115 protein-coding genes and 9 tRNA genes (2 of these 124 running past the window's edge) are annotated in these 115,343 nt (G+C 26.9%); 71 read left to right on the top strand and 53 right to left on the bottom strand.

Annotated elements, in window-relative coordinates:
* The 4 genes in view from thrS to JRV97_RS09495 are tightly spaced (at most 60 nt apart) and all read right to left on the bottom strand, a layout consistent with a single transcriptional unit that may run on beyond the window.
* A protein-coding gene (thrS, locus tag JRV97_RS09480) for a threonine--tRNA ligase (RefSeq protein WP_407081588.1) crosses the window boundary here: on the bottom strand, positions 1-1,838 show its 5' portion. Its footprint begins 79 nt before the window's first position; only the first 1,838 of its 1,917 coding nucleotides appear in the window; it begins with the start codon at positions 1,836-1,838; its stop codon lies beyond the left edge, outside the window.
* Positions 1,839-1,865: 27 nt separating this feature from the next.
* Positions 1,866-2,663 carry a RidA family protein gene (locus JRV97_RS09485; RefSeq protein ID WP_280998352.1) on the bottom strand — a complete coding sequence of 266 codons (798 nt, stop codon included), beginning with the start codon at positions 2,661-2,663 and terminating at the stop codon, positions 1,866-1,868.
* Positions 2,664-2,680: 17 nt separating this feature from the next.
* Positions 2,681-3,751 carry a peptide chain release factor 1 gene (gene prfA / locus JRV97_RS09490; RefSeq protein ID WP_280998354.1) on the bottom strand — a complete coding sequence of 357 codons (1,071 nt, stop codon included), beginning with the start codon at positions 3,749-3,751 and terminating at the stop codon, positions 2,681-2,683.
* Between the two features lie 60 nt (positions 3,752-3,811).
* Positions 3,812-5,353, bottom strand: a complete 1,542-nt coding sequence (locus tag JRV97_RS09495) for an ABC transporter permease (RefSeq protein ID WP_280998356.1) — start codon at positions 5,351-5,353, stop codon at positions 3,812-3,814.
* Positions 5,354-5,379: 26 nt separating this feature from the next.
* Between JRV97_RS09495 and JRV97_RS09500 the strand changes: the two genes are divergently transcribed.
* The 11 genes from JRV97_RS09500 to JRV97_RS09550 all read left to right on the top strand — a co-directional run bounded on the left by JRV97_RS09500 (position 5,380) and on the right by JRV97_RS09550 (position 15,053).
* Entirely contained in the window at positions 5,380-6,495 is a 1,116-nt protein-coding gene (locus tag JRV97_RS09500; protein ID WP_280998357.1) for a metallophosphoesterase family protein, read from the top strand.
* Between the two features lie 102 nt (positions 6,496-6,597).
* A tRNA-Ala gene (locus tag JRV97_RS09505) sits at positions 6,598-6,673 on the top strand.
* Positions 6,674-6,845: 172 nt separating this feature from the next.
* Positions 6,846-7,670, top strand: coding sequence for an HAD family hydrolase (locus tag JRV97_RS09510; RefSeq protein ID WP_280998359.1), 825 nt, complete (start codon positions 6,846-6,848; stop codon positions 7,668-7,670).
* Positions 7,630-8,448 carry a hypothetical protein gene (locus tag JRV97_RS09515; protein ID WP_280998361.1) on the top strand — a complete coding sequence of 273 codons (819 nt, stop codon included), beginning with the start codon at positions 7,630-7,632 and terminating at the stop codon, positions 8,446-8,448. Before JRV97_RS09510 ends, JRV97_RS09515 begins: the two co-directional genes overlap by 41 nt.
* Before the next feature lie 15 nt (positions 8,449-8,463).
* Entirely contained in the window at positions 8,464-9,084 is a 621-nt protein-coding gene (locus tag JRV97_RS09520; protein ID WP_280998363.1) for a diguanylate cyclase domain-containing protein, read from the top strand.
* Between the two features lie 48 nt (positions 9,085-9,132).
* Positions 9,133-10,395 carry a UDP-N-acetylglucosamine 1-carboxyvinyltransferase gene (gene murA / locus JRV97_RS09525; protein WP_407081589.1) on the top strand — a complete coding sequence of 421 codons (1,263 nt, stop codon included), beginning with the start codon at positions 9,133-9,135 and terminating at the stop codon, positions 10,393-10,395.
* A 154-nt stretch (positions 10,396-10,549) separates the two neighbouring features.
* The gene (aspC, locus tag JRV97_RS09530; protein ID WP_280998367.1) at positions 10,550-11,695 is read left to right on the top strand and encodes an aspartate aminotransferase; all 1,146 of its coding nucleotides are present in this window, start codon (positions 10,550-10,552) and stop codon (positions 11,693-11,695) included.
* An 85-nt stretch (positions 11,696-11,780) separates the two neighbouring features.
* Positions 11,781-12,353, top strand: a complete 573-nt coding sequence (locus tag JRV97_RS09535; RefSeq protein ID WP_280998369.1) for a TetR/AcrR family transcriptional regulator — start codon at positions 11,781-11,783, stop codon at positions 12,351-12,353.
* On the top strand, positions 12,353-12,802 hold the full coding sequence (locus JRV97_RS09540; RefSeq protein ID WP_280998371.1) for a pyridoxamine 5'-phosphate oxidase family protein: 450 nt from the start codon (positions 12,353-12,355) through the stop codon (positions 12,800-12,802). Before JRV97_RS09535 ends, JRV97_RS09540 begins: the two co-directional genes overlap by 1 nt.
* 105 nt (positions 12,803-12,907) lie before the next feature.
* Entirely contained in the window at positions 12,908-14,266 is a 1,359-nt protein-coding gene (locus JRV97_RS09545; protein WP_280998373.1) for a GlmL-related ornithine degradation protein, read from the top strand.
* A 37-nt stretch (positions 14,267-14,303) separates the two neighbouring features.
* The gene (locus tag JRV97_RS09550; protein WP_280998375.1) at positions 14,304-15,053 is read left to right on the top strand and encodes a hypothetical protein; all 750 of its coding nucleotides are present in this window, start codon (positions 14,304-14,306) and stop codon (positions 15,051-15,053) included.
* Between the two features lie 14 nt (positions 15,054-15,067).
* Here JRV97_RS09550 and JRV97_RS09555 read toward each other — a convergent pair whose 3' ends face one another.
* A complete protein-coding gene (locus JRV97_RS09555; RefSeq protein ID WP_280998377.1) occupies positions 15,068-15,784 on the bottom strand; it encodes a glycerophosphodiester phosphodiesterase family protein in 717 nt (238 codons plus the stop codon).
* A 156-nt stretch (positions 15,785-15,940) separates the two neighbouring features.
* On the opposite strand from JRV97_RS09555, the gene dnaN reads away from it, so the two are divergent.
* From dnaN to JRV97_RS09580, 5 genes are read left to right on the top strand one after another with little or no spacing between them, the layout of a single operon-like run.
* On the top strand, positions 15,941-17,194 hold the full coding sequence (dnaN, locus tag JRV97_RS09560; RefSeq protein WP_280998379.1) for a DNA polymerase III subunit beta: 1,254 nt from the start codon (positions 15,941-15,943) through the stop codon (positions 17,192-17,194).
* Positions 17,191-17,664 carry a 2-C-methyl-D-erythritol 2,4-cyclodiphosphate synthase gene (ispF, locus tag JRV97_RS09565; RefSeq protein ID WP_407081590.1) on the top strand — a complete coding sequence of 158 codons (474 nt, stop codon included), beginning with the start codon at positions 17,191-17,193 and terminating at the stop codon, positions 17,662-17,664. Before dnaN ends, ispF begins: the two co-directional genes overlap by 4 nt.
* Entirely contained in the window at positions 17,651-18,328 is a 678-nt protein-coding gene (gene nfi, locus JRV97_RS09570) for an endonuclease V (RefSeq protein ID WP_280998385.1), read from the top strand. The genes ispF and nfi overlap by 14 nt, the downstream gene beginning before the upstream one ends.
* 4 nt (positions 18,329-18,332) lie before the next feature.
* Complete coding sequence (locus tag JRV97_RS09575) at positions 18,333-19,112, top strand: inositol monophosphatase family protein (RefSeq protein ID WP_280998387.1); 780 nt, start codon at positions 18,333-18,335, stop codon at positions 19,110-19,112.
* 4 nt (positions 19,113-19,116) lie between these two features.
* A complete protein-coding gene (locus JRV97_RS09580) occupies positions 19,117-19,374 on the top strand; it encodes a hypothetical protein (RefSeq protein ID WP_280998389.1) in 258 nt (85 codons plus the stop codon).
* 34 nt (positions 19,375-19,408) lie between these two features.
* Here the strand turns inward: JRV97_RS09580 and JRV97_RS09585 are convergent, their stop codons facing one another.
* The 3 genes from JRV97_RS09585 to JRV97_RS09595 form a co-directional block, all read right to left on the bottom strand.
* Complete coding sequence (locus JRV97_RS09585; RefSeq protein WP_280998391.1) at positions 19,409-20,146, bottom strand: SagB/ThcOx family dehydrogenase; 738 nt, start codon at positions 20,144-20,146, stop codon at positions 19,409-19,411.
* 40 nt (positions 20,147-20,186) lie between these two features.
* Positions 20,187-20,966, bottom strand: coding sequence for an EFR1 family ferrodoxin (locus tag JRV97_RS09590; RefSeq protein WP_280998393.1), 780 nt, complete (start codon positions 20,964-20,966; stop codon positions 20,187-20,189).
* 127 nt (positions 20,967-21,093) lie between these two features.
* Positions 21,094-22,029 carry a hypothetical protein gene (locus JRV97_RS09595; RefSeq protein WP_280998395.1) on the bottom strand — a complete coding sequence of 312 codons (936 nt, stop codon included), beginning with the start codon at positions 22,027-22,029 and terminating at the stop codon, positions 21,094-21,096.
* Between the two features lie 111 nt (positions 22,030-22,140).
* Between JRV97_RS09595 and msrA the strand changes: the two genes are divergently transcribed.
* The gene (gene msrA / locus JRV97_RS09600; protein WP_280998397.1) at positions 22,141-22,638 is read left to right on the top strand and encodes a peptide-methionine (S)-S-oxide reductase MsrA; all 498 of its coding nucleotides are present in this window, start codon (positions 22,141-22,143) and stop codon (positions 22,636-22,638) included.
* Positions 22,639-22,655: 17 nt separating this feature from the next.
* On the opposite strand, the gene bglX is transcribed toward msrA, so the two are convergent.
* Positions 22,656-24,707, bottom strand: coding sequence for a beta-glucosidase BglX (gene bglX / locus JRV97_RS09605; RefSeq protein WP_280998399.1), 2,052 nt, complete (start codon positions 24,705-24,707; stop codon positions 22,656-22,658).
* Entirely contained in the window at positions 24,704-25,711 is a 1,008-nt protein-coding gene (locus tag JRV97_RS09610) for a LacI family DNA-binding transcriptional regulator (protein WP_280998401.1), read from the bottom strand. Before JRV97_RS09610 ends, bglX begins: the two co-directional genes overlap by 4 nt.
* Before the next feature lie 196 nt (positions 25,712-25,907).
* Here JRV97_RS09610 and JRV97_RS09615 point away from each other — a divergent pair, with 196 nt between their 5' ends.
* From JRV97_RS09615 to JRV97_RS09670, 12 genes are read left to right on the top strand one after another with little or no spacing between them, the layout of a single operon-like run.
* Positions 25,908-28,127 carry a beta-galactosidase gene (locus JRV97_RS09615; protein ID WP_280998403.1) on the top strand — a complete coding sequence of 740 codons (2,220 nt, stop codon included), beginning with the start codon at positions 25,908-25,910 and terminating at the stop codon, positions 28,125-28,127.
* Between the two features lie 9 nt (positions 28,128-28,136).
* Entirely contained in the window at positions 28,137-30,497 is a 2,361-nt protein-coding gene (locus JRV97_RS09620) for a GH36-type glycosyl hydrolase domain-containing protein (protein WP_280998405.1), read from the top strand.
* A gap of 12 nt (positions 30,498-30,509) precedes the next feature.
* Positions 30,510-31,826, top strand: coding sequence for an ABC transporter substrate-binding protein (locus tag JRV97_RS09625; RefSeq protein WP_280998407.1), 1,317 nt, complete (start codon positions 30,510-30,512; stop codon positions 31,824-31,826).
* 10 nt (positions 31,827-31,836) lie between these two features.
* Complete coding sequence (locus JRV97_RS09630; RefSeq protein ID WP_280998409.1) at positions 31,837-34,632, top strand: extracellular solute-binding protein; 2,796 nt, start codon at positions 31,837-31,839, stop codon at positions 34,630-34,632.
* Entirely contained in the window at positions 34,625-35,509 is an 885-nt protein-coding gene (locus tag JRV97_RS09635) for a carbohydrate ABC transporter permease (protein WP_280998411.1), read from the top strand. Before JRV97_RS09630 ends, JRV97_RS09635 begins: the two co-directional genes overlap by 8 nt.
* 8 nt (positions 35,510-35,517) lie before the next feature.
* Entirely contained in the window at positions 35,518-36,390 is an 873-nt protein-coding gene (locus JRV97_RS09640; protein WP_280998413.1) for a carbohydrate ABC transporter permease, read from the top strand.
* 10 nt (positions 36,391-36,400) lie between these two features.
* Positions 36,401-38,383 carry a YIP1 family protein gene (locus JRV97_RS09645; protein WP_280998415.1) on the top strand — a complete coding sequence of 661 codons (1,983 nt, stop codon included), beginning with the start codon at positions 36,401-36,403 and terminating at the stop codon, positions 38,381-38,383.
* Entirely contained in the window at positions 38,376-40,406 is a 2,031-nt protein-coding gene (locus tag JRV97_RS09650) for a DUF5696 domain-containing protein (protein WP_280998417.1), read from the top strand. Before JRV97_RS09645 ends, JRV97_RS09650 begins: the two co-directional genes overlap by 8 nt.
* A gap of 1 nt (position 40,407) precedes the next feature.
* Positions 40,408-41,268, top strand: coding sequence for a carbohydrate ABC transporter permease (locus JRV97_RS09655; protein ID WP_280998419.1), 861 nt, complete (start codon positions 40,408-40,410; stop codon positions 41,266-41,268).
* Positions 41,255-42,139: a carbohydrate ABC transporter permease gene (locus JRV97_RS09660; protein WP_280998421.1), complete on the top strand. Its 885-nt coding sequence runs from the start codon at positions 41,255-41,257 to the stop codon at positions 42,137-42,139. The genes JRV97_RS09655 and JRV97_RS09660 overlap by 14 nt, the downstream gene beginning before the upstream one ends.
* Before the next feature lie 9 nt (positions 42,140-42,148).
* The gene (locus tag JRV97_RS09665) at positions 42,149-43,390 is read left to right on the top strand and encodes a glucoamylase family protein (protein ID WP_280998423.1); all 1,242 of its coding nucleotides are present in this window, start codon (positions 42,149-42,151) and stop codon (positions 43,388-43,390) included.
* An 8-nt stretch (positions 43,391-43,398) separates the two neighbouring features.
* The gene (locus JRV97_RS09670; RefSeq protein WP_280998425.1) at positions 43,399-44,571 is read left to right on the top strand and encodes a glucoamylase family protein; all 1,173 of its coding nucleotides are present in this window, start codon (positions 43,399-43,401) and stop codon (positions 44,569-44,571) included.
* A gap of 24 nt (positions 44,572-44,595) precedes the next feature.
* Here JRV97_RS09670 and JRV97_RS09675 read toward each other — a convergent pair whose 3' ends face one another.
* Together JRV97_RS09675 and JRV97_RS09680 are read right to left on the bottom strand one after the other, a co-directional pair.
* The gene (locus tag JRV97_RS09675; RefSeq protein ID WP_280998427.1) at positions 44,596-45,222 is read right to left on the bottom strand and encodes a deoxynucleoside kinase; all 627 of its coding nucleotides are present in this window, start codon (positions 45,220-45,222) and stop codon (positions 44,596-44,598) included.
* On the bottom strand, positions 45,210-45,842 hold the full coding sequence (locus JRV97_RS09680) for a deoxynucleoside kinase (RefSeq protein WP_280998429.1): 633 nt from the start codon (positions 45,840-45,842) through the stop codon (positions 45,210-45,212). Before JRV97_RS09680 ends, JRV97_RS09675 begins: the two co-directional genes overlap by 13 nt.
* A 129-nt stretch (positions 45,843-45,971) precedes the next feature.
* Here JRV97_RS09680 and JRV97_RS09685 point away from each other — a divergent pair, with 129 nt between their 5' ends.
* Together JRV97_RS09685 and JRV97_RS09690 are read left to right on the top strand one after the other, a co-directional pair.
* Complete coding sequence (locus JRV97_RS09685) at positions 45,972-46,880, top strand: alpha/beta hydrolase (protein WP_280998430.1); 909 nt, start codon at positions 45,972-45,974, stop codon at positions 46,878-46,880.
* Entirely contained in the window at positions 46,877-47,917 is a 1,041-nt protein-coding gene (locus tag JRV97_RS09690) for a DUF362 domain-containing protein (RefSeq protein WP_280998431.1), read from the top strand. Before JRV97_RS09685 ends, JRV97_RS09690 begins: the two co-directional genes overlap by 4 nt.
* Positions 47,918-47,926: 9 nt before the next feature.
* On the opposite strand, the gene JRV97_RS09695 is transcribed toward JRV97_RS09690, so the two are convergent.
* The 7 genes from JRV97_RS09695 to JRV97_RS09725 form a co-directional block, all read right to left on the bottom strand.
* Positions 47,927-48,262: a hypothetical protein gene (locus JRV97_RS09695; protein WP_280998432.1), complete on the bottom strand. Its 336-nt coding sequence runs from the start codon at positions 48,260-48,262 to the stop codon at positions 47,927-47,929.
* Positions 48,263-48,335: 73 nt separating this feature from the next.
* Positions 48,336-49,445 carry an MFS transporter gene (locus tag JRV97_RS09700; protein ID WP_280998433.1) on the bottom strand — a complete coding sequence of 370 codons (1,110 nt, stop codon included), beginning with the start codon at positions 49,443-49,445 and terminating at the stop codon, positions 48,336-48,338.
* A 117-nt stretch (positions 49,446-49,562) separates the two neighbouring features.
* Positions 49,563-50,513, bottom strand: a complete 951-nt coding sequence (locus JRV97_RS09705; protein ID WP_280998434.1) for an ABC transporter permease — start codon at positions 50,511-50,513, stop codon at positions 49,563-49,565.
* Entirely contained in the window at positions 50,510-51,544 is a 1,035-nt protein-coding gene (locus tag JRV97_RS09710; protein ID WP_407081591.1) for an ABC transporter permease, read from the bottom strand. Before JRV97_RS09710 ends, JRV97_RS09705 begins: the two co-directional genes overlap by 4 nt.
* Before the next feature lie 16 nt (positions 51,545-51,560).
* Positions 51,561-53,105, bottom strand: coding sequence for an ABC transporter ATP-binding protein (locus JRV97_RS09715; RefSeq protein WP_407081592.1), 1,545 nt, complete (start codon positions 53,103-53,105; stop codon positions 51,561-51,563).
* Positions 53,106-53,273: 168 nt separating this feature from the next.
* Positions 53,274-54,365 carry a BMP family lipoprotein gene (locus tag JRV97_RS09720; RefSeq protein WP_280998437.1) on the bottom strand — a complete coding sequence of 364 codons (1,092 nt, stop codon included), beginning with the start codon at positions 54,363-54,365 and terminating at the stop codon, positions 53,274-53,276.
* 4 nt (positions 54,366-54,369) lie between these two features.
* Positions 54,370-56,307: a hypothetical protein gene (locus tag JRV97_RS09725; RefSeq protein WP_280998438.1), complete on the bottom strand. Its 1,938-nt coding sequence runs from the start codon at positions 56,305-56,307 to the stop codon at positions 54,370-54,372.
* Positions 56,308-56,574: 267 nt separating this feature from the next.
* Between JRV97_RS09725 and surE the strand changes: the two genes are divergently transcribed.
* The 5 genes from surE to JRV97_RS09750 are packed head-to-tail and all read left to right on the top strand — an operon-like array spanning position 56,575 to position 60,008.
* Entirely contained in the window at positions 56,575-57,351 is a 777-nt protein-coding gene (gene surE / locus JRV97_RS09730; RefSeq protein ID WP_280998439.1) for a 5'/3'-nucleotidase SurE, read from the top strand.
* Positions 57,335-57,865, top strand: coding sequence for a peptide deformylase (gene def, locus JRV97_RS09735; RefSeq protein WP_280998440.1), 531 nt, complete (start codon positions 57,335-57,337; stop codon positions 57,863-57,865). Before surE ends, def begins: the two co-directional genes overlap by 17 nt.
* The gene (gene fmt, locus JRV97_RS09740; RefSeq protein WP_280998442.1) at positions 57,862-58,806 is read left to right on the top strand and encodes a methionyl-tRNA formyltransferase; all 945 of its coding nucleotides are present in this window, start codon (positions 57,862-57,864) and stop codon (positions 58,804-58,806) included. Before def ends, fmt begins: the two co-directional genes overlap by 4 nt.
* Position 58,807: 1 nt before the next feature.
* On the top strand, positions 58,808-59,023 hold the full coding sequence (locus JRV97_RS09745) for a hypothetical protein (RefSeq protein ID WP_280998444.1): 216 nt from the start codon (positions 58,808-58,810) through the stop codon (positions 59,021-59,023).
* Position 59,024: 1 nt separating this feature from the next.
* Complete coding sequence (locus JRV97_RS09750; protein ID WP_280998446.1) at positions 59,025-60,008, top strand: lysylphosphatidylglycerol synthase transmembrane domain-containing protein; 984 nt, start codon at positions 59,025-59,027, stop codon at positions 60,006-60,008.
* A gap of 46 nt (positions 60,009-60,054) precedes the next feature.
* On the opposite strand, the gene JRV97_RS09755 is transcribed toward JRV97_RS09750, so the two are convergent.
* Positions 60,055-60,142 (bottom strand) — tRNA-Leu (locus JRV97_RS09755).
* A gap of 306 nt (positions 60,143-60,448) precedes the next feature.
* Here JRV97_RS09755 and JRV97_RS09760 point away from each other — a divergent pair.
* The 8 genes from JRV97_RS09760 (at position 60,449) to JRV97_RS09795 (ending at position 62,206) form a co-directional block, all read left to right on the top strand.
* A complete protein-coding gene (locus JRV97_RS09760; protein ID WP_280998448.1) occupies positions 60,449-60,622 on the top strand; it encodes a hypothetical protein in 174 nt (57 codons plus the stop codon).
* 5 nt (positions 60,623-60,627) lie between these two features.
* Complete coding sequence (locus tag JRV97_RS09765; RefSeq protein ID WP_280998450.1) at positions 60,628-61,383, top strand: ATP-binding cassette domain-containing protein; 756 nt, start codon at positions 60,628-60,630, stop codon at positions 61,381-61,383.
* A gap of 69 nt (positions 61,384-61,452) precedes the next feature.
* A tRNA-Leu gene (locus JRV97_RS09770) sits at positions 61,453-61,541 on the top strand.
* Positions 61,542-61,564: 23 nt separating this feature from the next.
* A tRNA-Met gene (locus tag JRV97_RS09775) sits at positions 61,565-61,641 on the top strand.
* 10 nt (positions 61,642-61,651) lie between these two features.
* Positions 61,652-61,728: transfer RNA gene (locus JRV97_RS09780), tRNA-Met, on the top strand.
* Positions 61,729-61,930: 202 nt separating this feature from the next.
* Positions 61,931-62,019: transfer RNA gene (locus JRV97_RS09785), tRNA-Leu, on the top strand.
* 23 nt (positions 62,020-62,042) lie between these two features.
* A tRNA-Met gene (locus tag JRV97_RS09790) sits at positions 62,043-62,119 on the top strand.
* Between the two features lie 10 nt (positions 62,120-62,129).
* A tRNA-Met gene (locus JRV97_RS09795) sits at positions 62,130-62,206 on the top strand.
* Positions 62,207-62,248: 42 nt separating this feature from the next.
* Here JRV97_RS09795 and JRV97_RS09800 read toward each other — a convergent pair.
* Genes JRV97_RS09800 through argF form a run of 3 tightly spaced genes read right to left on the bottom strand, consistent with a single transcriptional unit; the run spans position 62,249 to position 64,896 of the window.
* Positions 62,249-62,956, bottom strand: coding sequence for an HAD family hydrolase (locus tag JRV97_RS09800; protein WP_320415413.1), 708 nt, complete (start codon positions 62,954-62,956; stop codon positions 62,249-62,251).
* Positions 62,953-63,894, bottom strand: coding sequence for a carbamate kinase (arcC, locus tag JRV97_RS09805; RefSeq protein ID WP_280998452.1), 942 nt, complete (start codon positions 63,892-63,894; stop codon positions 62,953-62,955). The genes JRV97_RS09800 and arcC overlap by 4 nt, the downstream gene beginning before the upstream one ends.
* Positions 63,895-63,915: 21 nt before the next feature.
* The gene (gene argF / locus JRV97_RS09810) at positions 63,916-64,896 is read right to left on the bottom strand and encodes an ornithine carbamoyltransferase (protein ID WP_280998454.1); all 981 of its coding nucleotides are present in this window, start codon (positions 64,894-64,896) and stop codon (positions 63,916-63,918) included.
* 207 nt (positions 64,897-65,103) lie between these two features.
* Between argF and JRV97_RS09815 the strand changes: the two genes are divergently transcribed.
* Together JRV97_RS09815 and rbsK are read left to right on the top strand one after the other, a co-directional pair.
* On the top strand, positions 65,104-66,204 hold the full coding sequence (locus JRV97_RS09815; RefSeq protein WP_280998455.1) for a hypothetical protein: 1,101 nt from the start codon (positions 65,104-65,106) through the stop codon (positions 66,202-66,204).
* Positions 66,205-66,219: 15 nt separating this feature from the next.
* A complete protein-coding gene (rbsK, locus tag JRV97_RS09820; RefSeq protein WP_280998457.1) occupies positions 66,220-67,137 on the top strand; it encodes a ribokinase in 918 nt (305 codons plus the stop codon).
* Positions 67,138-67,223: 86 nt separating this feature from the next.
* Here the strand turns inward: rbsK and JRV97_RS09825 are convergent, their stop codons facing one another.
* The 5 genes from JRV97_RS09825 to JRV97_RS09845 are packed head-to-tail and all read right to left on the bottom strand — an operon-like array spanning position 67,224 to position 73,452.
* Positions 67,224-67,919 carry a hypothetical protein gene (locus JRV97_RS09825; RefSeq protein ID WP_280998459.1) on the bottom strand — a complete coding sequence of 232 codons (696 nt, stop codon included), beginning with the start codon at positions 67,917-67,919 and terminating at the stop codon, positions 67,224-67,226.
* A gap of 10 nt (positions 67,920-67,929) precedes the next feature.
* Entirely contained in the window at positions 67,930-70,611 is a 2,682-nt protein-coding gene (polA, locus tag JRV97_RS09830) for a DNA polymerase I (RefSeq protein WP_280998461.1), read from the bottom strand.
* Between the two features lie 12 nt (positions 70,612-70,623).
* On the bottom strand, positions 70,624-70,821 hold the full coding sequence (locus JRV97_RS09835) for a hypothetical protein (protein ID WP_280998463.1): 198 nt from the start codon (positions 70,819-70,821) through the stop codon (positions 70,624-70,626).
* A 19-nt stretch (positions 70,822-70,840) separates the two neighbouring features.
* Positions 70,841-71,293, bottom strand: a complete 453-nt coding sequence (gene dtd / locus JRV97_RS09840; protein ID WP_280998464.1) for a D-aminoacyl-tRNA deacylase — start codon at positions 71,291-71,293, stop codon at positions 70,841-70,843.
* A gap of 2 nt (positions 71,294-71,295) precedes the next feature.
* A complete protein-coding gene (locus JRV97_RS09845) occupies positions 71,296-73,452 on the bottom strand; it encodes a RelA/SpoT family protein (RefSeq protein WP_280998466.1) in 2,157 nt (718 codons plus the stop codon).
* Positions 73,453-73,591: 139 nt separating this feature from the next.
* On the opposite strand from JRV97_RS09845, the gene fabG reads away from it, so the two are divergent.
* The 13 genes from fabG to JRV97_RS09905 all read left to right on the top strand — a co-directional run bounded on the left by fabG (position 73,592) and on the right by JRV97_RS09905 (position 82,874).
* Positions 73,592-74,341: a 3-oxoacyl-[acyl-carrier-protein] reductase gene (gene fabG / locus JRV97_RS09850; RefSeq protein WP_280998468.1), complete on the top strand. Its 750-nt coding sequence runs from the start codon at positions 73,592-73,594 to the stop codon at positions 74,339-74,341.
* On the top strand, positions 74,341-75,270 hold the full coding sequence (locus tag JRV97_RS09855) for a radical SAM protein (RefSeq protein ID WP_280998470.1): 930 nt from the start codon (positions 74,341-74,343) through the stop codon (positions 75,268-75,270). Before fabG ends, JRV97_RS09855 begins: the two co-directional genes overlap by 1 nt.
* Position 75,271: 1 nt before the next feature.
* Positions 75,272-76,924 carry a sigma 54-interacting transcriptional regulator gene (locus JRV97_RS09860; protein ID WP_280998472.1) on the top strand — a complete coding sequence of 551 codons (1,653 nt, stop codon included), beginning with the start codon at positions 75,272-75,274 and terminating at the stop codon, positions 76,922-76,924.
* A 12-nt stretch (positions 76,925-76,936) separates the two neighbouring features.
* The gene (fliJ, locus tag JRV97_RS09865; RefSeq protein ID WP_280998473.1) at positions 76,937-77,383 is read left to right on the top strand and encodes a flagellar export protein FliJ; all 447 of its coding nucleotides are present in this window, start codon (positions 76,937-76,939) and stop codon (positions 77,381-77,383) included.
* A gap of 68 nt (positions 77,384-77,451) precedes the next feature.
* A tRNA-Cys gene (locus JRV97_RS09870) sits at positions 77,452-77,528 on the top strand.
* Between the two features lie 251 nt (positions 77,529-77,779).
* A complete protein-coding gene (locus tag JRV97_RS11655; RefSeq protein WP_407081593.1) occupies positions 77,780-77,923 on the top strand; it encodes a S24 family peptidase in 144 nt (47 codons plus the stop codon).
* Positions 77,924-78,093: 170 nt separating this feature from the next.
* Positions 78,094-78,321, top strand: coding sequence for a hypothetical protein (locus JRV97_RS09875; RefSeq protein WP_280998474.1), 228 nt, complete (start codon positions 78,094-78,096; stop codon positions 78,319-78,321).
* A gap of 38 nt (positions 78,322-78,359) precedes the next feature.
* The gene (locus tag JRV97_RS09880) at positions 78,360-78,653 is read left to right on the top strand and encodes a hypothetical protein (RefSeq protein ID WP_280998475.1); all 294 of its coding nucleotides are present in this window, start codon (positions 78,360-78,362) and stop codon (positions 78,651-78,653) included.
* Positions 78,643-78,897, top strand: a complete 255-nt coding sequence (locus tag JRV97_RS09885; protein ID WP_280998476.1) for a hypothetical protein — start codon at positions 78,643-78,645, stop codon at positions 78,895-78,897. Before JRV97_RS09880 ends, JRV97_RS09885 begins: the two co-directional genes overlap by 11 nt.
* A complete protein-coding gene (locus JRV97_RS09890) occupies positions 78,897-79,310 on the top strand; it encodes a hypothetical protein (protein ID WP_280998477.1) in 414 nt (137 codons plus the stop codon). The genes JRV97_RS09885 and JRV97_RS09890 overlap by 1 nt, the downstream gene beginning before the upstream one ends.
* Positions 79,311-79,477: 167 nt before the next feature.
* Positions 79,478-80,572 (top strand): type I restriction endonuclease, encoded by a 1,095-nt coding sequence (locus tag JRV97_RS09895; RefSeq protein WP_280998478.1) that lies wholly within the window; start codon positions 79,478-79,480, stop codon positions 80,570-80,572.
* Positions 80,573-81,018: 446 nt separating this feature from the next.
* Positions 81,019-82,500 carry a ribonuclease H1 domain-containing protein gene (locus JRV97_RS09900; protein WP_280998479.1) on the top strand — a complete coding sequence of 494 codons (1,482 nt, stop codon included), beginning with the start codon at positions 81,019-81,021 and terminating at the stop codon, positions 82,498-82,500.
* An 11-nt stretch (positions 82,501-82,511) separates the two neighbouring features.
* Positions 82,512-82,874: a type II toxin-antitoxin system RnlB family antitoxin gene (locus tag JRV97_RS09905; protein WP_280998480.1), complete on the top strand. Its 363-nt coding sequence runs from the start codon at positions 82,512-82,514 to the stop codon at positions 82,872-82,874.
* Between the two features lie 48 nt (positions 82,875-82,922).
* On the opposite strand, the gene JRV97_RS09910 is transcribed toward JRV97_RS09905, so the two are convergent.
* From JRV97_RS09910 to JRV97_RS09920, 3 genes are all read right to left on the bottom strand, one after another.
* Positions 82,923-83,438: an IS3 family transposase gene (locus tag JRV97_RS09910; RefSeq protein WP_280998481.1), complete on the bottom strand. Its 516-nt coding sequence runs from the start codon at positions 83,436-83,438 to the stop codon at positions 82,923-82,925.
* 118 nt (positions 83,439-83,556) lie between these two features.
* On the bottom strand, positions 83,557-84,324 hold the full coding sequence (gene istB / locus JRV97_RS09915) for an IS21-like element helper ATPase IstB (RefSeq protein ID WP_280998482.1): 768 nt from the start codon (positions 84,322-84,324) through the stop codon (positions 83,557-83,559).
* A complete protein-coding gene (locus JRV97_RS09920; RefSeq protein WP_280998483.1) occupies positions 84,321-84,488 on the bottom strand; it encodes a hypothetical protein in 168 nt (55 codons plus the stop codon). Before JRV97_RS09920 ends, istB begins: the two co-directional genes overlap by 4 nt.
* 71 nt (positions 84,489-84,559) lie before the next feature.
* Between JRV97_RS09920 and JRV97_RS09925 the strand changes: the two genes are divergently transcribed.
* Positions 84,560-84,964 (top strand): transposase, encoded by a 405-nt coding sequence (locus tag JRV97_RS09925; RefSeq protein WP_280997950.1) that lies wholly within the window; start codon positions 84,560-84,562, stop codon positions 84,962-84,964.
* Positions 84,965-84,981: 17 nt separating this feature from the next.
* Positions 84,982-85,956 (top strand): IS3 family transposase, encoded by a 975-nt coding sequence (locus JRV97_RS09930; protein WP_280997953.1) that lies wholly within the window; start codon positions 84,982-84,984, stop codon positions 85,954-85,956.
* Here JRV97_RS09930 and istA read toward each other — a convergent pair.
* The 3 genes from istA to JRV97_RS09945 all read right to left on the bottom strand — a co-directional run bounded on the left by istA (position 85,900) and on the right by JRV97_RS09945 (position 88,541).
* Entirely contained in the window at positions 85,900-87,336 is a 1,437-nt protein-coding gene (gene istA / locus JRV97_RS09935; RefSeq protein ID WP_320415415.1) for an IS21 family transposase, read from the bottom strand. The two genes, JRV97_RS09930 and istA, sit on opposite strands and share 57 nt — an antisense overlap.
* A 114-nt stretch (positions 87,337-87,450) precedes the next feature.
* Positions 87,451-87,876, bottom strand: a complete 426-nt coding sequence (locus JRV97_RS11620) for an IS3 family transposase (RefSeq protein WP_320415416.1) — start codon at positions 87,874-87,876, stop codon at positions 87,451-87,453.
* A complete protein-coding gene (locus JRV97_RS09945) occupies positions 87,840-88,541 on the bottom strand; it encodes a transposase (protein ID WP_280998487.1) in 702 nt (233 codons plus the stop codon). Before JRV97_RS09945 ends, JRV97_RS11620 begins: the two co-directional genes overlap by 37 nt.
* Positions 88,542-88,901: 360 nt before the next feature.
* Between JRV97_RS09945 and JRV97_RS09950 the strand changes: the two genes are divergently transcribed.
* Entirely contained in the window at positions 88,902-89,498 is a 597-nt protein-coding gene (locus tag JRV97_RS09950) for a LysE family translocator (RefSeq protein WP_280998489.1), read from the top strand.
* A 38-nt stretch (positions 89,499-89,536) separates the two neighbouring features.
* Here the strand turns inward: JRV97_RS09950 and JRV97_RS09955 are convergent, their stop codons facing one another.
* From JRV97_RS09955 to JRV97_RS10000, 10 genes are all read right to left on the bottom strand, one after another.
* On the bottom strand, positions 89,537-90,463 hold the full coding sequence (locus JRV97_RS09955) for a magnesium transporter CorA family protein (protein ID WP_280998491.1): 927 nt from the start codon (positions 90,461-90,463) through the stop codon (positions 89,537-89,539).
* 147 nt (positions 90,464-90,610) lie between these two features.
* A complete protein-coding gene (locus JRV97_RS09960; RefSeq protein ID WP_280998493.1) occupies positions 90,611-91,438 on the bottom strand; it encodes a metal ABC transporter permease in 828 nt (275 codons plus the stop codon).
* Complete coding sequence (locus JRV97_RS09965) at positions 91,431-92,171, bottom strand: metal ABC transporter ATP-binding protein (protein ID WP_280998495.1); 741 nt, start codon at positions 92,169-92,171, stop codon at positions 91,431-91,433. The genes JRV97_RS09960 and JRV97_RS09965 overlap by 8 nt, the downstream gene beginning before the upstream one ends.
* On the bottom strand, positions 92,164-92,550 hold the full coding sequence (locus JRV97_RS09970) for a Fur family transcriptional regulator (RefSeq protein ID WP_280998497.1): 387 nt from the start codon (positions 92,548-92,550) through the stop codon (positions 92,164-92,166). The genes JRV97_RS09965 and JRV97_RS09970 overlap by 8 nt, the downstream gene beginning before the upstream one ends.
* 4 nt (positions 92,551-92,554) lie before the next feature.
* A complete protein-coding gene (locus JRV97_RS09975; RefSeq protein ID WP_280998499.1) occupies positions 92,555-93,409 on the bottom strand; it encodes a metal ABC transporter substrate-binding protein in 855 nt (284 codons plus the stop codon).
* Between the two features lie 109 nt (positions 93,410-93,518).
* Positions 93,519-94,001, bottom strand: coding sequence for a 2-amino-4-hydroxy-6-hydroxymethyldihydropteridine diphosphokinase (gene folK / locus JRV97_RS09980; RefSeq protein ID WP_320415417.1), 483 nt, complete (start codon positions 93,999-94,001; stop codon positions 93,519-93,521).
* Positions 93,995-95,191, bottom strand: coding sequence for a dihydropteroate synthase (gene folP, locus JRV97_RS09985; protein WP_280998501.1), 1,197 nt, complete (start codon positions 95,189-95,191; stop codon positions 93,995-93,997). The genes folK and folP overlap by 7 nt, the downstream gene beginning before the upstream one ends.
* Positions 95,185-95,931 (bottom strand): GTP cyclohydrolase FolE2, encoded by a 747-nt coding sequence (gene folE2 / locus JRV97_RS09990; RefSeq protein WP_280998503.1) that lies wholly within the window; start codon positions 95,929-95,931, stop codon positions 95,185-95,187. The genes folP and folE2 overlap by 7 nt, the downstream gene beginning before the upstream one ends.
* A gap of 1 nt (position 95,932) precedes the next feature.
* Positions 95,933-96,289 carry a 6-carboxytetrahydropterin synthase QueD gene (gene queD / locus JRV97_RS09995; protein WP_280998505.1) on the bottom strand — a complete coding sequence of 119 codons (357 nt, stop codon included), beginning with the start codon at positions 96,287-96,289 and terminating at the stop codon, positions 95,933-95,935.
* A gap of 87 nt (positions 96,290-96,376) precedes the next feature.
* The gene (locus JRV97_RS10000) at positions 96,377-98,353 is read right to left on the bottom strand and encodes an IGHMBP2 family helicase (protein ID WP_280998507.1); all 1,977 of its coding nucleotides are present in this window, start codon (positions 98,351-98,353) and stop codon (positions 96,377-96,379) included.
* 84 nt (positions 98,354-98,437) lie between these two features.
* Between JRV97_RS10000 and JRV97_RS10005 the strand changes: the two genes are divergently transcribed.
* The 6 genes from JRV97_RS10005 (at position 98,438) to JRV97_RS10030 (ending at position 104,286) form a co-directional block, all read left to right on the top strand.
* Positions 98,438-99,373, top strand: a complete 936-nt coding sequence (locus JRV97_RS10005) for a PD-(D/E)XK nuclease family protein (RefSeq protein WP_280998509.1) — start codon at positions 98,438-98,440, stop codon at positions 99,371-99,373.
* A gap of 174 nt (positions 99,374-99,547) precedes the next feature.
* On the top strand, positions 99,548-99,928 hold the full coding sequence (gene rbsD / locus JRV97_RS10010; protein WP_280998511.1) for a D-ribose pyranase: 381 nt from the start codon (positions 99,548-99,550) through the stop codon (positions 99,926-99,928).
* Positions 99,928-101,406, top strand: coding sequence for a sugar ABC transporter ATP-binding protein (locus JRV97_RS10015; RefSeq protein ID WP_280998513.1), 1,479 nt, complete (start codon positions 99,928-99,930; stop codon positions 101,404-101,406). The genes rbsD and JRV97_RS10015 overlap by 1 nt, the downstream gene beginning before the upstream one ends.
* Positions 101,406-102,332, top strand: coding sequence for an ABC transporter permease (locus JRV97_RS10020; protein ID WP_280998515.1), 927 nt, complete (start codon positions 101,406-101,408; stop codon positions 102,330-102,332). The genes JRV97_RS10015 and JRV97_RS10020 overlap by 1 nt, the downstream gene beginning before the upstream one ends.
* 14 nt (positions 102,333-102,346) lie before the next feature.
* A complete protein-coding gene (locus tag JRV97_RS10025) occupies positions 102,347-103,216 on the top strand; it encodes a D-ribose ABC transporter substrate-binding protein (protein WP_280998517.1) in 870 nt (289 codons plus the stop codon).
* An 86-nt stretch (positions 103,217-103,302) separates the two neighbouring features.
* A complete protein-coding gene (locus tag JRV97_RS10030; RefSeq protein WP_280998519.1) occupies positions 103,303-104,286 on the top strand; it encodes a LacI family DNA-binding transcriptional regulator in 984 nt (327 codons plus the stop codon).
* On the opposite strand, the gene JRV97_RS10035 is transcribed toward JRV97_RS10030, so the two are convergent.
* The gene (locus JRV97_RS10035) at positions 104,275-104,616 is read right to left on the bottom strand and encodes a chorismate mutase (protein WP_280998521.1); all 342 of its coding nucleotides are present in this window, start codon (positions 104,614-104,616) and stop codon (positions 104,275-104,277) included. The two genes, JRV97_RS10030 and JRV97_RS10035, sit on opposite strands and share 12 nt — an antisense overlap.
* A 55-nt stretch (positions 104,617-104,671) precedes the next feature.
* Between JRV97_RS10035 and JRV97_RS10040 the strand changes: the two genes are divergently transcribed.
* A complete protein-coding gene (locus JRV97_RS10040) occupies positions 104,672-105,829 on the top strand; it encodes a hypothetical protein (protein ID WP_280998523.1) in 1,158 nt (385 codons plus the stop codon).
* On the opposite strand, the gene JRV97_RS10045 is transcribed toward JRV97_RS10040, so the two are convergent.
* Both JRV97_RS10045 and JRV97_RS10050 read right to left on the bottom strand, forming a co-directional pair.
* Positions 105,816-106,559: a TIGR03915 family putative DNA repair protein gene (locus tag JRV97_RS10045; protein WP_280998525.1), complete on the bottom strand. Its 744-nt coding sequence runs from the start codon at positions 106,557-106,559 to the stop codon at positions 105,816-105,818. The two genes, JRV97_RS10040 and JRV97_RS10045, sit on opposite strands and share 14 nt — an antisense overlap.
* A gap of 2 nt (positions 106,560-106,561) precedes the next feature.
* The gene (locus tag JRV97_RS10050) at positions 106,562-107,809 is read right to left on the bottom strand and encodes a putative DNA modification/repair radical SAM protein (protein ID WP_280998527.1); all 1,248 of its coding nucleotides are present in this window, start codon (positions 107,807-107,809) and stop codon (positions 106,562-106,564) included.
* Positions 107,810-107,918: 109 nt separating this feature from the next.
* Here JRV97_RS10050 and JRV97_RS10055 point away from each other — a divergent pair, with 109 nt between their 5' ends.
* On the top strand, positions 107,919-109,052 hold the full coding sequence (locus JRV97_RS10055; protein WP_280998528.1) for a phospholipase D-like domain-containing protein: 1,134 nt from the start codon (positions 107,919-107,921) through the stop codon (positions 109,050-109,052).
* A gap of 74 nt (positions 109,053-109,126) precedes the next feature.
* A complete protein-coding gene (locus JRV97_RS10060; RefSeq protein ID WP_280998529.1) occupies positions 109,127-110,674 on the top strand; it encodes an ATP-binding protein in 1,548 nt (515 codons plus the stop codon).
* A 30-nt stretch (positions 110,675-110,704) separates the two neighbouring features.
* On the opposite strand, the gene pyrE is transcribed toward JRV97_RS10060, so the two are convergent.
* The 6 genes in view from pyrE to JRV97_RS10090 are tightly spaced (at most 21 nt apart) and all read right to left on the bottom strand, a layout consistent with a single transcriptional unit that may run on beyond the window.
* On the bottom strand, positions 110,705-111,265 hold the full coding sequence (gene pyrE / locus JRV97_RS10065; protein WP_280998530.1) for an orotate phosphoribosyltransferase: 561 nt from the start codon (positions 111,263-111,265) through the stop codon (positions 110,705-110,707).
* 4 nt (positions 111,266-111,269) lie between these two features.
* On the bottom strand, positions 111,270-112,565 hold the full coding sequence (locus tag JRV97_RS10070) for a uracil-xanthine permease family protein (protein ID WP_280998531.1): 1,296 nt from the start codon (positions 112,563-112,565) through the stop codon (positions 111,270-111,272).
* A 21-nt stretch (positions 112,566-112,586) separates the two neighbouring features.
* Positions 112,587-113,345, bottom strand: a complete 759-nt coding sequence (gene pyrF, locus JRV97_RS10075; protein ID WP_280998532.1) for an orotidine-5'-phosphate decarboxylase — start codon at positions 113,343-113,345, stop codon at positions 112,587-112,589.
* Positions 113,338-114,237, bottom strand: coding sequence for a dihydroorotate dehydrogenase (locus JRV97_RS10080; RefSeq protein ID WP_280998533.1), 900 nt, complete (start codon positions 114,235-114,237; stop codon positions 113,338-113,340). The genes pyrF and JRV97_RS10080 overlap by 8 nt, the downstream gene beginning before the upstream one ends.
* Positions 114,231-114,935, bottom strand: a complete 705-nt coding sequence (locus JRV97_RS10085) for an iron-sulfur cluster-binding protein (protein ID WP_280998534.1) — start codon at positions 114,933-114,935, stop codon at positions 114,231-114,233. The genes JRV97_RS10080 and JRV97_RS10085 overlap by 7 nt, the downstream gene beginning before the upstream one ends.
* On the bottom strand, positions 114,935-115,343 hold the 3' portion of the coding sequence (locus JRV97_RS10090) for a dihydroorotase (protein WP_280998535.1). It continues 779 nt past the right edge of the window; only the last 409 of its 1,188 coding nucleotides appear in the window; the start codon falls outside the window, past its right edge — the gene reads right to left on this strand; it ends in the stop codon at positions 114,935-114,937. Before JRV97_RS10090 ends, JRV97_RS10085 begins: the two co-directional genes overlap by 1 nt.

Below are 115,343 nucleotides of genomic sequence, written 5' to 3' on the forward strand. Positions count from 1 at the left end.
ACGGTGTTTCCTTCTCTTGTTCTTACATTATATTTTTTAGTTTCAAGTTCTTTTTCACCAATAACAATCATATATGGTATTTTTAACATTTGAGCATTTCTGATTTTATAACCTACTGTAGCATTAGAAGAATCTAATTTAACTCTTAAACCTTCAGCATCTAATTTTTCATATAATTCTTTTGCTGCATCAACATATTTATCAGAAACAGGTATAACAGCTACTTGTTCTGGAGATAACCAAGTTGGGAATGCACCAGCAAAATTTTCAATTAATATACCAAAGAATCTTTCTATGGAACCATATATTGCTCTATGAATCATAACAGGTCTTTGCAATTCATTATTATTATCTACATAATGTATATCAAATCTTTCTGGCATTTGGAAATCTAATTGTATAGTGGCACATTGCCATTTCCTTCCAATAGAATCTTTTATATGGAAGTCAATCTTAGGGCCATAAAATGCTCCATCACCTTCATTTATCTTATAACTAATTCCAGATCTTTCTAAAGCTTTTCTTAAAGCTTCTGTAGCAACTTCCCAAGTTTTTTCATCACCCATATGGTCTTCAGGCATTGTACTTAAATCTGCTTCATATTCAAAACCAAATGCACTATATAATTCATTTGTAAAGTCCATAACTTTAATTATTTCATCTTCTATTTGGTCTTTTGTACAATAAATATGGGCATCATCCTGAGTGAATGATCTTACTCTAAATAACCCATGAACAACGCCACTTCTTTCATATCTATGAACTTTACCAAATTCTGATAATCTTATAGGTAAATCTCTATAACTGTAAACTTTTGATTTATAAATCAATATATGTCCTGGACAATTCATGGGTTTTACAGCATATTGTATATCATCTTTTTCTGTGAAATACATATTTTCTTTGTAGTGATCCCAATGTCCAGATTGATGCCATAATTGAATATTCATAATTAATGGTGTGATAACTTCTTCATAACCATATTTTTTATGTAATTCTCTTGAGAATTCTAATAATTCATTTATAACCTTTGCACCTCTTGGTAAGAAAAATGGCATTGCAGGTGCTAATTCGTTTTCAAACATAAATAAATCTAATTTAGGTCCTATTTTTCTATGATCTCTTTTCTTTGCTTCTTCTAACATTTTTAAATATTCGTCTAATTGATCTTTTTTAGCAAATGCTGTTCCATATATTCTTTGTAACATTTTATTTTTTTCATTACCTCTCCAGTAAGCACCAGAAACAGATAATAATTTAATGTGTTTAATTTTCCCTGTAGAAGGTAAATGAGGTCCTCTACATAAATCAAAAAATTCTCCTTGCTTATAATAGGTTACTGTATCATCTTCAATATCCTCTAAAAGTTCTAATTTATATGGTTGATCTTTAAACAATTCTTTTGCTTCTTCTTTAGAGATTACAAATCTTTCAATAGGTAAGTTTTCTTTTATTATTTTTTTCATTTCTGCTTCTATTTTAGGTAGATCGTCTTCTGATATTTTTTCTTCTAAATCAAAATCATAATAAAAACCATTTTCTATAACTGGACCAATAGCTAATTTTACGTCTTTGCCATATAATCTTACAACAGCTTGAGCCATAATATGTGCAATGGTATGTCTAAATATTACAGGTGCTTCAGGATCTTTATCAGTAATGATTTTCACTGTAGAATCCTTTTCAATTGGTCTTGTAAGATCATATAATTCTCCATTAACCAAAGCACCTAAAGCTTTTCTGTATAAACCTTCTGAAATTTCCCGTGCAATTTCTCCAGCTGAAATTCCTTTTTTATATTCCTTTTCAGAACCATCAGGAAGAATAATTTTAATCATATCCATATATATATCACCCCTTTAATATTATTTCTTTGCAATACATGCTATTTCTACGTCAACATTTTTTGGAAGTTTTGAAACTTCTACAACAAATCTTGCAGGATATGGTTTTTTAAAATATGTTTCATATATGGCGTTAAATTCACCAAATTTAGACATATCTGTTATATATACACTTACCTGTACTATATCTTTAAAGGAAAATCCAGCGGCATTTAACACATTTTTTAAATTTTCCATAGCCTGTTTTGACTGTTCAACGAATGATTCGGGAATTTCTCCAGTTTCAAAGTTTATTGGAATTTGCCCTGAAACATATAATTCATTTTCTTTTTGAAGAGCTGGTGAATAAGGTCCAACAGCTGAAACTCCTTCGGGTATTATACCTTTTTTATTATTGAATAGTTTTATATGTATTTGAGTATCAAAATAATCAAAATAATTTAAATTTAAATTTTTAATAAGTTTTGAAAGATGATTTTTATCTTCAAAATATATAAAATAATTATTTAAAACGAATGATAACATTAAATTATAAATGATGAAGTATAAAATATATGCAATGATATTCATTTTTATTAAAGAAATTGAGATTAAAAAAGCCATTGCTACAATAACAATACTAAAATAGTGTACAAAAATTTTTAATCCATCTTTTTCTTTTGAAAGCATATAGGTGCCAATTAATTGTGTTAATGTCGTTAATGTAAAGAAAAAAAGGAAAAACACATTAACTTTTTGAGTAGCTGAAACGGAAGCAAACCCTGTCATTGCCGTTAATATCCACGAAAGCTTATAAAAAATATCCAGATAAATTTTCATAAGATTTCCCCCTTTTATTAAATTTCGAGATTTTCTAACTTTTCTCCCAGATCCCATTCGATAAGTTTATCTATTATTTCATCAAGAACGCCATCTAAGATAAAATTTAACCTATAAGAAGTAAAACTTATTCTGTGATCAGTAACACGGTTTTGTGGGAAATTATATGTTCTGATTTTTTCACTTCTTTCACCGGTACCTATTTGAGATCTTCTTTTAGAAGTTAATTCTTCTTGTTGTTTTCTTAAAGCCTCTTCATATAATTTAGCCCTTAATATAGACATTGCAGCTTCTTTGTTTTGATGTTGAGATCTTTCATTTTGGCATGTTACAACTATACCACTTGGTATGTGCACAATTCTAACGGCAGACTCAGTTTTGTTAACATGCTGTCCTCCAGCTCCACCTGCTCTATATGTGTCAATTCTTAAATCTTTTGAATCAATTTTTACATCAACATCTGTAGCTTCTGGTAATACAGCGACAGTGGCAGTAGAAGTGTGTATTCTTCCTCCTGATTCTGTTACAGGTACTCTTTGTACTCTATGAACACCACTTTCATATTTTAATCTTCCAAAAACACCTTTTCCTTTTATTTTAATCACAGCATTTTTTGTTCCGCCAATTCCAGTATCACTTAATTCCATGATTTCATGTTTCCATCCGTTATTTTCCGCATATCTTAAATACATTCTCATTAAATCGGAAGCAAATAATGCAGCTTCTTCGCCACCAGTCCCTGCTCTTATTTCCATAATTATATTTCTTTCGTTGATTTCATTTCCTGGAATTAATAAACTCAATATATTTAAATTATATTTTTTAATATTTTTTTCAGCCTCTTCTAGCATAGCATTATATTCATCATCATCTATTTCATCAGCATGTTTTAATTCTTCTAATGTTTCTTTATCTTCAATAGCCTCTTCTAATTTTTCAAAAAGTTCTTTTAAAGAAGAAAGTCTATTATGTTCTTTTCCGAGATGTTGAAGTTGTTCAAGATCAGAAGTCACATTAGTGTCAGCAAGTTTTTTTTCTACATCACTTAATTTTTCGAGAACCTTATCTTTAAAAGATAATATATCCATATAAACACTCCTTATTCTTTTTTTGGTATTATATCATATTTTCATTTTTTCTTCAAAAAATTAATGTTTTTCTTTGTTTAAAAATACAGAAATATTAAAGATTATAAAAATTATAATTATGGTTATAGATGCCAGTGCTTGGCTTTCTAAATAATATCGAGCATTTGAAAGAGAATAATTTACATTTGAAATTAGTGGGAAGTAATCTATTGACTGCATTGTATATGATATTGTGAATTCACCAAAAACAACAGCGAATATTTGAAGAAAAACAGATAATAATGTGTTTTTTAATATAGGTAATTCTATAAAGAAAAACGTTTTTAATGTATTTGCACCGTCTATTTTTGATGCTTCAACTAATGAATAATCAAATGATAAAATTCTTTGTTGCATAAATGTATAAGCTAATGGAATACTAATAATTGTATATCCTATTCCTAAAAGTATTGGATAAGGAATTGAGAAATTAATATTTAAGCTTAAAAGGCTCATTGCTAAAAATGCTGATGATATTCCTAAGGATGATAATATAAAAATATTTGAAAATATCATTTGACCATGATTTTTTATATTTCTTAAAATAATATATGTAAATATTATAGATATAATGCTTACAATAAATGATATCAAAAAAGTATTATAAAATGATTTTATTACAGGATAATATAGGTTTATATTTTTTGAAAAAAGATTTATAAATCCCTTTAATGTAAATCTGACATTTATAAAATCAAAAAAACCGGCCAATGTTCCAGTTATAACAATAGAGTATTCGTATAATAAATAAAAAAAGGATAATATTACTATAAAAATATTGTTTTTGTATGTATAATTTTCTTCAATATTTAACTCATAAATTTTTGGTATTGATATGATATAATTTAATATTAATAATACAAAAAATTGGATTATTGCATATGTTAAGGCTTTTGAAAAATCCAAAGAACTTCGTAAAGTAGTAAAAATAGCTACTTCAAAAGTTGAATATTTTATTCCGCCTAAAGATAATACAATGGCAAAACTAACAAAAGAATATGTGAATACTAAAAAAGATGCTTTTAAAATAGATGGTAAAATAAGAGGGAAAGTTATATTTTTAAAGATATTCCATTTGCTTGAACCATCTATAATAGCATTTTCAATATAGTTTTTCGGAATAGCTTTTAAAGAATCTGATATATATTTTACAAATATTGGAGAGTTATAAAAAGAGTGAGCTAAAATTATAGCTATTAAGGTATATAATATATTAATGTGAAATAATTTGTTGATTATTCCATTCGAGCCATATAATAATGAAAAAGCTATAATAGTAGGAATTGGTGGGAAAAAAAACGGAATGAAAAATGAATTTTCTAACAATTTACTAAAAGGATTATTGTTATTGGAAACATAAAAAGCAGGAAAAACACCAATTAAAAAAGAAAATAAAACAGATAGAGATGATTGTAATAATGTGAATTTAAGTATTCTTATAGTTCTGATTTTTGTTAATACATTAAGAAAAGAATTAAGGTCAAAGAACTGAGATATTAAATTTCCAATAGGAAAAATCCACAAAATAAAAAAAAGAAAAATAAATACATATAATTTTTTCATAATATCCTCCTTAGGTGGTGAAATAGATGAGAAAGTTTTCTTTATTAATTTTAGGAATTATTATTTTTTCAACTTTATTATTAGCAAAATTTATCTGGCCTCCATATTTAACAAATCAAGGAGAAACATATGTCACTATTAATTTTAAAACATTAGATGAAAATATTCAAGTCAATTTATATGAAGAAAATGTTTTAATTAATGAATTCAGAAGTTTGAAAAAAGGGTTGGTTCACTTAAAGATTAAAAATTTAAAACCAAATACAAAATATAATTATGAAGTTATTACTAATGATGATTATTACAAAGGATTTTTTCATACAAAAAATAACAATACAGCTAAATTCAAAATTGTGGTATATGGTGATACAAGATATTATGACAAATTACATAGAATGATTATAGAAAAAATAATAGATGAAAATCCTGAATTTGTTTTTAATGTTGGTGACCTGGTAGAAAACGGAAATGAAATTAAATATTGGAATAATTTTTTTAACGTAATAAAAGGGTTAAACTGTTTTTATTATCCTGTTTTAGGAAATCATGAAAAAAATTCTAAAATTTATTATGAAGCTTTTGATCTACCAGAAGGTGGAGGAGATTACAATAAACAATGGTATAGTTTTTCATATGGAACTTATCATTTTATTGTTCTGGATTCAATAATTCCTTTAAATTCTAAATTATTTAATAAAGAAACTCAGTGGCTTATAGAAGATTTAAAGAGGAATAAAGAAAAATATAATATAGTTTTCTATCATTACCCCTTTTGGAACAATTCCCCATATGTCTGGCGAAAACAAAATTTTGAACTAGAGAAAAATTGGAGGCCTATTTTTGAAAAATATAATGTTAAATTAGTATTTAACGGTCATGTGCATGGATATGAGCGATTTGAAAAAAATGAAATTGTTTATATCACAACAGGTGCAGGTGGAGCTCCTTTTGACAAAGCTACAAAAAAAGCATATGTTCCTAATACTAAAAAAGTAGTTTATGGTGTTTTAGAATATGTAGTTTTGGAATTGTCAAAGGATAAAATAAAAATTATAGTAAAAGGCGTGGGTGAATCTGCAAGTTATAATATTCATAATGTTAAACCAGTAAATAAAGTAATAGATTATCTGGAAATCAAATAAATCTTTTTGGATATACTATTCAATTAATTTATTTATAAAATACTTTATTAAACAATGATATATTGACTTTTAACAAATTTTATTATATAATATTGGCGATGTGGGGTCGTGGCGCAGCTGGGAGCGCGCTACCATGGCACGGTAGAGGTCGTGGGTTCAAGTCCCATCGACTCCACCATAAAAACAGCCTTGGAACCCAAGGCTGTTTTTTATTATGCTAATCATATTTATCATCATTAAGTATGATTAGTTGTAGAAAATTAATAAAAAGATATAAAAAAGCTATATTATTCAATTTTTTTATTTTCAAATTTTTAATTTTATGTTATAATCTTTTTGGAGGGTGAAAAATGAAGAAAAATATTTTTGTTTTTGATTTAGATGGCACTTTATTAACTTCAAAAGAGGAGATATCACCAAGAACTATTAATGCTATTAAGACACTTTTTGAAAATGGTTATTTTATTATAATTGCAAGTGGTAGAATGTATAAATCAACTAAACTGGTAATCGAAAAATATTTTCCATTTTTAAAAGATATTCCTATCATTTCATATAATGGTGCCTACGTTGTTTCTCATACAGGAGATGTTGTTTTCGAATCGGATATTGAAAAAAAAGATGCAATAGAGATTATTCAAGAAGCTAAAAACGAAAACATACATGTTCAGATATATTTAAATGATGAATTAATAAGTGATAAAGATAATGCAGAAATAAAACAATATTCAAAACATTCAGGTGTAAATTATAAAATAATAAATAATTTGGATGAGTATATATTAAAAAGTAAAAATGGCCCAACAAAAGTGCTTACTATAGCAACAAAAGAAAAATTAGATGTATTTCAGGAAAAAATGATTTCTAAATATGATCATAAATTGAATATTGTGAGATCTTTTAATATATATTTAGATTTTTTAAACAAAGATACTTCAAAAGGAAATGCTTTAAAAAGAATAGCTCAATTGTATGATTTGGATTTAGAAAATGCTTATATTTTTGGAGATAGCGAGAACGATATTTCTATGTTAGTCTTATCGAAAAACTCATATGCAATGAATAATGCTTCGGAGAAAGTAAAATGTGCAGCAAAAAATATAGCTCCATCAAATGATGAAGAAGGTGTTGCTATTGTCATTGAAAAAATATTATCTGATATTTCTCATTATTAGCTTTTCAATATTGATATACTCTGAAAAGATACCGGTATTTAAAGAAGAAAATTTCATTGGATATATTAATACATCTCTAAATGATAGCCCTAATAAAGAGATATTAAATGGTTATTGGCTAAATTTGAAAGAAATAAACAAAGAACTGGATTATTTTGTTTTAGGAACGTTAAATTCATATGACTTGATTTATAAATTTAGCAAAGAATTAGGGAGTTATCTTTTAAGCAAAGGATATGATTTTATAATTTTTGGTAATTTAAAAACATTGAAAGAAGACTCTGAGAATTTTTTGGATTATATTGCGAGTTCTCCATATATTGTGTCTCAAATATTATACACTATGATTAGAGGATTTGAATCTTCGGGCATTTTTCCTATTGTGTATTTAGAAAAAGATTTTAATAAAGATATAAAAAATTCTTTAGATCAAAAAGGCGGTAAAATAAATTACCTTTCAGATTTCGATAATCAAAATTATATGTTTTATGATAAAATAAATAAAAAAATATATTTAAATAGTTCATATTTACCTAAATTGGGTTGGGAAATTCCACAGGAAGAAAATATAAAAGCAATAGTATCTCAGATATTTGAAAATTCTATTATTATTACTGGATGGATGGGAAATGACTATAAAATTTATTATAGAGAATTACCGAAAAATAGTAAAGAAAAAAGTATAATTTATTTTTCGAAAGATGTTAAAAATAAGATAGATGATTTTTTAAACAAAAAAATCACAATATATTCAGCGAAGAAAAATTGGGATTGGTAAAGGGGGATAAATATAATGAATATGGAATATGAAAATAAGGTAAATATGTTGGAAGAAGAGAATAATAAATTGAAGGAAACAATAAAAGAGCTTAAAGAAGAAATAAAAAATATGAAAGAAATTATAAATGAAACAAACAGATTAATGGATGAATATAATAACTTCACAAAGGAAGAAGTAAATGCATATAGTGATTTTGTAGAAGGATTTATTGAGAGAAAATTTATAGATCCAGCAAGTAGAGTTTACTCAAGAGAATTTTTCGATAAAGTATTCTTTTTATTACTGGAGAAAGCATTTGAAAGTGGAAATAACTATGGGTTATTAATAATAAAGATACCAGAATTAAAAGACCTTAATTACAATGGGGAATATCATAAAGGCCCAGAAATGGAAATAGGAAAAATTTTAAGGAGTAATGTAAGACTTCCATTGGACCTTGTAATGAGATACTCAAAAATTACATTTACCATTATAATCCCAGACATAGATGAAGAAGTATTATTTAAAATTTCAGATAGATTAAAATATCAATTAAAGAATTTTACCAAATCACCTGAAACATTGGAATTTTATTCTTTCTATTTACCAAAGGATTTAACATCAACGGAGGAGATATTGAAATTTTTTGATTAGATCTAGATTGGAGGATAAAAAATGGAACACAGATTGGAGATAGAGACTATGGGGAAAATTAAAGTTTTTGGACCTCAGAGGGCTAATGGCGAAATAACAATATCAGGGTCAAAGAACTCTGCTTTACCTATTTTAGCAGCTACATTATTGACGGATGAAAAAATAATACTTCATAATATACCAAATTTAGCTGATGTAAATACAATGATAGAGATTTTAGAAAATGCTGGAAAAAAAATAACCTGGGATGAATCTTCTTTAATCATTGAAAGATATTCAAATATGAATTCGGTTTTGCCATATGGTCCTGTAAGACGTATGAGGGCATCATTTAATGTTTTAGGACCATTGACAATAAGAAATGGTTATGCAAAAGTTGCATTACCGGGAGGATGCTCAATAGGAGTTAGACCTGTTAATTTTCATCTTGAAGGATTAAAAAAATTGGGTATTGAATCTCAAATAGAACATGGGTTTACACATTCGAAATTTATAGGAGCACCAGAAAAAGTGCATATTTCTTTACCTTTTCCAAGTGTTGGAGCAACTGAACATCTTATAACTACTGCAGTGTTATTAGATGGAACCGAAACAATACTGACAAATTGTGCTCAAGAACCAGAGATTGTGGATTTATGTAACTTTTTAATATCAATGGGAGCTAAAATTGAAGGACATGGAACTTCTAACATAAAAATATGTGGAGTAAAGGAATTATACGGTACTGAGTATACTATTATTCCAGATAGAATAGAAGCTGGTACCTATGCAATATTAGGAGCGATAATGGGGGAAAAAGTGACTTTAAATAATGTTATTGAAGAACATATATTCTCGTTATTGGATATATTTGAAAAAATTGGTATAAATTATACTATGAAAAATAATATTTTAACAATAGAAGGGATTTCAAAGTTAGAATTATCTCCTGTAGATATTGAAACGGCTACATTTCCAGGTTTTCCAACTGATTTACAACCCCAATTAATGGTTTTATTGAGTCTGATTCCTGGGAGATCATCAATTACAGAAAATGTTTTTAAAACTCGTTTTAATCATGTTGATGAACTCAATCGTATGGGAGCTAAAATATTTGTTGAAGGAAATACAGCTATTATTACAGGAGTTACTAAATTATCCGGTGCGCCTTTAGAAGCAACAGATTTGAGAGCATCAGCGGCATTATTAATAGCTTCTTTAATTGCAGATGGAGAAACAATAATAAATAATGTAGATCATATATTCAGAGGTTATGAAAAGTTGTTTGAAAAATTAGAAAAACTTGGATTAGAAATAGAATATTATGAATAAATGAGCAAGCAATTGCTCATTTATTTTTTTTTAATTTATAGGTATAAAATACTATATTGTTTAATTTTTAACAAAAATGAGGTAATTTCGATATTGAAAAATTTTTCATAACGGAGTAAAATAAGAATGATAAATTATAAATGGAGGGATTATTTTGATTTCTAAAATTGTAAAAAGTATTCAACCATCTATTACATTGGAACTAAATGCTAAAGCAATTGAAATGGAAAAAGCGGGGCATGATGTTGTAAAATTAACAGCTGGCGAGCCTGATTTTATTACACCAAAAGAAATTATTGAGAGTGCCTATAAAGCAATGGTTGAAGGAAAAACAAAATATACTAATTCTGCAGGTATTTTAGAATTAAGAGAAAAAATTGCTGAATTCATAAATGCTTCAAGAAACACAGATTATAATGCAGAAAATATTGTAGTTTCAAATGGTGGAAAACAGGCATTATATAATACATTATTAGCTATATTGAATCCAGGTGATGAAGTAATTGTATTAGATCCATCATGGGTAAGTTATGAAGCACAAATTAAATTGGCAAGAGGAATTCCTGTACATGTTCCATTAAAATTTAAAAATAATTTTATTCCAAAAGCTTCCGATATAGAACCATATTTAAGTGAAAAAACAAAAGCTATTATAATAAATTCTCCGAATAATCCAACAGGTGCAGTTTATCCTAAAGAAACTTTTTTAGAAATAGCTGAATTAATAAAAGATAGAAATATATATTTGATAAGCGATGAAGTTTATGAAAAACTCGTATTTGAAGGAAAATTTTTTTCTCCAGCAGAAATAGAGAGTTTAAGAGAAAAAACGATAATAATTAATGCTTTTTCAAAAACATGGTCAATGACAGGATGGAGAGTTGGTTATTCTGTTGCTCCTTTAATAATATCGAAAGAAATAAAAAAGATACAAAGCCATATATCTTCTAATATTAATACTCCCGCTCAATATGGTGCACTTGCAGCTTTTGATGTAAATATAGATTATTATATAAATAAATTTAATGAAAGAAGAAAATACGTTATTGAAAAAATGAAAGAATCTGATTTGGAATATGTATATCCATATGGTGCTTTTTATTTATTTATTAATATTTCAAAATACGATAATAATGATTTGAATTTTGCCAATCAATTATTAAAAACTAAAAAATTAGCTGTGATTCCAGGTAGTGGTTTTGGGGCAAAAGGATTTATAAGAATATCCTACGCAAATTCAATTGAAATATTAGAAAAAGGTTTAGATAGATTATTTGAATATATAAATGGAATATACTAGATTCTCCTCATTTGAGGAGGATTTTTGTTGACATATAAGTTTTATTATGATATAATAAGACGACCGGTCTATTTGGAGGGATTAAATGAATAAAAATAATAATATTTCAAGAAAAGAACTAATTATTAAAACTGCTGCAAAATTATTTCATTTAAAAGGTTATAACAATGTTGGGATACAAATGATATTAAATGAATTAAATATCCCAAAAGGTTCTTTCTATAATTATTTTTCTAGTAAAGAAGAACTTTTATTAGAAGTTATTAATCTACATTTTGAAGATTTAAAAAATATTATAAATATGTCTATTAGAAAAAGCCCAAATATAGAAGGATTAAAAGAATTATTTAATTTTTATTTTGAAAGATATAAAGAATTAAATTATTATGGTGGATGTCCTATAGGAAATTTAATTTTAGAAATATCAGATTTAAGCGAAAAAGCAAGAGAAAAGTTATTAGAATGGATAACTTATTTTGAAAATGAAATATCCATTGTATTAGATAATGAAGGATATGAAAATTCTAAATCATTAGCATCTTTTATTGTTTATTCTTTTGAAGGAGCAATACTTAGAGCTAAAGTGGAAAAGAATTCTTCAGCTTTAATTAATTTTGTAGAAAATATATTTAATTATTTAATAAAGGAGGGAAAATAATGTTAAAAGAAAAAGTGAGAAAGGTAGTAGAATCACATAATTTAATGCACATTGCAACAGTAGATTTAAATGGTTTTCCAAAAGCTAGGGGTGTTGATTATGTAATGGGAGAAAATGAAAACGAATTATATTTCATTACTCATAAAATGACAAATAAAGTAAATGAAATAAAAAACAATCCAAATGTATCAGTTGTTATAGATCATGATTGCCCATCATTTGAAGATTTATTAAAACTAGTATATATTAAAGGTACTGGGAAAGCAGAGGTAATTGAAGATCCAGAAGGAGTTATGAAAGTTTTTGGTATGATATTACAAAAATTCCCATATTTGAAAAACTTACCTGGAGAACCTACAGATTTTGTTGGAATAAAGGTAACTTTAAAAGAAGTTTATGTAACAGACAATACAGTTTCTTTTGGACATACAGAAAAAGTTGAATATTAATTCACTAAACCTTTCAGATTATTCTGAAAGGTTTTTTATTTATTATTTGTACTTCTAATTTCTTATATGATATAATAATATAAAATATAAGAAAGAGGTGAATAAATGAAAGTAGATTTATTAACAGCAGAAATTGGAAGTACTACAACTATTGTAACTGCTTTTGATAAAATAGATACCAAAAAACCTATTATTTTAGCTCAAGGAGAACATTATACAACTATAAACGAAGGAGATATTACAATTGGTATTGAAAGAGCATTAAAAGTAATTGAAAAAAAATTAGGAGAAAAAATATCATGGAATAAATTTTTAGCCACCTCTTCTGCAGCAGGTGGCTTAAAAATGACTGTTCATGGCCTTGTATACGATATGACTGTAAAAGCATCAAGAGAAGCTGCTCTAGGTGCAGGTGGAGTTATAAAATATGTTACTGCAGGAAAAATGAGAAAATCACATTTAAAAAAAATAATGGAAATACAACCTAATCTTATATTCTTAGCTGGTGGCGTGGATTATGGTGAAGAAGAAACTGTATTACATAATGCTGAACTATTAAGAGATTTACCGTTGAATAGCCCCATTGTTTATGCAGGAAATGTATCTGTTGTTGACGAAATCAAAGAAATATTATCAAATAAAAAGTTATATGTTACGGAAAATGTGTATCCTAAAGTAGATCAGTTAAATGTTGAACCTGCAAGAAAAGTAATTCAAGAAGTATTTGCAGAACATATAATTCATGCACCAGGTATGGAAAAAATAGAAGAATATGTTGACGAAAATATTATTCCTACTCCAGCAGCAGTAATGAGAACAACGCAATTATTAAGTGAGTTATATGAACATGTATTAACTGTAGATATTGGCGGAGCAACAACAGATGTTGATTCTGTTACCGAAGGTGATCCTGAAATACAGAGTATAATGACTTCCCCTGAACCGGTATCCAAAAGAACTGTTGAAGGTGATATGGGAGTATTTGTAAATGCTCATACCGTAATAGATTTAATTGGTGAAAATAATTTAAGAGAAAAGTTTGAAAATTATGATGAACTGGTAAAAGAAATATCTCCATATCCGAAAAGCGAAAAAAATGAAAGATTTATGGCAACATTAGCTGAATATTGTTTTGTTGAAGGAATTAGAAGGCATGCTGGAAAGAAAAAACATATATATACTCCGCTCGGTAGAAAGACAATAGCACAGGGAAAAGATTTAACAGCAATAAAATATATTTTTGGAACTGGTGGTGTATTAACAAGATCCAGATTTAATAAAGATATAATGAGTTCTATAATATGGCAACATAAAAAATACCCTTATGAATTATTACCAAAAGATATAAAAAAGATTGGATATGATAGAAATTATATTTTTGCTCCAATTGGAGTGATTTCAACAATTGATAGAGATATAGCAATGAATATTCTCAAAGAAGATTTGGAATTTTTTGATATATGATATAATTAATTATATCAATAAAAAAGGGGGAGAGGAAATGAAACGCATATTAATATTATTAATTCTTATTACGAGTTTGTTTGCTTTTGGTGAAAAATTTTATTTGAAAGATGGAAAAATTATTTCTGGAAATTTGATTCAATATCAAAAGGGTATTTTTACTGTTCAGCAAGAAAGCAATTTAATCAAAATTCCAAAAAGTAGTCTTGTAAAAGTAGAGATTATAAAAGAAAAGTTTAATTATGAATATGAAATGTCAAAAAATTATAAAGATTGGAAAATTGGTGGAAGAAGAAAAGAAGGAAGTTTGATATATCTTGATAAAGTAGATGACCAAAAATGGTTGAGAATACATAAAGACGGGTATACAGAAAATAATTTATATAAAGATTTTAAATTACCTTATTCTAATAATACAAATATTTTCTTTTCTTCTGATATAATGGGATTTACAACAAAATCTTTGAAGTTATCAAAAGAGAAGTATGCTATTGCAGGAATTATTTTTGTTGTGCTTGATGAAAATAAAAAAGAAATTAATAGAATTGCATATGCTTGGGGAACAGATGCGTACCCATTTGAAAAACATAAATGGATAAATAGATTATATGCTTCTGTATATAAACCATTTGAAATCTCTTTTGATATTAAAGACCTTGCCCAAAACAAAAAAGCAGAATATTTGAGGATTATTTTTTGGACTTTTTGTAGTAGTGATGATAAAGAATTGTCAGCGGATTTATGGGTTAAAAATGTAAAAATTTCTTTGATGTATAATACAAAGTAGCTGGAAAAATCCAGCTACTTTTTTTCATAATAATTAACAATTAATTCGACATTATCAGTTATTATAGCATCAAAATATCCTTTTAATTTTTCTAATGTTTCAATGTCATTTAATGTCCAGAATACTATGTGAAGTCCTAATTCCATAAATTGAGAAATAAGATTTTTATAATTATCCAAGCCAAGCATTTCTATTCCTTCAACAGGTAAATTAATGGAATAAAATCCATATTCTTTATGTAAAGGAATAATTTGTTCGACCATTTCTTTATCTTCAATTAAAAGTCCTAAATCCACGTTTTTATCTAACTTTCTTAATATTTTTAATGCTTCCGGTTTAAAAGAAGAAAACAAAACTCTTTCTAAAGCATTAAAACTTTTTACCGTATTATATGCCATCTCTGTTGCTTTTACATCTTTTATTTCAACATTGATATATGCATAATCTGGAAGCTTTATAAATACCTCTTCTAATGTTGGAACAGATTCTCCTTCAATTTTTATCTTTTTTATTTCTTTAGAGGTTAATTCATTAATCTTTGTTTTATCTCCGGTAATTTTTTCAAAATTGTCATCGTGATGAATAATTAAAGCGCCATCTTTTGATAATTGAACATCTAATTCTACACCATCTGCACCACATTCCAAAGCTTTCTTATAAGCTAAAATAGTATTTTCAGGATATTTTGCTCTATATCCCCTATGCCCTAGAATTACTGGACGATTAGTCATTTATATACCTCCCTTTTATTTGTGTATTAGATTCAATAAAATTATTCTATTAGCTTTAAATATATTATACCTTAATTTTGTTAAAAGCTTGATTTTTATGCCCTTTTTATTGTAAAATAGATTATAAGAAAAAAATATAATAGAGGAGGTTGAAAAATGATATATAAATTACAGGTAGAAAGAAATAAATTAAATTCTCTGATGGATATGGCATCTAAAGCGGTAGCGAAAAAAACTACTAACCCAGTACTTTCTGGCTTTAAGTTTTCTGTTAAAGAAAATGATTTGCATTTATATGCAACGGATTTACAAACAGCATTTCATGGTGTTATTAAAAATATAATCTTTGAAAAAGTTGAAAAAGTTACTAATGATTTATTTGAATCTGAAACAGAAACAAAAGAAAATGAAGCTATAGATGAAAATGAAGATATTGTGGAAGAAAACAATGAAGTGTTATTTGAAGATATAGTAAAAAAAGAAATAAAACCAGAATTTGTTATAGATGCAACAAACTTTATGGATATAATTAAAAATTTGAGTTTTGAAAGTATTGACATATATTTAGAAGATAAAAATATAAAGGTAATAGCAGGAAAATCAGAGTTTTTATTACCAACAATGGATCCAGATGAATTTCCGGAAATAGTTCCCAATAAAGTTGAAGAGGGAATAATTACTTTTGAAAGACAAAAGTTATTATCAATGATAGAAAGAGTAATATTTTGTGCATTAAGAGATTCAGAAAATGTGTCAAGGAATTTAAATGGAATATATTGGGATTTCAGGGAAGGTGGATATCTAACATTAGTAGCTGCAGATGGATATAGATTAGCTTTATCTGAATTATCCATGGACATAGTTAACACACCACCATCATTTTTATTATCTTTAAAGAGTATGGAAGAGCTACTGAATGTGTTAAGAAGCTCTAAAACGGAAAATGTTGAATTATTTTTCGATGGTGCAAGAGTATTGTTCTTCCTTGATGATGATAATATAGAAATTATCTTGAATGTTGTAGATGCAACATTTCCTGATTATGTAAGAATAATACCTCAGGCATTTAAAACAAAGGTTATTACTTCAACAGATTTATTTTTAAAAGTATTAAAAAGGGTTTCAATTGCTGCAAAAAATGATCAGGTAAAAATGGAAATAAAAGATAGTATTATGGAATTAACCGCAAAATCTCCAGAAGTAGGGTTAGCTGTTGAAGAATTAGAAATCGAAAAAGAAGGTGAAGATATAATTATTGCTTATTCACCAAAATATTTAAGAGAAGCCATAGATCATATTGGTACATCTGAAGTGGAATTTAATATTACAAGCGAAAGCTCTCAAACAATGATAAAACCTGTTGGCGATGATTCATATATGTATATTGTAATGCCTGTGAGGTTAAAATAGTGAGAGTAGGGTTTGGTTATGATGTTCACCCATTTGAAAATAATAAAAAATTATATATAGGTGGAGTTGAAATACCTTCTAATAAAGGTTTAAAAGGACATTCTGATGGGGATGTCCTTATTCATTCTATTATAGATGCACTATTAGGTGCATTAGGTATGGAAAATATTGGTGAATTATTTCCAGAAACTGAAGAGTATAAGAATATTGATAGTAAAATACTGCTAAAAAAAACAATGGAACAACTAAAAGATATTAAGATAATAAATATTGACACAACAGTAGTAACTTCATATATTAAGTTGAATCCATATAAAAATGAAATAAAAAAAACTTTAGCAAAATTAATGAATATTGATATTTCTCAAATTAATATTAAAGGTAAATCTGGTAATGGTTTAGGAATTGGCGGGAAAAATGAAGGTATTGAAGCATATGCGGTGGTTTTAATAGAAAATGGAAATAATTAATATTCATGATTTTAAAAATTTGAATCCTAAACATTGTATTGAAATACAAAAAAATTTAATAGATAAATTGGAACTAAAACCATTTAATAAATTTCCTGAAATAGTAGCAGGTGTAGACTTGTCTTTTTTAAATGATCTTGGAATTGCAATAATTGTAGTGATAGATGAAACGTTTAAATTAGTAGATTTAGTTTATCATTACCAAAAAATAGAGTTTCCATATATTCCTGGATTATTAGCTTTTAGGGAATTACCTGTGTTTTTAGAAGCATGGAAAAAATTAAAAACAAAGCCAGATTTAGTATTTTTTGATGGTCAAGGAATAGCCCATCCAAGAAAAATGGGCATTGCAACTCATGGTTCCTTTTTTATAAACCTACCTACAATTGGTATAGCTAAATCAAGATTATATGGTACATATGATGAACCTTGTATTCAAAAGGGATGTTTTTCATATTTATATGATAAAAGTAAAAATAAAATAGGAGTAGTTTTAAGAACACGGGAAAAAGTAAAACCTGTTTTTGTGTCTCCTGGGAATTACATAACGATTAATGAAGCAAAAGAAATAACATTGGAATATACATCAAAATACAAAATTCCAGAACCAACAAGATTAGCCCACATGTATTCTCAAAAAATTAAAAAGGAAATATCGGGGTGATAATATGGATATTTTGCAGATAATGATAAAAGCTGCAAAAGAAGCAGGGGATATTCTTTTAATGAAAAAGAAGAAATTAAAAAATATTCAAACAAAAAAATCATCTTCTGATTTAGTAAGTGAAGCGGATTTAGAATCCCAAAAATTAATAGTAGATATTATAATGAATGAAATGTCTGATGCGATTATTTTAGCGGAAGAAACATGGAATGGAGATAAAAGGTTATTAAAGCATGGTAAAAAAGTATTTATAATTGATCCTTTAGATGGAACATTAAACTATGTTCATGGAATGGATTTTTATTCCATATCTATTGGAATGATGGATGATGGAGCAATTAAATATGGTGTTGTATATTTACCTGAAACAAACAAATTATATTATTCAGAAAAAGGTAAAGGCTCTTATTTAAATGGAGTTAGGTTATTTAGAAATGATTATAAGAAATTAAGTGAATCAATGTTTGTAACTGGATGGCCATATGAAGAAGAGTTATTTAAAAAAGCCTATGAAACAATATCTAAAGTTCAAAAAAATATTCATGAAGTAAGAATTTTAGGTAGTGCAGCTGGAGAATTATGTATGTTAGCTGAAGGTAAAATTGATGGATATTGGGAATATGGATTAGGCCCATGGGATTTAGCTGCAGGTGTTTTAATTGCAAAAGAAGCTGGAATGGAAGTTTATAGCATATCCCAAAAAGAATTTGATATTTCAAAAGGTGAAATAATAGCAACATTTAAAGATAATATTGATAAAGTATACAATATATTAAAGGAGTGATTTTGTGGATAAATATGAGATAGAAGTTTTGGAAATAAAAGGAGAAAAAATAGAAACATGGAAATTCAAAATAAATACAGATAATAAAGATTCCGTGAAATTACTTAAAGAAATTGTTGACTATATAAATGGAACAAACTTAAAATTAGTAATAGACCCTATAGACGAAATTTTTGCTAATATATATTTATATCCTCAAGATATATTTACACCAATCGACAAAGATTTTTTTATAGAAAGGATAAACAAAATAGTGGAATAGCAAAAGCGCTATTCCACTATTTTAATATATAATATCATTTTATTTTTCCAACAGGAGCTAAATAAACAACAAATTCGTCATTTCCATCAACACCTATTAATTTATCCATTGCCTCTTGGTCATAAGCTGCAACCGCACAAGTCCCACAATTAATTGATTCGGCAGTTAAATATAAATTTTGACAAGCATGTCCAGCATCAATAGCAATAGTCTTATGCGCTTCAAATGAATACTTCCATTCGGTTCTATAAGGTATAGCAGTCCAAACAAAAACAACAGCACTTTTTCCAATAAATGTTTGACCTAAGGTTGCATCTACTATTTCTTTAGAAAAATCTCCTTTTTTTATTAATAACAGCTTATGTATTGTTGGAATATACCTATATAACCCTTTTTCTATACCTTCAACATTAAATATTAATAAATATGTTTCTAGAGGATGTGTTGCACCAGCAGAAGGGACAGTTCTAAAAGTAACTTTATTTTTTACTATACTTTTTACACCTTGAGTATAATATAATAAATAAGATAATTCTTCTAAGGTTAAAGGTTTATCTTCAAAAGTTCTTCTACTTTTTCTATTTTCTAAAACGCTTCTAATATCAATATCTCCAAGTTTAATATTTTCTGGTGGAATTAAATCTATAAATTCTCCATTTTCATCATACGGCTTAATATATGGAGGTATAGGTATCTTTTTAGCTCTATCAGGCTTTTCAACTTCTAACATTTTCCAATTTGATTTTAAAACTTCTCTTCCACATTTTTTCATTTAATCACCTCCAATTTTTATAGACCTCTCTCTATTGATATTATACCTTATCATTTATATATTTTTTCAAATTATACCCGTCTTTTAAAACCATAAATGAAAATTTTTTTTGCTCTATAGCATTTTGAGGACAATTATATATGCAATTTAGGCAAAGTGAACAATTCATTCCAAATTTGATTTTATTATCCTTTAAAAATATATTATTAGTGGGACAGTTATTTATACATAATTGACATAAATTACATTTGTCATTAACTACATAACCTTTTGCAAATATTTTTGCAAAAAAGTTTTGAAATGTAGAAACTTTAGATAACATTAAACCTTTAAAATGTACATTTGTGCTTTTTGGTACATTATTTACAATATTATTAGCAACTTCCTCAATCTTATTAGGTAATTTTTCTAAGATTTGATATATTTCTTTTTCTTCCATTGGTTTAATACAATTTAAAGGCATTTGAATATCATCTTCGTAAAAAATCTCACAATCTTTTTTATTAAAGAATTTCTTTAATTTTATTCTTGAACCACTATTTGTAGGTATATATCCACCTGCAGAAACAGATAAAATGGCAGTTTTTACACTATTAATTTTAATATTTTTAAGCCATTTATATACTGGCCAAGGAACATCAAAAGAATGAATAGGATATATCAATATAAATAATTCGCAATCATCTATAGAATAATCATAATTTTTTAAAGTAATTTTTGTTATTTCAACTTTTTTCCCCATAGAGTCTAATTTCTCTTTTAATAGCTTTGAAACATATTCAGTATTTCCTGTTCCTGAAAAATAAGCCATCTTAATCATATTATCACCTCAAATTTTATCTGCAGCAATTTTACCAGTTAATACTGCCATTGGCACGCCCGAAGGGCTATATGCCCATTTCCCAGCCTTATATACATTAGGAATTAAGGTTAAAATATATCTAAAATCATTTAAGCACCAACTTTTCTAAATTAAGTTTCCATATATATTTTGTTGGATATTTTCCTGAATGAATATATTTTAAAGCAGCTGATTCAAATAAAATATATAAAGAATTATCTATTTTTGATATACCTTCTGACATAGGTAAAATATTTATTGTTTTTACTGGATTGTCTAAAAACCAAAGAGGAATATTATTTATTTTTCCATGTGGTTTTTCATTTAAAACATTAGGATAAAATTCTAATTTTGAATCGTTTTTTCTACCATATGATCTACTTAAAACTATATAATTTTCAGTAAATTCTATATCTTGAACAATATCTGGTATTGATAATATATATTCAAGAGAAGAAATATTTTCATTTTCATCTAATAAAAAACCAGTTATCCATGCATTATATTCTGTACCTTTTCTATTAATTAACCTATGAGATGGATTTGTTAGATAATCATAAAAATGATAAAATTCTCCCACCCAAATATGATTATTATAATATTGAACAAAAGCACCTTTTACTGGAATTTTAAAACTATCTATAATAGTAATTTTATTTCCAGATTCAGTATTAATTAAATCATTTATTCTTATCTTGTATAGATGATAATCAGAAGATATCCATACATATTTTTTGCTAACAGCTATTCCGCCAGCATGACCTGTATATGGTTTCCCGTTTGAAAAGTAGATACTTAAGTATTTAATAAATTCTCCAGTGTTTTTATCTAATACAACCAAAATACTTGAATTATTCTCATTACTATAATATGAGATGATAATCCAATCATTAAAATAGCTTAAACCTTGAGGAACATAATTTTCATCTAATTTCGGTATTAAAGCGAATTTAGATGAAATATCAAAAAAATGATTGTATTCATTTTTAGGAAAATACAGTACCAAAGCTAATATAAAAGTTAATAAAAGTATTTTTTTCATTAGTCCTCCTAACTATTACCTTTACAAAGATTATAACAAATAATTAACAAAAATACAATATAATATATGTAATGAGTATAAATTTAAAATAATTAAATAAGGAGAGATGATATGAATAAAGATATAATTTATTTTGCAGCTGGGTGTTTTTGGGGTGTAGAGCATTTATTTAAAAAACTTGAAGGTGTTATTGATACAGAAGTTGGATACATGGGAGGCCATTTAGAAAATCCTACATATGAAGATGTTTGTACAGGAAGAACAGGACACGCTGAAACTGTTAAAGTTATATATGACAAAGATATAATTTCTGATGAAGAGTTGATTAAGTACTTTTTTGAAATACATGATTTTACAGAATATAATAGGCAAGGGCCCGATGTTGGAACTCAATATAGAAGTGTAATATTTTATACAAATGAAAAACAAAAAGAAACTGCAGAAAAATTAAAAAAGATTTTAGAAGAGAAATACACTGTAGAAACTTCTATTGAAAAAGCAAAAGAATTCTATCCAGCAGAAGATTATCATCAGGATTATTATGTTAGGACAGGTAAACAACCATACTGTCATTATAAAAGAAATGTTTGGATTAATTTTAAAATATAGAAGAGGAATTGCCTCTTCTATATTTCTATTGATTGCTTTAAAAGTTTTTGGCTATTAGTACCAGCAAAAAATTCTATACTTCCATTATCAATAGTTAAATTTAAATTTTCATCTAAATAATAAAGTTCTGATATATGTATTTCAAAAGATATAGTTTTAGTTTCACCAGGGTTTAAGTTAATTTTTTTGAATCTAATTAATTCTTTTACAGGTCTTGAAACTCTAGCATATACATCTCTAAAATATATCTGACAAATTTCTTCTCCTAAAACTTTTCCAGTATTAGTTATATCAACTTTCAATTTTATTATATCTTCTTGTTTTTCTACTTGGAAATTACTATATTCAAAATTTGTATAACTTAAACCATAACCAAATGGATAAAGAGGTGTATTTTTTGTATCAAGATAATTTCTCACATATGGTCTCCCAGTATTTTTATGATTATAATATATAGGGATTTGCCCAATTTTTCTTGGAAATGTCATTGTTAATTTTCCAGATGGATTATATTTTCCTGTTAATATATCAACAATAGCATTACCAGATTCATCTCCCAAATGCCATGCTTCTACAATTGCTGGAATATTTCTATCTTCCCATTCTAAAGTTAAAGGTCTTCCGTTTAATAATACCAAAACTATATTTGGATTAACTTTCTTTAGTTTTTTTAATAATCTTTTTTGTGCAACAGGTAATTCAATATTGCTTCTATTATTATTCTCACCGCTCATTTCTTTAGTTTCACCTAAAACAGCTACAACTACATCAGATTTAGAAGCTATATTTAATGCTTTATTAGCTTCTTCTTCGTTATATTTAAAAATATCACAACCTTTTTCATACATTATTTCATATTCAGTATTGTTTTGAAATGCAGATAATACAGTTACGACATTACTTTCTTCACCTTTGCATGACCAACAACCTAATGGCGAATGATTATCATTAGCTAAAGGACCAATTAAAGCTATTTTATTAATTCCTTTTAATGGAAGAATATTATTTTCGTTTTTTAATAAAACAATAGATTCTAAAGCAGCTTTTCTAGCAATATTTACATATTCTGGTTTTCTAAATTCTTTTGCATTATTTTCTGGGATGATGTGTTTTTCAAAGAGGTTTAGTTTTTCTTTTAATTTTAATATTCTTAATACTGCATCATCAATTAAATTTTCTAACTCAGGATTTTCTTTTATTATATTTTCTAAATTATTTAGATATACAGCTGAATTCATATCTATATCAACTGTTGATAATAATGCTTTTAAAGCAGCTTCTTTTTCATCCTTTGAAACACCATGTAATATAGTTTCTTTTATAGATTCCCAATCACTTACAACAACGCCATTAAAATTAAGCTCTTCTCTTAATATTTTTTTTGTTAAATATGTATTTGCTGAAGGAGGAATTCCGTTAAATTCATTAAAAGAAACCATTAATGAACCTACATTTTCTTCAATAGCTCCAATAAATGGTTTTAAATATATTTCTCTTAATTTTCTTTCTGATACATCGACAGAGTTATAATCTCTACCACCTTCTACAGCGCCATAGCCAACATAATGTTTAACACAAGCAGTAACGTGAGGTAAATCATCCCAATTATTTTTTTGTAATCCTCTTACTCGTACTTTTGTTATTTCTGTACCTAAATATGGATCTTCTCCATTTCCTTCAGCAACTCTTCCCCATCTTGGATCATATGAAATATCTACCATTGGTGCAAAAATCATGTTTATGCCATCTGCGGCGGCTTCTCTTGCAGTAATTTCACAAGTTTTTTCTATTAATTCTAAGTTCCAACTACAACTTAAAGCTAAAGGGATAGGAAAAATAGTTTTATAGCCGTGGATAACATCATCACCTATTAATAATGGTATGGGATTTTTTGAGTTCATGATATTATTTTGTAATTCATTAATCTTTTTAGGAGAATATACATTTAAAAAAGAACCTATTTCTCCATTTTTTAAAAGCTTTAATTGCTCTTCTTTTAATTTTCCAAATTGAACTAATTGTCCAATTTTTTCTTTTAAAGTCATTTTTTTAATTAGCTTTTCAATCATTTTCTATCTCCTTTGTATCTAGCGGTAGAATTTCTTATTATTAAATTGACGTCTAATAATAAATTTGTATTAGAAGATCTTCCTTGAATTAAATTGAACAAAAGATGTGCTGAATGAGAGCCAAGCTCATACATTGGTCTTTTTATAGTAGTTAATTTTGGTTCTATATAATTTAATTCTTTTATATCATCAAACCCTACTAAGGATATATCTTCTGGAACTTTTAAATTTAATTCCTCAAAAGCTTTTAAGGCTCCTATTGCCATTTCGTCATTCGAAGAAAAAAAAGCACTAGGAATTTCTTTAGTTTTATTAATAAATTTTTTTACTGATTCATAACCAGATTTTTCTGTAAAATCACCCTTTATAATTAATGAGTGATTGTATGGTATATTAAATTCTTTTAATGCTTTTTTATATCCTTTTAATCGTTGATTGTTATCAAAGGAATCTTTTGGTCCGCTTATAAATGCTATTTTTTTATGATTTAGTTCAATTAAATGTTTTGTTGCCAAATATGCACCTTTTTCATTATCTATTAAAACACTTGAAGCATTTAAGTTTTTGCATTTTCTGTCTAATAGTATTATAGGAATCTTTTCTTTTGATATTTCATCAATTTCATCATTTGTTATTGTAGAAGACATTATTATAGTTCCTTTAATTATTTTTTGTTTAAAAAAGTTGATTAAAGTTTTTTTAGTAAGGCCACTTTCTAAAAATATTATAATATCATACCCTGCTAAAGAAGCGCTATCTTGAATTCCTTTTATTAAATTATCATAAAAAGGGCCAAAAGCTTCATTCAAAACAACTGCAATAAAGTCATTTTTCACTTGTTTTAAATTCTTCGCAAATTGGTTTGGTTTATATTTTAATTTTTTAGCTGCTTCTAAAACTTTTTTCTTAGTTGCTTCACTAATTTTTTCATTTCCATTTAATGCATAAGATGCTGTCGAAATAGAAACGCCCGCTAATTTAGCAACATCCTTTATTGTAGCCATATTTTCACTCCTTTCAATTCAATTATATCATATAATGAATCGTTTCGATAAAAAGATAAATGATGAATATTTTTATATATAATATATTAAATATGATTATAAGCAAAAATCTGTTATTTGCTCCAAATACTATGTTTTGAAAAATATGTTAAATAGTATATAATTCTATCGAAACGTTTCACTGAATTTTGAAAGGGTGATTACTATTATTTCGATAAAAAACCAAAATATTTATATTGACAATTCTCCTAAAATGATTATTGGTGGTGAGTTACATTACTTCAGAGTAAAAAAAGAAGAATGGAAAGATAGAATTAAAAAGATTAAAGCTGCAGGCTTTAATCTTGTCAGTACTTATATTCCTTGGATAATACACGAAAAAACTGAAAATAACTTTGATTTTGAAGGTAATAAAAATATAAAAGAATTCTTATCTTTAATTAGAGAAGAACAATTATTTTGTTTAGTAAGGCCAGGTCCATATGTTATGTCAGAATTAAAAAATGAAGGATTACCTCATTGGATATATGAAAAATATCCTGAAGTAGTTGCAAAGGATATTGATGGGAATATCCATCCAACTAGAGTAGTTTCGTTATTGCATCCAACTTTCTTAAATTTAGTAGAAAAATGGTATTCAGTAATATTAGATGAGATAAAAGAATTTATAGAAGATGGAACAGTTATTATGTTCCAATTAGATAATGAAGTTGGAATGTTGAATTGGGTTACAAATCAACCAGACTTCAGCGAGTTTACACTAAATATGTTCAAAGAATATATAGGGGTTGACAAAGACGTTCCCATTAATTTTAAGGAAGATATGGTAATTCAAAATAAATTTATGGATTTTATGAGAATTTATTATAAAAAATATTTTGAAAAACTTATTTCTTTTACTAATAATATTAAAGTTCCTTTTGTTATAAATGTTCATGGATTTACTACACATGATTATGCAAAAAGAGGTAATGAATATCCTATAGGGTTATCTCAATTAAAAGAAGCTTTGAAAATAGAAAATGTACTTACTGCTGGTGATTACTATATTGGAAATCCAGTTCCGGAAAATTATACGGATTTAATTATATCAAATTTATTTACAGAAGTAATGCAAAATAAAGAACAACCTCTTTTTTCAGCAGAATTTCAATCCGGTTCAATCTTTAGTTATCCTAAACTTCAACCTACCAGTCATGCATTAAATACTCGAATATGCTTTAGCACGGGAATGAAATGTATTAATTATTACATGTTTGTAGGTGGAGAGCATTTTGAAGATGATATATGGATCTTTAATAAATATCATGATTGGCAAGCTCCTATAGGACCTAATGGTAAGACAAGAATTTCATATGATTATATAAAAAATACTATAAAAACCTTAAAAGCTTTAGAAAATGAGATATTAAATTCAACACAAGAATATGATGTAATTTTCGGCATTTATCCTGATTATTTCAAAACAGAATTTAATTATAACAATGAAATAGCAAATCATATTAAAAAACAAAGAAATTCGGCATTGTATTATGGTTTTTTAAGAGGAATTTTATTAAACAATTACCAAGTAAAGGGAATTAATTTATTGAATGATGAAATAGATATAGATATGAACAAATTAATTGTTTTTTCTACTAAATACATGGATAAAATGACACAATTAAAATTAGTAGAATTTTTAGAAAAAGGAGGAAATTTATTATTATACCCTGAAATTCCAGAATATGATATGTACGGAAACAAATGTAGTATTCTAAAAGATTTTTTAGAAGTTTCTATAATTAAAAAATATACATATGATTTTATAAAGGTATTAGATACAGATAGTATCGCAACTAATAATACTCAGGTTTTTGATGGAGATTTTAAAGTGCTTGGAACTTCTGGGAAAAACGAGGTTGTAGCTTTTGAAAAAAATAAAGGGAAAGGTAATGTTTTAGTTTTAGGAATTAATTTTGACATGCAATATAATCATCATATAGAACATGTAGATAAACTTTTAAAGTTTTTTGGAATAAAAAAGATAATACAAACTAAAGATGTTGATGTTAGATTAAAAAGAATAAATAATGGATATTTGATATTTTTACATAATTTAGATGATTATACTAAAGATATAGAACTTATTATAAATAATTCTAAAATATTTGATGAGAAAAAAATAAGAATAAGTGGCCGAAGTGGTTTATTGTTACCTTATAAACTACATTTAAATGATGAATTAGAATTAATATATTCAACATGTGAAATTGTAAATAAAAATCCCAATGAAATAACTTTTCTTTGTAAACAAGATGAAGAGTACATAAAGTTTAATAAAGAAATTTATTGTGAGAATAATGATATTGATTTTAAAGATGGAGTATATAAAATTTGTGGTTATAAAAATAAAGAAATTAAATTTAAATATTAGGAGGTCATTATGAAAAAATATTTTGAATCTAAATATGGATATTTCACAGATGACGAGTATGTAATTACAAATCCAAAAACACCAAAGCCATGGGTAAATGTTATAAGTAATGGAGATTACTCAATTATCGTATCTCAAAATGGAAGTGGTTATTCATGGAGAGGGAATGGTTCAGAAAATAGAATAACAAGATCTTTTCAAGATTTAATAAAAGATAATTGGGGAAAATATTTTTATTTAAGAGATTTAGAAACGAAAGAGTATTGGTCTTTAGGATTAAAACCTGTTATGCATGATTATGATTTTTATGAAGTAAAACATGGATTTGGATATTCTATAATAAAACAAGTGAAAAACAACATAGAAACAGAATTAAAATTTTTTGTATCTATAGACAATCCTGTAGAATTTATGGAGATAAAAATAACAAATAAAACTGATAAAAAGAAAAATTTTGATTTGAGTTCTTATGTTGAATGGGTGTTAGGAAATTTTCCAGATGAACATAGAGAATTTCATAAAATTTTTGTTGATTCAAAATTTGAAAATAACGCCTTGTATTACGATAAATTAATAAGCTCATTTTTAGATGAAAAAGGTAGACATAATAATAAAAGTTGGGATCAAATCGCTTTTCATGCTGTAAGCGAAAAAGTTAAATCGTATGAAGGAGATAAAGAAAACTTTATAGGCATGTACAGAACAGAAGCAAATCCAATAGCTATGGAAGAAGATGTTTTAAGTCAAAAAACAGGAAGGTATACAGATCCAATAGGTTCATTACAGGTAGAATTCGAATTAAACCCAAATGAATCGAAAACTATTGTATATATAATTGGTACTGCTTACAAAGGCAAAGAAGACCCAAAAGAGTTTGTAAAAGCTTTTGCTAATGTTGAAGCTAGTGAAAAAGAGTTTAAAAAAGTTGTTAAATTTTGGAATGAATTGTTTGATAAGGAGCATGTAGAAACACCAGATGATGCCTTTAATTTAATGACAAATAAATGGTTAAAATATCAGGCTATTTCAGGTAGAATGTGGGCTAAGTCTGGTTATTATCAAGTATCTGGTGGGTATGGGTATAGGGATCAGTTACAAGATTCTTTAATATTTTTACCTTTAGACCCATCATATACAAAGAAACAACTCTTGCTTCATGCTGAACATCAATTTAAAGAAGGAGATGTCTTACATTGGTGGTTAACTATAGGGAATTGGGGGCCACGAACTAAATGTTCGGATGATCTATTGTGGTTACCATTTATTGCAAATTATTACATAATGGAAACTGGAGATTATTCTATTTTAGATGAAGTTGTTCCTTATTATGATGGAGGAAAAGATACTTTCTATAATCACTGTAAAAAAGCTATAGAAAAAGTTTTTTCAAGATTCAGTCCAAGAGGGATTCCATTAATGGGAGATAATGACTGGAACGATGGTTTAAGTGCAGTAGGCACAGACTGGAAAGGTGAAAGTTTTTGGGTAGCTGAATTTTTATATTTCATTTTAAAAGAATTCAAAAAATTTGCAGAATATAAAAAAGATAAAAAATTTATTGAAAAAATCGATGATGTATTAGAAAATTTAAAAGAAGCATTTAATAAATATGGTTGGGATGGTGAATGGTTCTTACAAGCTACTACAGATGATTTTGAAAAAGTGGGTTCAAAAGATAATGAGGAAGGAAAGATTTATTTAAATCCACAATTATGGGCTGTTATTAGCGGAATTACTAATGAAGAGAGAATAAAAAAATCAATGTATAGCGTAACTAAATATCTTTTAAAAGATTACGGAGCATTATTATTAGCTCCCGCATATACTGAACCTAAAACAGACATAGGTTATATTACCAGATATGCACCAGGTTTAAGAGAAAATGGTGGGGTTTATACGCATGCTGCCACATGGGCTGTTTGGGCTTATGCATTATTAAAAGATAATGAAAAGGCTTATGAAGCATATAAAAAAATTTGTCCTCCAAACAGAGTTAAAGATATTGATAATTATTTAGCTGAACCATATGTTACACCAGGAAATACAGATGGACCTTTATCTCCATATTATGGAAGAGGAGGATGGACATGGTATACAGGTTCTGCGCAATGGTTGCATAGAGTTGGCACTAATTACATTTTAGGTATAAGACCTACTTTAGATGGTTTAGAAATCAATCCTTGTGTCCCAAAAGATTGGAATGGTTTTAAATATAAAAGAACATTTAGAAATTCAACATATTTAATAGAAGTAATAAATAACGGTTGTAATATTAAAGAAATTTATGTTGATGGTAAAAAAATAGATTCTAATATAATTCCTAGTTTTGAAGATAACAAAGAACATAATATAAAAGTTATTTTAAATTAAGGAGGGGAAATTATGTTAAAAAGATTATTGTTGGTTAGTTTATTAGCTTTGATAGTTGTTGTTTCTTTTGGTGAAAAAGTTGTTATTACTTATGCAAACTGGAATTTGGGGTTAGAGCTTGAACAGAAGATGGTAGATGAATTTATGAAAGCAAATCCGGATATTGTTGTAAAACCAGCAGAAAATATAGATTATGGTAAATACATCGATTCTTTAAATGCAGCTGCCGCAGCAGGAGAATTACCAGATGTTATTATGATTCCTAATATCCCTATGGCTTTAACAAACGAATGGGCTTTAAACATTAAGAAATTTGTTGATAATGATTTAGAGTGGTACAATATACCTGCTCCATTAAGAGAAGCTACAAAATATGGAAATGGTGTTTATGCTGTTCCTGCAGGTATGTATTTTATGGGATACTTTGTTAATGACGATTTATTTGAAAAATTTAATATCACAAAATTACCATTTGCTCCAGTATGGCCAAGGTTTATGGCTGCTGTAAGAGCTTTAACAAATGTACAAGAAAAGAGCTTAGGTTTATCTGAAGAAGTTCAAATTCCTGAATGGTATCCAGCTTCAATAAATAAAAACCTTGGATGGTTTACCTGGGATGGAAAAAAATATCATCTTTCAGAAAGAGAATTTATTACAGCTGTAAAAATTGCTAAGCAATTATTCCAAAACAAATATGTATTCGATAGTTTAAGTGCAGATGAAAAGAAAATGTTAAATGCTGGTTGGTATGGTGAAGCTTGGGATCAAGGAGAAATTGCTATTAGATGGTCAGGTACCTGGGATATTAACAATTTCAGAAATTTGAAATTTAAAACCAGATTTATTGGAGTTCCTGGTGAAAGAACACCTGTTGTTGGAGATTTTATGATTATTTCTTCTTCAACTAAGCATGCAGAAGCAGCATATAAATTTTTAAGGTATATTACTTTTGCTAGAGAAGGTATGTTAAAAAGATTAGAAATTGATGATAAAAATCAATGGGTATCTTTGCCATTAACAACAGAAAAAGCTATATTAGAAAGATATTTTATTCAAAAAGATGTTTACCCTGGAATTAGAGAAGCTTATGAAACTATTGATAAGGGTATAATCGAAGGTGTTAAAGTAGTTCCTGGATATGTAGAATCAAGATGGACAGCACCAACAGGAATTAAAATTGGTGATAAAGATAATGCAAATATAGGAGACGTTATCTGGAATTCTATGAGAGGAGATTTAAATATTGCCGATTATGCTGCACAATTAAATGATTTAGCAAATAAAGCTTATGAAAAGAACTATAAAGTAATTGAATCTTTAATAAAATAGGAGACAAAATATGAGAAAAATTTTCCTTGCAATCTATATAGTTTTAGCTATATTAAGCTTTTCAAAATTAACAGAATTAAGTTATTTTGAACAACTAAAAAGATGGAATGGAATAAATAAGGCAGTTGGGGTAGAAATAACCCCATCTGCTTCATATATTACTTTAAATAAACATGAATCTTTTAGTTTTTACATTGATGTTCCAAAAGAAGGTTTATATAATATTGAATTGATTTATAAAGTCTTATCTGACGATTTATTAGAAAATGAAATAGATATAAAAATAAATGATAAATATCAGTTTTTTGAATCAAGAAGAATAGTATTACCTCAATTTTGGAAATCTAAAAATGATTTTTTAATTGATCGTTATGGGAATCAAATTGTACCAGAACAATCCAAGTTAAAGAAGGAAACTATTTATTTATTAAAAGATGCTGCAAATTTAGAAGAGTATCCTTTTTTATTTTTTTTCAAAAAGGGAAAAAACAAAATCCAAATTACATTAAATTCCGGAAAGATTTTAATAAAAAAGATTAAAATTATATCTCCTACTAAAGAAATTAGTTATGAGGAATATAAATTAACTCATAATATTGAAAACAATAATGACACATTTATAATATTAGAAGCAGAAAAGCCTGATTATAAAAACGATACAGCTATCAATCCTATTTCAAGTAGAGATTTAGAGGTTAATCCTTATAGCACTAATAATCTGCTTTTAAATGTGCTTGGTGGTGACTCCTGGTCTAAGAGTGGTCAAGAAGTATTTTATAAAATTCACATTAAAAATGATGGATACTATTATATTGGATTTAAATACTTACAAAATCTAAAACCTAATTCAAATGTTTTTAGAACTATAAAAATAGATAATAAGATCTTATTTGAAGAAATGAAAAGGGTTAAGTTTCCTTTTACCACAAAATGGGAAATAATAAAGTGGAATTATCCAATATACTTAGAAAAAGGGGATCATATTCTATCTTTAGAAGCAAATGCCTATTTGTATGGTAACTTAATTAATAGTATATATTATTTAATAAATGAGATAAATAATATTGCTTTAGATTTTAAAAAGCTTACAGGGGGTAATAGTGCTAATAAAAATATTGAATGGGATGTTCTAAACTATTTCCCAGATATACAGAAAACTTTAAATAATTACAAAGATGAATTAGAAAAAATTTATGTTAAGGCTTTAAAATTAAATGATAATAGAAATAATAGTGAAGGGTTAATAGCTTTGGATGCAGCAATTAAGAATATAAAATTTTTGGCTAATAATCCAAATTTAATTCCAAAAAGATATTCATTGCTAAATGAAGGAAGCAATTCTATTGTTACTAAACTTTCTATTGCACTTACAGAGTTTCAAAGGCAACCTTTAATTTTAGATCAAATATATATTTTCAATAATGAGAAAAAATTACCACAATTAAAAATAAATCTTAGTAAAAGGTTTATAGAAGGTCTTAAAAGATTTATATATTCATTTAAAATTAAAGATAACTATTCAAACAAAGGTAAAGTACTAAAGGTGTGGGTTAATAGATCTAGAAATTATGTGAATTTAATTCAAAGTTTAGCAGATACGCAATTTACACCGAAAACAGGAATAAAAGTAGATATATCTTTAATGCCTAATGAGCAAAAGTTAATATTGTCATATGCTTCGAAAACTGCGCCAGATATTGCTTTAGGAATAAGTAACTGGTTACCTTTCGAGCTTGGGATAAGAGGGGCAGCTTTAGATTTAAGAAGATTCGATGATTTTGGAAAAGTTATTACCAGATTCTCACCTGGAGCTCTTTTGCCCTTTATTTATGAACAAAAATGTTTTGCTTTGCCTGAAACACAGGATTTTTATGTTTTATTTTACAGAAAAGATATTTTTGAGAAATTAAAATTACCTATTCCCAATACATGGGATGACGTAAAAAAAATACTTCCAGAATTACAAAGATATGGTATGAATTTTTATTTACCCATTGCTGGTGCTGGAGGATTTAAACCATTTATGACCACTGCACCATTTATTTATCAAAACGATGGAAGATTTTATTCCAATGATGGTTTTAAAACTGCTTTAAATGAACCAAATTCTTTAAAAGGCATAGAATTAATGACGAAGCTTTTTACATTATATGGTGTTCAATTACAGGTTCCTAACTTTTTTGAACATTTTAGAAGTAGTTTATCTCCTATTGGAATAAGTAATTTTACTACCTACTTACAATTAATGGTAGGAGCCCCTGAACTAAAGAATTCATGGGATATAGCTTTATCTCCAGGGGTTAAAAATGGAAATATTATAGAAAGATGGCAAACTGGATCTGCTCAATCTGCTATGGTTTTTAATACTACGAAATATCCTAATGAAGCGTGGGAATTTTTAAAATGGTGGACTTCTGAAAAAACACAAACAGATTTTGGCCAGAGAATTCAAACTTTATATGGTAAAGAATTTATGTGGAATAGCGCAAATATAAAAGCTTTTTCCAAAATACCAATACCTGATGAACATAAAAAAATTATTTTAGAACAATGGAAATGGTTAAAAGAAGTTCCTAAAACTCCAGCTGGATACATGACAGAAAGAGAGCTAAGTAACATTTGGATTAAGGTTGTTCTGCAGGGGAAAAATTTAAGAGCCAGTGTCGATGATTCTGTAAATAAAATAAATAAAGAAATACAGAGAAAATTGGAAGAATTTGGATATATTAAAAATGGGGAAAAAATAAAGAATTATTATATCCCAAAAATTGAGGATGCGCTTAAATGGAGGCTAAGCAATGAATAAAAGTAAATCTTCTATAATATTATTTTTATCTCCATATTTATTAATATTTTCTATATTCATTATATTACCAGTTATAATGGCTATATTGCTTTCTTTTACTAATTTTAATGCTATTCAATTTCCAAACTTTATAGGTTTAAAAAATTATGTTAATTTAATTACTACAGATGATGTGTTTATGCAATATGTATTACCAAATACTTTAAAATTTTCTTTAATTGTTGGGCCCTTAGGATATATTTTAGCTTTTATATTAGCCTGGATGTTAGCTCAAATTCCAGCATTACCAAGAACGATTCTCGCTTTAATTATTTATTCTCCTTCAATGACTATGGGAGTTGCTATGCAAGTTATCTGGAAATCATTATTTAGTGGCGATGTAACTGGTTATATAAATAGTTGGTTGATTAGGTTAAATCTTATTCAACAACCTATCCAATGGTTGCAATCCCCAAAATACTTAATGCCAATTATGATAATAGTAACAATTTGGAGTAGTATGGGTGTTGGGTTTTTAGCAATGCTTGCTGGTATTTTAAATATTAATCCAGAATTATATGAAGCAGGGTATATTGATGGAATTTCAAAAAAGTGGCAGGAAATTATTTATATTACAATTCCTTCCATGAAACCACAAATGTTGTTTGGTGCAGTAATGTCTGTTGTAACAACTTTTCAGGCTGGAGCAATTGGAGTTCAATTATCCGGATCAAATCCTACTCCACAATATGCTGGTCAATTAATTGTAAATCATATTGAAGACTATGGTTTTTTAAGATATGAAATGGGGTATGCTGCTGCAGTTTCGGTATTTTTATTATTTCTTATTTTAATAAGTTCTAAAGTTGCATGGTCATTATTTGGTGAAAAGGATTAGGTGAGATTATGGCAAAATTTCAAGGAACAAAAATCAATCCCAAACAATTTCATAAAAGCCAGATAAAATTTTATTTATTTTTAATACCTTTTGCAATATTTATGCTATTACCTTTAATTTTTATATTTTCTCAAGCATTTAAACCCATGAGTGAATTATTACAATTTCCCCCACAAATTTTAGTAAAAAATCCAACATTAAATAATTTTAGACAATTATTTTCTACCATTTCAACATCTGGTATTCCAGTTACCAGATATCTATTTAATAGTTTGTTGGTTACAGTAATAACCGTATTTTTAACTGTCTACATCAGCACCTCGGCTGGATATGTGTTATCTAAAAAGAATTTTAAATTTAAAAATTTTATTTTCAAAATAAATACTTATGCTCTTATGTTTGTTCCTATAGCTGTGTCAATTCCAAGATATTTAATAGTAGTAAAGTTAGGGCTTATAGATAAATTTGTAATAAACATTCTTCCTATGTTAGCTATGCCCGTAGGTTTATTTCTGGTGAAACAATTTATAGATCAAATACCTGATGAATTGATTGAAGCAGCTAAAATAGATGGTGCAAATGATTTTGTTATTTTCAGAAAAATTATTATTCCTCTGGCTAAACCAGCAGTTGCGACAATTGTTATTTTATCTTTTCAATCAGCATGGAATTATATTGAGGCTTCTTCAATATATATAAATAATGAAAGTTTAAAAACTTTTGCATATTTTATGACAACTTTGAATTTGGCAAATAACTCAGTTGCAGGTCTTGGAATGGCTGCTGCAGCTTCATTAATAATGTTTATACCAAATTTAATCATTTTTATATTTACTCAAAGCAAAGTTATGAATACTATGGCACATTCTGGAATAAAATGAGGTTGATATAATGAAAAAAATTTTATTAATAATTACTATCTTTACATTCAATTTATTGATATTTTCTAATGTTCCCTATAAGACTTATACCATGGGGCCTAATAATCGTTTAATAGAAACAAGAACGGCATTTGTACCTTCAAAAATTTTAACTCCAAATATTTTAAATGCAGAAGACTTATTTGTTGACAATAATGGGAATATTTATATTGCAGATACAGGCAATATGAGAGTATTAAAAATTAACAAAGATAACAAAGAAGAGTCTATTGGAGATTTTATGATGTTTATGCCTACGGGAGTTTATGTAAAAAATGATAAGATTTATGTTGCAGATTCAGGGAATTTTGTAGTACAAATTTATGATAAAGAAGGGCAATTATTAAAAGAAATAGATAAACCAAAAGAACCTTTGTTTGGTGTGAAAAATCTTTTTATTCCATTAAAGCTCGCTGTAGATGATAGAGGAAATATCTATGTAGTAAGTGAGGGTTCTACTAATGGATTAGTAAATTTAAATGAATATGGGCAGTTTATGAATTATTTTGGAGCTAATCAACCAAATGTTTCTTTGAAAATGATTTTACAACGTTTAATCTATACGGGGAATAATTTTTTGAAAATCAAACCTCCCTCGCCTACAAATTTATGTATAGATAAAGATGGATTGGTATATACTGTAACAGAAGGATTGAATAATAATAGTATTAAAAAATTCAATGTTGCAGGTATTAATGTATTTGAGAATAAAATATTTAGTCCGAATAAACCTGTAGACATTGATACAGATAAATATAACAATATTTATGTATTAACTGCTGAAGGAAAAATTGTTGTTTTGAGTAGCGAAGGTGATCTTTTATTTATTTTTGGAGGTAAAGAAACTATATATGAAAGAAAAGGCTTACTTAAAAGTCCTGCAGCTATTGACGTAGGCGATGATGGAAAAATCTATGTCCTTGATAAAGAAAAAAATAATATCATAGTATATGAACCCACTGAATTCGCAAAAAATGTATTTAAAGCAAATATGTTTTATGTGCAAGGTTTATATGTTGAAGGTAAAGATTTGTGGGAAAAAGTAAAAAATCTAAACAGCACATTTATGCTAGCTTATAAAGCATTAGCAAAGGCTTATTTTAAAGAAGGTAATTATAGTAAATCCTTAGAATATTTTAAATTAGCTGGTGTTAAAAATGATTATTCAGAATCTTTTTGGCAAATTAGGAATGAGTGGCTTCAAAAAAATCTTTCAAAAGTAATAGTTTTCTTTGTTTTATTATATATTTTCTTAAAAATACTATTTTATTTTGATTCAAAGAAAAATATATTATCTGGATTAAAAATTTTTATAAATTCAATAGCGAATAAAAAAATTGTTTCTGATATCTTATTTTTAAAGTATATATTAAAAAATCCATTTGATGCATTTTATGAGATTAAAAGAAAAAATAGAATTTCTATATATAGTGCTTTAATATTATATGGTTATTTATTTCTTTTGAAGATATTTGAAATATATTTCAAAGGATATATATTCAATAATGTTAATATATATCGTATAAATATATTTTCAGAATTTATTGGATTATATACACCTATTTTATTATTAATAATATCAAATTATTTAATTAGTGAAATAAATGATGGTGAAGGAAAGTTACAACATATTATTATTGGTGGTGTATATTCTCTAGCTCCATATTTGATTTTTTATCCTTTTTTAATAATTTTAAGTAATTTTATAACTTACAATGAAGCATTTTTGATTAATTTTCCTAATTTTATTATAATTTCTTGGAGTTTAATTATTTTATTTATTATGGTAAAGGAGATTCATAATTATAGCGTTTCAGAAACCGTCAAAATAATATTTTTGACTTTATTTATGGTTTTTGTAATAGTTATAATTGCTTTTATAATTTTCGTTTTATTTACTCAGGAAATAGATTTTATTAAATCCATTATAATGGAGTTGATTGTTCGTGAATAAAATTCATTTCTTATTAGTATTAATATTCGTATTAATTAATATAACAATATATTCTTCTATGATTAAAATCTTCGAAAATAATAATTTTGAGTATTATTTCGATAAAAATTCAATTTCTTTTGATATTAAAGAAAAAAATGGGAATAATATTTGGAAAACCAATTTAAGAGAAAAAGATTCATCACTTAATAATGAATGGTCAAATTTCTTTTCAAATGGTATATCAATAGATTATTATTTAAAATCAGAAAGACAATTAAAAAGAAAATCTTTTAATGTTAGTAATTCTAAAATTTCTTATAATATGGATGCAAATATATTGCATCTTGATATAGAATCTACAGAATTACATATTGAAATAAAATTAGATATAAAATTCACTTTAGATGGTTTTGATATTATTTTACGTGATAATGGAATTATTGAAAGAGATGAGAATGTATATATTCAGAGATTATACTTCTTTCCATTTTTTGATTCTGTAAAATATAGTAAAACAGGTTATATTTTTATTCCTGATGGTTCTGGCGCATTAATCAATTTAAAAAAATCAATAGCTAAATCTCCTTATATACAAAGGGTTTATGGTGATGATTATGGTATAAAAGATATAAATACTTTAAATAATCAATATATACCAAATAAAAATATTCTTATTCCAATATATGGAATGATTGTAGAAGAAAATAAAAAAGGATTCATGAATATTATTGAAGAAGGCGAAGAATACACAGATATATTAGCATATCAATCTGGTATTGTAACTCCATATTCATGGGTAACAGCAAGATATAATTTAAGAGATTTATATAAAAAGTTTATAGATAAAAAAGGAAATGCAGTATTAGTGGGTATGAATAGACCTTATAATTATAATATTATCTCAAAATATGTATTGTTAAGCGGCAATAAAGCTAATTATTCTGAAATGGCTATAATTTATAGGAAATATTTAGAAAGTAAAGGGATATTATATAAAAGGAAACTTAAATCTCATACTACTTTAAGGCTTGATTTCTTGGCTGTTGAAAGTAAGAAAAAAGCTTTAGGAAAAGAATTCATTATAATGACGAAATTAGAAGATATTTTAAAAATTAAAAATGAATTAAACAAAAAAATTGGTGAAAATCTTTTAATAAATATTTTAGGATATTCTAAAAACGGATATAGTAATTCCTCACCTTACCATCTCCCTTTAAATAATAAATTTTATAATGAAAAAATTTCTAATGATTTATATTTTTCCGTTGATTATACTTTAGGTAATCCAAAAAACAAATACGATATAGCGCAAAATATTTCCAAACAATTATTACAGATATTTAATAAATATTTAATTACTCCCAATAAATCAATTGAACTGTATCAAAAAGAAAAAAGCAAATTTAATAAACTCAACATTAAAAATTTTTCTTTTAAATCAATTGGTGAATATTTATATTCAAATTATGGTAAAGACTTTCACACAAGGGAAGAAAATATGGACTTGATTTCAAAGACGTTTTATGGAACTTTCTATAACCCAAACTTTTATTTATGGAAAAACACATATCAAATATTTGATATAGATTCAGAATCCTCTGATTTTTTAATTGAAAATAAATCTATACCATTTTTACAGATTGTATTAAAGGGATATATGGATTTTTATTCAAAACCTTTGAATTTTAGTTCTAATATTAAGGATTCTCTTTTGAAATTAATTGAATATAGTATTTATCCAACTTTTTTGATAACAAAAGAGGATTCTTTCAAATTAATTGATACCGATTCAGAATGGATATATTCTTCGCAATATAGTTCCTTAAAAGATACTATTATAAATTCCTATAATTTTGTTAAAAGCGCTCTTGATAATGTAGCTAATGCCTTTATTTTGAAACATGAATATTTAAATGAAGATGTAGTTAAAGTTTCATATTCAAATAGCATCGAAATAATAATAAACTATTCCCAAAAAATGTTTAATTATAAAGGGAAAAAGATTCTTCCTAAAAATTTTGGGATTATAAAGGGTGAATAAAATGAAATTAAAAAACAAAAATGCTTTAATGGGAATAATTTTTGTTTCTGGTTGGATTATAGGTTTTCTAGTGTTTACTTTAGTCCCGATTATCAGAACAATATGGTTTAGTTTTAATAATGTAAAATTTACTGCTAATGGTATAAAGGAAACCTATGTTGGTTTATTAAACTACAAAAATGCATTTTTATTAGATCCTGTTTTTACAGATTATATTATTGAATATATTTCTCAAATGCTCATATTTATTCCTATAATAGTAACTTTCTCTTTAATAGCTGCTATTATGTTAAATAAAAAAATAAAAGGAAAAGGTTTTTTTAGAACTATATTTTTTCTTCCAGTTATAATTACCAGTGGACCTGTAATGCAAAAATTAATAGAGCAGAATGCAACGGCATTACCAGGAGTTTATAAATATTTTTCTATGGAATATTTGGCTAAAAACTTTGGAATTTTTGGAAATTTATTTGGAATGGTATTAAACTCTTTTATAATGATTTTATGGTTCTCAGGAGTTCAAATTCTTATATTTATAGCTGGACTTCAGAAATTAGACAAAAGCGTCTATGAAGCAGCCAGTATAGATGGAGCTTCAAAATGGCAAATGTTTTGGAAATTAACTTTACCTGCATTAATGCCTGTTATTTCAATTAATGTCGTATATACTTTAGTTACTTTATCCAATTTTGCATTAAATCATATAGTTCAGAAAATTTCTAATGATATGTATGACATTACAAAAGGTATCGGTTATGCTACAGCTTTAGCAATAATATATTTTATCATTATACTAATTTTACTTTCTGTATTTCTCTTAATTACTAAAAACAAAGATGGTGAAAAATATGCGAAAAATTAAAGAATTTATTTCAAAAGCTCTATTATATTTTTTATTGATATTAATAGGTTTTGTCTTTCTATATCCTATATTTTATATGATATCTTATAGTTTTATGGATACAGAAGATTTAGTTAATCCTTTTGTGAAATGGATTCCTACGAAATTATATTTAGAAAATTATAAAAGCGCATTAAATGTTTTAAACTACAAAACATCGTTAATAAGCTCTATTTATGTAGCATTAATTCCATCTCTATTACAAATAATTTTTTGTTCTGTTACAGGATATGGATTAGCAAGATTTGATTTTAAAGGGAAAAAAATAATTTTATTTTTAATTATTGCAACCTTTATTATACCCAGTCAAGTAACAATGATTCCACAATTTTTAATGTATAAAGATTTGAATTTAATTGGAAGTTTATACTCATTTATATTACCTGCTATTTTTAGTCAGGGATTAAGAAGTTCCATCTTTATCTTGATATTTTATCAATTTTTTAAAATGTTCCCAAAATCTTTAGAAGAAGCAGCAAAAATAGATGGAGCTAATTATTTAACTATATTTTTAAGAATAGCTGTTCCAAGCGCATTACCTGCATATTTAGTATCTTTTATTTTTTCATTTGTCTGGTATTGGAACGAAAGTACTTTAAGTGCCCTATATTTTGGAAATAAAATAAAAACACTTACATTAGGATTGCAAAATTTTACTGCTACATATCAAAATATATATTCTAGTTCTATTACACAAACAGGAAAATCTATAAATGAAGCTATTAATATGGCTGGAACACTATTAACAATATTACCATTACTTATCTTTTATTTTGTTTTCCAACGATGGTTTGTTGAAAGTGTCGATAGAACTGGTATTACAGGGGAATAGGAGGGAATTATGAAAAGATTTATATTAATATTTTTAGTTTTAATATCTACATTAGTAATATTTTCTATAGATAATCAATATTTTAATGAAGAATTTAAAAGATCATTTTTCTTTTTTTGGGAACAGGCTAATATTAATGAAAAAAGTAGTGGCTATGGATTAATTAGAGATAGATATCCTGGTAATCCAAATGTTGCAAGTATAGCATCTACCGGTTATGGATTAGCTGCAATTCCAATTGGTATAGAAAAAGGGTGGATCTCATATGAAGAAGGGTATACTAGAGTAAATAAAACATTAGATACCCTATTAAATCTTAAAAACATAAGAGGTTTTTTCTATCATTTTTTAGATATAAATACAGGTAAAAGGATATGGAATAGTGAGATTTCAACTATAGATACTTCTATACTATTATGTGGTGTTTTAACAGCAGGAGAATATTTTGGGGGTGAAATAAAAGAAAAAGCTGAAAAATTATATAAAAATGTGAATTGGAAAATGTTTGTGGATAAAAGTACCAATTATTTTTATATGGCTTTTTATCCTGAAAAAGGTTTTTCGGGGAAATGGGATTTTTATGCTGAGCAATTAATGATGTATATATTAGCAGCAGGTTCTCCAACATATCCAATAAATGAAGATGTTTATTATTCTTTTAAAAGGCATGAAGGAAATTATAAAAGTAAAAAATTTATTCACTCTTGGTTTGGTTCTTTATTTACTTATCAATATTCACATGCATGGATTGATTTTAGAAATAAAAAAGATAAATTAGGAGTCGATTGGTTTGAAAATTCTGTAAATGCTTCCATAGCTAATTATAACTATTGTGTTGATTTATCTAATAAATTCAAATCTTTTTCTAAAGATCGTTGGGGGTTATCTGCTTGTGATTCTCCTAATGGCTATAATGGTTTATTTGGTGCTCCTCCATCTGGTTATAATAATAAACAACATAAAGTAGATGGAACAATAGCAACGTCAGCAGCGTTGGGATCAATAGTATTTACACCAGATTTATCTTTAAAAGCCCTAAATGCTTTTTATAAAATATCAGGTTTGGTGGGTAAATATGGTCTAAAAAATGCTTTTAATTTAGATAAAAATTGGATTGCTAATGATTATATAGGTATAGATAAAGGTATAATTTTATTAATGTTTGCTAATTATGAAAATGAGTTTGTATGGAAATTATTTAATAAAAACCAATATATTAAAAATGGTCTAAAAAGGCTAGAAATACAGTGAGGTGTATTATGAATAATATTTTGGAAATTGAAGAAAAATTGTCTTTTGATTTTTTTTGGAATGAAGTTTCTAAAACTGAAAATGGTTATGGATTAATACGCGATAATACTAAACATAATATTGCTAGTATAGCTTCTGTTGGATTTGGATTAAGTGCAATTCCTATTGGTATAGAAAGAAAATGGATTACTAAAGAAGAAGGGTATAATAGAGCTTTTAAGACATTAAATACATTTTTATATAATGTAGAACAAAAAGAAGGATTTTATTTACATTTTGTGGATATGAAAAATGGAAAAAGAGTTTGGAACAGTGAAGTATCTGTGATAGACACTTCTATATTTTTAATGGGAGCATTAACTGTAGCAGAATATTTTAAAGGTGAAATATATGAGTTGTTTGAAAAAATATATGAAAGAATTAATTGGCAATGGTATACAGACAAAAATAAAAATATGTTCTATATGGGATATTGGTATGAAAGTGGATTCCATGGATATTGGGATGGATATGCAGAGCAATTAATGATGTATATAATGGGTGCAGCATCTCCAACTTACCCCGTAGATCCTATATTATATTATTCCTTTAATAGAAACCTTGGAAGATATAAAAATTACGAGTTAATATATACATGGACAGGATCAATTTTTACTTATCAGTATTCACATGCATGGATTGATTTTAGAAATAAAAAAGATAAATTAGGGGTTGATTGGTTTAAGAATTCTATTTTAGCTACAAAAGCATCAAGACAATATTCCATAGATAACAATCATATATATAAATCATTTAGTGAGAATTCATGGGGATTAACTGCTTGCGATTCACCTAATGGTTATCGTGGAGATTTTGGAGCTCCACCTTCGGCACATAATAATACAGAAAACAAAACAGATGGAACAATTCCACCTGCGGGAACTATAGGTTCTATAGTTTTTACTCCTGATGAGGTTATAGAAGCTATGAAGTATTATGATACACTAGAGAATTTAAAATGCAAATATGGTTTTAAAGATGCATTTAATTTAGACAAAAATTGGTATTCAGATATAGTAATTGGAATAGATAAAGGGATTAGTTTATTAATGATTGAAAATTATAGAACTGGTATGATATGGGATTTAGTTATGAAAAATAAATATATAAAAAGAGGATTAGCATTATTAGAGATAAAATAAATAGCCGCAATTTGCGGCTATTATTTATTCTACATTTTCTAATTCTAATATTTCTGATATATCCTGAACGATTTTATCTATATATTCTGGATTTTCAACTATATCTATCTTATCTCCGTCAACTACATATATTTTTGATTGATCATAAGTATTTATCCAATCTTTATATAAATCATCCAATTGCTTCCAATATTCAATAGGAACAGCCATTTCCATGTCTCTTCCTCTTTTTTTAATTCTTTTTACTATCGTATCTACACTAGTTTTTATATATATTAATAAATCTGGTTTTTTTAAGAATTCTAACATTGTATAGAATATTTGATTATATGTTTCATATTCTCTTTGGCTCATTTTTCCATTATTATATAAGTTTCTTGCAAAAATTTCTGCATCTTCGTATATTGATCTATCTAAAATAGCATTATCATCAGAATCTATAATTTGTTTTATGCTATTAAATCTATGAAATAAAAAGAATGTTTGTAAATGATATGACCACTTTTTTTGATCTTTATAAAAATCTTCTAAAAATGGATTATCATTTACGGATTCATAATAAGGTGTAAAATCTAATCTTTCAGATAATACTTTTGTAAATGTTGATTTCCCTGCCCCTACATTCCCCGCTAATACAATCATTTTACCCATATTTTTCCCTCCAAATAACTTACTATATTTTCTAATAATTCTTTTAATTGATTTTCATCAAAAACATTAAAATTATTTCCGTCTACGTAGATATAATCTTTTAAATTTGAAAAATACGATTTATATCCTTTATCAACCATTTCTAAATATTCTCTGGCTATGGTTTTCTCCATATCTCTATTTCTTTTTTTAATTCTTTCAACAACTGTATCAACATCTGTATCTATATAAATTAAAACATCTGGTTTTACAATATCTTCAGTTAAAATATCGTATATCTTCAAAAATTTTTCTTTTTCTTTCGAATTGGTTATTGTGATGTCGGCAAAAATTTTATTTTTAAGCATATCATAATCAGATACTACAATATTTGAGTAAGAATTTTTATGATATTGTTTATACCTCGAAACTAAGAAAAACATTTCTGTTTGAAAACCTACATCTTCATTTTTATATAATAGTGGTAAATAGGGATTATTTTCAAATTCTTCTAATATCAATTCATCTGCATTAATTTTATAAAAAATAGCGTTTGCTAAGGTTGTTTTTCCACTTCCAATATTCCCTTCAATGTTTATTCTAACATTTTTATCTTTAAAATATTCTGCAATCTTTTCCATATAATCCCCTCCAAAAGTGGTATAATATATTATATATTAAAAATATGTATCTTATCTTTATTTTTCTTTAAATTTTTCTATATGTTGTAGTTATTAAAATCACAAATACTACAGATTGTGAGGTGTAACATGATATTTGCAAAAAATTATGATGATAGTCCAATAATATTAAAAGAAGAAAATAGAAAAACGATTTTAAAATCTAATTATCCATGTGAATATCCTGAATCTTCTAAAATACCTCTGTATATATATGATGCCAAATCTGATAAAACCCTTCTTTTTATACATGGTTTAGGTACTAGAAACTTAAAATATTTGAAGTGGTTTCCAGAAAATTTTGCTAAAAATGGTTATAATAGTGCTTTAATGATTTTACCATATCATTTTGATAGAACCCCTAAAGGTCATAAAAGTGGTGAACTATTTTTATCAACTACGGATAATTATATTTTAAGATCCCGTTTTGAGCATTCTGTAGTTGATATTCTTACTACTTTAAATTATTTAAAAGAAAGATTTAAAACGGATTTATATTTAATGGGGTTTAGTTTTGGTGGTATGGTATCTACAATAGCTGCTTCATTAAGAGAGGATATTAAAGGGTTATCTTTAGCTGTTACAGGAGGAAATTTTTATCATATTACATGGAAAAGTTTTGTAACAGGTGTATTGAGAGTTCAATATGAAGAAAATAAAGAATGCAATCCAGAAAAATGTTTAAATTATCATCTAAAAGAATACCCTGAATACTTAAATAGTTTAAAAAAACCAGAAATAGAACTTGATAAAGCACCAATTGCGTGTTTTGAATATGATCCTTTAACATTTGCTAAATTTATTAAAAGCCCAGTTATTATATTTAGAGCATTATTTGATATTTTTATTCCTAAAAAATCAACTTTGGATTTATATGAAAAGATAAAAACACAAAAAGAATTATACACAATTCCTACAGGGCATTTGTCTTCATACTTGTATAGAAAATATATTTTGAAAAAAACTATAAGTTTTTTCAAAAAAAGAGGTGAGATATGATGAAGGTATATTTGAAAAAATGTAATGATTATGATAATGTTGAAAAAGTATTATTACCTATTTTAGAAAATTACAAGAATAAATTTAAAAGTGGAGATAAAGTATTAGTAAAACCTAATCTATTATCACCCAAAAAGGTTGAAACTGGAATAACAACTCATCCAAAGGTAGTTGAGGCTGTATTAAAATTTTTATTGGATTTGGGTACAAACCCATATTTAGGAGATAGCCCTGCGACAGGAACTGCATTAGAAGCAGTTAAAGCAAATGGTATTTATGATGTATGTAAAAAATTAGAAGTTCCCATTGTAGAATTAGATGATCCTGTTGTTGTAGATGGTGAAATATATAAAGGAATAAAAATCTCTAAAAAGGTTTTAGAAGCAGATAAAATTGTAAATATTGCCAAACTAAAAACGCATGTGCAAATGATAATGACATTAGCTGTAAAAAACACATTTGGATGTGTAGTGGGTAAAGAAAAATCAGCATGGCATTTTAGAGCAAAGACAAATACTAATTTTGCTAATGTATTAATAGATATTCACAATATAGTAAATCCTACTCTAAATGTATTAGATGGTATTTTAGGTATGGATGGTAATGGACCAGCAAATGGATTCACTAGAAAATTTAATGTTATAGGGGTTTCAGAAAATGGATATGCTCTTGATCATGCAGTTATAAAATCTTTAAATATTAAAGAGAAATATGTTTACATCGTAAAAGAAGCAATGAAAAGAGGTTTAATTCCAAAATATGAATTAAAAAGTGACTGGAAAGGTGATAATATCAAGCTTCCTTTAACAGCTCCTATTTTTGAAACTGTAACAAATATGGTTAGGATTTTTGAAAGGGTCCCAAAAATAAATAAAAACAAATGCGTTGCATGTAAGATATGCGAAGAAAGATGTCCTGCCCAAGCTATAGATATTGACAATGATAAATATATAGATTATTCAAAATGTATTAGATGTTATGTATGCCATGAAGTTTGTCCACAAGATGCAATTAAATTAATAAGAAGAATAATATAAAAAGGGGCTTTAAGCCTCTTTTTCATTAAATTCCCTTATTTTTTTAATTCTATCAGGGTTTAAATAATTTAAGCAACATCCTGATCCAAACATTTTAACCTTTAAATTTATGCTGTTTTCATATTCAACTATCTCATCATATTTACTGCATTTATTATCTTCTGTTAGATACTCACATTGTTGCTTTTCTTTATTCCATTTTCCATAATAACATGGCGTGTGTTTACAACAATATCCACACTGAACGCACTCGGGACATTGTTGCTCTTCTTTATTCATCTTTTCAAATAATTCTTCGAAATCTTCAATATCTTCTAACTCATCAAAGTCATCATAAAAAAACATAAAATTCCTCCTAATTTTTTTATAGTATATAATATTTGAAGGAATAATAAATCTCAATATAGTTACAAAATATTTAAATCTTTTTCTCTTTATACATTATAGGATAGATGATTCCGAGGAATATTGAAAATAAACTTACACTAAAAAGTACAAAACTTACATTATTGCCAAAAACTGCAGAATATCCACTTGAAACAAAATTGCCTATAGCCCATGCAAAACCCATAGAAACAGAAGATGCAAAACTTTTATTTTTTGGCATTAGGAATTGTGCTTCGACTAAATTTGCTGACATAGTTAAAAATCCAAAAGCATCAAATGAAGAAAATGAGATAATTCTTAATAATTCAGAATTTATAGTAACCATAAAAATTCCAGAAATCCCCATCCCCAAAAAACCAATAAAATTAATAAATTTTATTCCTAATTTATCTCTTAAATATGTTCCATAATAATTAGTAAACATTCCTATTATCATACCTATAGTTAATGTTGCACCACCAATAATCAAACCCGAACCTTTTTGGTTAAGATAAATAGGAACAAATGTATGAAAAATATTCATAATAAATCCTCTTAAAGCTACCATTAAAAACACAGGTAATAATACTATTGCTTCTTTTAAAGAAGGAAACCTTTTTTCTGATATTTCGGTTTTTTCATATTTCCATAATTTTTTATAGAAAAATATTAATAAAAATGCACTTAAAATACCGATGATATATAATTTATCCATTCCAAAAATTTTAACATATGATGTAATGAAAATAGGCCCTAATGCTGCTCCAAATGTTCCTAAAACAGAAAACCAGGCTACGTGAGTTCCTTTATTTAATCTACCGGCAAAGCTGGCACCGACTGGATGAAAAGCAGAATTAAATAATCTTATAAAGAAAATTAAAGTTAGTAATACGTAAAAACTATTTACGAATCCCAATAAAGAAATTAATATAATTTCTGTAAATAATAAGATAACAACGAAAACACCATCTCTTTTTTTCCTGTCAAAATAAAGACCGAAAAAAATTTGAAGAATAGATGAAAAAGCACCTATTAATGTTATAAGTGTAGTAAAAGTTCTACTATCAATATTAAATTTATTTATAAAATAAGGACCTAAAGGTTTAAAAAAAGAATTGAAAAAATCTGCAAGAAAATGAGCTAAAGATATAGTTAAAGTCATATAATGCCTCCTTATTGTTAGTATTACGAACAAATTATATCATAAAAAATATTAAAATACAATAAATTATTAAAATAATAAAATAAAAAAATCCGGCATATCAAATGCCGGATTTGATTATTCTTTTTCGTATGGGACACCATCTGCTGCTGGTGGTCTTGTTTTACCGACAAATCCACTAACAACAATTATTGTAATTACAAATGGTAATAAGTTAAGTAAAGCTTTCATTTCTGGTGGTATATCAAGAATAGATTGTAATTGAATATTTAAAGCATCAGATGCGCCAAATAGTAAAGCAGCCCACATTGCACCTACTGGATTCCAGTTACCAAGAATCATAGCGGCTAATGCAATAAAACCCTTACCACTTGGCATATTTTCCTGGAATTGACCTAATTCTCCAATACTTAAATAAGCACCTGCAAAAGCAGCTAAAACACCACTCATTAATACACCAAAATATCTAATTTTAAAAACATTAACACCTAATGTATCAGCTGATTTAGGATTTTCACCAACAGCTCTCATTCTTAATCCTAAAGGTGTTTTATATATTAAGAACCAACTTAATGCAACAGCTATAAATGCTAGATAAACAAATATACTCATTTCATCAAAAATTTGACCAAAAAATGGAACATCTTTCATAAAAGCCAACTTAACTTTTGGAATTTTAGCAACAAAGTCTGTTTGTCCAGAATGACCAAATATTGGTTCCATTAAAAACGCAGATAAACCACTTGCAATAAGAATTAAAGCAGTTGCACTAACAATTTGGTCAGCACTCCATCTAATGGAAACATATGCGTGTAACCAGGCTAACATTACACCAGCTATAATAGCACCCAAAAGTCCTAACCAGGGATTACCTGTATAAAATGTAAAAACAACAGCTGTAAAGGCACCAATTTTCATAATACCTTCTAAAGCAATATTTGTTACACCAGTGACTTCACTGAAAACGCCACCAAGAGCTGCAAAAATCAATGGAGTAGCACTCATCAACATTAATTTATAAAAAATTGGAGTTGAGAAACTATAAAAAACAGCCTGGAATATATTCATTTAGATTCACCACCTTTAGGAGATGAAAATTTCAATATAAAGGTTCTAACTATTCTATCAGCAGCAACAAGGAATATAATAATACCTTGAATTATAGTAACAATATCATCTGGAACTTTAGCAAATTGCATTGCATTTGAGCCTGTTCTTAAAGAAGAAATCAAAAATGCAGCAAAGATAATACCAATAGGATTATTTTGACCAATTAAAGCAATAGAAATACCATCAAAACCTTTACCACCACTAAAATCACCAAAAATTCTATGATGAATTGCCATAACTTCCATCGATCCAGCCAATCCTGCTAAAGCACCACTAATAGCCATAGTTAAAACAATATTTTTACTTAAAGATATTGCTCCTGCTTCAGCAGCATAAGGATTAAATCCTACGGCTTTAAGTTCATAACCAGTTGTTGTTTTTTCTAACAATATATAAACTAATATTGCAGCTACAATTGAAACAATAATACCTGAAGGTAATGTTGTAGCTTGTACAGTCATTAAAGGTGGTAGTTGAGCACTTTGTGCTATTTCTGGTGATTTAGGAACTCCTTGACCTACAGCTAATGGGCCAGCTACAAAATAATTTGTTAAATAAACAGCTATCCAGTTAAGCATTATTGTTGTAATAACTTCATGAGCACCAGTTGTAGCTTTTAGATAACCTGCAATAGAAGCCCAAAAAGCACCACCGAGGATACCAGCTAACATTGTAATAGGTATAGCAAATACAGGTGAAACTCCTCCTAAATTAAGACCAACGATTGTTGAAAAAATCGCTCCCATCATCAACTGACCTTCAGCACCTATATTAAAGATTCCTGCTCTAAAACCAAATCCAACAGCTAAACCTGTTAAGACAAGTGACATCATTTTGGAAATATTAGCAGCCAAGGCAGCTTTACTGCCAAAAGCACCCTGTAACATTACCCAATAAGCACTTAAAGGATTTTTACCTATTAAAAGTATAACAATTCCAGCAATAAATAAAGCTATTATTACAGAAGTAACAGGTACTAAAATATTCATTGCGTTTTTTGAGAGTTTATTTTTCAATTGGATCCCCTCCATGTGCCAACTTTTCTTCAAGTTTGATATCTTCTAATTTATGTCCAGCCATCATTAATCCAAGTTCTTCGATTGTTACTTCATCTGGTTTTACTTCACCCATTATTTCTCCTTCGTACATTACAATTATTCTATCAGAAAGAGATAAAACTTCCTCTAATTCCATTGACACCAATAATACCGCAACATCTTTCTCTCTTAAATTTAATATTTCTTTGTGAACATACTCAATTGCTCCAACGTCTAATCCACGTGTAGGTTGGGCAATAACAATGAATTCTGGATTAAAGCTTACTTCTCTTGCAATAACAACTTTTTGTTGATTACCTCCTGATAAATTACCAGTTGGGATAGTTCCATCAGCAGGTCTTACATCAAATCTTTTTATCAATAATTCTGCATTTTTATTGATAACTTTATGGTTCAAAAAGCCATTTTTTGCAAAAGGTTCTTTATAATGTTTTCCAAGAATTAAATTATAATAATTAGGGTACTCTTTTACCATGGCATATTTGTACCTATCTTCTGGAATATGTCCTATATTTCTTTCCCTTAATTCTCTAACAGTTTTTTTAGTGACATCCTCACCATTATATATATATTTACCTTTTTCTATTTTTCTTAAACCTGTTAAGGCTTCTACTAATTCAGTTTGTCCGTTACCGGCAACACCAGCAACGCCTAAAACTTCACCTTTTCTTATTTTAAAACTGATACCTCTTACAGCATCTAAGTTTCTGTTGTCTTTTACCCATAAATTATCAATTTCAACAGCAATATTGCCAGGTGTTTTTTCACTTTTTTCGACTCTTAATACAACTTCTCTACCAACCATCATGTTTGCTAATTCTCTCGCATTTGTATCTTTAGCAGCAACATTACCGGTAACCTTACCTAATCTCATAACAGTAATATTGTCACTTATTTCCATAACTTCATGTAGTTTGTGCGAAATAAATATAATTGTTTTTCCATCTTCTTTTAGTTTTCTAATAATTCCAAATAGTTCTTCAGTTTCTTGAGGAGTTAAAACAGCAGTAGGCTCATCTAAAATAAGAATTTCAGCACCTCTATATATGGTTTTTAATATCTCAACTCTTTGTTGCATTCCAACAGGAATATCTTCAATTTTTGCATCAACATCAACAAACAAACCGTATCTTTCTGAAAGTTCTTTAACCTCTTTTCTAGCTCTTTTAAGATCAAAAACCATACCATTTTTCGGTTCTGAACCTAGAACAATATTTTCCGCAACTGTTAATGTATCAACTAACATAAAATGTTGGTGAACCATACCAATACCAGCTCTAATTGCATCACCAGGACCTTTAAATACTTTTTTTTCACCGAAAATGTAAATGTCTCCTGATGTTGGTGTGTATAATCCATATAATTGATTCATAAGAGTAGATTTTCCGGCACCATTTTCACCTATAATTGAGTGGACTTCTCCCTTTTTAACTAAAAAATTAACATGATCATTAGCTAAAACTTTTGGGAATTGCTTTACAATATCTTTCATTATAACAGCATATTCCTTTTTATTTATGGAAGATAAATCTATACTCAACTTTTACACCTCCTAACATTAATAGCTTATAAATATCGAAGAACTTCAATATTTACAAACTATTAATGTTTTAAATTTATAAATAAGGCGGGATTACCCCGCCCCTAAATTTAGATTTAATTAGAATGGAAATTCAATATCTGCTGAGAAATTATTTAAATCATTTTCATTGTCAGGAACAATTAATAATCCAGATTTGATTGCATAATTTAAGTATTCGATTTCAGCTAATATTCTTGCAGGAACTAAACCTTTTGTATATTTCATTTGAGATAAACTTACACCATCTTCTAATGCACCTAATACTTGTAATCCACCTTTGAATCTGTTTCTGTATGCATCCCTTACACCATAATATGATGCATTGTCAACTCTTTTTAAAGCACTTGCTAATACATAACCTGGAGCCATGTAATCTTGATCTGAGTCAACACCAATTGCAAAGTAACCTTCGCCTTTTTCAAAGTATTTGTCGATAACTGTAGCTAAATCTGCGTTTGCATCAATTCCGTATAATTTTAATGATTTTTCTTTTGCTGCATCAATAACACCATTTCCACAAGCACCAGCTGCTGCAAAAATAATATCTGCACCTTCAGCATATTGTGCTAATGCCATTGATTTACCTTTTGCTGCATCAGTGAATGATTCTGTATATCCTACAACAACTTCTACATTTTCACCATAAATATCATTATAAGCCTTTACACCAGCAATGTAACCATATCTAAATCTTTCAACTGGAGGAATAGCAATACCACCAATGAAACCAACTTTTCCTGTTTTTGTCATAGCTGCTGCTAAGTATCCTACAAAGAATGCTGATTCTTGTTCTTTAAATAAATATAATTGAACATTTTTAGGAACTTTTCCGCCTTCTGGAGGAGCAATATCAATACCAATAAATTTTGTTGCTGGATATTGTGGTGCAACGTCAAATAAAGCATTACTCATCATGAATCCAACAGCAATAACAACGTCGGCTTCTTTTGCAGCGTTAGATAAATTGTCAACATAGTCACTTTGTTCTTTTGATTGAATAACCTGAACATCAATACCATATTTATCTTTTGCTTTTAAAATTCCTGCCCATGTTCCATCGTTAAATGATTTGTCACCTAAACCCCCTACGTCAGATACCATAATAACCTTGAATGCAAATGAAGAAACTACTAATGCCATCAATAAAACTAAAAGTACAGCTTTCTTCATAACCTTACCTCCCTTTATAGAATTTGATAATTTGTAATCCGCTTAAAGCGGTAAATAATAACATTAATAAACCAAAGAATATATTTATACTAAATGTTTGAGCATTTAAAACAGGATATTTAAATTCTGATAATATGTGAATTGTATGAGGTTTTACAAATGCTAATAAAGATGCTATTGTCATTATTGCTAATCCTGTTAATTTAAATAAAAGTTTTTCGTTTAGATAGAAATATAAAAATCCTAAAACTAACAATAATAAAATTTTCGTTCCCCAATCCGAAACAAGTGGTTTTATATTTATAGATTCATTTATTTTAGATGAAAAAACTGAGAGTAAATTTGGTTTATAATTGGTCAAAATACTTGATTTTATTAATTTTGTTTCTAAATTTGCTTGGAATAATGTTTTAAATTTATCATCGGAATATTTTAAAATATTTGCAGTATGAGTGTTATAAGTTTTTAAGCCATTCTCTATGTTTTTCACTCTTTTTTGAGAATTCTTCTCAAATTCTTCTAAAACCTTCCTCAAGTTATCAGTTAATTTATTATAAACTCCGTAATTCTCAAGATATAAACCTTCTTTTAATAAGTCGATTCTAACTTTTCCATCTTCATAATTTAAATAATCTAAAATTTTATTTTTTCCAGAATCAACTAAAAATTTTTTTAGAGCAGAATTGTATATATACTTTATATCTGAATATTCTGCTGATAATTGTGAATCAATATAAGCAACATCTTTATGCACAAAAGAATATGGATATAATAAAACATCATTAAGTAATGTTTTTTGCATTATTGAATCATGAAAATCAGGATTATTTTCCATTCTTATTTCTCTAATATTATTAAAAAGAGGTATATTCATCAATATTAATATTATTACAATTAGGGAAATATTTACTATTCTTTTTGCTAAAGATATATTTCTTCCAAATGCTTTAAAGAACATAGTAATTAATATAAGTGCAAAAGCTAGAAGTAAGAATGCACCATAGATAAATGATGTAATCATATCTTTTGAGAAATTATAATAATTTAATATATAAATAGATTCACTAATTACGATACCAAAGAATAACCATTTATACAAATCTTTTTTCTTTAAAAAGAAAATTACCAAAATCAAAGCCAAATACACAATAAATCTAATCCATTCTTTACTTTTTTTAACTTCAGCATTGCTTAAAAAAATGTTTATTATTTTTTGAGTATCATTTTTTATGGTACCTGGTACAAATGATAAAACTTTAGATGCTAAATCATCTATTTCAATTTCTAAATCTTCACCTGTTACACGCATTTTAGAAATTTCTTTTATTCCATCTTCTAAAGTATCTTTATTTTTTGAAATGATATTATCAAAAAATTCATCAGGTTCTCCTTCGTATATGTAATATTCTGGAGATTCCAATTTAGCACGTCTATTTTTCATTTTTGTTTTAGTTAATGATTTATTAGGAGAATCTTTTACCAATCCCAAAGAATATGCAATAGCATTTTTAATATAAAGGAATCCTGTGTCTTGTAAATAAGATGAGTATTCTTCTAATGCCAGATAAAAGGCAGGTAAGGACCTAACGGTTTCTTCGGTTAAGTTTTTCCCTGCTAAATCACTTTGAACATAAGCAAGAAAACCAGCAAATGCAATTTCTTCTTCTAAAGAATTAAAACGATGTTCTTCAGCTATTGAGGAAAGATGTTTTGGAATATAAGAAGGTCTATCGGTATATTCAGCACTTCCTACCATTTGAGTTTTATAAAATTTGTACAATCCCATGTTTTTTAATTCGTCAAAAAACCATTTAAAATTTTCTGAATGGCTTGTATATTCATTGATATACTTAACATAATCTGTTTTTATATTAGCCATATTAAGTGAAAATATACTTAAAGCTATGAGAAAGAATACAGTCATTACTACAATCTTTTTCACAAAAGCACCTCCTAAAAAATTCAATTACTATAATTATTATATCATAAACCTCAAAAAAACGCACAAGGATATTATCATATTTTTTTTTAAATTTCAAGACAGATAAATAACAGTTTTAATTAAATTTATGGCATTAATTTTATCTGAACATATTTCTTCAAAGTTTAAAGCAACTAATCCTCTTTTTTAAACTTTGAATGGTATAATATAATAAAATAGGATAAAATCAATTAAATTTTTCACAAATTGTAAACTTGAGGTGATATTGTGAATATTCTTGTTACAAATGATGATGGGATTATGGCACCAGGAATTTTTATTTTAAAAAAAGAGCTGGAAAAAAAACATAATGTTTATATTGTGGCGCCAGATATTGAAAGAAGTGCTACAGGTCATGCGATTACTATTAGAAATCCATTATGGGCAAAAAAAATATTTTTAAATAATGAATTTTTAGGCTATGCGGTTAATGGAACTCCGGCGGATTGTGTAAAATTAGGATTAGAGGCTATATATAATAATATTGAATTTGATATTATAATAAGTGGTATAAATAAAGGGCCAAATTTAGGGACTGATTTGTTATATTCTGGAACTGTTTCTGGTGCTTTAGAAGGATCCTTGAATGGTTATCCGGCAATAGCAATATCTTCAGCAAATTATCAAAATCCAAATTATGAAACAGCAGCAAAATTTATTTCGGATTTTTTAGAAAATCCAGATTTTATTGCTATGCCAGATTTTAGTGCTTTGAATATAAATGTTCCTAATGTTGAATATTCGGAAATAAAAGGTTTTAAGATTACCAGGCAAAGTAAAAGGAGATATAAAGATTATTTTGAACCTAGAAAAGATCCTTATGGGAATACATATTATTGGATGTTAGGTGAAATAATTGAAGATGATAATGAAGAAGATTCAGACTATTTTGTTTTAAAAGAAAATTATGTATCGATAACACCAATAAAATCATTTTTAACAGATTTTGAATATATGAAAAAATTAAAAAAAATTAAGGAGGATAAAAATGGATTTAAAGGTTAGATTGATTGGAGATCCAGTTTTACGAAAAAAAGCCACTAAAATTGAAAAAATAGATGAAAGCTTTTTAGAATTATTAGAGATTATGACAAATATGATGTATAGAGAAGATGGGGTTGGATTGGCAGCTCCGCAAGTTGGGATAAGTAAAAGATTTTTTATAATGGATGATGGAAAACAATTAAGGAAAGTTATTAACCCAGAGATAATAGAATTTTTAGGTGAAGAGAGTACTTTTGAAGAAGGGTGTTTAAGCATTCCTGGTATATTTTTAAACGTAAAAAGGCCTGAGGGAGTAAAAGTTAAATATACAAATGAAAATGGTGAAATAATAGAAGAAGAATTACATGAATATACTGCTAGAATTTTTCAACATGAATATGATCATCTTGAGGGTATATTATTTATTGATAAAGTGAGCACAGCTTCTAAAGCTAAGGTGAAAGGTAAAATTAAAGAATTAATGAAAGAGGGAAAAAGAATAGCCAAAGAATTAGGGGAAGTTGAAATAAAATGAAAATAGTGTTTATGGGGACACCGGATTTTGCGGCTATTCATTTGAGAAAATTAATTGAAAAAGGTTTTAATATTGTTGGAGCCTTTTCTCAACCTGATAAACCTAAAGGAAGAGGGAAAAAAGTTCTTCCAACGCCAGTTAAAATAGTGGCTAGTGAACATAATATTCCTATTTTTCAACCCAAAAGTGTAAATTTAAAATCAGGATTCGAAACATTAGAAAGTTTAAATCCTGATATAATAATTACTGTAGCCTATGGTAAAATTCTAAAAGCAAAAGTAATTAATTTACCTAAATATGGGTGTTGGAATGTTCATGCATCTTTATTACCAAAATATAGAGGAGCTGCTCCTATACAAAGAGCAATTGAAAATGGAGAAACCAAAACAGGCATCTCTATTTTTAAAATTGTCGAAGAGTTAGATGCAGGACCTATTGCATATGTTAAGGAAACACCAATTTATTTAGAAGATAATTTTGAAAGTTTGTATAATAGATTAGCAGAAATTGGAAGCGAATCTTTAGTAGAATTTTTAAGCAATTTTGAAAAATATACTGAAAAGTTAATTTACCAAAATGATAATGAAGCAACTTATGCAGCTAAAATTAGTATTGAAGACACATATATTAATTGGTATGATACTAATGAAAAAGTATTTAACAAGATTAGAGCTTATGATCCTATTCCTGGAGCTAAATCAGAAATTAATGGACAAATAGTTAAATTGTTTCATGCATCTTTGGATAGCATGCATAATGATTTTCCTGGAAAAATCTTAAAAATTGATAAAGATGGTGCTGTGATTGCTACAGGAAATGGAACTGTTAAAATCAAAAAAATACAATTTCCTGGCAAAAAAGCTATAAATATTTTTGATGCATATAATGGAAGAAAAATAAATGTTGGAGATATTTTAAAAAATATAAAAAGGGGTGAATGAAATGGCAGAGACATTTAACATGTATATGATTAAAGGATATAAAACAGAAAAAGATGCAGAGGTTATCGAAGAAGTTTTAAAAAGTATTGATGGAATAATCAAATTTAAAATCGAAAAGGCATTTGGAGCAGTAGAATTGACTTATGATGATGAAAAAGTCACAAGAGAAGAGATTAGTAATAAATTAAAAACAAAAGGTTTTGAGTTAAAATACTAACATGAAAAAAAAATATATATTCAGTTTTTTATTTGCATTTATAGCAACACTTACAGTTTTTATTCTAATTTCAGGGATAAAAGGATTTACAAGTAGTATCCAATCTTTTTTAGGATACAATTATTTATTTTTATTTTTAGGTCTGTTTATAATAACTATAAAATGGATTATTGAGAGCTTAATAATAAAATTATTATTAAATAATATGTTATTTAAACATTCTTTAAAATTTACCCTTATTGGACAATTTTATAGCTATTTAACTCCATTTTACACTGGTGGTCAACCATTCCAAATATTATATATATCTAAATATGGAATTGATCCAGGGCAAGCTACAGCAATGATACTTTTTAAAACATTCATTTTTCAAATAAATATGGCATTGTTGGGTTTGATAGCGGTAATATATTCTATTTATCATTTTTCATATACTGTAACCATAGGGATCACATTAGGAATATTGTTGAATTCACTAGCCATTTTTTTAATATTATTTTATGTGATTAATCAAAAAGCTGCTATAAATACGACGTTGTTTTTTGTAAAGTTTTTGAAAAAGATAGGATTATTAAAAAATCCAGAAAAGCATATAGATGAAATAATATTTAAAGTAAAAACATTCATTGATGTATTTAGAATGGAATCAAGAAAGATATTTAAAATGATTTTTATATTTGTTTTAAGTGTAATTCAGTTTTCATGTTCATTTTTAGTATTACCAATAATTCTAAAAGGTTTTGGTAAGAATATATCATTGAAAATAGTATTTAAGTCGTTAATCACTCAGGTAACTTCATCAATTGTTCCTACGCCAGGTACTTCGGGAGGTGCTGAAAGTATTTTTTATTTATTATTTTCGGATATATTATCTCCTGAGAGAATAAGTTCATCACTTATATTATGGAGATTAACAACTTATTATTATGTTTTGCTAGTAGGCGGAATAGTAGTATTACTCAATCATAAATATAAAAAAGCATAAATCAAGATATAAAAAAAAGGAACCGCTACGGTTCCTTTTTTCATTATGGTGCCGAGGGCGGGACTTGAACCCGCACGGGATAAATTCCCACATGGCCCTCAACCATGCGTGTCTGCCGATTCCACCACCTCGGCAAGCCTTAGATATTATACAATAACTTTTATTTTTTGTCAACTACTATTTTGAATATTGAGATGAAAAATATTTTACTTTTTAAATATAATATTTTTTGATATGTTATTTTTTATATCAATAAAGAAAAACTAATTGAATATTTATTTTTTATTCATATAGATGAAATTATATTCAAATTTCTTTTTTGAAAAAAATTTAATAAAGACTAAAATCATAAAAAATTTACAAAGTGTGTTGGTAAAATAAATATTTTTTCAAAATCATGTATATATTTTTGTATTATTATTTATTAAGGAGGTGTTTTGATGGAATATAAAAATGCTAAAATAAATACATTATCCCAGTATGATTTTTTAAAAGAAATAAAAAAAATTGAGGATGAAGAAGAATTAAAGGATTTTACTAAAAAACGTTTCTTCAATTCCATTCAAAACGTAAATGCAAAAAGTAAAAAAGAAGAATTAAAAAATAATGGGTGAAATATATGATTTATGAAGAAGATAAGCCAATAATTGAGGTAAAAGATTTTTCATTATATATGAATAATATAGTAGTATTAAAATCCATTAATTTGAGATTATATAATAATGAGTCGGTTTTGATATATGGTGAAAGGAATTCAGGAAAATCTGCCCTTCTAAGGGCATTTGTGCATTTAAATGAAGAATTGTTTAGTAATGTATATGGAAAAGGAGATATAAAATATAGAGGAAAAGATGTTAGGGAACAGGAAAAAAAATATTTAAGAAGCAATATTACTTATACAGAACCACAATATTTGCAAAATTTAAATTTTATTTCGTTAAAGGAATTATTAAAAGTATCATTAGGTATAAGTCCACATGCATTATCTTATGATCACATATCTTTATTAAAAAAGTTAGATTTGATGAATAAATTTGTAGATTTAAAAAGCTTAAAATATTATAATGATTTGTCTAATTGGTCAAGTGCGGATAAATTGTCGTTGTTAATTTTTATATCTTTAGCAAGAAATCCTAATATTTTTATGTTTGATTCTATTTTGGATCATATTGATGATGTTTTGTTAAAAAAAATAAAAGATGTTATAAGCGATATAAACCAAAATAGAGTATTAATATTTGCTACAAGAAATCTTTTTAGATACCTTGATATATGTAATAGAATTATTGTATTAAAAGAAGGAAAAATTATTTTTGATTCAACACCAAAAGAATTTATTATTAACTTTAAACAAGATAAATTTAGAAACTTGTAACTAAAAAGGTATTGACAAAAAAGATAAAAAATGATAAAATAATCACGGTTGAAATAACCGAAGAAGGTTGCCGAGGTGGCGGAATTGGCAGACGCTGCGGACTTAAAATCCGTTGGGTGGAGACACTCGTGTGGGTTCAAGTCCCACCCTCGGCACCATTTTTATTTTCTCTACTACGCGGTGCGGGGTGGAGCAGTCTGGTAGCTCGTCGGGCTCATAACCCGAAGGTCGTAGGTTCAAATCCTGCCCCCGCTACCATTTTTTTTATGGCGGCGTAGCTCAGTTGGCTAGAGCATGCGGTTCATACCCGCAGTGTCAAGAGTTCGAGTCTCTTCGCCGCCACCAGTAAAAAAGAGCAGTCTTTTGACTGCTCTTTTTTACTTATTCCTATTTTTAATTTCTTTATATAAATTTTTATACTATATAATGATGGTTATAATATTTAGAAAATACCAATAAATTCATAAGGAATTTGTAACTAAAAAGGTATTGACAAAAAAGATAAAAAATGATAAAATAATCACGGTTGAAATAACCAAAGAAGGTTGCCGAGGTGGCGGAATTGGCAGACGCTGCGGACTTAAAATCCGTTGGGTGGAGACACTCGTGTGGGTTCAAGTCCCACCCTCGGCACCATTTTTATTTTCTCTACTACGCGGTGCGGGGTGGAGCAGTCTGGTAGCTCGTCGGGCTCATAACCCGAAGGTCGTAGGTTCAAATCCTGCCCCCGCTACCATTTTTTTTATGGCGGCGTAGCTCAGTTGGCTAGAGCATGCGGTTCATACCCGCAGTGTCAAGAGTTCGAGTCTCTTCGCCGCCACCATAAAACAAAAAAGAGAAGCGATTTGCTTCTCTTTTTTGTTTTTTATAAGATATCTTTCCACTTATCTTTTTCATTTACATGAATAAATTTAATTCCCGCTTTTGTGCTTGCTTCATCAAAAACAGTATCTCCTATCATAATACAATCTTTTGGATCAATTTTCAATTTATTTATAATTTCAATAAAAAATTTTGGATTAGGCTTACAATAATGAGAGTTCTCCATATATGAAACATATTCAAAATCATTAAAAGTCATATCTATGAAATTAAGTCTTTTTTCTACAGCGATTTTTGGAAATACAGGATTAGAAGCAAAAATTAGTTGGTGTTTAGATTTCTTAATGAATTCTAATAACTCATCATTTGGCTTTATAATTTTATTTAATTTTGGAAATTCATTTTTATAAAAATTTATAAATAAATCATACCAATATTCTTCTTCTTTTCCACTTTTTTCTGCCATTATTTTGAGATAATAATCTAGATTATCTGTATCTTCATCATTCTTTTTTATAAGTTCAGATGTTGCTTCTAAAATAGTATTGATAACGTTTTTATCCTGAATTTTAGAATATTCCAAAAATGATGTAAAATAATATTTTTGGAATTCTTCTTCTGGATTTTTTATTAAAGTACCGTCATAATCTAAAAATATATAAATAATTTCACCTCCAAATAAAAAGGTCTGGATTGTGGGGAGAGGGAGAGATTCACAATCCAGACAATGGTTTGTTTTAAATTTTATTATGGTATGATTTTTGTTCCTGTTTTACCTTCTAAAGCATCTTTTAATTTTTCCATATCAGTAATTAAAGCTGGTTTACCTGAATCTTTTACAAATGAGATACAAGATTCTATTTTAGGCAACATACTACCTTTTGCAAAATGACCTTCTTCAATGTACTTTTCTGCTTCGGCAATTGTAATAGTATCTAAAGCCTTTTGGTTAGGTTTGTTAAAATTAAGATAAACTTTTTCTACTGCAGTCAAAATGATAAATTCATCAGCATTTAAAATTTTTGCTAACAACGCAGAAGCTCTATCTTTATCTATAACGGCTTCAACACCTTTAACATCACCGTTTTCATCTATTATAACTGGTATTCCGCCTCCGCCACCAGCTACAACAATAACATCATTTTCAATTAAATCTTTTATTGTATTTTTTTCTATTGCATCTAAAGGTATTGGTGAAGGAACAACTCTTCTCCAACCTCTACCAGCATCTTCTTTAAAAATCCAACCTTTTTCTTCCATCATTTTTTTAGCATCTTCTTCATTGTAGAAAGGACCCACTGGTTTTGTTGGATTTTGGAATCCAGGATCATTTTTATCAACAACTATTTGTGTAACTACTGCAGCAACATCTCTTTCGATTTTTCTTTCTTTTAGAACATTTTTTAATTCTTGAACAATCATATAACCTAAATATCCTTGAGTCATTGCTCCTAATACATCCATTGGAAATGGAGGTATAGTATTTTTAGCAATATCCTGCTGTAATAACAAGTTACCAACTTGAGGACCATTTCCATGTGTAATAATAATGTCATAATCCATTTCTATCATATCAGCTAGATATGAAGCAGTAACTCTAATGTTTTTAAACATGTTTTCTGCTGTAGGTTTTTCTCCAGGTCTATTCATTGCATTTCCGCCTATAGCGACGACTGCTAATTTTTTCATTTCGTTCCCCCCTGTCGTATTTTATAAGGTAGCTACCATAATAGCTTTTATTGTATGCATTCTATTTTCTGCTTGATCGAATACTTTTGAATGTCTGCTTCTAAATACTTCATCAGTTACTTCTCTAATGTCTAATCCTCTTTCTTTTGCTTCTTTTGCAACTACAGTTTCAAAATCATGGAATGAAGGGAGACAATGTAAGAAAATAACATTTGGATTTTCTGTTCTTTTAATTAAATCCATATCTACTCTATAAGGTGTTAACAATTCAACTCTTTCAGGCATTTTATCTTCTTCACCCATTGATACCCATACATCCGTATAAATAACATCTGCATTTTTCACACCATCTAAATCAGATGTATATTCAATTATTGCTCCTGTTTCTTTTGCTGTTTCTAAAGCTTCATTCATCATTTCATCTGAAGGTTTTAATGATTCAGGTCCAACAGCAACATAATGCATGCCTAATTTTGCAGAAATTCTCATTAATGTATTAGCTACGTTATTTCTTGTATCTCCAATAAATACCACTTTCATTTGATTTAAAGGTTTATGTACATATTCCATCATTGTCATAACATCAGCTAAACCTTGTGTTGGGTGTGCTTCATCAGTTAATCCATTCCATACAGGAACACCTGAATATTTTGATAAATCTTCAACAACTTTTTGTTTAAATCCTCTGTATTCAATTCCGTCATACATTCTTCCTAATACCTTAGCTGTATCCTCAATAGATTCTTTTTTACCCATTTGACTATTAGTTAAGAAAGTAACGTGTGCACCTTCATCTAATGCAGCAACTTCAAAAGCAGTTCTTGTTCTTGTAGAAGTTTTATCGAAAATTAAAACTATATTTTTTCCTTTTAAAGTTTCTGTTCTGATTCCTGCTCTTTTTTTAGATTTTAAATCAAAAGCTAAATCTAATAAATATTTTATTTCTTCTGGTGTGTAATCCTTTAAAGACAATAAACTTCTTCCTTTTAAATTAATAGGCATATTAATCTCCTCCTTTTAATTATTTGAACTTGACAATGTTTATTATACATGTTGTTTTTAATTTCTCAAAATGAAAAATTTTTGAAAAAATAGCCAGTATGAAGAAAATTTCATGATTATTCCTTTTTATTATAAGTATCCGTAAGTATAATTGAGTATGCTTGGATATACATATTTATGTTATAATAAACATGAGGAGTTGATAATATGAAAAAAATATTATTATTTATTATATCATTAATTTTTGTGTTTTCATCATGTATTAAAATAATTCCTAAAGCAGAAGATACCAATTTTTCTGATTTAACCCAAGATCAAAAAGAATTGTTAATAAGATTAATTGCTACTGGATATAATAAAGGTGGGAATTATAAATTTGATGAATTAAAAAATTTAGCAAGCACTACTGATTATGATGATAGAATTTTAAATAATTATAAATATTTTATTGGAATTACAGATGTAATGCCTACAAAAACTATAGAGTTAAAAACTATTCCAAATGATGATGAAAGAATTAAGGAGTATATTAAAAGCATTATAAATAAATTTAAAGATAATGGGGAGTACAATAATAATTCAGATGATAATTTTTTCATAGATGCATTTAATGAATATATTCCAGTAAATCCTTTAAGAAAGGATAGAGATTTTAGTTATTTAAATCCTAAAATCAAAAATAATTTTATGAATGAGGATGAGTTAATAAATAGAGTATATAATTTAATTTATAGAGATTATAATAATAATTATATTTTTAAAAAATGGTATGATAAATATTTTGGAGAAGATTTTTTATCAAGTATAAAAATATATGCAAAATTTTTAGTTGACATGGCTTATACATATACTCATTCAAATGCAGAATTAAATAGAATAAATTATACAAATTCAGAATTATATCCAGAGAAAATTAGTTTAAATCATATTCCTGTTGAATTGTTATTATCTATAATGTATCAGGAATCTAAATTTTTTCCTGCTTCCTTTAAAGCTGAAATAAAAACAGATGATGAAAATATTGAATATATAGATTCTGTATCTTTTGGGCTTACCCATACATTGATAGATTCAGATTATTTATATATTTCAAAAAATTATAATGATATAGGAAACAATAAATTTGAACCATATAATTTTAGTATGATTTCTTGGTATTATTTATATGGTGCAAATCCTTTTAATAATCCAACCGGTGAAGAAACGTACTTTTCCGATTGGGATTTAATAACTATTAGAGGTTCTATTCTATATTCAACTATTTATTTAGATATGCTATATCAAAAATTGATTAAATATATAAAATGATTAGGGGGTCAAAAAATGATAGGTGTAGTGGGTAGTTCAAATATGGACATTGTTTTAACAGTAGAAAAATTTACAAATCCTGGTGAAACGCAAAAAGCTATTTCTCTTGAATATTTTCCAGGGGGAAAAGGAGCAAATCAAGCAGTAACGGCAGCAAAATTGTCAAAAGAAGATGTGTATTTTTTTACAGCATTAGGAAATGATGATTTTGGAAAAAAATTAGCGAGTAACTTTGATAAATTAAATATTAAAGGTTATATTTATACTGATTTGCCTACAGGAAGAGCATATATTGAAGTAACGAAAGACGGTAGTAATAGGATAATAATTTATGAGGGAGCAAATGGTTTTATTACACCTGAAATAGTAGAAAGAAAGCTTGAAATATTAAAGGAGTATAAATATTTTTTATTACAAAATGAAATTCCATTTGAAACTTCTTTGCATATTGCAAAAACCTTAAAATCCAAGAAAAAAGTAATAATTTTTGATCCTGCTCCTGCTCAAAATATAGAAAAAGAAATTTTTAAATATGTTGATTATTTTACGCCAAATGAGGAAGAATTTAAATACTTATCAAATAAATTCTTTAATTTAAATCCAGATGAAAATTTAAAGGAAATATTAAGAAGATTTTTTAATTTTGGTATAAAAAATATAATATTAAAGCAAGGCGAAAAAGAAATAATACTTTATAATAGAAACTCAATTTTAAAAATTCCTGTATTTAAAATTGATAAAGTAATTGATACAACAGCAGCAGGTGATGTTTTTAATGGCGCTTTAGCTGTAGCGTTGGAAGAGGGCAAAAATATTAAAGAGGCAATTCGATTTGCATCTGCAGCAGCAGGAATAACTATAACGAGAAAAGGTGCCCAATCGTCAATTCCTACTAGAGAAGAAGTAGAAGAATTTTTAAAATCAAACAAATAGAGCTGTACAGTTCTATTTGTTTCAATTTATGGAGAAAGATTCTTCATATTTTTCAGATATATTAAACAAATAGGGTCTTTATGACCCTATTTGTTTAATATTGTATATCCTATGAAACCTATAAATAAACCTAATAAAGATAATAAAATATATTTAGTTGCAGTTTTTTTGCTTCGATCAACTTCAAAATCAATTTCTTTAGAAAAACTTCCTTTTTCATTATATACAGTTAATTTATCTTTATAATATCCATCAGGATAATCTATAGGAAAATATAACTCATTTTTCCCAGGTCGTATTTGTTTTTCAACATTTAGATTATTAAATTTTATATAACCATATGTATTTGAATATAAAAGAATTTTTAAAGAATCATTGTACCAGTCATTATTTGGTGATACTTTTTTTGTATAAGAAATTATCTTAATATTTGGAATAACGTCTTGATCCAAACCAAGATTTATTTCTTCATTTTCTAATAAAAATTCATATTTATTGTTTTTATATTCTATAAATATTTTTCCAGAACCAGTAACAAATTTCTGATTTTTTGAATAAACAACAAATTCTTCACTGTTTATTTTTATATTTTGAGGATATGTTTTAAAGAAAAAAGTTATTGTTGAGATAGAAGAGTCATTAATATAACGTAATTTAACATATTGACTATATGTCGTATTCGTACTTCCAAATGTGAAAATAAAACTAAAATTAATACTCGTATAACCTAAAGAAATTATACTAACCAATAACATTATCAAAAATACAAATAGTTTTTTCATTTTTATCGCCTCACTTTGTCCACCTTTCTGATACATTTATATCTACTTTTAGTGGAACATCAAGTGATACAGCATTTTCCATTGTATCTTTAACAATTTTTGAAACTTCATCAACCTTGTCTTTTGGCAACTCTATAACTATTTCGTCATGCACCTGAAGTATCATTTTTGCATATTCTGGTAATCTTTCATTTAATTTTATCATCGCTATTTTCATTATATCAGATGCAGTTCCTTGAATAGGAGTGTTTATTGCTATTCGTTTTAAGTCATTTTTATTTAATCTTAAGCTGTTTAAAAATCTTTTTCTTCCAAAAATAGTTTCAACATAGCCATTTTTTGCTAAATCTGATAAAATTTGTTGTTGATATTCTTCCACTTTTTTATATAATTCGAAATATTTTTTTATAAAAATACCAGCATCATTAATAGAAACACCAGTTCTTTCTGAAAGACCATAGGAAGAAACACCATAAATTATAGAAAAATTAATCATTTTTCCAATTTGCCTCATTTTATGATCTACTTGATTTTCTGGAACATCAAATAATTTTGAAGCTGTTATAGTATGTATGTCTAAGTCATTTTTAAATGATTCTATTAATACAGGATCTTTACTCATATGAGCTAATACTCTTAATTCTATTTGTGAATAATCAGCACTTAAAAGGACATAACCATCTTTTTCGGCTTTTACAGCATTTCTTATCTTTTCTCCTTCAGTTTCTCTAATAGGTAAATTTTGAAGATTAGGATCACTACTACTTAATCTACCAGTTGCGGCACCAGTTTGATTAAAAGAAGTATGAACCCTCTTTGTTTTTTTATTAACTAATTTAGGAATTGATTGAATATACGTGGATAAAAGTTTTTGATATTTTCTATAATCTAAAATTTTTTGTATAATAGGATGATCATTTTTCATTTCTTCTAGTACTTGAGCGTTTGTTGAAAATTGTCCGCCTTTAGTTTTTCTTTTAGGTGTAAGACTTAATTTCTCAAATAAAAGTTCTCTAATTTGTTTTGGGGAATTTGGATTAATATCATATCCAGCTATTTCTCTTATTTCTTGTAATATATTATTTGAAATTTTAGTATATTCTTTCTCTAATTGTTTTAAATATGGTATATCGAAAAATACTCCATTTAATTCCATTTTTGCTAAAACTGGAATTAATGGATTTTCTATATCAAACATAACTTTTTCTAATTCAAATTCATAGATTTTAGGTCTTAAAACATGAAAGAGTCTTAATGTAATATCAGCATCTTCTCCTGAATATTCAGCAACTTTATTTGGGTCAATATCTTTTAATGTATTTGCAAAAAGAGTATTGTTTACAATTTCATCATATTTTATGGTTTCATAATTTAAGTATTTTTTTGCAAGATCATCCATATTAAATCTTCGTGAATCTGGAGAAACTAAATAAGCAGCTATCATTGTATCAAAATATGGAACTTTAAAATCAAAACCGTGTATTTTCATAACAGACAAATCATATTTTAGATTTTGGCCTATTAAATCCTTATTTTTTAATATATTCCATAATTCAGATAATATTTTTATTTTTTTATCGTAAGATTCTTTGGATATATCAATATAATATCCTTTTTTAGGTTCAAAAGCTATAGCTATACCCAAAATTTCAGCTTGATATGGGTCTATAGATGTGGTTTCTAAATCAAATGATATAATATTTTGATTTTCCAATTTTTCGAAAAATTCTGGTAAATCTTTTTCATATAATAATTCATAATTACCCTTTCCAGATAAATCATCTATTTCAGGCAAATTTTCAACTCTAACAAATTTCTTCTCTTCTTTTAATCCTAATTCTTTTAATATGGATCTAAATTCAAATTCATTTAATAATTTTTCCAAATTCTCGTTAAATCCTCTATATATATAATCTTCCCAATTTATTTCTAAAGGAACATCTGTAACGAGTTGAACTAATTTTTTGCTTAAAAATGCCATTTCTTTTCCATTCTCCAATTTGTTCTGAATAGATTTTGTAGTGTTCCTAATATTTTTATATATTTCCTCTAAAGATCCATATTCTTTTATTAGTTTTGTAGCAGTTTTTTCACCTATGCCCTTTACTCCTGGTATATTATCTGCAGTGTCTCCAGTTAAAGCTAAAAAATCTTGTATTTTTTCAGGACCAAATCCATATTTTTCATAAACTTTTTTTATATCATATTCTATAATATCAGTTATCCCTCTGCCAATTCTAAGCATTTTAATATTATCATTTACCAATTGCATTAAATCTTTATCAGAAGATAATATATATACTTGATTAAAATTATTTTCACCTTTTAAAGCTAAAGTAGCAATAACATCATCTGCTTCAACGCCTTCTTCTGCTATTGTTTTTATACCCAATGCATTTACTATTTCCAAAATATAGGGTATTTGATCCTTAAATATTTTTGGAGTTTCAGGTCTGTTTGCTTTATAGCTTTCTAATAATTTATGTCTATAAGTGACTGTCTTTTTATCCATTACAAAAATTATTGCATCTTCATCTTTCAAAACGTATTTTTCTAATATTTTTAAAATCATTTTAGTAACACCATAAATGGCATTTGTAGGAATACCGGATGTGGTTTTAAGATTTTGATCAAGAGCAAAAAAAGCTCTATAAGCAACTCCACTACCATCTATTAAATATAAATTTCTCATATATTTACCCCTCTATTCAGCTCTTACATATTTTTTTGTGCCGTCAGGCATTTTAAATTTTATAACTACCCCTTTTGCAGGTTTTTCTTCCCCTCTATAGAGTTTATGGATGTTTTGTGGAGTAATTCCATATTTTGCACCTTCTGCACTGATATGAGCATCAAATGGATGTTCTGAATATACAAATACTGTTACTTCTACTTCTTTCATATTAACACCTCCAAATTTTTTAAAAAGTTTTTTCTGAATCTAGTAATAAAGTAACTGGACCATCATTGATTAAACTGACTTCCATTTCTGCCTGAAAAACACCTTTTTCTACGTTAATTTTATATTTTTCTTCAATAAAATTTATAAATTTTTCATAATACTCTTTACCTTTATCGGGTTTTGCGGCATTTGAATAAGAAGGTCTTCTTCCTTTTCTACAATCACCATATAGTGTGAATTGAGAAACAACCAATATTTCACCTTTAATATCTAATAAAGATAAATTCATTTTATCATTTTCATCTTCAAAAATTCTTAAATTAAGTATCTTCTCTGCTAACCATTCAATATCTTTCTCGCTATCATTGTGTCCTACCCCTAATAAGACTAAAATGCCTTTATTTATTTTTCCTACAGTTTTTCCCTCGATATCAACATGCGCTTTTTTAACTCTTTGTACGACTGCTCTCAATCTTAACTCCTCCTTACACTATAAACTCCTTTTATGTTTTTTATTGAAGATAATACTCTCATTAAATGTTGAACATCTCTTACGGATAATCGCATTTTTAAATCAATTCTATCAATTTTTCGCGAAGTTTCATACATTTCAATATTAGCTTTTTCCATTTTTATTTTTTTTCTTATTTCATCTAAAACAGATTTATTTTCCATTTCAATGAGTAAATGCGTAACAAATTTAGAGTTTTCGATATCTTCAGTTACCCATGAGACTTTGACAATTCTTGATATAGGAACTTCTTTAATATTCATACAATTTTTTCTGTGAATTCCGATACCTCTTCGGCTAACAATACCAATAATATCATCACCCAAAACAGGGTTACAACATTTTGCAAAATAAACGTCAATACCTTCCTGACCATCCACTATTACACCGATTCCTTTTCTTTTATATGTGATTTTTGGAGATTTGAAAGTTTCTTCAAAAATTTTATTTTCTTCTTCTTTTTTCTCAAAAAGTTTATATATTTCTTTTGGGTTAACATCACCAAATCCAAGTCTTATATATAATTCTTCTTCATTCTTTATTTTATTTTTTTCGCAGAAAGTTTGATTATCTTTTATTTCATGTATTAAATTATCTATAGACATATTTAGTTCTTTAGCGATTTCTCTAAGTTTATCTCTCCCTTTTTCTTCAAGATTTTTTTCATTTTTTAATCTATAATATCTTTTTATTTTATGTTTAGTTCTGGAAGATTTTGCATACTTTAGCCAGTCTATACTTGGACCAGGTGTATTTCTATTAACAATTATTTCAACAACATCTCCGTTTTGTAATTCATAACTTATAGGAACTATTTTTCCATTTACTTTAGCTCCAGCAAAATGATTACCAACATTTGTATGTATAGCATATGCGAAATCTATTGGAGTAGCTCCATAAGGTAAATGAATAATCTCTCCTTTTGGTGTGAAAACAAAAACCTCATGTGCTTTTAGTTCTTCTTCTATTTCATTTAAATTAAAGGCAGATTGTGCAATTTCTTTATGTAAATCCATTAATCGTTTTACAAAGTATAATTTTTTCGCATCAACTCCTTGTTTATAAGCCCAATGTGCAGCTAAACCATATTCACTTTCTTCATGCATTTCCCAATCCCTAATCTGTATTTCTAATGTTTCTCCTTTGTTTGTAATGACAGTAGTATGTATAGATCTATAACCATTTGATTTTGGAACAGCAATGTAATCCTTAATTCTTCCGGGAACAGGTCTCCAAACAGAATGAACAACTCCCATTGCGGCATAACATGCAGTTGGAGATTCTGTTATAACTCTCAGAGCAATAAAATCATATATTTCATCAAAACTTTTATTTTTTCTTAGCATTTTTTCCCAGATGCTATACAAATGTTTTGTTCTACCTTGAAGAGTAGCTTTTATATTATGTTTTTCTAATTGTTCTGAAATTATCTTTTTATATTCTTCCATTCTATCGTGAACATTTTTAACCTTTTCTTCTAATTTTCTTTTTAAATCCTCATAAGCTTCAGGGTATAAATATTTAAAGGATAAATCTTCTAATTCAGCTTTTATTTTATGAATACCTAATCTATGTGCAATTGGAGCATATATTTTAAGAGTTTCCTGAGATTTTATTATTTGTTTTTTATGAGGTACATACTGTAATGTTCGCATATTATGTAATCTATCAGAGAGTTTAACTATAATAACCCTAATGTCATTTGACATAGCAAGGAGCATTTTACGTATTGTTTCAATTTTTTCTAAAGACTTCATGTCAACTTTATTTAATTTTTCGTTTAATTTTAAATTGCTAATTTTAGTAACACCATCAACTATTCTTCCTATATCAAGACCAAATTCTTTATTTATTTTGTCTATAGGTACATCACAATCTTCAACAACATCATGTAATAAAGCGCCTACAATGCTTTCGATATCCATTTTCAGTTTAGCTAATATTTTTGAAACAGCTTTTGGGTGTTCGAAAAAAGGCTCTCCTGAAGCACGCATTTGACCATCATGTGCTTCTTTTGCTAAAAAATATGCTTTTTTTAATAATTCTTTTTCGGAGTTTTCTAGTTTTCTTTCCAAAATACTTTCTATTTCATTAGCATATTCTATAAATTCTAACTCCATTTGGTCACTTCCCTTCATTTCAATTATATCACAAAAGATGATGCTAATAAAAATTTATGATATAATATACGTGTATTATAAGTTCAACTATAAGCGTTGCATAGTATTATTAATATAAAAATTATTAGGAGGGAAATGTATGAAATTAAAAGATAAAGTATGTATAGTTACTGGTGCAAATAGAGGAATCGGAAAGGAAATTAGTAGAAAATTTGTTGAAGAAGGAGCTATTGTTTTAGGATTTGCAAGAAATTTAGAAGCTTTAAAAAATGTAGAAAATGAATTAAATACTTTAAATAAAGGAATGTTCAGGGGTTATAAGGTTGATGTTTCTAATAGCGAGGAAGTAAATAATACAGTTAAAGAAATATTTAAAGAATACAAAAGAATAGATGTTCTTGTTAACAATGCTGGTGTTACTAAAGATATGTTATTATTATTGATGAAAGAAGAAGATTTTGATTTTGTTATAAACGTAAATTTAAGAGGAGTATTTTTAGTTACAAAAGCTGTTGCGAAAGTAATGAGGAAGCAAAAAGAAGGTTCAATTATTAATATATCAAGTGTTGTAGGAATAGATGGAAATATAGGTCAAACAAATTATTCAGCAAGTAAAGCTGGAGTTATAGGGATGACAAAAACATGGGCTAAGGAATTAACCATGAAAGGTGAACAAATTAGAGTAAATGCAGTTGCTCCAGGATTTATAGAAACAGATATGACAAAAGATTTAAATGAAGATTTTAAAGAAGCTGCGTTACAAAGAATATTGTTAAAACGTTTAGGATCACCTGAGGAAGTTGCTAAAGTGGTATTATTCCTGGCTTCTGATGATTCATCTTACGTTACTGGACAGGTAATAAGGATAGATGGAGGTCTTTCATTGTAATGGCATATATTCCAGGTTACATAAGATTATACGAAAATGGTGAATTACATAAAAGAAGAGATTTGTTATATGAAAAATTAAATTCATGTGATTTATGTCCTAAAAATTGCAAAATAAATAGACATAAGAATTTAGGAGTTTGTAGGGTAGGAGATAAAATAAAAATTTCAGAATTTGTTTTGTACAAAGGAGAAGAACCACCATTAGTTGGAGATACAGGTGCAGGAGGAGTCTTTTTTAGCAATTGTGTAATGAAGTGTGTTTATTGTCAAAATTTTAATTTTTCTCAAAAAGGTTTTGGTAAAGAGTTTTCAGTAGAAGAATTAGCAGATAAATTTTTGTGGTTACAAAATGAAAAAAAGGTTCAAAACATAGATTTAGTAACAGCAACTCCATATTTACCGTTTATTATTGATGCTCTAATTTTAAGTGTTGAAAAAGGTCTTAAAATACCAATAGTTTGGAATACTTCTTCTTATGAAAGTATTGAAACCTTGAAATTGCTTGATGGAATAGTAGATATTTATTTAGCTGACATAAGATATATTACAGAATATGCAGCATCTAGGTATTCAAAAACACCTGATTATTGGAATTTTGCAAAAGAAGCAGTTAAAGAAATGTATAAGCAATTAAGAGGAGAATATATTTTTGAAAATGATGTTATGAAAAAAGGGTTAATAATTAGAATTTTAGTATTACCCAATAATATAGATGAAGCAAAAAATGCTTTAAACTTTATTGCAAAATTAGATAAAAATATACTAATAAGTCTAATGGATCAATATGTTCCAGTATACAAAGCAAAAGATTATCCAGAAATAAATAGATTATTGAAAAAAAGCGAATATGAGAAGGTTATTGATACTATGATAGAATTAGATTTAAATGGCTGGATTCAAGAACATAAATTGTTAGAGGGGGATTAAAGTGAATAATGAAGAAATGATTATGAGGATTCTTGATGATATCCAGGAAGCGGTTATGTTGATTAATTCAAGCGAGGAAATTATATTTCTGAATAATTCAGCTTCTAAGATATTAAATATTCCAAAGGAGAAAGCACTATATACTAAAGTTACAGATACAGTGACAGATACAAGATTACATATTGTATTAAAAACTGGAATACCGGAATTAGATAGAATTCAAAATCTTGGAAAAAAAATTATAGTAACTTCAAGATTCCCTATAAGAGATGAAAATGATGAAATAATTGGGGCAGCTGCTATTTTTAGAGATGTTACAAGTATTCAAAAATTAGCTGAGGAAGTTACCAATTTGCGAGAATTAGATTCTCTTTTAAGAGCTATCATTGATTCAACCTATGATGCTATATCTGTTGCTGATGAAGAAGGAAGAATTGTTATGGTAAACAAGGCGTATACCAAAGTAACAGGTCTCACTCCTAAAGAAGTAATAGGAAAATTAGCAACATATGATATTGCAGAAGGTCATGAAAGTATGCATATTAGATGTGCAAGAGAGAAGAAGCCAATATTAAATGTAAAAACAAAATTATCCACAAATAAAAAAGAGGTACTAATTAATGTAAATCCTATATTTGTAAAAGGTGAATTTAAAGGAAGTGTAGGGGTTATTCATGACATTTCTGAAATTGAAAGATTACTTAGAGAACTTGAAGCAACAAAAAGACTTTTGAAAAAAGACGAGGCTAAATATACATTTGAAGATATTGTGGCTGAATCTGAAATAATGAAAAATGTTATTTTTCAAGCCAAAAAAGCAGCAAATACAAATGTAAATATTTTATTGTATGGTGAACCTGGTGTTGGAAAAGAGATATTAGCTCAGGCTATTCATAATTATAGTAAGAGAAGAGATTATCCCTTTATTTCGACTAATTTATTGCTTCAGGATGAAAAGAAACAATTGGAAAATTTATTTGAAAATAAGGAAAACTTGCTTTCAATGTCAGAAAATGGAACTTTATTTATAGATAACGCTCATTTAATGAGTCCAAAGGTTCAAGAATTAATGTTAGAGCTTTTGAATGAAGGAAGAGTGTATTATAAAAATAAAAAAATAACATTATCAGGAAAAATAATTTTTGCTACTCCAGAAAATTTAAAAGAATTAATGTCTATAGGTAAATTTTCAAGAAATTTATACTATAAAATGTCAGTTGTAACAATAGAAGTTCCAGCTTTACGAGAAAGGAAAGAAGATATACCAAAGATGGCAAAACAGGTGTTACATATATTGAATCAAAAACATGAAAAGGTGGTATATGATTTTTCAGAAGATGCTATAAAAATTTTAGAAGATTATGATTGGCCAGGAAATATAAGAGAATTAGAAAATGTTTTGGATAGAGTTTTAATGAATATGAGTCAATCAGATACTATTATTACATCAATGCATTTGCCAGATTTAAAGGTTATGGATATAGAAAAAAATGAATTAAAGGGAACACTTAAGGAATTGTTGGATGAATATGAAAAATATATTATAATAGAAACTTTAAAAACATGTCAAGGTAATAAAACAGCAGCAGCAAAAAAATTAGGATTAACAGTAAGAAATTTATATTATAAGCTTGAAAAATTAGGATTAAAATAATATGGTGAGTATATGAGATTTCATTTTAATCTTGAAAGATTAAAAAATTTGAAAGAACGTCTTGAAGAAGATGCAAAAAGAATATTTTTAGAAGCTACTGCTGAGAGAATAAAAGCAGAACAAGATCTTATTGATATCAATGAGAAAATAAAAATAGAAAATAAAAATTTTATATATCAAATTTCTAATAATTTAGTATCTATTCAAGAAATACAACAGTGGAGATCTTATTTAGAATCTTTAGAGAAAGAAAGAATAAAATTAGGAGAAATATATAGAGAAAAGATGGCAATTGAAGAGGAAAAAAGGAAAAAATATTTAGAAGCACGTAAAGAAAGGATTATATTAGAAAAATTAAAAGAAAGGAAGTTTGAAGAATATAAAATAGAATTTCAACGAGAAGAAAATAGAAATTTGGATGAAATAGGAATTCAAATGTTCTATAGAAAAGAAGAATAATTTTAAACAAATTTTATCTTTTCTTCCATATACCTTAATATATTATATGGTATAATAAACACGGTTAAGGCAACGTAGCCAAGGGGCCTAAGGCGGCGGTCTGCAAAATCGCTATTCGTGGGTTCAAATCCCACCGTTGCCTCCATTCTATACCCTGCAACATGAGATTGTATGTTTGGAGTATATACCGGTTTGAAAATCCCCCGTTAATTCGGGGGATTTTGTTTTATATAGTATATTTTAATAATTTTTGTTATAGTGCCCTGATATATTTATTGTTTAACTATATGTTGAAAAAAATAATATTTTGTTATATAATTAATTAAAACATATTAAGGATATTTTATGGAGTTACGTTTAAAAAATGAGGATATTGTTGTTGTTTTATAACAACCTATATTAGAAAATAGAGAAATAGGTGCAATTATTATCAATGGAAATGGAGGAGTAGTTAAAAAATATTATAAAGGCGACAATGCTATAACATTAATAAGTCTTAATGAAAAACATCCGCCAATAATAATTCCAAAAAGAAATTAGAATAGAGTACTTGTTATTGGTAAAGTAGTAGGAAAATATGAAAGATGGGAATAAGTATCCTTTTTTACAATATTTAACGTTAATTAATTATTCCTTATTTTTAAAAATTTTATTATCAAAAAAGATATTAAAAGTGTATAATATATGTATATAGTAGGGGATGGATACATGTGAATAGTGATTTAGAATTTTGGGATTCAGAAATTGTTTTATTATGCTATCATGGAACTTCTAAAGAAAATGCCGAAAAAATACGAACTAATAATGAATGGAAAGCATCTGAACCTGAAATTGAATGGTTGGGCAAAAAGGTATATATTTTATGGAAAATAATAGGTTTTGGACTTGTACATGGGCAGAGAATGGAAAACATCATTATAAGAATCCATATGTTTTAAAAGTTTTTCTTAAACTTAAGCGGTATGAACTATTTGATATGTCATATGATAAATGGTTTCGATTTTTTGAATTTGTAAGAGATGAAATGATAAAAACTGGGAAAATTAAAAGTAATGAAAAAACGGATGGAAAAGTAATTGATTACATTATAAATAAATTTGCTAAAAAAGGTAAAAAGATAAAAGCTATTAAAAATTATTTAAGTTACAGTTTTAAATTCCCATCAAATTTTAGTAATATACAAATTCAAATATGTGTTAAAGATTTAGATATAATTACTATAGATTCAATTGAATCGTGTGAAAAGAGGAGGGAAGAACATGCTATTTGATAAACTTCCATTTGAAATGGATTTCGAGGAAATGGAGAAGGAAATTAAAAACTATTTTAAAAACGTTGAAAAAAATGAATTGTTGTATGATTTAATAGAAGCTGGGTTTGAACCAGAAGAATTAAATCTTGATTATTTTTTTAACGAAACTATATCAAAAAAGGAAACTACATCTAATGTTTCTTTTATTAATTTAGATTTAAAAAGCCCGGATAATAAAAATGATATCGGGAGGGCAGCTTAATGAGTGAAAAATTAATGTCTAGCGATTTTTTTTTTGATAAGTATAAAATAAATAAATTTAATTTTACTCACAAAAAAAGTGATTCAAAAAAAGTAAATTTTGTTGCTTCTCTGGAAAAGACTGAATTTAAAAAAACTAATAAATCAAAAGACTCTCAAAAAGGGACTTTAACGGTTGGTTTTAAAATTGTAGGGAAAAACGATAAAACCGAAGAAGTTTCAATTTATATTGAAGCTACAGGATATTTTTCTGCAAAATTTGAAGACGAAGAAAAATTTGAAAGATTTTGTAAATTTAATGGTTTGATAAATCTTTTGAATGTAATACGTAGTTATATTATTTCGGTAACTTCTCAAACAGGACACCCCACAGTAATTATGCCTTTAATAAATATTCCTGCTTCTTTAAAATAAATTTTTTAATACTTTTTATTTCTATATTTGGAGCTGATTTTTATGTTTAATAAAAATATACATCTAAATTCAATAGTAATAGTATGAATCAAACGAGGCCTTTGAGGTCTCGTTTTTTTAATTAATCAAGCGACCGATATATTAATTTTGAAATAGGAGGGGATGGTATGGAATTATTTGAAGAATTAAAAAAGTTAGCTAAAAAGGTTGAGGATTTAAAGGATAAAGTTCAAAATAATGAGGAAGCTACAAAAACAGCATTTATTATGCCATTTTTTGAATTATTAGGTTATGATACACGAAATCCTTTAGAATTTGTTCCTGAATATACAGCAGATATTGCAAATAAGAAAGGTGAAAAAGTAGATTATGCGATTTTAATCGATGAAGAACCTCAAATATTAATTGAAGCTAAAGCATGTAATGAAAAATTAGATAAACATGATGCACAACTAATGAGATACTTTAATGTGACAAATGCAAAAATTGCAATATTAACAAACGGAATAATATATAAATTCTTTACCGATTTAGATGAACCAAATAAAATGGATGAACGTCCATTTTTGGAAATAAACATTTTAGATTTAAAAGAAGCTCAAATTGCTGAATTAAATAAATTTTCTAAAAATAATTTTGATTCAGAAAAAATAATGGTTTCCGCAGAAAATTTAAAATATTCAAATGCTATAAAAAATTATATAAAAAGACAATTCGATAATCCGGACGATGATTTCGTAAAATTAATTCTTAGCCAAATATATAATGGTCAAAAAACTAAAAAAGCAATAGAAAAATTTAAAGATCCTATAAAAAAGGCATTAAATCAAATATTAAATGAATTAGTAAGAAATAGATTAGAAGACGCTTTAAAAAATAATTCTAAAGAAGAAAAAGAAGAAAATCTAGAAGAAGATAATACAGAAGAAGTTTCAGATGATGTAAATTCTGGTATTGTAACTACTGAAGAAGAGTTACAAGCATTTTATATGATACAAGGAATTCTTACAGAATTTGTTGATGATCCAGAACGAATAAGTTATAAAGATACAAAAAGCTATTTTGGGATATTATTAGATGGCAAAGTAACTAATTGGATATGTCGTTTAGTTCTAAAATCTAATAGTAAATTTATTATATTCCCAAAAAACAAAAGTGATGAATCCGGAAATAAAGAAGGAGAAAAGATAAAAATAGAGAAACTTTCTGAAATATATAGTTTAAAAGATAAATTTATTGAGAGTTTGAAAAATTTATTATAAGAAGGTAAAATAATGAAAAATATCATATTTATAATTTTGATATTTATAATTTCCTTATGGGGAACAGAAACTTTTATTACTATGAATAATTCTAATTAAATTTTTGAATTAACAATGTAAAATTTACTGGTTCTTTTCAATTTTCTCCAGAACCCTATAAAAAATATATATTAGCAATCTATGCTCCCAATATAAAGAAAAACGTAGATTTTGGGTTCATATTGAAAACTATCTCGTCATTAACAATGTGGAAGATAGAAAGAGAAAGTGAAGAGTATAAAAAATTAATCAATTATATTAAGCAATTCAACTAATACGGGGGGATTTGATGAGTGATGAAATTATAAAAATTATTTTTCACTATCTAAAAGATTGAAAAATTTCTATGCATTATATTTTGAATGTAATAATATTATATATTCCAATATCAAAAAGGAGGTCGTTTAATGTCGAAAAAGAAATATTATGCTGTAAAAAAGGGAAGAAAAACTGGAATATATGAGAATTGGGAAGATGCTAATAAACAAGTAAATGGGTTTCGTGGAGCAGAATATAAAAGTTTTTCTTCTCTTGAAGATGCAAAAGAATATATGGGATTGGAAAATAAAAAAATAAAATCTACAAACTTTAATAATAATCAAAATAAAGTTATTGCATATGTTGATGGCAGCTATAATGATAAAGAAAAGATTTATGGTTCTGGTGTTTATATTATTCATAATGGAGTTGAAAAAGAATTTTATAAATATGGAAAAGATGCAAATTTTATTAACACAAGAAATGTTGTCGGTGAGATAATAGCAACTTTATTAGCTTTAGAATATGCAAAAAACAAAAATGCTATAGAAATTGATATACATTATGATTATGACGGAATAAAAAAATGGGCTGTAGAAGAATGGAAAACAAAAAGTGATATTGCAAAAATCTATAAAATGAAATTGGAAGAATATAAGAAATATTTAAGCATTAATTTTTATAAAGTTAAATCACATACAAATAATCCCGGAAATACAAAAGCTGATGAATTAGCAAAAAAAGCAATTGATGAAATGACAAATAAAATAGAATTTGATATTTCTTTATATGATAATATTGATAGAATAAAAAAATATGCCAATAATATCAATTTCAAATTTGAAAATTTTAAAATTGAGGATTTTAAATTATTAAAAAAATTATTAAGTGATAATTTTGAAGTCGAAAATATAGAAACACAAAATTCTATAGATAGTTTCAAAGCCAAAAGCAATATTTTTAATACTCATTTAAAAATAATTTTATACAAAACAAATACGTTAACAATTCAAGGAAAAGCACATGATGTATTTATTATTGTTCAAGAATTTCTTTCAAAATATAAAAATTATATAGAAATTCTTCAGCTTAATGAAGAATATTTTGGTACAAATATTAAAGAAACTGAAAGTGAGTTTGAAACTATAATGAACAATTTATCTAATTTTTTTACAATTGAAATTAAAAACCTATTATTTACAGCTTATTTAATTACCAAACAAAATAAAGAGGTTGAATTAAACAATACTTCATATAAGTTTGATTACTCTTTCTATTTAATGCCAATAATGAGAGTTTTAGAAGCTTTTTTACGTTCTATAATATGTGATAAATATAGAATTAATTGTAAAAAGGATTCATTTCAAGGAGTTTTCGAAAAAAATAATGAGGACTTAAAATATTGTTTTACAGATGTAGCTAGAAACAAAATTAACAATTTCGAAATTGAAAATGCTTTAGAAAAATGCTATAATTTTTACCACAAAAGGCATAAATATGCTCATGCAAAAAACAATTTTGCTCAAACTAAAACCATAACTGACTCGGATAAAGTTAATGAATTTATAATAGAAGGAATTAAATTAATAAAAGATACATACGATATATATATAAATAATAAAAAAATATAGAGGTGAATGCTATGGAACCGTTCAAAATAATAAAGATTAAAAATGAAAAATATGAATTTATGATATTATCTATTTCATATATTAATCCTTTTGATGAACTTGAAAAAATCGAAAAAAAGCTAAAAAAGAAGAACTATAAAGGTTATGTTATATTCGATCTTTATCTATCACATGCAAATAATGATTATAGATTTGCGGAAGGATATTTTAATGGCGAACATTTTGTAAAATCTGAATTCAAGTGGTTATCAAAAGCTAATGAAAATATAAAGAAAATATCTAATAAGTTTTTTTATACTCATCCTGAATACATTGATAATAGTTTGTTATCGTCGGTTGATAAATTATATTTAAAAGAAAAAATGTTTATATGATAATCGTTCCTTTATGAACTGACCCTTGTAAAGTAGACACATAATTAATTAAATAAATTGGAGTGCTTGATTTCTGTATTCGATAGGAGTCATGCACTCCAATCTTTTTTGTAACCGCTCTTCATTGTAATATCTAATATACTCCTCAATTTTTTCTTTTAAATCTTCTAAAGATTCAAACTTTTTATCGTAAAACATTTCCGATTTTATTATTCCAAAGAACCCTTCCATTGGGCCATTATCAATACATTTTCCCACTCTTGACATGCTTTGTGTCATTCCTGATTTTTCTAATTTGTCATTAAAGACTCTTGATGTGTATTGAAACCCCCTATCGCTATGAAATATTGGTTTTGCGTTTGGGTATTTTTTTATTGCATTATCAAACATTTTGAATACTAATCTATTATTGTTACTATAGGATATATTGTATTCTATTATTACATTATCGTACAAATCCATTATAGGGCTTAAATATAGTTTCCTTTTTTCTCCAGGTATTGAAAACTCACTTACATCTGTTAGCCATTTTTCATTTGGTTTGTTTTGTATTTTGCAACCCAATAATACTCCAAATTATAATTGAAAAATGGGCCAAAAAAATAAAATGCTGAAGACATCTACTTTTTAAGATTTATTAAATTTTTGTTAATTTTAATCTGTTCTCACTTATTACCTCCAATCATTCTAAAGATTTAATAAATTCTTCAGTTTCCTTTAGCCTATAACTATTCCCATTCATATTTACTAAATATGCTCTGTGAGTTAATCTATCAACCATAGCTGCTGATAATACAGGATCATTAAATATTTCTTCCCATCTATCAAAAGATAAATTGGTTGTTATTATTGTTGACTTTCTTACTGCTCTTGAAGATAATAATGTAAATAATAATTCTGATCCTTCTTTATCAAAAGATATATATCCTAATTCATCACATATTACTAAATCATATTTACCAAATTTATTTTGAAATGATCTTAATGTTTTATTTGATCTAGATTCTTTTAATTGTGTTATTAATAACGGTACTGTTGTAAATAATACTTTGTATCCTTCTAATATAGCTTTTGTTCCTAATCCTATTGCTATATGTGTTTTTCCTGTACCAGGATTTCCAGATAATATAACATTTTGATTATTTCTAATGAAGTCTAATGTTTTTAATATTTTTAATTTTTTTCTTGCATCTTGTGGTAGATATTCTATTTTTAAATCTTCTAAATATTTTTTCTGTGGAAAATTGGCTAATCTTATTCTGCTTTTTAATCTTGAATCTATTAATCTTTCATATTCTTTTTTTAATATTTCATGCAAGAATTTATCATAACTTATTTCTGTTGTATTTGCTTCTGTTATGTATTCCTTATAATGACTTCTTAATCTTGATAATTTTAATTCTTTAGAATATAATTCTATTTCTTCATATATTTTGTTAATTTTATTCATTGTATCATCTCATTTAATCTACTTAATTGTTTTCGTGAATATTCTTCTATAATTCCATCATGTTTAATAGTTATTTCTTGAATTTTATTTTCATTTATTAGTTTTATTTTTGCAAAGGATATATTTGTATAATTTAGTTTTTCTATTATTCTTTTCGTAATCACCCCATGGAATATTTGGAGAAAAAATAAGAAAATGATATCATTAAACTAAAGGAATGAAAGGGGTGTTTGGTATGAAAAATAGAAATAAGTATTCTCCTGATTTCAAACTTCAAGTTGTTAAAGAATATCTTAATTCTGATAAGTCTTTATCCGATATTGCTAGTAAGAATGGTATTCCTTCCCCTCATACTTTACATAAATGGGTTAAAAAATATGAAGATTCTGGTTATGATGACAATATCTTCAATTCTAAGAAAGGAAGGCCTAAGTCCATTATTTCTGATATTTCTAAGGTTCCTCCTTTTATTTATGAGTCTGCTGGTATTGTTAAACCTGATAATAATTCCAATGATACTAATTCTTTAAAGAAAAAAATTGAATATTATGAACGTCTTCTTATTGAAAAAGAGTTGCTTATTAAAATGCAAGAAGATGAGATTAACTTTTTGAAAAAAAAACACAACTGGAAAAAGTGACTTTTATTGGTAATCTTTTGATTGTTTTTAAATATAGAGATTTTGGTGTTTCTACTTCTTTTTTACTCAATCGTTATAACATTAGTTCCAGTTCTTTTTATTATAATACCAGGTTGTTTTTTGTTGTTAAAAGAACCAGAAAGTCTTATTTTAAAGGTCATTCCTATACTGCTGACGGTAAAAAAGTTTCTGATGATTATATTAAACAATTGCTTGTTGATTTGTTATCTATTGATGACCCTTTGAATCCTGAGTTCTTTTACAAAACTCTTGGTTCTAAGAAGTTAGCTGCTATTTTTAGACACAAGTATAATATTATTATTAATCACAAAAAGATTCATAGATTAAGAAAAGAATTAAATCTTATTAGAAATTATCGTCATCATCCAAAACATCCTAAAAGAAGACCTAAAAATCACGATATTACCAGACCTAATCAATACTGGGAATCAGATATTAAATTTATCCCCACTAAATATGATGGTTATATCGCAATACTTACTATAATCGATAGTTTTGATAGGGCTGTTGTTGGTGTTTATATTGGTAATTCTATTAAAGCTAAAGATTTTATTTCAACTTTAAGAAAAGCTATTAATTTTAGAGGTGCTACTCCTGATAATCTCATTATTAGGACAGATAATGGACCACAATTTAAAGCTAAAATTACTGCTGCTTTTATGGATGAATTAAATATTATTCATGAATTTGGTTACAAAAATAATCCTAATTCTCAAGCTTATATTGAATCTTTTCATTCTAGTGTTCAACGTGAATTTGTTGAATCTATTGAATTTGAACATATTGATGATGTTTATAATTACTATATTTCATACATTTATTTTTACAATAATTTAAGGCCTCACGGTTCTTTAAATTATTTTACTCCTGATTTTGTTTTTAATCTTTTTTCTAATCAAGATATTGATTCTAACTTAGACGAAATTAAATCTATTAAATTTAATGATTTTATTGTTTGTGTGAAAAAATGAGTTTTCCTTATTTATTCTCCAATATCCAGGGGGCAAGCCGCTTTTTATTTCATTTAAATCAATTTTATTTTTATGCATATATTCTAATAGCATTATGAAATCTCTTGGATTTGTGATAAAATACCTATTGTATATGTCTTTTATTTCTTGTGGTGCCTGATGCATTGCTAAGCTATTATGTAATGCACCAGGCTTTCTTTTTAGCGTATTGATATAATGTTCTATATTTATTGACCATTTGTTTATTCCATATATTCTTTTATGAATAGCAATAGGTTTTTCATCATATATTACTATTTTTTCTGGATACAATTTTACTTTTAACCATTTATCTGTATATTCAACAGGTACAGAATATCTACAATTATTTACGGTTATAGTTGAATATTTATCTACATATACTTCCTTAATTATTGAATATTCATATTTTGGTGGTTTTTTAAATAGATATTCTTTTTCTTTTTTGAATTCTTCAGCAGGAGTATTAGGATTTTTCATATTTTCATTTATATATCTTAGTCTTAATTCAAGAAATTCATTTGCTTTTTCTAAAGTATCAAATTCATATTTTATTGAAAACACCCTTTGTTTTATAACATTTACACTTTTCTCCACATGACCTTTTTCGTTTGGTTTTCTTACATTACAAAATCTTATATCAAAATTATAATATGTTGATAACTTCATCAAATCATCTGTTATTTCTCTTTTATTCCTTCCAACAAACTTTTTTATTGCAACTTTCATATTGTCATATACTATGATTTTATTTACACCGCCAATATGATCAAAAAACTTCACATGTGAGTCTATGAAACTCTCCATATTTTGTTTTTGATACAAATATGCATATCTGTAATTACTATATGCAAAAGTAAATACTGCAGCCTGTATATTTTTCATTACTCCATTTATTTCTAGTTTAATTTCACCCCAATCAAATTCAACTATATCTCCAGGTATATATCTCTGTTTTATATATGCTTCTTTTGACTTTTTAGAACTAATTTTTCTTACTAAATTATATATTGTTCCTGAACTAATTTCATATCCTTCATTTCTTATTATTTCATACATTTGGCTTACTGGCATTATTTGTTTTCTCAAACCTTTCTTTCTCTTTGTTTCGTTTGCTTCTACTAATTCTTGAATTCTCAACATTAGCTCTTCTGTGACTTTTCTAGGTTTTCTATTTGATGTATCGTATTTCGGTTTACCTGCTATTTTCTCTATTATCTCTTCATTTATTCCATCTTGATTTTTATATTCTTCAAATGCTTCTTCATATTCTTTTACATATTTCCCTACTGTCTTTCTATTTATCCCTAATATCCTACTAATTTCTCGTTGTGACTTTCCTTCTCTAAAATACATATATATTACTCTTCTTTTTTAGTCCATACTGATCATCCTTTCTCAACTCCTCTCATCTTGAGAAGAGTATATCATTTTTTTATCAGTGGACCATTTTTCAATTTCATTCATGGGGTACTTTTAGTATACAAAATACAGTTTGTTTGATTTGAAATTTCTATTTAAGATGTTTTCTTTTGTATAATTATTTGATCTTTTTCTATTAATTTTTTTCTTTCTAATTCTTGATTTTATTTTTAAGTATTTCATTAATCTATGTATATATTTTTCTGAATAATTCATATGATTATATCTATTAATATACATTGTCATTCTTCTATACCCAAGTCTTCCATCATGAGCTACATTATATTCTATTATCAATTGACATAATAATTCATCTATTTTTTCTTTTTCTGGTTTTTCTCTTTTTTGATTTTTATAATACGAACTTCTAGATATTCCTAGTATTTTGCATATTGTATTTACTGCATAACCTTTTTTTGAATATTCTTCTACTAATTTATATTCTAATATTTGTCGTACTTTTGATAATGTTTTTCTAATTTCTCTTTTTTTTTAAGTATTTCTATTTCCAATTCTCTAAATTTCCTTAATTCTCTTTCTTTTTTTAATTCATACTTTAATCGTTCTACTTCAGATAATGAATCTAAATCAATTTTTTTAGGTCCTCTTCTTTTATCCTTTAATCCTTCTTCTCCGTGCTTTAAATACAATTTAGTCCATTTATATACATTGGCATAATTTATACCGTATCTAATCGCTGCTTCTTTATAATTCATATTATTTTCTATTACCCATTTTACTATTTCTAATCTTTCTTCGAATAAAACTTTTCTTGATTTCATGGAATAATTTTCTCCTTTGAAATTATAATTTTTTAGCTCTATTCCATTATAGTATTTTTTTATCCATTTATGTATAACAGATTCATTAATATTATACATACTTGATAATTCTCTCGATGTATATATACCTTCTATATATTCCTTTACTATCGATAATTTAAATTCTTTGCTATATACATTATTTCTTTTCCTTTCTTCAAATGCCTTTTCACCATGTATTTTGTATATGTAATACCAACTTAAAACTGTATTTTTATAACATCCTATTTCTTTACCTATACTTTCAAAACTTCCTTTTCCTAACATATAATCTTTACATGCTTGTATTTTTATTTCTTTGCTAAATTTCCTCCTTTTATCCATTAAAAAATCCCTCCTAGTAGTTCAGTGTTTTTTTATTAATTACACTGTCTACTTTGGAGGGAGCATTTCATTATATATATGGAGCGATTTTTTTATATTACATTATTACAAAAATGTAATATAATATACGTAGCAAATGGATAACTTATGTTAAATCATTAAAAAATTAATATTTTGCATCACTTCAAGAGAAAATCATTAAAATGATTCTGAGGTGATGCGAATGAGTATAATACGTGGTATATATCTGGGAAATTACTAAAACAAAAAATAATTTGTTGCCTCCATAACTCCCGGTTTATTCGGGAGTTTTTATTTTTTTATGGTATAATATTGAAAATGGAATTAAGGGGGGGTTATATGGATTGGTTAGCTTTTTTGTCTTTTACTTTTGTAGCTGTAATTACACCAGGTCCTAATAATATTCTTTCAATGGCAAATTCTAATAAATTTGGATATAAAAAAACTATACCTTTTTTATTAGGAGTTACAGTAGGGTTTGGATTTTTAGTTTTGTTTAGCGGTTTGTTTAATAAAGTGTTGTTTGAGATAATGCCTAAAATCCGCGTTGTTATAGGTATTATAGGTTTTATATATATGCTTTATTTAGCGTATGTTTTATTAAAAAGTTCAAATCATAGTAATGAAAAAGAAGAAGTTTTGAGTTCCGCATCTTTTAAAACAGGAGTTATAATGCAATATATAAATCCCAAGGCAATATTATTTTCTATTACTGTCACTGGTAATTTTATAGTTCCAGCCTATGATTCTGTTTTTATGCTGGTCATTATGTCTATTTTTTTAGGAGTTGTAGCTTATTTTGGAACATCAGCTTGGGCTTTAATGGGAAGTATTTTAAAAATGTTCTTATCTAAATATGAAAAAGTTTTTAATGTAATAATGTCTCTTTTATTGGTATATACAGCTATATCAATATTAAGTTCTGTATTTCATTAAAAAAGAACTTCCTAAATTGGAAGTTCTTTTTTAAAATATTAAAGCCATTTTTTCCCTTTAAACCATAAGTAAGTCATTATCATAATTACTATTGAAGATATAATAATATTTACATATATCAAAGGATTTTGTTGAAACGGGAGTTTTACATTCATTCCATAAAAGCTTGTTAATATTGTAGGAACTTGAAGTAGGATGGTAACAACTGTTAATATTTTCATGACAATATTCAAATTATTTGAAATAACAGATGCATAAGCATCCATCATACCAGATAAAATATTGCTATATATATTCGTCACTTCGATTGCCTGTCTATTTTCAATCAAAGTATCTTCTAATAGCTCTTCATCATCTTCATAAAGTTCTAATACTTTACCTTTTAACAGCTTTTCCATCATAATTTCGTTTGATCTTAAAGATGTAGTGAAGTACACTAAACTTTTCTCAAGATACATTAATGTTTCAAGCTCATTATTTTTCATGGATTTATGCAACTCTTCTTCTACTAAATCTATGGTTTTATTAATTTCTTTCAAATAATCAAGAAATAACTTGGCATTTTTAAAAAATATTTGGAAAATCATCTTGCTTTTTTTGTGTGGATTTAACAAACTTGTTTCTATCATTTTTTCTATAAAATCAATTTCCTGCTTCATGGATAATAATATATAATTTTTCCCAATAATTATACCTAATGAAACGGTTTTATAAGGGATTTTTTCGTCTTCTTCATTTCTCATAGGAACCTTTAAAATTAATAAAATTGTATCTTCATCAATTTCTATACGTGCTCTTTCATCTTCGTCCAGAGAATCAGTTATAAAATCAGGGTCGAAATTTAATAAACTTGAAAGCATATGAATCTCATCTGCCGATGGATTTACTACCTTTATAAGTGCATCTTGAGAAAAGCTTTTTGCCTCCACTAGTTTGTGTTCTACTCTGCTATAAAATTTTACCATATTATCTCCTCCTTTTCTTTGTTATGGCGGTCTAGACAACGGATCTTCGCTGCAACTAAAATAATCCATAAAATTCACCTCTCTTTAAATTGGGTTTCTAAGTAATTATATCATATAATGTAAGCTTTTTTCATAATCATAATTATTTTAACTATGTTTTTTAACAAACGTTTTGTTTTTTATGTAATTAATAAGATATGATATTAAAAATAAAGAAAATAATGTAACAACAATAGAAGGACCTGGTGGAATATTAAAAAGATACGCAATAATGATTCCAAAAAAACCTGAGAAAATACCAGATAGACTTGAAATAAGTATCATTTGATTTAAAGATTTTGCAAATAGTTTTCCTATAACTCCAGGTGTTATAAGCAATGAAGTAACTAAAATAATTCCTATAATTTTTACTGAAGTTACTACAACTATAGATACAATAATTAAAAATATAAAGTTGATTAAATTAATGGGAACACCAAAGTTTTTTGCCATTCTGGGATTATAAGAATAATATTTTAGTTCTTTATTAAATAGAATTATAAACAAAAGAATAGTTATAGAAACAATGCTTAAAATTTTTACATCGTCAGCATTAACCATTAAAATATCACCAAATAAATAACTTGTAAGTTCTGGTGTGTATCCAGGTTTTAAATATAAAAATATAACACCTAAAGCCATTGAAAATGATAGTAACATTCCAATTACACTATTTTCATTTACTTTTTCTTTTTTACTGATGAAATAAATCACCATACCAAATAATATAGCTGTTATAATGCTTATTAAATCAATATTTAAATCAAGCAAGATAGCTAAAGCAATACCGCCAAATGCAGTATGGGCAGCACCTTCTCCAATAAATTCCATTTTCTTTAAAACAATGTAGTTGGAAAGCAAAGAAGCGCTGAAACTTGCTAAAATTGCTGCTAATATGGCGTAAATCATAAAATCATATGATAATAGTTCAATCATTTCTGCTCACCACTTTTATTGGTTTATTTATATGTACTAAAAGTTCTAATTCTTCTGAGTATATCTTTCTTAAATCTTCACTTGTCATATCAATAGCATTTTTATGGCAATGAAGTGTTTTATTTAGGCACATAACGGTATTGGCTTTTTTTACTACCATTGATATATCGTGACTTACCAGAATTATTGTCATACCTTTTTTATTAAGTTCTTCTAAAATACCGTATATTTTTATTTGGGCTTTGCTATCTACACCAGCTTCTGGTTCATCAAGGATTAAAATATCTGGATCACTAATTAAAGCTCTTGCAAGACTTAATCTTTGATATTCTCCACCTGAAAGTTTCCCAACATTTCTGTTATACAGATAGTCTATTCCAAGCATTTTCATTATATTTTTTGCCTTTTCATAATGTTCTTTCTTATATTTTCTAAATAAGCCAACATTTTTATAAATTCCCATTAAAACAACTTCGTAAGCTCTTATAGGAAAAGATCTATCGAATTCATCTTTTTGAGGGACATATCCAATTTTCCCTTTTATTTCAATTTTGCCATTATAATTTTCAATTTCGCCTATTAATATTTTTATAAGTGTAGATTTTCCAGCTCCATTAGGCCCTATAATTCCAACAAAATCGTTTTTATAAATATCAAAATTGATAAATTTTAATATTTCATTGTTTTCAACTTTATAATTTAAATTTTTTACAGAAATTATTTTTTCACGCATTTTTTCCACCTTCTTTTTTTTGGCAATCACTACATATACCTTCAAAATATAAAATATGGTCTGTTATCTTAAAATTCATGTTGTTTTCAATATAAGCTTTATATTGCTTTTCAAAACACAAATTTAAACTTTCAAACTTTTTGCATTTTATGCAATATATAAAATGAGCATGCCCCTTCGGTTTATAATAATAGGTTATTTTGTCTGAAAAAACTATGGATTTTAATATATGCTCCTTTTCAAAGAAATTTAAATTTCTATATATAGTTGATAGATCATATTCTCCATTTAAAAGATTATATATTTCTTCGGCATTTAAAGGATAATCAATTTTATCGTATAGTTTTAATATTTCTCTTCTTGTTTTTGTCAATTTCATATTCTCACCTTGTTGTGTTTAAAATATTTAGAAAATTCATCAAGTACAATTCATCTATTGTTTTATAATTATTTCCTAAAGGGTCCAATTCGCCTAAATTTATTTTTAGAGTTTTTGCCAATTTTTCTGCTAATTTTTTATTTAATTGTGGTTCGGAAAATAAAGCCTTTACTTTGTTTTCTTTTGCTAAATCTGCTAATTTTCTCATTTCTGAAATTGAAGGTTCTACACCGGGGGAATTTTCAATTACCCCTGCAATTGAAATATTATATCTTTTTGCGAAATATGGAAATGAATTATGGAAAGTAATAATACTTCCATTAATCTCTCTGGATTTTAATAGTAAATATGCATCTAAAAATTTCAATTTGTCGATTAATATTTCTGCATTTGTTTTATAGATCTCTTTTTTTTCAGGATTAACCCCAATTAATTTATTTAAAATTCCAGGAATTATATAATTATAAACAAAATATGGGTTTAACCATATATGGGGATTATAATTTGTATGTTTATCTTGAGAAGAACCTATTAATTCTTCTTTTGGAATAAAATTAGCGGCATAAATAAAAGGGATGTTTTTTCTTTCTAAATTTGATTTGATTTTATTTATGAATATTTCAGAATTTAATCCATTAAAAATAACTAAATCACTTTTATAAACATTTATGAGATCTTTTGAAGATAAAGAATAGGTATGTGGGCTTTTCCCCGAAGGAACTATAACATGTATCATATCTTCTTTATCAACAATGTCTTTTAAAATCAAATAATATGGATAAATAGAAACAGAAATATTTATGGAATAACCGATAATTCCAATAATTACAAGAGATATCATTAAAATAACCTTTTTCATAAAACCACCTCCGTTATAGTGTTTAAATACAAATCATTTGCAAATGCAAATCATTTGCAATTATAAAATTTAAATATTAAAAACATATGTCTAAAATAAAAAAGGAGCCTTAAGACTCCTTTTCATATCTTTTTATTTTACTTTTATCTATTTCATCATATCGTTCTTTAATTGTTTTATTAAATATAGGATGTTTCCAATCTGGAGAAATATCATTAAGTGGGACAATAACAAAATCTCTTTCAAACATATGCTTATGAGGAATATTTAAATCGTCTTTTTCTAAAACTAAATCTCCATAATATATAATATCCAAGTCTATTTCTCTTGGCCCCCATTTAAATCTTTGTTTTCTTTTAAGATCTTTTTCAATATTCTTGCATATTTTTAATAATTCATATGGTTCTAATTCTGTGTTTATTAAAACACAAGCATTTAAAAAAGTATCTTGTTCTGTATATCCCCATGGTTCTGTCTCGTATATGTTTGATATTTTTATTATTTCTACGTATTTTGATAATAATTCAATAGCTCTTTTTATATTATTTAATCTATTTCCTACATTGGAGCCTAATGCAATTGCACTTAATATTTTTTATACCCCCTTAATGCTTCAATCATTTTCGCTGTTCTATAATTTTCTTTTACATCATGTACTCTTATGATTTCTACATCATTTAAAGCATAGTATGAAGTTAAAGCTAAAGTTCCTTCTAACCTATCCTTTGTATCTGGTAGATTTAAAACATGACCAATCGTGCTTTTTCTTGAGTGTCCCATTAATATTGGGTAACCAAGAACTCTAAATTCAGAAATATTGTAACTTAAATTTAAATTATCCTGAACTCTTTTTCCAAATCCAAATCCAGGATCTATGATTATTTGTTCTACACCGTGTTTATGTGCATAATCTATTCTTTCTTCAAAATATTCTAATAATTCACTTATACAATTTTCATAATATGGATTCTTTTGCATATCTTTTGGAGTTCCTTTTATATGCATTATAACTATAGGTAATTTTGATTCTGCGACTACATGAACCATATTCTTGTCAAATTGCATTCCAGAAATATCATTAATTATATCCACACCATTTTCAATGGCTTTTTTTGCAACCTGAGATTTATAGGTGTCAATACTTAAAACAATTTCTGGAAACTCTTTTCTTAAAGCTTTAATAACAGGTATAATCCTTTCAATTTCTTCTTTTAATTCCACACTTTCAGAACCAGGTCTTGTTGATTCAGCACCGATATCAAGTATTTCAGCACCTTCTTCAATCATTTTTTTAGCGTTTTCTATAGCCTGATCAACACTTTTTATTCTGCTTGGAGCATGAAAAGAATCTGGAGTTACATTTAAAATACCCATTATTTTTGAATTTTCACCTAAAATCAATTTTCTATTATCGCTAATAGAGTATTCCCATTTTTTCTTTTTTATGTTTTTGAATAATTTTTCGAGAGCGTTTCTAACCTTTGGTATATCCCAATAATTCATACTCATTAATTTTTTTATTAATAAATCATATTGTTTTTTAGTTCCTATTAATAATATATTTGTTTTATCTATTTTATGATTAATAGCGTATTTATGAATAGCTACATCTCCACCACGAGATAACATTTCCTGCTTAATTATATTGGCGCTTGTAACATCAATATCTTCAATTAAGATATAATAATGTCTCATTTTAGAATTGAAAATAGGGATACTTGCAGGATCAACCTGGATTTCTTTTTCCAGGTCAATATCTTCAAGCATTCTTAATCTTACCATGCCTTTCCCTCTCTTTCAGAAAAAGCATTATGGTTATGTATGCTTTCGTAACTAATTACTTTTATTTTATATCCTTCAACTCTACTATCTTTTTCTAAAAATAAACTTAAATCTCTAACAACATCTTCCACAAAATGTGGGTTATCATACATATGCTCAGTTACATATTTTTCATCTTCTCTTTTTAAAAGAGAAAATACCATCCCGCTGGATGATTTTTCAACATATTTAGCAATATCTGTAATTTTTACTTCTTCTCTTAATTTAAGACCAATTTCAACTAAAGCCCTTTGATTATGAGCACCATAATTGGAAATAGCTTTTGAACACGGGCAAAGAGTTATAATAGGTATCGCAAGATATAATCTCATTTCTTCATCTATAATCTCATATGTAATATCGCATTTAGTATAACTTTCCAATTTTGTAATAGGAGCTTTTCTCAATGAAAAATAAGGAAAAGAAACTTTTATATAAGATTTTTTAGCTTCTAAAGCTCTCTTTAAATCTTTGCTCATTTCTAATAACTTTTCTTCAGAAAGATTATTATGGTATTTATTTAATATTTCAACAAATCTACTCATATGCGTTCCTCTAACGTTTTCATCTAGATCAACGAGCATTGTAAAATTACCTATGGTATGATTATTATCAAATATTATAGGATACTCTAAATCTGAAATTCCAACACCATGAATATATATTCCTCTATTATCTAATTCTGATTGAACGTCTTTCAATTTATTCACCCCTATAATAAACCACATTATTTTCTGTTTCATATAGTGCTACTTCATATAATTTGCAATTATCTCTTTTTAATTTTTTTTCTAATTTATTCCATATCCACATAGAAATATTTTCTGCAGTTGGTTGTTCAATGATATTATTGATATATGAATGATCTAAAATATTTAATACTTCATCTTTAACAATTTTTTTTAATTCGAGAAAATCTATAACCATCCCTTCTTCATTAGGAGTACCTTCTACTGTAACTTCTAATCTATAATTATGTCCATGTAAAGCTTCACATTTTCCATGATATCTAACGAGGTTATGAGCAGCAGCAAAGTTAAAAATTCTTTTAACTAACATATAGCACCTCTTTCTTATAATTTTCACCGTTATTATATCACAAAGTGACAGAGCCACTTTTTCAATTATATTTCAAAAATTAGAACTTTAATTATCCAAATTAAAAAAATCATGATGTCTATCAAGTTCAATGATTTTTCCGTTGATTCTAATATAGTCTATAAAATCTTTGAATAATGGATATTTTGATATAGTAGCAATATCTCCAATAATTATTAACTTACTTTTAGCTCTTGTAATTGCTACATTTAACCTTCTTTCGTCAGTTAGAAATCCAATTAATCCTTCTTCATTACTTCTTGTTAAAGAAAATATGATTACTTCTTTTTCTTTTCCTTGAAATCCATCTACAGTATTTATGATTCCATCTATCTGTTCTTTTAAAAATTTTACCTGATCTTTATAAGGTGAAATAATACCAAAATCAATATTTCTTTCATTTAAAATTTTTGAGAGTTCAATAACGATTTTAGCTTCTAAAGGATTGTGTTTAGATGTAGAACCTTTTTTAATTATTTCAAATTTTTCTGGAATCATGGAAGTATCAACAAAAACAATAGGTGTTTCGGTTAATATTTTATTATATGGGTATGGTATGTCTTTTGTATCTATTTTCAGAATCCTGTTTTTAACCTTTTTATCGCTTTTCAAAATGCCATAATAGAATTTTTTATTAGAAAATTGCATGATTTTGTCATTCATTCTATATTGTATGGTCAAAATAGAAGAATTTTCAGGATATTTATTAATCAACTTTTCGAATAATGTTTTTGATAAAATCTTTTCAGCTTTAGGATTTAAAATAGTAGGAGGCAATTGTTTATGATCCCCACCCATAATGATTTTTTCACCATGAACTATAGGGATGTAACATGAAGGTTCAGTAGCCTGAGAACCTTCATCTATAACAACAGTATCAAATCTTATTTTTTCTAATTCTTCTATTCCAGCAGAACCATTTGTACTAACTACAACATCACTTTCTGTTAAAACCTTTTTTATTAAATCATCTTCCATTTTTCTTGCGTTATCAAATAATTTTTGCACTTCTTTATTTAATTTAAGCCAATTATACATTAATTTCATATCTTCAGGAAATATACCTCTTGTACCTCGATCCTTTAAAGCGTATTTTTCTATTTGTTCATCTGTTAATCCACGTCTAAATTGTGGCGTAGGCTTTTTATATTTATCTCTTTCTTCTGATAGCTTAATAGCTTTTTCTCTAATTTCGTCAATTTTATTATAATCTGAATGATTTTCAACTATATAATATAATGAATGATGTATTAATTGTTCATCAATTCTTGTAGGATGTCCCAATCTACATACTTTTAAGTCTTTGTATTTTACAAGATTGTATAATAAGTTGTCTGTAGCAGTATTAGAATCAGCTGTGGCTAATACTCTTTTTCCCATTTTAACTTCTTGAAGAATAATTTCAGTTAAAGTTCTGGTTTTTCCAGTGCCAGGTGGTCCGTGTATTAAGAAAACATCATCACTTCCAACAGCTTTTGAAACAGCTTCTTTTTGAGATGAATTTAAATTTTTGTCAAAAAAATCTAAATTTATTTGTTTAGGGAGTTTGGGTTTTTTATTACCTAAAATAATGGACTTTAATATTTTTAATTTACCTTCTGCATAATGAAGTTTTAAAATAGATTCTTGCATGCGTTTGAAAGTAACTTCATTTAAATATAAATCAATTCTTATATTTTTAGATTTTTGTACCCACATAGGTGGTTTATTAGAAAAAGCAACTATAATGTATTTATTTCCCACTTCTGTGACGGAACCTGTTAAATCGCTTTTTAAAGGATTACCTTTACTAACTAAAACTACGTCCCCAACACTAATATCTGTTTTAATGCTCTCTTTTCTCCCAAACTTGATTAAAAATAATCCTCCCATTTCTTTTCCAATATATTTTCCACTTAAATTATTTATAGCTCGTCCTATTTTTTCTCTATTTTTACCATATTGCTTTATTTCATTTATCATTGCTCTAATTTCTGCCTCTTTTTCAAGCTCTATTGCATCGTATAATTCCTCTAAAAAACCCATTTTCTCCCTCCTCTTTTCACTATATTATACTATATATATTGAATAATTTAATTAAATTCTGTATAATCTTAATGAGGTGATAATATGACAGAATATCCAGAAAAATCATGGTCTTTTTCTAAGGATAAATTATTAACAAAATGTCCAAGAGCATATTATTATGCAAGATTTTTAATGTGGGGTGGATGGGACAAAAATGCACCTGAGAGAGTAAGAAAGGCATATAGATTGACAAAATTAACTACAATTGAGCAATTTTTAGGTTCTATGATCCATGATTATATAGCTAATAACATAACAGCCTTAAAAACTCAGGACATACATACAGCATTAAATTACATTGGAAAAGAATTTAATAAAGCTGTAAAATCTTCGTATAAAATGAAGAAAGAATGGGAGCAAAATCCAAAAAATTATATAATGTTTTATTCTATTTATTATAAAAATAGAAATTTATTTGAAGGTAATCTTGGAAAAGATATAAAAGAAAAAACAAAATTATTACTTCAGAATTATTATAATTCCAGAACATTAAAAGATATACAAAGTGGAATAAGAATAATAGAAATAGATAGAGAAAACAATTTCACATCATTTTTTGTAAATAATTATAAAATATATTCTATTGTAGATTTTATGTATGAAAAAAATGGAAATACATATATAGTCGATTGGAAAACAGGTAAAAGATCCAAAGATGATGAATTTCAATTAAAATTATATGCATTATATGCCTATAAAAATTATAATATTGATTTAAACAATGTTTATTTAATTAACGAATATTTATATGAAGGAGATTTTGAAGAAAGAAAATATACAAAAGAAGAATTATTGGAAGTAGAGAATTATATAAAAGAAAGAATAGAAATAATGGAATATTATTTAAAAGATAAAGAGAAAAATATTCCAAAAGAAGAGAAAACTTTTCCAGCTCGTCCTTCTAAATATAATTGCAAATGGTGTAATTTTAAAGAAATTTGCCCGGAGTATAATGAAAATTTTATATCTCAAATTTAAAATAGCCTTTTAATAGGCTATTTTTTAATATTGCAAGAAAAAATCTGATAATTAAATATAATTCGCTTTAATAATGTTTAAAAAAACATAACTAAATTTTGTATAATATGTAAATTGTGTTATTCTTGTTTTAGAAAACGTTTTCGAAAACGTTTTCTGGAAGGAGAGATATAAATGAAGAAAACGGGAATTTTTAATTCAGAAATTTCTGCGGTAGTATCTTCTATGGGACATACAGATAAATTAACAATTGTAGACATGGGATTTCCGATTCCTGAAAATATAAAAAGGATAGATTTAATTGTGGACGAAGGTCTTCCGTCTTTTGAAGATGTTGCAAAAACAATCTTGAAAGAATTACATATAGAAAAAATAATTATTGCAAAAGAATCAAGTGAAGAATTTATTGACTTAGTTAAATGTTTTTGTAAAAATATTGAATTTGTATCTCACGAAGAGCTTAAGAAAATATCTAATGAAAGTAAAGCAATTATTAGAACAGGAGAAAGGAAACCATATTTTAATGCCATTTTTGTTTCAGGAGTGATATTTTAATGTTATTAAAAGTAGAAAAATTAACAAAAAAATTTCCAGGTGTTTTAGCTTTAGATAAAGTGAACTTTGAGCTTGAAAGTGGAGAAGTTCACGCTTTGTTAGGAGAAAATGGTGCAGGTAAAAGTACTTTAATAAAAATTATTGGAGGCATTCATAAGGCAGATGAAGGAAAAATATATTATAAGGGAAAAGAAATAGCTTTTTCAAACCCTTCTGAAGCTATAAACAATGGTATAGCTACTATTCATCAAGAATTAAATTTATTTGAAGATTTAACGGTGGCAGAAAATATATATGTAGGAAATATTAGAGGGAACCTGGTTAATAAGAGACAATTAATAAAAAAAGCCCAGGAGATTTTATCTAAAAATAAATTTAATATACGTTCAGATTCATTAGTAAAAGACTTAAATACCTCAGAAAAACAATTAGTAGCTATTGCAAAAGCATTATCATTAAAATCTAAAATAATTATTATGGATGAACCTACCGCTTCTATAACAGAGCATGAAACGAAAAATTTATTTAAGATAGTAAAAGAATTAAAAAAGAAAGGGATAGGAATTATTTTTATTTCGCATAGATTAGAAGAAGTATTTGAGATAGCTGATAAAGTAACAGTATTGAGAGATGGAAAATATATAGGGAGTGGAAATGTAAAAGATTTTACGCAGGAAGATTTAATAAATATGATGGTTGGAAGAAAAATAGAAGATATGTTTCCAAAATATAATGCTCCAGAAGATGAAATATTATTTTCCATAGAGAATTTAAAAATAGGAAAAATGGTAAAAAATGTTTCTTTTGAAGTGAAAAAGGGGGAAATTTTTGGAATAGCAGGGTTAGTTGGTTCAGGTAAATCTGAGATTCCTTTAGGAATTTATGGTTATATGCCAGCAAAATGGGATAATTTAATTGTAAATGATAAAAAAATCAAAAAAATAAAAAGGCCAGATGAGGCTTTAAAAAACGGAATAGCTTTAGTTCCTGAAGATAGAAAAAGTATGGGTTTAGTATTAGAATTAGATATTATGAAGAATATTGTTATTCAAAATACTGAATTAATAGAAAAAAAAGGGATTTTATTTTGGAATAAGGCAAAAAAAATAGCTAAAGAAGAAATAGAAAAATATTCAATAAAAGCAACTTCAATTAATCAAAAAACAGGAAATCTTTCCGGAGGTAATCAACAGAAAGTTGTAATATCAAAGGTTTTAAAAAGAAATCCTAAAGTAGTTTTTTTAGTTGAACCTACAAGAGGTATTGATGTTGGAGCGAAGGTTGAAGTTTATAATATTATAAATAAATTAGCTAATGATGGGAATGGGGTTGTATTTATATCTTCAGAATTACCAGAAATCGTTAGTTTATGCGATAGAGTGTTAGTTATGCATAGAGGAATAAATATGGGAGTATTAGAAAATGAAGAAATAACTCAAGAAAATATATTAAAATTAGCTACTGGAGTTGATATTTGATGAATAAAAATGTGATATTAAAGAAAATGAAAGAATATCCAGCAATTGTTGGTTTTATCGGGATTTCCATATTTTTTGCAATTTTAAGTGATCGTTTTTTTACATTTTCTAATATTATCAATGTTTTTAGACAGGTTTCGATACAGGCTATAATGGCATTTGGAATGACTATGGTTATTATTTCAGGTGGTATTGATTTATCAGTAGGTTCTATTTTTGCTTTATCAGCTGTTATTATGGCATCAATATTGAAAGGTGGTTCTGTGATTTTAGGTATTGTAGTTGCTCTTTTAATTGGGGCATTAATGGGTTTTGCTAATGGATTTATTGTAGCAAAAGGGAGGATTCAACCTTTTATTGTCACCTTAGCCACAATGGCAATTGGAAGAAGTTTGACATTAGTATATACACAAGGAATGCCGATTACAGGATTACCATCATCATTTAGAATTATTGGTAGAGGAGATTTATTAGGAATACCTTATCCAATAATTATAATGTTAGGAATGTTTATTTTAATATGGTTTATATTATCTAATACAAAATTGGGATTATATACCTATGCAATTGGTGGGAATGAGACAGCAGCAAAACTTAGTGGAGTTAAGATTATAAAATATAAAATTATTATTTATATGATAAGTGGTGTTTTATCTGCAGTAAGTGCCATGTTATTAACAGCAAGACTTAATAGCGCGCAACCAACATTTGGTAGTGGATATGAATTAGATGCTATTGCAGCAGTAGTTTTAGGAGGAGCAAGTTTATCAGGAGGCCGAGGAAGTGTAATAGGAACTATTTTTGGAGCTTTGATTATGGGTGTTATTAATAATGGTTTAAATTTATTGAATGTATCTCCCTTTTATCAGCAAGCCGTTAAAGGAGCTGTTATCCTTATAGCAGTATTGCTGGAAAGGGAAGACTAATAGGGGGTGTATTTATGAAAAAGGCAGTATGGTTAGTAGTATTTATTATCATTTTATCTTTGTCTGCATTTAGTATTAAAATTGGATTATCTTTATCAACCTTAAACAACCCATTTTTTGTAGAATTAAGAAATGGAGCTTTGCAAGAAGCAGTTAATGAGGGAGTAGACATTGTTGTGGTTGATGCACAGGACAAACCATATAAGCAATTAAATGATATTGAAGATCTGATTCAACAAAAAGTAGACTTTATTATTGTTAATCCTACAGACAGTGATGCGATTGTTACAGCTGTTGAAGAAGCAAATGATGCAGGAATACCTGTTATTACAGTAGATAGGGCAGCAAATGGTGGAAAAGTTGTACTACATATTGCATCAGATAATGTTGCAGGTGGTGCAATGGCAGCAAAATATATTGCTCAATTATTAAATGGAAAAGGAAATGTAGTGGAATTAGTTGGAATACCAGGTACATCAGCAGCAAGAGATAGAGGGAAGGGTTTTGAAACTGAGTTGAAAAAATATCCTGGATTAAAATTAATTGCAAAACAAACAGCAAACTTTAACAGAGCAGAAGGATTATCGGTTATGGAAAACTTGTTACAGGCATATCCAAATATAGATGCTGTATTTGCTCAAAATGATGAAATGGCTTTAGGAGCTATTGAGGCAATAAAATCAGAAGGAAAATTAGGTAAAATAGTTGTTGTTGGTTTTGATGCAATACCTGATGCAGTAAATGCAGTTAAAAATGGTGAAATGGCTGCAACTGTAGCACAACAACCTAGTTTAATGGGAGAATTAGCTGTTAAAAAAGCTGTTGAGTACTTAGAAACACATACAATTTATATTCCAGTTGACTTAAAACTTGTGGTAAAATAAAATGATATAAAAATGGGGGTGAATCCCCCATTTTTACTAAAACATTAATTTATACTGTTTATAGTATTAAAGAGGCGGGTGTAAGCATGAAAAGAATTAGTATTAAAGATGTAGCAAAAGAAGCTAAAGTTTCCATTTCCACAGTGTCTAGAGTAATTAATAATAGTGCACCTGTAAATGAAGAACTAAAAAATAGAGTTGAAGAAGCTATAAAAAAATTAAATTACAATCCTAGTACAATCGCTCAAAGTTTAAGAAAAGGAAAAACTAAAACAATAGGTTTTGTAATTCCTGATATAACCAATCCTTTTTTCCCGAATATAGTAAAGGGAGTTGAAGATTGTTTAAAAAAAGAAGGTTATACCCTTTTACTTAGTAATTCTGATCAGGATTTTAAAATGGAAACAGAAATAATAAATACATTTATTTCTAAACATATAGATGGAATTATTTTTACAGGAACAGGGTTATATAATCCAGCATTGGAAAAATTAATAAAAAGGGGAATAAAAATAGTATTTTTAGATAGAATTTTAGAAGGGGTAAATGCGTCTTATGTTATAAGTGACAATCAAATAGGTATTTATACATTATTAGAATATTTATATGAAAGAGGAAATAGAAGTTTTTATTTTGTTAATGGTAATGAAAATACATTTAGCGCTAAAATAAGATATGAAACTTTCATCAATTATATGAAAAAGAAAAACATAAAAATATACAAACATATTTATACACGTTTCTCATATGAAGCGGGTTATGAATTTGGAAAAAATATAAGATCATTACCAGATGTTATTATGGGAGGTAATGACCTAATTGCATATGGCATTATTGATTCTCTCCGTGAGAGAGGAATAAGAATTCCAGAAGAAGTTAGTGTAACCGGTTTTGATGATTTGCTTTTCAGTAAACATTATAAACCTTCATTAACAACTATAAGACAACCAATTTATGAAATGGGATATAAAGCAGCTGAGTTAATATTGAAAATAATTAATGGTAAACAAAAGAATGTTAAAGGAATTATTTTAAAACCAGAATTAATAATTAGAGAATCAACCAAATAAATCATTTCTTAAATTTTTTGCTTCATGTAAAAACACAAAGTTTTGTGTTTCGCTTTCACATAATATTAAAAACCTTATAATACCTTCTTTTGAATCTTCAAACATTGCTTCTTGAAATGTCATTAAAGGAACTTTATTTAAGTTAAAATTTTCTCTTATTGCAGTAATGGGATTATATGCAGTTATATCAGGAGTAACAGAACATAATATAGCAATTATATTTTTTATATTATTATTTTCTATAATTTTGTTGTATAATTCTATAGAACGACTTATAATATGTTCTTTTTCATTTTTTTCTATTGATGTTGCACCTCTAATTCCAATCATAATTCACCTCAAAATAATAGATATATACTTATATTATAACATAAGGAGGATTTTTATGAAATTTGCAATTGTTATAAACACATATGTAAGAATAAATAAAGATATAATTGATTACTTCGATCACCCTACTTTATTAGAAAAGTTTGAAGAACAAAATACTTTGCATAAAACAATAGAAAGTATTAATAAATTAAATTTAGATTTAGATGATGAATTGAGTGTTTATGTTTTTTCTGTAGCAGCACATGAAGATACTTCAAAAGACGATGAGATTAGAGAAAAAACAGAAAAAATACTAAAAAAATCAAAATTTAAATATTATATATATACAAATACTGATATAAAAGAATATAGAAAAAAGTATAATTCAGAATTTTTTTCAACAAAAGGATATTCAGAAATAAGAAATCAAGGATTCTTATTCTCCATAATGAATAATGAAGATGTTATCATACAGATAGATGATGATGAATTATTGAGAGAAAATTATATTATTAAAACAAAAGAAATTCTTAATAATAACCCTGATAAATACTTGATAACAGCTCCATATGAAAAAGATGGGACAATAAGGATACTTGGTGAAGATGAATTAAAAAGTTGGAAAAAGTCTAAATCTATGGATGAAGACATTGTAAGATTATCCAAAGATAATTCTTTAAAAGAATCTATTTTCGGTTTTGGTGGAAATATGATAATTCGAAAAGAATATGCTGAGAAGATGTTTTATCCTTTGGAAATACCTCGTGGTGAAGATTTTGCATTATTATTAGCTTCAAGGTTAATATATGAAAATGGAAATGAATATGCAAAAATTGAACCTAAAAATAGTATGTTTAAAACATATTATTGTTCTGAAAAAGATATAACAATAATACATGAACCTCCATACGTTCCAGCTGAAGATTTTGTTTTCTATGTAGAAAAAAATTTAAAAAGATTTATATTAGAATGGCTTATGATAAAAGGGCAAAGCGCATTTACCTTTGAAGATCTAAAAAAGTATTCTTTATATCTTTATGAAATGATAGGTTATGAAGATTTTAGAGCAAAAATAAAAGAAATATTAAATGAACTAAAAAGAAAATATCAAAATATTGATAAGCTTGAAAAAGAAATTTTGGGATATTTTGATAAATATTCAAAGATAAATAGGTTTGAAGAATATAAAAAGAAACAAAAAGAATATATTGAGCTGGTCAAATCTCTATAAGATATTTCCAATATCGTGTTGGCATATATTGTCTTTGCAATTTTTTATTTTTTCTTTCAGTAATGGTTGTATTATTAAAATAAGTTTTCCAAAGATTTTGAAAAGAAATTTCTTCATAAGATAAATTTTCTTCTTTTAAGTAGAAATCATTATCAAATTCACTGATTTTGAACAATTCTACTTTTTTGTCATATGAAAGAATCAGGTTTCGTTTAATGTCGTGGATAATCCATTTATTATTAGGATATCTATTAATAAAGTGTTTTGAAAGCAATGTGATTATATTATGATCTGGTTCAAAAGGTGCATATAATATAACATTTGCTAATTTTCTAAATCTAATCAATCCAAGAAATTTGTGTTTTTCATTTATTACCTTAGATATAGCATTTTTAATTCTTATAATATAATCTTTTTCAATGTGCAATTCTGCATTGCTATTAATTTTTAATGAAAGATTAAAATATTTTATAATATCAACTTCTATATTTTCTATTTCCGATAAATAAGCGAGGTAAATATTTTTTAAAATAATTTTGTTAAGTTTTCTTATAATGAATTCACTGACAATAGCAGCTTTTTTATAATCTGTTTTAATATTATCTATAATATTAAATATACTTGGATTATATTGCCTAAAAATCATATCAGGTATTTTCTTTTCATTATAAGTATTAAAAATAATGGTTAAAAGCCCTTGAAAAGAACCATCATACAAAACTATTTTCATTTTTACACCGCCTTTTCAATTGCAGTTAATGGAAATAATGGAATTTGGTATTCTTTATTTTTTGTTAATTCCTCTCTTATTATTTCAGGAGTTAAAAACAGATTTGAATAGTATTTCCCATTGCAAGTTATAAAATATTTTGCTCTTTTTAAAACAACCCCCATCTTTTTTAATTCATCAAATGTAATAGGGGCGTATTTTCTTGCTTTTACAATAGTTAAAGCGGATTTAACACCTATTCCAGGTACTCTTAGTAAGGTTTCATAAGAAGCTTTATTAATTTCTACAGGAAAATAGTTGAAATTTCTTAAAGCCCAAGATGTTTTAGGATCAATATTTTCATCTAAAAAAGGATGCTTTTCATCAAGAATTTCATGAGCAGAAAACTTATAAAATCTTAAAAGCCAATCAGCTTGATAAAGTCTATTTTCACGTTTCAGCGGAGGTTTAATATTTGGCAATCTTTTATCATTGTTAACTCTTATAAAAGCAGAATAATAAACTCTTTTCATATTAAATTTTTTATATAATCCTTCTGAAAGTTTAAGAATTTGAAAATCACTTTCTGGTGATGCGCCAACTATTAATTGAGTGCTATGCCCTGCTGGTACAAATAAAGGTGCTTTTTTATATTTTTTTCTTTCTTCAGTATTAGCGAGTGCGTTTTGACCAATAAAACTCATAGGTTTTATTATAGATTCTTTCTTTTTTTGAGGAGCTAATAAATTCAAGCTTTTTTCACTGGGTAGTTCAATATTTACACTTAATCTATCAGCATAAAATCCGGCTTCTCTTATAAGTTTTAAATCAGCACCAGGTATAGCTTTTAAATGTATGTAACCATTAAAATTTTCTTCTAAACGTAATTTTTTTACAACTTTTAACATTTGTTCCATTGTATAATCTGGGTTTTTTATGATTGCAGAACTTAAAAACAATCCCTCAATATAATTTCTTTTATAAAAGTTTATGGTTAAATTAACTATTTCGTCGACAGTGAAAGTTGCACGTTTAATATCATTGCTTGATCTATTAATGCAATAGGCACAATCAAAAATACAGGCATTTGAAAATAAAATTTTTAAAAGGGAAATGCATCTTCCATCGCTGGTCCAACTATGGCATATACCACTGCTGGCAGCATTACCTAACCCTTTTTTTGTATTTTGCCTCTCGCTTCCACTGGAAGAACATGAAACATCATATTTAGCAGCACCGGATAAAATTTTTAATTTTTCTTTTAAATCCATAGTATCACCACTCAACAATTATATCTTTTTGTAGATACTAAAATTATACTACATAATTGTATAATAGTCAACTCTTCAATGTAAAAATTATGTTATAGGAGGAATTTTTATGAAAAAGATTATGTTTTTATCTATGTTTTTCTTGCTTTTTATAAGTGTATTTTCTATTTCAGAAGGAGAATGGATAATTACTCAAAAAGATTTACATTTACCAGGAGAATATTTTGATGGTAAAAATTATTTTTGGAGAGCAGATTATCATCTTGAAGATTTGAAAAATGCGACATCTATATCATTAGAAATTCATCATATTACAGATGATTCTACAGTATTGTTTTTCGATGAAGGAAATAATGAAAAAGCTAATTGGAAATATATAAAATCATTACTCGATGGAGCAAAAAAATTTGTATGGATGGCAATTTATGATGTTAATTATTATCCTTTTATAACTGAATTGAAAGAATTAAATAAAAGAGGTATTGATATAAGATTAGTTTATGAAACAAATAATATAAATTCATATATAAGCGGATTAAGTAAAGTTGGTATAAAGACCAAACATGACAAAAATTATAAATTAATGCATAATAAGTTTTTGATTATTGATGGATATTGTGTAATAACTGGTAGTACTAATTTTACAAATAATGGTTTTGGATATAATTCTAATAATTCTATTGTTATATTTTCAAATGAGTTAGCTCAAGATTATATGAATGAATTTAATGAAATGTTTGAAAAAGGATATTATGGCAAGCAATCATTGGATAATAAACCATATAAAAAAGTGGAATTTGATAGTGGTTTAATAGAACCATATTTCACACCTGAAGATGATTTAACAGATAGAATTATAGAATTAATCGATAACGCGAAAGAATCAATACATGTTATGATATTTACATTTAGCAAAAGAGAAATAGCGGATGCCCTAATAAGGGCTAAAAATAGAGGTGTTGATGTCAAAGTAATAGCAGAAGAATATCAGTCAAATTATAGTTGGGCACAAATAAATAATTTAAAAGAAAATAGAGTTAATGTAATTTTAGATAAAAATGATAGAACATTTCATCATAAAACGATGATAATAGATGGTAAGATAACATTAACGGGATCATTTAATTTTACCAATTCAGCACAATATAATAATGATGAAAATTCACTTGTCATACATAGTGAGTATATTTCTAAAAAATACGAAAAAGAATTTAATAGATTATGGGAAAAATATACAAAGTAGGTTATAAAGCATTTGGTTTTCATTTATATATGATATAATAAAATTGAATTAAATTGAATATTGGAGATGGGAAAATGAAAAAATTACCAATAGGGATACAGGATTATAAGGAAATAATAGAAGGAAATTATATATATATAGATAAAACAAAATATATATTTGATTTAATAGATAATGGAAAATATTATTTTTTATCTCGACCAAGAAGATTTGGAAAAAGTTTAACAATATCAACATTATATTACATATTCAAAGGAGAAAAAGAGTTATTTAAAGATACATACATATATGACAAATGGGAATTCAAAGAATATCCTATTATAAGAATTAATTTGTTAGATGTTGCGACTGATACAGAAAAAAGATTCAAAGAAAGCCTATTAAAAATAATACAAGAGGAAGGACAAAGAAATAATATAGAAATAACAGAAAAAGATTATAAATTTGCATTTAATGAATTAATAATAAAATTATCTAAAAAAGGAAAAGTAGTAATATTAGTAGATGAATATGAAAAACCAATATTAGATAATATAAATAACAAAGAAAAAGCTGAAAGGTATAGAGAAATACTAAGAGACTTCTATGTAAGTATAAAATCAAAAGATGAATACATAAAATTTGTATTTATTACTGGAATAACGAAATTTACCAAAACAGGAGTATTCTCAGCACTAAATAATTTAAATGACATATCACTAAATAGAAAATACTCTCAAATGTTAGGTTATACACAAAAAGAATTAGAATATTATTTCAATAACCATATAGAAGAAACAGCAAAAGAAATGGGGATAAGTAAAGAAGAATTATTAAAAGAAATAAAAACATATTATAATGGATTCTCATTTGATGGAGAACACTTTGTATATAATCCATTCTCAGTATTAAGATTCTTTGATGAAAGGAAATTTCAAAATTATTGGTTTGAAAGTGGATCACCATCATTTATATATGAATATGTAAAAGGAAGAAAAATAGAATATGAGGATTTAGTAAAATACACAGTAGATTCATTAGACTTTACAACAAGAGAAATAGAAGATGCAAATGCTAATATATTCTTTGCACAAGCAGGATATTTGACATTTAAAGGAATTAAAAAGTATGGAATAACAGAAAAATATATATTAGACTATCCAAATCTTGAAGTAAAAAATAGTTTCTCAAAATTAATATTAGAAGCAAATTATAGTTTAAACGAAGAAACATATGAAAAAATATATGAAATATATGAACTAGTAGAAGAAAATAGGATAGAGGGATTAATAAAAGAAATAAAAAGAATAATAAGTGCAATACCGTATAACTTACATCAAAAAAGAGAAAGTTATTATCACTCATTAATATATACAATATTAGCCTCAGCAGGATTAAACGTAACAGCAGAAGAACTAACAAATCTTGGAAGAAGTGACTTAATATTAGAGCATAATGACAAAATATATTTGTTTGAAATAAAGCTAGATAAAAGTGCAAAAGAAGCAATAGAACAAATAAAAGAAAAGAAATATTATGAAAAATATATGAGTAAAAATAATGAAAAAGAAATATACATAATAGGAATAAACATAGATTCAGAAAAAAGAAATATTGAGGATTATATGATAGAAAAATTATAACCACAGCCAGCTGTGGTTATTTTAAAAATTCTATTTTCTGCTACCTGGTTTGACAACAGGAATATTTTCTTTACATAAAGGGCAATTATCAGGTTCATAAGTTTTAGCGTCTATTTCAATTAATGATTTTATAGGATAATTTTCAAGATGCTCTTTTTTACTTCTGTTTACAATACAACCCAATCCAACAATATCAGGATTATATTTTTTAAGGCTTTCAACTACTTCAAGTGTTGATTTTCCCGTTGTTATAACGTCTTCTATTATAATAACTTTTTTATTTTTTTCGATGAAAAAATTCCTTCTTAATTCCATTACCCCTTCTTTATTTCTTTCTGTAAATAGGAAAGGAACATTAAAAGCTTTTGCAACTTCGTATCCAATAATGATTCCACCTAATGCAGGAGATACAATATAATCTGGAACTACATTGAACATTTTTGATAGTTCTTTTCCAAGTGCTTCAGCATATTGAGGATATTTTAAAATCTGAGCACATTGAATATATGTATCAGAATGAAGACCAGAAGATAATAGAAAATGTCCAGTTAAAAGAGCATTTGTTTCTTTCATTAAATTCACTATATCCATAATCTCACTCCTCGGAAGCATTTGTTAATTCAAAAAATAAATTTACTAAAACACCAACAACAGCAGCTAAACCTAAACCTTCTAAAGCGAAGTTACCAGCTTTGAATACAGCTCCACCTAAACCTGTTACTAACATCAATGACATTGTTACTAAATTTCTTCCTTCTACTTTTACTTGGTTGTTTATCAATGTTTTTGCACCAATACTTGCTATCATACCGAATAATAATATTTCTATTCCACCCATTACTGGTACTGGTATTGATCTTACTATTGCTCCAACTTTTGGTACCATTGCTAATAAGATTGCAAAGAATGCTGCTATTCTCATTATCCATGGATTGAATGCTTTTGTAAATGCTAATACCCCAGTGTTTTCACTATAGGTCGTGTTTGCAGGGCCACCAAAGAATCCACCTAATGATGTTGCAAGCCCATCACCCATTAATGTCCTGTGCATTCCAGGATCTTCATAGAATTTCTTTCCTACTACTGCTGAGATTGCAAATACATCACCAAAGTGTTCTACTGATGGTGCAATAGCAACTGGTACTATTGCTGCTGCAGCATACCATGAGAACTTTGGTAAATACATTTCTGGTATTCCTACCCAGCTAGCTGTTCCTACTTCTGCAAAATGTACATTTCCTGTTATTGCTGCAACAATATATCCTACTATGATTCCCCATATTACAGGTATTAATCTGCTAAATCCCCTTGTATATAGTCTAACTATAATTGCTGTACCAAGAGATACCATTGCTATCCACCAATTTCCACTTGCCATGTTTATTGCTACTGGACTTAGTATCAAACCAATTAATATAATCATTGTTCCTGATATTACTGGTGGGAATAGTTTTTCAAATCTTCTAATACCTATCCATTTGATTAAAACACCAAAACCAAATTTAACTAAACCTGCTAAGAATATACCACCTGTTGCATATGCCAGATAAGGTTTTAAATCTACACCAGCAGCTACTGCATCTTGAATGTTTTTATACTCTAATCCTGCTTGATTCATATAATGCATTGCTACTGCAACTATTGGAGCTATATATGCAAAACTAGAACCTAAAAATACTGGAACTTTCCATTTGGTAATCCAGTGGAATAATAATGTTCCGAGTCCAGCAGTGAGTAACGCAACATTAACTGGAATACCTGTTAAATACGGTACCAATACTGTTGCACCGAACATCGTAAAGGTATGTTGTAACCCTAATAGTATCAATCCCCCTGTGCTCATACCTTCACTTCTGTCTTCTTGCAAAGTTACTTCACCATATTTACCCATACTATCCCTCCTATTTAAAATTTAATGAGAATAATATTTATTAATTATTTCATTGAATTCTTTTGCTTTTTTTCGTGGATTTTCATCAAAGATAATAGCTCTTGAAACATTAATAAATATGTTTTTATAACCATTTAGATTTTTAAATAACTCTTGAGTATTTCCACCTTGTGATCCAATTCCAGGTATTAAAAATATCATGTTTTCTGATATATCAACGATTTCTTTTATATAATCAGAATTAGTTGCGCCAACTATAATTCCAATTTTGTTTTTATGTTGTTTATTTAAGTTATTCATTTTTTCTGTTATTTTTAAATATAATTTTTCAGGAATCTCAAAGTCATATGCTCCTTTGTTTGAGGTCAAAGCTAAAGCAAATAAATGGGAATTTTTATATTCAAGATATGGTTCTAATGTATCTAATCCCATTAATGGATTAATAGTTAAAGAATCAACTTTTAGTCTTTCAAAATAATATTCTGCATATGCTTTTGCTGTGTTTCCAATATCTCCTCTTTTTGAATCTAAAATTATTGGTATTTCTGGATTTTGCCTTATATAGTTTATAGTGTTTTCCAATATTTCTAATCCTTTAGGTCCTAGTTTTTCGTAAAAAGCGATATTTATTTTATAACCGCAGATTAAATCATGAGTTTCATCGATAATTTTTTTGTTGAATTCAAAAACATCTCCATTAATTCTTTTATAATCGCTATCTAACCCAACGAGCAAAACAGAACTATTTTTTTCTCTTATTTTTAAATATTTTTCAAACATAATATCCCTCCACAGCGCAAGATAAAATATTTTCATATTTTTCATTTTTTAAATAATCATTTAAATCATTTATTATTTTTATAGGTATTTCTGGATCTGACATTACTCCAGAACCTATTCCAACAAGATTTGCACCTGCCATTATAAACTCTATAGCATCTTTGTAATCAAAGACTCCACCCATTCCGATAATAGGTAAATCTTTGAATTTTCTTCTTATTATAAAGATTGTAGCAAGAGCAATAGGTTTTATTGATGGACCACTAAAACCGCCAAAGCCTCTTTTTAAAATAGGTATTTTTTTGTTTATATCTATTTTCATACCTTTTGGAGAATTTATTAATGTTATTCCATCTGCGCCACCATTAACAGCAGCTGAGATTAAATTTTCTAAAAATGTTTCGACTCCGAATTTTACAAAGATAGGTTTTTTAGAAATTTTTTTAACTTCTTTTACTAAGTCAAAAATAGATTTTTCATCAATTCCAAGTGGGATGCCATTTTTTCCAACATTAGGACAGGATAAGTTTAATTCGAAAAATACAGCATTTGAATTATTTAATTTTTCTATTAAACTTAAATAATCTTCTTTTGTGTCTCCACCAATGCTCAGAATTATGTTTGTATCTAATGTTTCTAAAAAAGGTAAATCATTTAAGATGAATTTATCTATTCCAGGATTTTGTAACCCTATAGAATTTAATATTCCAGACTTTACATTAACTATTCGTGGAGGTGGATTACCTTCTTTTTCATATGGTGTAACAGTTTTTGCAGTAAAACCTCCTAATTCATTTAAATCTATATGTTTTGATAACTCTTTGCCGTTTCCTCCTGGACCCGATGCTATGATTATAGGATTTTTAAATTTTATTCCACATATTTCTACCATTCGAGTTGCACCTCGCTTAAATCAAATATAGGGCCATCTTTACATATCATTTTTATTCCATCATTTGTTTTGATAGGACATCCTTTGCATATTCCTATACCACAACCCATTCTTGCTTCCAAAGAAGCATATAATTTTTTATTTTTGAATTTATTTTTTGTATGTTTTATTAGATTTAAACTTCCACATATTAAAATTGCAGTATCTTCAGAAATTTCTAATTTTTCCGCTTTTTCTAATAAATTCATTCCTTCTATTGAATCTATATGTAAACCTTCAATGTTTAATATTTTCTGTATTTCTGGGGTTACAAAACCATATATTTTTTCTTTAATTAAATCAGGATATTTATTTGAAAAATGTATTAATGGAGCAGAACCACAATCGCCACCGAGTAAAATATATTTTTTATTCTTATCTATTTTTTTAATGAATGGAATACCATATGCTCCTCTTATATCCAATTCATCATTGATTTTTAATTTTTTTAACTCCGCAGTCATTTCCCCTACAATTGCAATGAGGAATTTAATTATTTTATCTTCTTGATATATAACGGAAAATGGTTTTGGGAAATCAAAATATTTTGGTTTTAACATTACAAATTGTCCAGGTTCAATATTCAATATTTCTTCTGTTTCAATAGTCAAAAGAATATAATTATCTGTTGTTTCAATTTCTTTTACAATGGCATTCATTAAATTTCCTCCCTGTATTTTATTTCTCCATTTACAACAGTTAAAACAACTTTTCCGTATAAATTTTCATATGGAATATTTTTCCCCTTTGAAAAGATTTTTTTATCCCAATTTTTATTTAAATCAACTAAAACAATATCAGCATAATAGCCTTCTTTAATATCTCCGATATTTTCAAGATTAAAAACTTTTGCTGGATTATATGTTATTTTTTCTATAATATATTGAAAATCGATATTATATTTTTTAGAGATGGTATATATGGCTGGGAAGAATATATCCAGTCCTGATATTCCATTTGGAGCATTTCTGTAATCTTTTTTCTTTTCTTCTATAGAATGTGGTGCATGATCGCTTACAATAATATCTATATAATCAAGATTATTTATTAAAAATTTTTGTGTATCA

It is taken from the genome of Marinitoga aeolica (genome assembly GCF_029910535.1).
Classification (GTDB): domain Bacteria; phylum Thermotogota; class Thermotogae; order Petrotogales; family Petrotogaceae; genus Marinitoga; species Marinitoga aeolica.

What these genes read in the sequence shown, in the direction of transcription:
- JRV97_RS09485 (WP_280998352.1), bottom strand. Translation starts at nt 2,663, where the DNA reads ATGAAAATTTATCTGGATATTTTTTATAAGCTTTCGTGGATATTAACG.
- prfA (WP_280998354.1), bottom strand. Translation starts at nt 3,751, where the DNA reads ATGGATATATTATCTTTTAAAGATAAGGTTCTCGAAAAATTAAGTGAT.
- JRV97_RS09495 (WP_280998356.1), bottom strand. Translation starts at nt 5,353, where the DNA reads ATGAAAAAATTATATGTATTTATTTTTCTTTTTTTTATTTTGTGGATT.
- JRV97_RS09500 (WP_280998357.1), top strand. Translation starts at nt 5,380, where the DNA reads ATGAGAAAGTTTTCTTTATTAATTTTAGGAATTATTATTTTTTCAACT.
- JRV97_RS09510 (WP_280998359.1), top strand. Translation starts at nt 6,846, where the DNA reads ATGAAGAAAAATATTTTTGTTTTTGATTTAGATGGCACTTTATTAACT.
- JRV97_RS09520 (WP_280998363.1), top strand. Translation starts at nt 8,464, where the DNA reads ATGAATATGGAATATGAAAATAAGGTAAATATGTTGGAAGAAGAGAAT.
- murA (WP_407081589.1), top strand. Translation starts at nt 9,133, where the DNA reads ATGGGGAAAATTAAAGTTTTTGGACCTCAGAGGGCTAATGGCGAAATA.
- JRV97_RS09535 (WP_280998369.1), top strand. Translation starts at nt 11,781, where the DNA reads ATGAATAAAAATAATAATATTTCAAGAAAAGAACTAATTATTAAAACT.
- JRV97_RS09540 (WP_280998371.1), top strand. Translation starts at nt 12,353, where the DNA reads ATGTTAAAAGAAAAAGTGAGAAAGGTAGTAGAATCACATAATTTAATG.
- JRV97_RS09545 (WP_280998373.1), top strand. Translation starts at nt 12,908, where the DNA reads ATGAAAGTAGATTTATTAACAGCAGAAATTGGAAGTACTACAACTATT.
- JRV97_RS09550 (WP_280998375.1), top strand. Translation starts at nt 14,304, where the DNA reads ATGAAACGCATATTAATATTATTAATTCTTATTACGAGTTTGTTTGCT.
- JRV97_RS09555 (WP_280998377.1), bottom strand. Translation starts at nt 15,784, where the DNA reads ATGACTAATCGTCCAGTAATTCTAGGGCATAGGGGATATAGAGCAAAA.
- dnaN (WP_280998379.1), top strand. Translation starts at nt 15,941, where the DNA reads ATGATATATAAATTACAGGTAGAAAGAAATAAATTAAATTCTCTGATG.
- nfi (WP_280998385.1), top strand. Translation starts at nt 17,651, where the DNA reads ATGGAAATAATTAATATTCATGATTTTAAAAATTTGAATCCTAAACAT.
- JRV97_RS09575 (WP_280998387.1), top strand. Translation starts at nt 18,333, where the DNA reads ATGGATATTTTGCAGATAATGATAAAAGCTGCAAAAGAAGCAGGGGAT.
- JRV97_RS09585 (WP_280998391.1), bottom strand. Translation starts at nt 20,146, where the DNA reads ATGAAAAAATGTGGAAGAGAAGTTTTAAAATCAAATTGGAAAATGTTA.
- JRV97_RS09590 (WP_280998393.1), bottom strand. Translation starts at nt 20,966, where the DNA reads ATGATTAAGATGGCTTATTTTTCAGGAACAGGAAATACTGAATATGTT.
- JRV97_RS09595 (WP_280998395.1), bottom strand. Translation starts at nt 22,029, where the DNA reads ATGAAAAAAATACTTTTATTAACTTTTATATTAGCTTTGGTACTGTAT.
- msrA (WP_280998397.1), top strand. Translation starts at nt 22,141, where the DNA reads ATGAATAAAGATATAATTTATTTTGCAGCTGGGTGTTTTTGGGGTGTA.
- bglX (WP_280998399.1), bottom strand. Translation starts at nt 24,707, where the DNA reads ATGATTGAAAAGCTAATTAAAAAAATGACTTTAAAAGAAAAAATTGGA.
- JRV97_RS09610 (WP_280998401.1), bottom strand. Translation starts at nt 25,711, where the DNA reads ATGGCTACAATAAAGGATGTTGCTAAATTAGCGGGCGTTTCTATTTCG.
- JRV97_RS09620 (WP_280998405.1), top strand. Translation starts at nt 28,137, where the DNA reads ATGAAAAAATATTTTGAATCTAAATATGGATATTTCACAGATGACGAG.
- JRV97_RS09625 (WP_280998407.1), top strand. Translation starts at nt 30,510, where the DNA reads ATGTTAAAAAGATTATTGTTGGTTAGTTTATTAGCTTTGATAGTTGTT.
- JRV97_RS09630 (WP_280998409.1), top strand. Translation starts at nt 31,837, where the DNA reads ATGAGAAAAATTTTCCTTGCAATCTATATAGTTTTAGCTATATTAAGC.
- JRV97_RS09635 (WP_280998411.1), top strand. Translation starts at nt 34,625, where the DNA reads ATGAATAAAAGTAAATCTTCTATAATATTATTTTTATCTCCATATTTA.
- JRV97_RS09640 (WP_280998413.1), top strand. Translation starts at nt 35,518, where the DNA reads ATGGCAAAATTTCAAGGAACAAAAATCAATCCCAAACAATTTCATAAA.
- JRV97_RS09645 (WP_280998415.1), top strand. Translation starts at nt 36,401, where the DNA reads ATGAAAAAAATTTTATTAATAATTACTATCTTTACATTCAATTTATTG.
- JRV97_RS09655 (WP_280998419.1), top strand. Translation starts at nt 40,408, where the DNA reads ATGAAATTAAAAAACAAAAATGCTTTAATGGGAATAATTTTTGTTTCT.
- JRV97_RS09660 (WP_280998421.1), top strand. Translation starts at nt 41,255, where the DNA reads ATGCGAAAAATTAAAGAATTTATTTCAAAAGCTCTATTATATTTTTTA.
- JRV97_RS09665 (WP_280998423.1), top strand. Translation starts at nt 42,149, where the DNA reads ATGAAAAGATTTATATTAATATTTTTAGTTTTAATATCTACATTAGTA.
- JRV97_RS09670 (WP_280998425.1), top strand. Translation starts at nt 43,399, where the DNA reads ATGAATAATATTTTGGAAATTGAAGAAAAATTGTCTTTTGATTTTTTT.
- JRV97_RS09675 (WP_280998427.1), bottom strand. Translation starts at nt 45,222, where the DNA reads ATGGGTAAAATGATTGTATTAGCGGGGAATGTAGGGGCAGGGAAATCA.
- JRV97_RS09680 (WP_280998429.1), bottom strand. Translation starts at nt 45,842, where the DNA reads ATGGAAAAGATTGCAGAATATTTTAAAGATAAAAATGTTAGAATAAAC.
- JRV97_RS09685 (WP_280998430.1), top strand. Translation starts at nt 45,972, where the DNA reads ATGATATTTGCAAAAAATTATGATGATAGTCCAATAATATTAAAAGAA.
- JRV97_RS09690 (WP_280998431.1), top strand. Translation starts at nt 46,877, where the DNA reads ATGATGAAGGTATATTTGAAAAAATGTAATGATTATGATAATGTTGAA.
- JRV97_RS09695 (WP_280998432.1), bottom strand. Translation starts at nt 48,262, where the DNA reads ATGTTTTTTTATGATGACTTTGATGAGTTAGAAGATATTGAAGATTTC.
- JRV97_RS09700 (WP_280998433.1), bottom strand. Translation starts at nt 49,445, where the DNA reads ATGACTTTAACTATATCTTTAGCTCATTTTCTTGCAGATTTTTTCAAT.
- JRV97_RS09705 (WP_280998434.1), bottom strand. Translation starts at nt 50,513, where the DNA reads ATGAATATATTCCAGGCTGTTTTTTATAGTTTCTCAACTCCAATTTTT.
- JRV97_RS09710 (WP_407081591.1), bottom strand. Translation starts at nt 51,544, where the DNA reads ATGAATATTTTAGTACCTGTTACTTCTGTAATAATAGCTTTATTTATT.
- JRV97_RS09715 (WP_407081592.1), bottom strand. Translation starts at nt 53,105, where the DNA reads ATGAAAGATATTGTAAAGCAATTCCCAAAAGTTTTAGCTAATGATCAT.
- JRV97_RS09720 (WP_280998437.1), bottom strand. Translation starts at nt 54,365, where the DNA reads ATGAAGAAAGCTGTACTTTTAGTTTTATTGATGGCATTAGTAGTTTCT.
- def (WP_280998440.1), top strand. Translation starts at nt 57,335, where the DNA reads ATGGATTTAAAGGTTAGATTGATTGGAGATCCAGTTTTACGAAAAAAA.
- fmt (WP_280998442.1), top strand. Translation starts at nt 57,862, where the DNA reads ATGAAAATAGTGTTTATGGGGACACCGGATTTTGCGGCTATTCATTTG.
- JRV97_RS09745 (WP_280998444.1), top strand. Translation starts at nt 58,808, where the DNA reads ATGGCAGAGACATTTAACATGTATATGATTAAAGGATATAAAACAGAA.
- JRV97_RS09750 (WP_280998446.1), top strand. Translation starts at nt 59,025, where the DNA reads ATGAAAAAAAAATATATATTCAGTTTTTTATTTGCATTTATAGCAACA.
- JRV97_RS09760 (WP_280998448.1), top strand. Translation starts at nt 60,449, where the DNA reads ATGGAATATAAAAATGCTAAAATAAATACATTATCCCAGTATGATTTT.
- JRV97_RS09765 (WP_280998450.1), top strand. Translation starts at nt 60,628, where the DNA reads ATGATTTATGAAGAAGATAAGCCAATAATTGAGGTAAAAGATTTTTCA.
- arcC (WP_280998452.1), bottom strand. Translation starts at nt 63,894, where the DNA reads ATGAAAAAATTAGCAGTCGTCGCTATAGGCGGAAATGCAATGAATAGA.
- argF (WP_280998454.1), bottom strand. Translation starts at nt 64,896, where the DNA reads ATGCCTATTAATTTAAAAGGAAGAAGTTTATTGTCTTTAAAGGATTAC.
- JRV97_RS09815 (WP_280998455.1), top strand. Translation starts at nt 65,104, where the DNA reads ATGAAAAAAATATTATTATTTATTATATCATTAATTTTTGTGTTTTCA.
- rbsK (WP_280998457.1), top strand. Translation starts at nt 66,220, where the DNA reads ATGATAGGTGTAGTGGGTAGTTCAAATATGGACATTGTTTTAACAGTA.
- JRV97_RS09825 (WP_280998459.1), bottom strand. Translation starts at nt 67,919, where the DNA reads ATGAAAAAACTATTTGTATTTTTGATAATGTTATTGGTTAGTATAATT.
- polA (WP_280998461.1), bottom strand. Translation starts at nt 70,611, where the DNA reads ATGAGAAATTTATATTTAATAGATGGTAGTGGAGTTGCTTATAGAGCT.
- JRV97_RS09835 (WP_280998463.1), bottom strand. Translation starts at nt 70,821, where the DNA reads ATGAAAGAAGTAGAAGTAACAGTATTTGTATATTCAGAACATCCATTT.
- JRV97_RS09845 (WP_280998466.1), bottom strand. Translation starts at nt 73,452, where the DNA reads ATGGAGTTAGAATTTATAGAATATGCTAATGAAATAGAAAGTATTTTG.
- fabG (WP_280998468.1), top strand. Translation starts at nt 73,592, where the DNA reads ATGAAATTAAAAGATAAAGTATGTATAGTTACTGGTGCAAATAGAGGA.
- JRV97_RS09855 (WP_280998470.1), top strand. Translation starts at nt 74,341, where the DNA reads ATGGCATATATTCCAGGTTACATAAGATTATACGAAAATGGTGAATTA.
- fliJ (WP_280998473.1), top strand. Translation starts at nt 76,937, where the DNA reads ATGAGATTTCATTTTAATCTTGAAAGATTAAAAAATTTGAAAGAACGT.
- JRV97_RS09880 (WP_280998475.1), top strand. Translation starts at nt 78,360, where the DNA reads ATGTCATATGATAAATGGTTTCGATTTTTTGAATTTGTAAGAGATGAA.
- JRV97_RS09885 (WP_280998476.1), top strand. Translation starts at nt 78,643, where the DNA reads ATGCTATTTGATAAACTTCCATTTGAAATGGATTTCGAGGAAATGGAG.
- JRV97_RS09890 (WP_280998477.1), top strand. Translation starts at nt 78,897, where the DNA reads ATGAGTGAAAAATTAATGTCTAGCGATTTTTTTTTTGATAAGTATAAA.
- JRV97_RS09895 (WP_280998478.1), top strand. Translation starts at nt 79,478, where the DNA reads ATGGAATTATTTGAAGAATTAAAAAAGTTAGCTAAAAAGGTTGAGGAT.
- JRV97_RS09900 (WP_280998479.1), top strand. Translation starts at nt 81,019, where the DNA reads ATGTCGAAAAAGAAATATTATGCTGTAAAAAAGGGAAGAAAAACTGGA.
- JRV97_RS09905 (WP_280998480.1), top strand. Translation starts at nt 82,512, where the DNA reads ATGGAACCGTTCAAAATAATAAAGATTAAAAATGAAAAATATGAATTT.
- istB (WP_280998482.1), bottom strand. Translation starts at nt 84,324, where the DNA reads ATGAATAAAATTAACAAAATATATGAAGAAATAGAATTATATTCTAAA.
- JRV97_RS09925 (WP_280997950.1), top strand. Translation starts at nt 84,560, where the DNA reads ATGAAAAATAGAAATAAGTATTCTCCTGATTTCAAACTTCAAGTTGTT.
- JRV97_RS09945 (WP_280998487.1), bottom strand. Translation starts at nt 88,541, where the DNA reads ATGGATAAAAGGAGGAAATTTAGCAAAGAAATAAAAATACAAGCATGT.
- JRV97_RS09950 (WP_280998489.1), top strand. Translation starts at nt 88,902, where the DNA reads ATGGATTGGTTAGCTTTTTTGTCTTTTACTTTTGTAGCTGTAATTACA.
- JRV97_RS09955 (WP_280998491.1), bottom strand. Translation starts at nt 90,463, where the DNA reads ATGGTAAAATTTTATAGCAGAGTAGAACACAAACTAGTGGAGGCAAAA.
- JRV97_RS09960 (WP_280998493.1), bottom strand. Translation starts at nt 91,438, where the DNA reads ATGATTGAACTATTATCATATGATTTTATGATTTACGCCATATTAGCA.
- JRV97_RS09965 (WP_280998495.1), bottom strand. Translation starts at nt 92,171, where the DNA reads ATGCGTGAAAAAATAATTTCTGTAAAAAATTTAAATTATAAAGTTGAA.
- JRV97_RS09970 (WP_280998497.1), bottom strand. Translation starts at nt 92,550, where the DNA reads ATGAAATTGACAAAAACAAGAAGAGAAATATTAAAACTATACGATAAA.
- JRV97_RS09975 (WP_280998499.1), bottom strand. Translation starts at nt 93,409, where the DNA reads ATGAAAAAGGTTATTTTAATGATATCTCTTGTAATTATTGGAATTATC.
- folP (WP_280998501.1), bottom strand. Translation starts at nt 95,191, where the DNA reads ATGGTAAGATTAAGAATGCTTGAAGATATTGACCTGGAAAAAGAAATC.
- queD (WP_280998505.1), bottom strand. Translation starts at nt 96,289, where the DNA reads ATGTTAGTTAAAAGAATTTTTAACTTTGCTGCTGCTCATAACCTCGTT.
- JRV97_RS10000 (WP_280998507.1), bottom strand. Translation starts at nt 98,353, where the DNA reads ATGGGTTTTTTAGAGGAATTATACGATGCAATAGAGCTTGAAAAAGAG.
- JRV97_RS10005 (WP_280998509.1), top strand. Translation starts at nt 98,438, where the DNA reads ATGACAGAATATCCAGAAAAATCATGGTCTTTTTCTAAGGATAAATTA.
- rbsD (WP_280998511.1), top strand. Translation starts at nt 99,548, where the DNA reads ATGAAGAAAACGGGAATTTTTAATTCAGAAATTTCTGCGGTAGTATCT.
- JRV97_RS10015 (WP_280998513.1), top strand. Translation starts at nt 99,928, where the DNA reads ATGTTATTAAAAGTAGAAAAATTAACAAAAAAATTTCCAGGTGTTTTA.
- JRV97_RS10020 (WP_280998515.1), top strand. Translation starts at nt 101,406, where the DNA reads ATGAATAAAAATGTGATATTAAAGAAAATGAAAGAATATCCAGCAATT.
- JRV97_RS10025 (WP_280998517.1), top strand. Translation starts at nt 102,347, where the DNA reads ATGAAAAAGGCAGTATGGTTAGTAGTATTTATTATCATTTTATCTTTG.
- JRV97_RS10030 (WP_280998519.1), top strand. Translation starts at nt 103,303, where the DNA reads ATGAAAAGAATTAGTATTAAAGATGTAGCAAAAGAAGCTAAAGTTTCC.
- JRV97_RS10035 (WP_280998521.1), bottom strand. Translation starts at nt 104,616, where the DNA reads ATGATTGGAATTAGAGGTGCAACATCAATAGAAAAAAATGAAAAAGAA.
- JRV97_RS10040 (WP_280998523.1), top strand. Translation starts at nt 104,672, where the DNA reads ATGAAATTTGCAATTGTTATAAACACATATGTAAGAATAAATAAAGAT.
- JRV97_RS10045 (WP_280998525.1), bottom strand. Translation starts at nt 106,559, where the DNA reads ATGAAAATAGTTTTGTATGATGGTTCTTTTCAAGGGCTTTTAACCATT.
- JRV97_RS10050 (WP_280998527.1), bottom strand. Translation starts at nt 107,809, where the DNA reads ATGGATTTAAAAGAAAAATTAAAAATTTTATCCGGTGCTGCTAAATAT.
- JRV97_RS10055 (WP_280998528.1), top strand. Translation starts at nt 107,919, where the DNA reads ATGAAAAAGATTATGTTTTTATCTATGTTTTTCTTGCTTTTTATAAGT.
- JRV97_RS10060 (WP_280998529.1), top strand. Translation starts at nt 109,127, where the DNA reads ATGAAAAAATTACCAATAGGGATACAGGATTATAAGGAAATAATAGAA.
- pyrE (WP_280998530.1), bottom strand. Translation starts at nt 111,265, where the DNA reads ATGGATATAGTGAATTTAATGAAAGAAACAAATGCTCTTTTAACTGGA.
- JRV97_RS10070 (WP_280998531.1), bottom strand. Translation starts at nt 112,565, where the DNA reads ATGGGTAAATATGGTGAAGTAACTTTGCAAGAAGACAGAAGTGAAGGT.
- pyrF (WP_280998532.1), bottom strand. Translation starts at nt 113,345, where the DNA reads ATGTTTGAAAAATATTTAAAAATAAGAGAAAAAAATAGTTCTGTTTTG.
- JRV97_RS10080 (WP_280998533.1), bottom strand. Translation starts at nt 114,237, where the DNA reads ATGGTAGAAATATGTGGAATAAAATTTAAAAATCCTATAATCATAGCA.
- JRV97_RS10085 (WP_280998534.1), bottom strand. Translation starts at nt 114,935, where the DNA reads ATGAATGCCATTGTAAAAGAAATTGAAACAACAGATAATTATATTCTT.